Below are 115343 nucleotides of genomic sequence, written 5' to 3'. Positions count from 1 at the left end.
GAAGTTTGGCCAAGTATTAATTACGGCTGTACGTAGTCATGATTTAGTTATTCGTATGGGTGGCGATGAATTTATTGTCGTCTTAACGGGTTTAACTAGGGATGATGAGAAAAGAAGTACACAAATGATGCACATTATTAATCGCATCCGTAATGAACTAAAAAAGGGTTGGACCATTGAAAGTCATTACTTTGCTCCAACTGCCTCTATTGGTGTTGCTTATTATCCGGATCACGGTAATTCATTAAATGAATTGCTGGAATTAGCAGATCAAGCTTTATATAAAGCGAAGGAAATCGGAAAAAATAATCTCTATATTGCTGATTCACTTTAAAAAAAGTCTGTACAAACAAGTAGATACTTGTGGTACAGACTTTTTGTTTGATGTTATGCTATAACAGTGTTATGTAGGAAACCCCTCATAGTAATTTTGGAATAGAAGGTGATGAAATGCCTAAGATACTTTTGGTGGAAGATGAGAAGCATATTGCTCGCTTTGTGGAGCTAGAATTAAAGCATGAAGGCTATGACGTATTAGTCGCTTTTGATGGACGTGAAGGACTTGCACTAGCTTCATCCGAAAATTTTGATGTGCTGTTATTAGATGTTATGCTTCCAGGGATAAATGGAATTGAAATTTGTCGTCGGATACGTACGCAGTCAATGGTACCAATTATATTGTTAACGGCACGAGATGCTGTAATGGATCGTGTAGCTGGCTTAGATGCCGGTGCAGATGACTACATAGTAAAACCATTTGCAATTGAAGAACTGCTAGCAAGAATTCGTACTATTTTACGTCGAGTGACACCTGATGAGAAAAATAGGGGATCATTAAATTTTCGAGATATCGAAATTGATGTATTGGCCTACGAAGTTTTTGCACAAGGGAAAAAGCTTGATTTAACGAAAACGGAATATGATTTACTTAAATTATTATTAGAGCATAAAAATAAAGTTTGTACACGAGAGCTAATTTTAACCTCAGTTTGGGGGTATGATACGGATATAGAGACAAATGTCGTAGATGTATATATCCGGCATTTGCGAACAAAACTACCGGGTGATATGAATGCCTATATCGAAACCGTTCGTGGGGTTGGATACGTGATGCGTGAATGAAAAAGCTGAGAGATTATATAGTCAATCTATCCTTACAAAGAAAATGGATGCTAACATCTAGTGCTGTAATATTTTTTAGCTATACAATTATTTGTATTGTCGTTTATATTTCGCTACATACATGGCTATTAAATGACGAGCAAAGCAAAATCAAACGGACAAGCGATGATTTGGTGTATTTTTTAGAGTCACAGGGACCCAACCTTACAATTCAGGAAATTCAGCAAAATAAAGGGCTTATAGATTCTATTGCGGATCGTGATCAAACGATTAGAATGTTTAATGCAGATGGCGTTCAGATTCTTCGTATTAATAATACTTCACAGGCTGCACCACTTACCTCGATAGGTGAAGTTATTGAAATGGAGAATGATAATAAGGACGTCTTTGTCATAAATCAGCGGATTCAACTTGGTTTCTTTCAAGGATATATTCAAGTGATTCATCCATTATCAAAGTTCCAGTCTTTGATGCATTATTTATTGACTACAATGCTAATAGCTGGCTTAGGAGCATTATTGTTATCAGCTTCTATTGGGTATTATCTAGCCAATTATTTTATGAAACCGTTGCATGCGTTACGTTCATCCATGAAAACTGTTATGGATAAAGGATTTAATGAACCAATTCAATTAACCTACACCTCTCATGATGAGGTTGGTGATTTATTGAAAATGTACAATGCGATGATGAATGAATTGCAAATTTCTTTTGCACAGCAGCAACAATTTGTTGCCGATGCTTCTCACGAATTACGAACGCCTATCCAGGCCATTGAAGGACATCTCTCCCTTTTGAAAAGATGGGGGAAGGATGATCCAGAAATTTTAGAGGAATCTATTAATACTTCACTAACGGAAATTGCACGGATGCGTAAAATGATCGAAGAATTACTAGAACTTGCGCGCCGTGAAGAAAAGGACAACCAAAGTGAGGCTGATGCAGTAGCTGTTATAGAAGCGGTTATAGAGGAGACAAGACATCTTCATCCAGAAGCTCGAATAACGCTGTCGAAAAATGAAAAAATAGGACGTTTGTTCATAACAGAAAATGCACTTAGGCAAATTGTTCGTAATATAATAGAAAATGCAATTCGTTATTGTGAAAAAATTCCTGAGATTCAAATTTCACTTTCTGTTACTGGAAAAGAAGTTCAATTAGAAATAAAGGATAATGGCATTGGTATAGAGGAAGAATATATTCCATATATTTTTGATCGCTTTTATCGGGTTGATGAAGCTAGAAATCGTCAAATAGGTGGAACTGGCTTAGGGCTAAGTATTACAAAAATGTTACTTGAAAAATACAATAGCTCAGTGGAAGTCAAGAGTGATAAAAATGTTGGAACCGTTTTCTTGATGAAATTCCCGCTGAAAAATTGAGAAAAATACACGCTTTATTTAATTATTCTATCCTTTGAGAAAAAAATTGCTTAATTTGCTAAAAAGAGTTGTATTTTTTGTGAAGAGTAGTAAGATTGAGATGGAAAAAACGTTCTTTAAATTATGGGTATGTTGTGTTAAACATCCTTTTAAAGAACGGAGAAATATTATATAATTAATTGTATTTTAATTAATGGAACTGCCGAAAGGCAAAATTTGGAGGTCATTTTTCATGTCGAACAACGTTACAACTGTAAGTTCTCCATGGTCAGCTTTCTCTGGTCCTAACCTAGGATATGTGATGGAGCAATACGACTTATTCTTACAGTCTCCTGAAGAAGTAGAACCGGAGTTAGTATTATTATTCCAACAATTTGGTGCACCAGTAGTAGTAGAAGGTGAAGTAGCTGTAGCTAGTAATGCAGCAGCTCCTGCTGGCGATTACAAGAAAGTGTTAGCAGCTGTGAAACTAGCAGATGCAATTCGTACACAAGGCCATTTAGCGGCAGATATTTATCCTTTGAAAAACCGTGAACTACAAACAGCTCAAATTGAAGAAAGCGCGTTCAACCTAAGCGCTGCAGATTTAGCTGAAATTCCTGCAGCAATCTTCTTCAAAGATGTGCCAGCAAACGTGAAAAATGGTAAAGATGCAATAGATTACTTAAAATCTGTTTATACAGATAAAGTGGCATTTGAATATAATCACGTGGGAGCAACAGAAGAACGTGATTGGATTCAAGCACAAATTGAAACAGGTACATTTAAACAAGCATTAGCTTCTAATGAGAAAAAAGCTTTATTAGATCGTTTAACTCGTGTTGAAAACTTTGAGAAGTTTATTCATAAAACATTTGTAGGTCAAAAGCGTTTCTCTGGTGAAGGTTTAGATACTCAAATCGTCCTATTCGATGAAATTTTGAAAACAGCTGAAACAAATAACGTAGAAAATGTACGTATTGGTATGGCCCACCGTGGTCGTTTGAATGTGTTAACTCACATTTTAAATAAACCATACGATATGATGTTCTCTGACTTTGCACACGTATCTAATGAATTATTTATGCCGGAAAATGGTCGCCTTGAAATTACAAAAGGCTGGACTGGTGATGTAAAGTACCACATGGGTGCTTCTTACAACCGTGAATCTGGTATGAATGTTAAACTTGCTTACAACCCATCTCACTTAGAAGTAGGAAATCCGGTTGTTTTAGGTACTGCACGTGCATCACAAGATGACACTTCTAAACCAGGGCAAGCTGTTCATAACCGCACAAAAGGATTAGGTATTCTTGTGCACGGTGACGCTGCGTTCCCAGGTCAAGGTATCGTAACAGAAGTATTAAACTTTGCAAAAACTGAAGGGTTCACTACTGGTGGTACAGTCCACATCATTGCTAACAACATGATTGGATTTACAACTGAACTACAAGACTCTCGTTCATCTGTTTACTCTTCTGACCCTGCAAAAGGTTACGAAGTACCAGTTGTGCATGTAAATGCAGATAGCCCTGAATCAGTAGCATTAGTTGGTCGTTTTGCAGCTAGCTACCGTCAAAAATTCGGTAAAGATATCATCGTTGACCTTATTGGTTACCGTCGTCATGGTCACAATGAAACTGATGATCCAACAGTAACAAACCCTGAAACTTATAAATTAGTTTCTAAACATGAGCCAGTCCGTGCTTTATACGGTGCTCAATTAGCAGCTGAGGGTGTAGTTTCTGCTGAGGAAGTAGCTGCACTAGATACAGCTATTTATGCAGAAATGCAAGTAGCTTATGATCATGTAAAAGAAATGGCAGATAAAGATGAGCATAAACATTTAGAAATGCCAGAAGAATTAAAAGTAGAATTCCCACAAATTGATACAGCAGTTGGTGCGGAACGTCTAGAAAAAATTAACGAAGAGCTTCTAGTATTTAAAGAAAACTTCGAGCCACAGAAAAAACTTGGCAAAATTTTAGAAAAACGCCGTGATGCATTTGCTTCTGCAAAAATCGACTGGGGTCATGCAGAGACTTTAGCTTATGCAACAATTATTCAAGATGGCACACCAGTACGTTTTACAGGTCAAGATGCACAACGTGGTACGTTCTCTCAACGCCACTTAGTGTTACATGATAAAAACAATGGCGATTTATTTACACCACTTCACCATATTTCTGGTGCAAATGCTTCATTTACAGTGCACAACTCTCCACTGACAGAAGCAGGGGTAGTAGGCTTTGAATATGGTTATAATTTAGAAAATGGCCATGTATTATCAGTTTGGGAAGCTCAATTCGGTGACTTTGCAAACATGGCACAAGTGATGTTTGATAACTTTATTTCAGGTGCACGTGCTAAATGGGGTCAAAAATCTGGTTTAGTTATCCTTTTACCACATGGTTATGAAGGTCAAGGTCCAGAACACTCTTCTAGCCGTATGGAACGTTACTTACAAATGTCGGCTGAAAATAACTGGTTCGTAGCAAACTGCTCAAACGCAGGTAACTACTACCACTTATTACGTCGTCAAGCAGCATTATTAGGAACTGAAGGCGTTCGTCCACTTGTGGTTGTATCACCTAAGTACTTACTTCGTCACCCATTAGCTGCAGCGAATGCTGATCAATTAGCAAATGGTTCATTCCAAGAAGTAATTGAACAACCAGGCCTAGGTTCAAAACCAGAAGCTGTAGAGCGCATTGTTTTAGGTTCAGGTAAAGTGATGATCGACATTGCAGACCGTATTAAAGACGGTGAAGGTTTCGATCACCTACACATTACTCGTGTAGAACAACTTTACCCATTCCCAAAAGAGCAAGTTGCTGGTATTATTGCTAAGTATCCTAATGCAAAAGAAATCGTTTGGGTACAAGAAGAACCTAAAAACCAAGGTTCTTGGAATTATGCATTAGAAACATTACACGACCTTTCAGAAGGTAAAAAGCTACGATATGTAGGTCGACCTGCAATGAGTTCGACTTCTGAAGGTGATGCAGATTCTCATAAAGCAGCTCAAGCCGCACTTGTTGAAGAAGCAGTTGCTGAGCCTGTAAAGGTTAAATAATCACATATTAATTATTGAGAGCCGGGCTACTTGCTTAGGCAGTAGCCCTTTTATGTGCACCAATGCACGTTAATTAAAGGAGGAAATGAAAGTGGCTGAAATTAAAGTCCCTGAATTAGCAGAATCGATTACAGAAGGTAGTATCGCACAGTGGGTAAAAAAAGTGGGCGATCGCGTTGAAAAAGGTGAATTCATCGTTGAACTTGAAACAGACAAAGTAAACGCTGAAATCATTTCTGAAGAAGCGGGAGTTTTAACGCAAATTTTAGCTGAAGAAGGCGATACTGTACTTGTAGGTCAAGTTATCGCAGTTGTAGAAGCTGGCGAAGGTGCAGCACCTGCTCCAGCGGCACCAGTTGAAGCAGCAGCTCCAGCTCCAGCAGCGCCACAAGCAGCACCTGCTCCTGTAGCAGCAGCTCCAGTTGTAGAAGAAACTTCTGGTGAGCGTGTAATCGCATCTCCAGCAGCTCGTAGACTTGCTCGTGAAAAAGGTATTGACCTTGCTGCTGTATCTCCAGTAGATCCACAAGGCCGTGTACGTGTACAAGACGTTGCAGCTCATGGTACAGCTCCAGTAGCAGCACCACAAGCAGCTCCAGCAGCACCTAAAGCAGTTGCAGCTGTAGATGAATCACGTGTGACTGTTGAAAAAATGAGCCGTCGTCGCCAAACAATTGCAAAACGCTTACTTGAAGTAAAACAATCTACAGCAATGTTAACAACATTCAACGAAGTAGATATGACAAACGTTATGGCTTTACGTTCTCGTAAAAAAGACCAATTCTTCGAGTCAACTGGCTCAAAACTTGGTTTCATGTCATTCTTCACTAAAGCTGTAGTTGCAGCACTTAAAAAATATCCATATGTTAACGCACAAATCGCTGGTGATGAAATTCACTTAAACAACTTCTTTGATATCGGTGTAGCTGTATCAACTGAAGAAGGTTTAGTAGTACCAGTTGTACGTGACGCTGACCGCAAAAACTTTGCTGAAATTGAAGATTCAATCGCAGACCTAGCGAAAAAAGCACGCGACAAAAAATTAGGTTTAGCTGATCTTCAAGGTGGCTCATTCACAATTACAAATGGTGGGGTATTCGGTTCATTAATGTCTACACCTATCATGAATGGTACACAAGCTGGTATCCTTGGTATGCATACTATCAAAAAACGTCCAGTTGAAGTGAATGGTGAAGTAGAAATTCGCCCAATGATGTACTTAGCACTTTCTTATGACCACCGTATTATCGATGGTAAAGATTCTGTAGGTTTCCTTAAAACTGTTAAAGAACTACTTGAAAACCCAGAAGATTTATTATTAAATTCTTAATTCCTGAGTTTGGTAAAACCCTGCGAACATTGTTTCGCAGGGTTTTTTCTTTTTATATGGAGCATTTATTAAATGCGAGGGAATAAAGAGCTATAGGGACGGAAAGAAAAGCCAGAGTGACGGATGAAGCAATCGAAGCAACGAGAAAAAGAGCTAAAGCGACGGATGAAGTATTCAAACCGACGGATATGTTGTCCCAATGTATGCGAAAGCTTCACAGAAAGAAACGTATAGTGCAAAGGGTATTATCTTTACTGTTCCACAATTTCTTTTGAATTACTAAAGAGTAAGTTATATATTAATTATTTGCGTAATTTCTAGAAAACTAACTCATCATCTCATTTGTTATAAGCGTAACCATGTATATGAGTTGTTTGGAGTACGTATAATGAAGTATGGGCGACTTTACGGACTCTCTTGGCACTAATTATTTTCACCTTTGCAAAAGTGTATATAAGGCTTTAAAAAGGATAAAAAACTCTAATATTGTAATTAATCAGAAAAGTAATAATATTATCTTGACTATTAAGTTAGTTTTATAGTAGTATCTATATATCAATTAAATAAACAAACCTCACTTTTATCCTATTGTGAGGTAGAGGCGCGGTATTTATTAGTTCATTGTTGAGTATAAGCAAGCGAAGACGCAATGGAGAAGGAAATATCGCCGAAGTATAAAAGGAGCTCGTACTTTTATGCTGGGTCTGCAGTGAATAAGTGCAGGACTGTCCTAGTAAATTATTTTCCAGGTTTACTAGGTTGTGCTATCTCGGAATGATGGAATTATAGTGAGGATTTGGGCAACTGTTAAAAAAAGTAAGACCTAAGTTCAGTACTTAGGTCTTTTTTGGTACAGTTGTCTTATTTTTTTACAGAAAAGGGGAATGTTTCATGAAAAGAAAATTGTTGGTATTGATGTTGACCGTAATGACAGCAATTATGTTAGCAGCTTGTGGTGCTGGAGGCAAAAAGGATACGACATCGTCTAATGGAGGTGCAAGTTCTGATACGAAAGAAAAAGGTGTGTTCCGTATCGGCATGGAGGCAGGTTATGCTCCGTTTAACTGGACGCAGCAAGATGATGCAAATGGTGCAGTAAAAATTGCAGATAATGCAGAATATGCTGGTGGCTATGATGTGCAAATGGCGAAAAAAATCGCTGAAGGCTTAGGAAAAGAATTAGTTATCGTAAAATTGGAGTGGGATGGTTTAGTACCTGCACTACAATCCAATAAAATTGATGCAATCATTGCAGGTATGTCACCTACTGCAGAGCGTAAAAAAACAATTGATTTCACTGAAAACTACTATACGTCTGATTTTGTGATGGTCATTAAAGAAGGCAGTAAATATGAAAATGCAAAATCTATCCAAGATTTCTCTGGTGCTAAAATTACATCACAATTAAATACATCTAACTATGAAGTTATCGATCAGATTAAAGATGTAAAAAAACAAACTGCAATGGATAACTTCCCAGCAATGCGTGTAGCGTTAGAAGCTGGAAAAATTGACGGCTATGTTGCAGAACGTCCAGAAGGTATTTCCGCTGCTGCTGCAAACGATAAGTTTACTTATGTTAAGTTTGAACAAGGCTTTGATACTGATATTTCAAATACATCGATTGCAGTTGGTTTACGTAAAGGTGATGCAGATCTTGAAAAAATTAATGAAATTTTAAAAGGTATTTCTGAAGAGGATCGCCAAAAAGTTATGGAAGAAGCAATTCATCAACAACCAGCAGCACAATAACTTGAATGCACGGGCTAACAGCTAGCCCGTGTAATAAATAACAATCTCTCTAAATATTAATAATGTCTTAGCTAAAAGTTTCATAAGATAAAAGAAACAGAAAACGGTAGAGGGCTAAGACGACTGTAACAAACAAGCAACACGACGTTGTTAGGAGGAACATCATGAGTCTGGATTGGATTATTTCTATTGTTGAGAACAACTGGCAAATGTTTTTAAGAGGTGCGTATTTTACATTACTTATTTCAATTAGTAGTACAATTATTGGTGCACTTATCGGATTTTTTATCGGAATTATGCATACCATCAAGGTTCGTAAAAAGGGTGTAAAATTCTATAGCTTAAAGCTCATTAATTTTTTACTAACATGCTATGTTGAATTCTTCCGTGGTACACCAATGATTGTACAAGCAATGGTTGTATTTTACGGATTAGATATGGCATTTGGCATTGATATGCACTTTATTACGGCTGGTATTTTAGTTGTTTCACTAAATACAGGTGCTTATATGGCTGAAATCGTGCGTGGGGGTATTGTTTCCATTGATAATGGCCAGTACGAGGCTGCATCGGCAATTGGTATGAATCATTTTCAAATTATGCTTAACATTGTATTACCGCAAGTTGCACGAAATATATTGCCTGCAACAGGTAACCAATTAATTATGAATATTAAAGATACAGCAGTATTAAACGTTATCGGGGTTACGGAATTATACTTCCAAACAAAGTCAATTGCAGGTAATAACTTCCGCTATTTCGAATCCTTCTTTATAGCTTGTGTCCTTTATTTCATCATGACTTTCACAGCATCGAGAATTTTACTGTATATAGAGAAACGACTGGATGGACCAGATGCATATCAAAAAGAACAGAAAGAAGCAGTGTAGGGGGGCGAACAAATGACAGTTATTAAAATAGAGCATTTAAGTAAATCATTTGGGCGTAACCAAGTGTTAAAGGATGTAAATTTCCAAGTAGAAAAGGGCGAGGTTGTCTGCTTAATCGGTTCTTCCGGATCAGGTAAATCAACACTACTACGCTGCATTAATTTACTGGAAACACCAAGTGGCGGTCAAATTATTTACAAAGGCGAAAACATTTTAGACGAAAAGCATAATATCCAAGAATACCGTACACATTTAGGCATGGTATTCCAGCAATTTAACTTATTCAACAATCATAATGTGCTAAAAAATTGTACAGTTGGTCAAATGAAAGTACTAAAACGTTCGAAGGCAGAATCAGACGAAGTTGCTTTAAAATATTTGCAAATTGTAGGCATGGATCAATACGTCAATGCGAAGCCACGGCAGCTATCTGGCGGTCAAAAACAGCGTGTAGCGATTGCGCGAGCATTGTCAATGAGCCCAGATGTAATGCTTTTTGATGAACCGACGTCAGCCCTTGACCCAGAAATGGTTGGTGAAGTGTTGAAGGTAATGCGTCAACTAGCAGATGCAGGGAATACGATGTTAATTGTTACTCATGAAATGGAATTTGCTAAAGAAGTAGCAGATCGCGTTGTCTTTATGGACAAAGGTGTTATTGTAGAGGAAGGGCCACCATCACAGGTTTTAGTAAATCCTCAGCATGAACGGACAAAAGAGTTTTTAAAACGAACATTAAAATAAATAAGGTTATGAGTTTGGTTATAATACCTAAAAAAGTGAGTCCAAATTAATGGGCTCACTTATTTTCTAGAATTCCATTCTGCATATAAAACAAAGCAAATTGCAAATGCCACGGCAAGGATAAAAAACCATTGCGGTACACCACCAAAGCTCATAATAACACCTCGAAATGAAAAATTTTTAGTAATGATTTGGTTAAAAAACGTATAGTTACGGAGAAAATATGGTCTTCTATGGTTTTTTTCTCCACAAAAGTTCAAAAATATTATAAAATAAGCATTAGACATTAGCTTCGTGCTAGTAAAGAGAGGTAGAGAGATTATGTTACATTTAAAATGGAAAGATGCTCCAACTGTACGTACAGTAACTTGTAAGCATACAAATGCATCAAAATATTTAGTTTCAAACGTATTAACAGTAGGGAAACAATATGATGTGAAAAATGAAACAGAAGAATTCATTTTTATTATCGATAACACTGGTAATATTGGTGGTTACTATAAAGAATATTTCGAATAAGTGAGTAAATCAATTTCGCCTTGGCGTAATTGTTGCTGTCGCTACGTTAGCACTACTCTTTCGCACAGATAAACAATGCGTCCGGATTTTGAATTGTGCCTAGGTCTGCACGAGGGCCGACACGACGTCGGTCATTTCGGTAATGCCATAGGACGTGGCGTTTTTATCGATGCAGGTCAATTAGCCGTTTTCGCAAGATGCGAAGGATTTAGGCTAACATCCTTTATTCATTCCTTTTAAAATCCGTGACATTCGCCGGAGGCTTGATTTTCATTCAATGGCCTTCAATGAAAATCAAAGGGTGGTTCAGATGATTTCTGAGCCACCCTTGTTTGTTGGAAAAACGATATTACCCATTCTTAAAAGTCTTTAATTCAGCTACATCCTGTAGCTGCTGTTTTTCATGCTCTGTAGCTGTATGAAGGGCAAAGACGTCTTTGATAGCTGTCTTAAGCTCTTGCTGTGTATCTTTGAATTTTGATACTTGCTGTTCAAAGGAGGGGCTAGTAAAACGATCATTTGTACGAGATAATCTCTCCTCTAGCTGCGCATAGTGATGATCCATTTGCATGGATAACATCATGGCCAACTGATTTTTCCAAAGTGGAATAAGGGTAACGATTGAAAATTCGATTTTTTCTGCAAGCGTTTGATTGGATTGCTGAATCATGCGTATTTGTGGCGCAGTTTGTAAGGCAACTTGCTGCGATACTTGTAAGTCATATATACGTTGATCTAGACGTTCGATCTGGGCGACAAAATCATTAAGCTGTTGAATAGCTAGTGGCTGTTTAGATACCTGTACACTAGTCACCTTTTCAGGAAGTTCAACTTCAATGGCTTGCTGCTTCTTCATTTGTCCTGCTGCAATAGCAGTCGCTAACTCCTCAAAGAATCCTCTATTATGTGCATAAAGTCCTTCTAGCATTTCTACATCTCTAATCATTTGAAGCTGTGCACGTTCAAGCTGAACACCAATTCGTTCTACGTGGATACTAATACGTTCAAACTCCGTTAAGGTTTGCTTAACAGTAGGCTCAATTTTCCCAAACATTTTTTTAAAAAAAGACTGTTTTTTTGGTTCTAATGCGTTAGGGTCCACACGGTCTAACGTTTGCATTAATGAGTCTAACATTTGGCCAATTTTTGTGACGTCTTTCTGTTTTACTTGTGCAAGCATTCGGTCCGCAAATTGAGAAAGTTCACGCTGTGAATCTTGCCCTAAAGACAGGACGGACTCGAAGTTTGTCAGGTCAAGTTGACTAGCATAAAGAAGTGCACGACTTTGTGCAAGAGGCGATAGCGTTTCATACGTCGCCATCGCCTCATTATTTGTAGTTTCTAAATAAGATTGCACAAGAGGGGAAATACCTTGTAATGTATTTAGTTGAAATGCGTGATTATTTGCTGTCACTTATCATCGCCTCGCCATTCCAATTGTTCTTTTCTTCTTATATTGGAACGATTCGCAAATTCGATTTCCATTTGAAGATGGTCGATATCGTTGGAAAGCGCATCCTTTAAATCAATTTGAATCGTATCATTTAAATCAGAAAGTGTTTCTCTTGTTTTTGATAATGTAAGCTGGATTTCCTTGTCCTTCACAGGCTGCTTCGATAACATCGTATATTTATCCGTTAATTCGACAGCGGAAGGTAGATGTGCATAGAAAAACTCTTCAACATTATAAAATTTTCGTGGATCTGTTTTAACAACTTTCACGATATTTTTTGAAATACGTGTCATTTCGAGTAATTGCTTAAATGCAGAAACAGAGCGTACACGTAAGTAGTTTTGACTTAATGTTTGAATGTTTTTATTGGCTGCTTTAAGTTGGGTTTCAATATGTTTGTATTCTTCTTTTGTTATACCTGCTATTTGCATGAATTTCTTTTTTTGTCTATGTTTCATCAACACTGCACTCGACGCGTATGTTCCAGCAAATAATAAACCACCAAGGAAGAATCCTGGATTTGCCGCAATTGCTGTGATAGAAACAGTTGTTAGTGAAATTAAGAAGCTAGCGGTATGTCTAGAGAAAAACTGTCCGACACTGAGCATGTTTCTTCCTCCTAGCATTTAAATATGTCTATATTCTTATACGAAATAATCGACATAAAGTTTCAATGAAAAAATAAACCTTACATAAATTTTACTGCTATTTGTAAAGTTTCTCAATGATATTACACTAGAACAAGAAAAACCTTTGTTTTATTAGGAAGAAAATAGGATAGACGAAAAAGAAGTCCGACATTGCTGTTTCATCTACACTCGGGTGGGTGTTAAAATGTTAATCAATTTCATTATATCGTATTCAAGATTAATGTAATTCGCGAGTTTTTTGTATTGCTTCTCACGTTGTTAGTCAATTTTTTTGTTTTTTCTTAAAACATTAGTATTGTTTTTTCATCTGTTGTTAATTCCTCGCTATCTTTTATAAAAAAGCGTATTCGAGATTATTTTCTCAATACGCTTAAATTTCGATGAACGAATCACGCCCGTTTTAGGTTTAATCGTACGACTTAAAATGATTTAATTGTTCTGGCGAAAGGGTCTTCCCATCAATTGTATGATGCTCAAATTGCCCTAAATTGTCTTTATCATGTGCAAAATAAACGTAGACGACATTTGGTTCATCTGAAAAAATTACGTTTACCCAATAACTTGGAAGACCTGCAAAATGCCATTTACATTCAATAGATAGTATAGCTTCCTTCGGATAAGACATATCTTCGATCAAATAGTTTTCGATTCTTTTTACATATAATTGCTTTTTGATTTGTACTGTACAAAATGGTGCAAGCAACATAATAATTAACGCAACTATCAAAAACTTTTTCATTCGACATCTCCTTAAACAAGTTCTACCCAAATTTCATGTAAGAATGGCTTTTCTGTCAACTCATTAAAGATACTATTTCGACAATGATTCATCGAAAGCCTTGTTATGATATTTTTTTCTAAATGAAATATTGAGTTCATTTCATAGGGATAAGTGCTGAGTGACGAGCTTTTCTTAAATGAAAATTTGCCAATGTCTTCTGCATTAATTGTGGAAGACTTTTATTATTCAAAGAAGGAAGTAATGTAATGGGAAAATAAAAGCACATAATTAGAATTAACTATTGGTGGTATGATTTGGATGGTTTGGACATGGTCGAAACTGTAAGAGTCTAATTTCAAAAAAAATAATTTTCAGCCGAAAGTTTGATGTAAAAGGGTATTGTTTTTATTATAGTATTTCACAAATACATGTGAAATAGGAGAATATTGTAAATGAAAATTAAATCCCTTACTTTACAAACTGATAATTTACAAACGATGAAAGAATTCTATATTAATAAATTAGGGTTTCTTATGATTGTTGAAACTAGAGATAGCTTTCAAATTCAAACAGGTACTAGTATTTTGGAGTTCACGAATAGAGATACAGTAAGCAAACCATATTATCATTTTGCCTTTAATATTCCAGCAAACCAATTTGAAGAAGCGAAATTTTGGTTAAAAAACAAAGTCCAACTTTTAACAGAAGATGGAGAAGATGAGGTAAACTTTTCTCATTTACCAGCACACGCAATATATTTTGAGGACCCATCAGGGAATATTGTAGAATTTATAGCTCGTTATGGCATAAACGAAGAAAGCTCAGAGCCGTTTACTATTAAAAGTATTTTGCATATTAGTGAAATTGGTCTTATAGTTGATGATGTGTTTAAAGCAGGAAAAGAATTAAGTAAAGCTCATATATTTGAAAGGGATAACAAACCGTTAAGTGAAAAATTTCTAAATTTTATGGGCGTTAGAGATAAAGGGATATTTATTATCCTTGCACATCCCGGAAGAAGATGGATTTTTTCAGATAAATATTCAAGCATTTTTCCACTCAAAATTTCAGTTGATAAGGGAAAAATGATAATGGTTAATCATAAAGGTGAATGCATACTCAATGATTGATCTGAATGCTAAATATAAGGGTTATCTATGGGTAATCTTAGAAGGAAAAGGTTCGTAAGTTGTTTGGCTTTCGGTGAATAAGTGATGAATAAGAAATTATATAAAGCTCTCTTAATCAATACTTGTGAATCACCCACTGCTACTCGATTATAGGTTGAAAAATATTACCATATATTCTATTGTTTTTTATATACCCAAAAGGGGAATAGCGGAATAATAGGGGGATGAAATATGAGTCAAGTTTGTGTGATCAGCATTTATGTACCTAACATTGAAAAAGCCATTGAGTTTTACACTACTGTTTTAGGTTTTGAAGTAAACAAACAATACGGACCCAAAATCGTAACACTTGTTCACGGAGATTTACCTCTAGTTTTAGAAGAATCGAAAAACTCTAAATCGATTCCTAAAGATTCTTTAGGTGTGGTTTTAGCATTAAAAACAGATGACATACATCAAACAGTCAATAAGTTAAAAGAACATAAAGTTGAGTTCATTGCAGATGGGCCGATGGATTGTCCTCCAGGAAAAGTTATTAGCTTCAGAGATCCTTTCGGAAATGTCCTAGAGTATTTGCAATTTATTTAGACCATAATGTTTCAAAAAGATACATCTAACAAGGTGTATCTTTTTTATTTCAATTGTATAAAAATAATATTGTTAAATAAGTTAAACAACATTATAATAGTGTTAATTTAACCCATATTTTGAGATACTTTCATGTTCTAAAGTGTTTTTCAATATCTCATGTAACAAAGTTTGTGCTATAAAGGTGACTTTATAGATAGAAAGGGAGAGTCAGCATATGCAAAAAAACACTAATAATAAGATTGAGATATTGGATACTAAAATTATTTTAGAGGAATACAAGGAAAATATCGAATTCATTCAAAAATCATTGAAACAACTTGAGTTGGAAATTAGTAATTTGCAAAGCGGAGGATTGGTTGAATTAGAAAAATTGGCTAATGAATTAAGTATGTTGCAGATGCTTTCAACGAGTATAAAATTTAAAGCTAATAGTCTTATTTGTAATAACCGTAAAACCATTGAGACATTAATGACTGAATGACATATTGATATCAAGTCACAGCCCAATTGGTGTGGCTTTTTCTTATACTTAACTATTAAAAACGAAAAGAGCAGCAAGATACTACTCTTTTTATTAATAATATCAAATTTACTACTACGTGCATTATAGTTAATTTTTTATGCTACATAAATGGTAAACGTTGCAATGCTTGAGCAATAGAACCTTTTCAATTAGGAGATACAACCGAAACAAAACTCTTTTCCATAAAACCTGGCCCCATCGTTTTGCCCGTTTAAAAAAGTCCGCTATATGCAGCAGTCAGTCACTTTATTCAAGTTACTGTACCATTTCTTTAGAAATCAAGGACATAAGTAAATATTAGAAAATTTTACATCAGAAAAGCGCGAGAAATCAACTTTTTTAAAAATGATTTTCTTGCGCTTTTGAGGTTTTGACCAGTATTATGTCCAGAGTCATTTTACTTTCAAATAAGTATTGTTGAGTTTTTTGTTTTTCTTATAGTTAGTATCTTATGAAAAGTCTTTAATCTCGTTCCACATACTTTCCGTCATTTTGATGGTGATTATCATTATATGATACATATGCTTGAATGACTTTACCATTTTCAACTTTATATACATAAAGTACTGTTGGTTCGTCAGCAAATTTAACTTTTATTTGGTATCCAAATGCTGTAGTTAATAATTCTTCTTTATCAAAACTAGTTTCCCAAGATGCATTAGGGTATTTCTTTTCTAAATGTTCTTCAACCATTTGAGTATATTTATCATATTTAGCGTCCTGTATATGCGGACGAACAGTTAGGAATACTGCATAGCTTATAAGGATAATAACTATAAAGCTATACAAAATTTTTTTACCTTTTTTTCTTAAAAAAAATGAAATCACAAAAAGAAAAAAATAGATCCTATTACAAAAAATAACTCTATCGCTTTTATAGCCATATAAATACCTCCTAATTAAATCTATTTTAATAAGATTCTTCTATTTTTATTTTAGCTTATGTAGTAGACTATCACCCCAATAAGTTGAGGTCTGTAATAAGAAATAAGTGATTTTTACCAATGTGATTTTATGGTAAATAAAATAAACATACGCGTATGGCTTTTATTGTGTTTTATATTTCTACTGATGACATATGATTCCACCTGTTCTATGATTAGTATAGAAGGCGGTGACAAAGATGAGAGAAAATATAGAACAGATTACAATTAATTTTTGTGAACAAAACGGAGATGTAATTATGACGTATGACATCAACGACTCTCTATCAGCTTTGATTCCGAACGTTGGTGATGTAATTAATATAGATGGCAACTACAGGGGCGTAAGTGAAAGAGCTTTTACTTACAATCCAAGAAGTATCATAGTTACAATCTATTTAGAAGAGTTATAATCCGGATTTCAAAGTCACACTCATTATGAGTTGTGGCTTTTAGTATGACATGAAGTCCTATGGATATATCGAATGAACTTTGTGAAAAGAACTATTAATTGTGAAGGACAAAGCGCACAAAGCGTGTGCTATGCCTTTCTACAATAATTTGATTAAAGGATATAATTTATCTGAGGTAGTTCGCTTTTTTAAACGAACTAATTTTTGAAGGTCAGTGGAAATTTATGTTAAAATGTTTTATAGATTATTAACGTCAATTGGGGGGAGTGGTGTCTTGAAGAAAAAAATTATAATTATTGTTTCTTTTTTTGCTGTAATTATATTGCTGCATTCAACACCAAATATGGCATTAAGAACATATGTATTTTTCCTGGGTTATCCAAAAGCCGCAATTACTTCAGGAATTATTGAAGATAAAGAACATAATGAAGTAGATAAAGATAGATTTGCTGAATTAAATGCCAAAGCATACGCCCTAACAAATCCTCCAATAGAAAAAGCTACTCAGACCGAATTAAGAAACTATCTTGTGAGGAAATTTGGATTTTTACATTTTGCAGAATACTTAGGTAACACGTAATAACCTTCGTCAGTTAAACAGGGGCTTAGTTCAATTAAGTTAATAAATTATTACACAAAAAAACGCTCACATGACTGAGCGTTTTTTCTGTCGTTTATGTTAATCTGTTAACATTATTTGGCGTGTATTCGATTAAATCAGAGATGTCGCAATTTAAAGCTATACATAACGCTTTTATAGTATTTAGAGCAATTTGTGTTACCTCATTCTTTTGCAAAGCATATAAAACTGATGTAGAAGTGTCTTACATTCGTCTACGCTTGCATACAGTGTTTGGAAGCGAATATTTGAAAGGATGTGTGGGCAAATGAAAGTAACGGTTAAAGAATGGCGTGTAATGTCTGATCGCAACAAACAATTACTTTTAAATGCGGTAGCAACTAAATAAAACATAGATGAAAAGTGGAATGAGAACATGCAGCATTGAACACAACACTAGAGAGACATAATAAAGCATCTAAATAATTATTTGCACTAGCTACGACAGGCGTTTTTTATGGAAGGTAAAATAAAAAGGACTGGGGTAATATACCCAATCCTAATTAATAAAATATAAAATTGCCCTTAGCAAAGTCATTTTAGAAAAAACCGTATTCATTCAATGTTAAAAATAGCCGAAAATCTTGATAAACTTTGATATTAATGCACTATAAAAAAGAAAGAAGTCAGACTAAATAATGTCTGACTCCATGCGTGTATAACCTTTTAAATCATCAAAAAGCTCTAATGTAAATGAATTGGAATCTGCTTGAGGGCTAACACCCTTTTGAACAAATACTAGGAATTCATCAATCGCTTTTTTTGATCCTTCTACTTCAACTTCAATTTGTTCTTGACCATTTAGTTTACAGTAACCTTTTAATCCTAGCTCAATCGCTTTTTGTTTAATGAAAAAACGATAGCCAGTACCATAAACATCACCGAAAAATTTAATTAGCGCGCGCTTGTTCAAGCTAATACCTCCTACTAGTTAAGGGGGGGAAGAGCCCTCCTTTGTGCTTAGTGCATAACACGTTCATTATCTAAATATGCAATTAAATTATTGATAAAATAAAGAACCTGCTTAGAAGCCTGATCTACTTCTTTTAAATGAACTTCAGCCTGTTGGATATTCCCAAACTTATAAGCCTCTGCTGCTAATTTCGCTGATTCATGAACACGTGAATGATATGCGTCTAATTCACGATAATCTTGCAAGTGCCCGAAACGTTCTACAGTGCGAGCAGATGTATACCATTTACCGAGACGACAATCTGTATGTGAAGAAACATCACTTGGTTCGACGGTTTCAAGACCGAGGAACATATTATAAATTCGCCATTTCCATAAAATATGATCGGCCTTTGATAATTGTAAAAGTGCTATAGACGATAGCTGAACATTATTATTAGCAATAATGTCATTTCGGAAACGATTAATTTCTTTTCCTAATGAGTGGATATCACTAGATGTATTATGGCTATATTCGCGAATATCGTCCTGAAGGTTAGAAATTTCAATCATTCTTGCTGATACTTCATCAATAGCTGCAGCCTGTTCCTGTGATATCGCAGCTGTATTTGTGACATCCAGATTAATGCCTTCAATGGCACTAACTATCGCATTTAACAATGGTAACGATTCTTTAGCTTCCACTGTTGCTTCTTTAATAATCTCTGTCGTTTCTGTAATCGACTTTGAAACATCATTTGAATAGTTCTTTAAATGAAGTACATTTGTAGTTACTTCACTAAGCGCTGATACCGTTCCCTCAGCAAGTTTTCGAACTTCCTGCGCAACTACGGCGAAGCCTTTACCATGTTCACCTGCACGTGCAGCCTCAATTGATGCGTTCAAAGCAAGTAAATTCGTTTGATCGGCAATTTGGTTTATTAACGTTACAACATTTTCGATATCATTTACCCGCTTTTGTAATTCTGAAAAGGACTCAACAATCGATGTAAAAGTCTCTTCGGTTTTAAAGATTTCAGAAAGGGCATGCTCAATTGCATTTTTGCCTTGTACAGCATGATCAACAGATTCAGTTGTTTTTTCAGAAATACGGGAAGACATTCGAGCAACCTCATTAATAGAAGCGGCAATTTCTTCAGTTGCTGCGGTAGAGGATTGGATTTCTTCATTTTGTTTATCTAAGCTAAATACTAAATCTTTCATATACATGATTTTTGCGTTGACATCCATTAAAGAGGAAATTTCAGCGACTACATTTTCAATAGTACGTTCTGTTAATACTTCAATGAGTAATTCTTGATCAACATTGACTGCAGATTGGAAAGATTTCATGTATTCAAATGCTTTATTAGGTTTCAAGCCAAAATTATGTAAAATGTATGTAGTAATATAAAATGCAAATTGATTGAAAACAACGATTAATTTACCCGGTTCATATTGATTCTTTCTGAACAAATTGAAAAATTTAACAGTTTCATCTACATATTCATCATCACGAGTAGCTAAGAAAAATTGAGTTAAGTATCGATTAATATTTTCTTCACTAATTGTTAGCTGAGAGGAGAGAGAGATTTCCTTTAAATAGTTATTAAAAATAGCGTTCATTGAAGGCGTGATATCTTTAAGTTTTTTGTAGAGAACTTTTAAATTCTCTTCATCTTGAGAATTGAAATGATTAAATGCTAGTGTTTTATTAAAACGGCCAGTTGCATTTAAATTTGTACCACGTTTTAATAATTCATCGAGTTCGGCTTTAGGTCGAATACTTGAAAACATAAAAAAAATACCTCCCAAAAATAATGAATAATAAGGTAATAATAGCATATTACAGAGTGTTTTAATAGACATTTCAAATGTGTTTGCTAAAATGAAAATATCTTAATACAGCAGGGAATGTGACATATATGTATACAATCATTTACATGAAAGCTGATTATGAGCCTTGGTGGAAGTTTGAGGGCTGGGAGGCTTTTATTCAAACAAATGAAACATTTGAAACGGAAGAGCAATTTGAGTCAGCATTACAAACAAAACTGCAGCACTTCCGATTAACATATGAAAATGAGGCATCTAAAGAAGGTGGATTTTGGGCCTTCTGGTCAGAAGATGAAAGCGTTTTTTGTGAAGCCTGTGATGATGATGTACAAATATATCACGGTATTATCACTTTAAAATCTGATAAATAGAAAAAATATTTTGAAAATAATTAAAAAAACATTTTTTCTTTATTTGACAAAATTATGAATGCCAGTTATACTTAGTTTAACAATTTAATTGCTTCACCGGAAACATGAATTCACATATTACAAAAAGTGATCGCGTTAGTTCGGTACTCTTTGTAATATGTGAATTTTTTTTCATTCGCTGAAGAAATTACATATTGTTCACTTTTATTTTTTGGAGGTTTTCTTAAATGAAACAAGGTACAGTAAAATGGTTTAACTCAGAAAAAGGTTTTGGATTCATCGAAGTTGAAGGCGAAAACGACGTATTCGTACACTTCTCAGCTATCCAAGGCGAAGGTTTCAAAACTCTTGACGAAGGTCAAAAAGTGGAATTCGAAGTTGTAGATGGCAACCGCGGACCACAAGCTGCTAACGTAACTAAACTTTAATTCTCAGTAATTAAAATTACTTTCGTTAAATTAAGGCATCCTATTTATGTAGGATGCCTTTTTTTTGCATGCTTAGAACATTTGAGAGTTACAAAATATGAATACTAGTGACTTGGTATATGAATGGGTTTTGAAAAGTTAAGTTTCTCAATTTGATATAATCTTATTATGTAAACAAAATAAAGAGCTTGTCTCGTTAGTTTGAGGACAAGCACCTTTTCGGAGAATTATTTATTTAACTTCTTTCAGTGGGTGTAACGGAATCGGAAAGGAGTTCAAATAGGATGTTAGCCTAACATCATTGCATCCATGCGATAAAGGCTAACTGACCTGCATCCTGCTGGCCTAAGCACAAAGCTGATTCCGGATACAATTATGCCGAGTCATAATTGATTATATGCTGTAACACCTGAATGGGTATAAACAAACCGACTTGACCATATGGATCTTTTTTTGCCGTTGCAAAGATGATTCCGATAACCTCACCATCTGCATTTAAGACAGGACTTCCACTATTTCCTCGATAAACAGGGGCCTTCATCATTATAACGGGTTCCTGCCAATCCTCAAGGTAAGTTAAAGTTCCTTCATTTGCAATGCCCGTAAAAGCTAGTGGATTACCGATGAAATAAACATGCTCATTTTTACTATAGCTAGGATTTTTTGCAAGCGTGAGGGAAGGTAATTCATTACCAGTCACTTGCAATAGTGCTAAATCTACGTCTGGGAAACTTTGCAGTAACTTGGCACCCATCAAACCTTCCTCAGGGAAGATGACGAATAGTGATTGAGCATCTTCTACAACATGTGCATTGGTTACGATAAGTCCATCTGAAGAAATCGCAAAACCAGTACCTTTACTAGTACCAGTGGAGATTTCTACGACAGCCTTTTTATAGGTTCTTATATCTTCTTGCGCTGATAGACGAGCAGACACCTTCAAAAATTCTAGAGCTGGAATGGAGTATATTTGAAAGATAAGTGCAAATGTATTGAAAAATAACACCAATGCCATACTCCAGACAATCCATTTGACAATTGGTTTTTGTTTTTTAGGTTTTTTACCTTGCTGGTGCTCTTCTTGTTCTTGGGTTAACGCCTTTTGTTGTTCAGCGAGGACAAGGTCGATCAATTCTTCTTCCGTCAATTCTTCATCTGTTGTTGACCTATGTATATCGTTCATCAAAACTCCCTCCTTACTCAAAATGAAAGGCGCCCAAGCATTGACGCCTGTGAAGCGAATCTCATTCAATTTTCTGTTGCAAGTTCGGCTCTGTGATTGTTTAATGTTCAACAAGTCTGATTGACTACTGATGTTTGTCCTTTGGCTCAGTATTGTTTACAGTCAACGAGTAATTGTGCATGAGAAAGTACAAGTTCATGGTGACTCATAAGCAAGCTCTTTCAGCTATTTTCCCTCATTATACTTGAAGTTCCTAGGCTATACGAATGTTAGGAACCAGTTTTCTAGAAAGCTAATCTTCTTATTAGTCGCATCGACAGGTATACGTAAGTCAATTGGTATGGCAAAGATATACCAACTATTGATGATTGGAACCTGAACATTCATCATTTTATAAGGCTGTTTTCGAAAAGATTATTGCTGCTTTAGTATAAAAAGGAGAGCAATATTTTATAGTACCGTCAGATGTAAGTACTTCTTATTAAGAAATCGTTGCGAAATAAATTTCTATTTATTGTATAATTTAGATAGGAAATAACAAAAGTACGAATAATTTTTTAAAAGGGAGTTAAATAATGGATTTCTTCAAAATACTTATGTATTTTCTTATAATTATTGCTAACATAATAGGATTTTTTGTGTTTTTTAAGAAGAAAAGTATATATTCAGCCGCCTCAACAATATTATGTTTAACTTTAGTATTTGGTGGAGCAGGAAGTTTATTAGCAATAGCTATTATTGATGATCCATTTGCAATATTTTATGGTTTGCAAATAGGGTACATTCTGCTGATTAATGGCGTGATCGTCCTGTTAATTGCAATTCTAAAATCAGTAGTAAAGAAAATATATAGTACAATATAATAAATGTACTTAAATTTCAACTGTGGTGTAATTAGATTTGTGACTCAAACTTAAAAATAGCTCTTTTACGCGTTCTATGTGTTCTACTTTTTTGCTTTGTTCTAGGTATCGAAACCATATTAGGAGTTAATTTTGACGGTTTAACTTCTAAAATACGTTGTATCTATAATTATCATTTAGTTGATAAAGAATTTAAAAAAGTAAATGAGTTTAAAAAACCAGCTATTATTACAGATTTGACAGTTACATACTAGATTATGCTTGTTGATTATCTTAAGACATCTCCTAATTGAACTAAACCCTGAATAGTGGATACTTTAAAAAATGTCCCTCTGTTCAGGGTTTTGTGTTTTTTAATAATGATGTAGCTTTATAAAAAAGTTTGATCATTTATAATAAAGATTGATAATTTGTAATAAAGATTGATAATTTGTAATAAAGTTTGATTAAAAACATCTCACCTCTATAGATTTTAATAGATGAGGTTTTTTCATTGGAAATTTATGATAATTTATACTGGATGATATTGTAAACATTATGGATATGGTAAAATAAACCACCTGAAACAAATTAAAAGATACGGAAAAAGAAAAAATACATCCAATCATGGGGGGCATTTTTAAAAGAGATTCCTATGTTTTATAAAGAAAAAGTATTTTCGCTTAGAAATTAATGTAAGATAAATTTTGTAACATCAATTTTATTAAAGCTTAAGGAGAAAAACATATGACTTTATATTCCGTACTCGTGGCGAATAGCTCTTTACAAACAGTTGATTATACAGGAATTGCTGAAATTACAGTAAGAGAATTGAAAAAAATATATCCAATTACAGAGAGTACAACAGCACAGTCGTGGCATTTGATGGATGATGATGCACGTATTTTACATGTACCAGATGAATCGGCTTTTGGTCATTTGAAAATATTTCAGTGGAATAATCCACCATATGATTTAGAATTTTATAATGAAAAACCCTTTGTATACGGCATCGAGGGAGATTGGGGGCCTAAATTTTTAGCGGACTTTTTAATTTATTTGAAGCAACATATAAAACCGGAGCAAAGCGCCGAATTAATTAGGTTTTGGGCAGAAGATTATGACCGAAAACTAAAAAGCCGTCGTATCACTATTGATGAAGTCGAATTGCATCACCTTGAAAGCTTAAAGAACGAGGAATACATACGTGTCGTTTTTGTATAGCGATATTTAGAATGTACTTACTCATTAAGAACTTATCGTACAAATGATGGAACTACAACTTCTATTTTACAGTAACCAGTTTTATTACATAAGTAGTGATTGTATATTCTTTATCTGACTGACATGATGCAAATATTGGTGTTTTCATCTTACCAGGAGAAGGTATGACTATTGAGTGAGAGCAATCGCTTCTTGTACTCCCATGAAAGAACTTAATCCCATCTTTCATTTTCTGTGGTGAAGAGCTTATTTTCGCGCTTCATGGATGGCTAACGGGGCAGTTTAGTTGAATAGTGTTATCTAACTAATGTTCAACAATCGGGCCATATTATTGAATAACATTCTTTAATGAAAGGTTCCCAAAACGACGCTTTGGAAAGGTTTGTGCTTTGTCTAATAAACAGATTTGATAAAATAGATAAATGAAACACTTATAGAGGTGAAAATATGGATGATATTTTAAAACAACTAGTTGAAATTAAAACCGAATTAAAAAAGCCATTTCCTACTAGAGATATTAATAAAATATGTGAAGATGTTCGAACAGAATTTTTGAATTTATCCGATGAGGATGAGGTGGATTTCTATGAAGATTTTCGTTATTACTGTGTGAACATATCTGGAACGCTAAGTTATGTTTTAGCAGATATGACAAATCAAATTCCACAAGGACAAATTGACATGCTATATAAGTCTTTTTTTGAATACTATAATCAATATGAATTTCTTGAAGACCGGATAGCAAACTATAATTATTTCTTTCAGGAATATAAAACCTTTGAGCAAGCAAGGAAATTGTTATTACAGCTGTTGTCAAATAACCATTATCCATTAAAACGACAGAGTCTTTACACAAAAATAAATCTGACTTTTGAGAAATGAACTTGAAATTTATACAACAAAATTCAATAAAATGAGTTGCATAGTCAGCCCTTTTTTTCTTTATTGAACTAACGGAGGTTAGTTTAAGAAGCAGGTTAATTAGAGAGGTGGAATTGCTAATGACAAATTATGGTGATGAATTGTTCAAGGGAACAGCTTGGTATTATTCACGCTATAGACCTTTATATCCAGCATCTTTAATAAGGTATTTAATAGATAAGTTTTCTCTCAATGGTACAGGTCAAATGCTTGATTTAGGGTGTGGTACTGGACAATTGGCATTCAGGTTCGCTGATTGGTTTGAAGGCATAGTTGGGATTGATACAGAACCTGAAATGATACAAGAAGCAATTCGTTTGGGAAAAGAGTTTAGAGTAGATAATCTGGAATGGTTTAATGGAGAACTTGATACATATAAGATAAAATTTGAGGGGAATTTTAGATTTGTAACAATTGCTAAGGCATTTCACTGGATGGATAGAGAAATGATCCTTGATACTTTATATGGAATGATTTCCTATGGTGGTGGTATTGCAATAATCGATAATTATTCTCCAAATAAGGAACTTTTACCATGGAAAAAGAAAGTGAACGAAGTAGTTAAACAATGGTATGGAAATGAAAGAAGGGCTGGAAATACAACATATTCACACCCAACAGTTAGCTATCAAGAAATTATATCGAATTCAAAATTTGATTTGGAAATGTTCGAACTACCAACTTATGAGCAAGAATGGACCTTAGACTCAATAATTGGTAATCTGTATTCAACTTCCTATGGTTCTAAACGATTTTTAGGAGAAAATGTTGAAATGTTTGAAAAACATTTAAAAGAAGAATTATTGAAAATTAATAATAGGGGTATTTTTAAAGAACAAACAAATATATCAATAAAACTCGCTATAAAGAGATGATAAATTTGTTTGTTATACTAGTGGGGCTTTAGTGAAAGAAGAATCAATAATTTAAAGATTAAAATCATGATTAGTTATTCCATTAAAGGGCGCGATTCTTTAATGATAAATGAATCTTTCTTTATGAAATGGCCTCTTGATTTAAGAACCGAAAGGGTTTTTCTTGTTTATTTTAAAGAGGTTTTTTTTATCGTTGCAATATTGAAATACTAAATGAAGGATTGGAAGTGTTATTTTGACAGAACAACTAATAAAAAGGCAATTAAAAAATAAATATAGTAATTTTTCTCCCACTCGTTTAACTGGAGGTTATACAAATACAACTTATTTATTAGATGGGACACATCCTTTATTAGTTGTTAAAGTGGCTAATACTTTTAGCCAGGATATTTATAATGAAATAAATTGTTTGAAATTAATTCAAGAAACAGGAATAGCACCAAAATTTTATGAACTTTTGGAAACCAATGATAATCAAATAACAGTAATGGAATACCGAGAAGGGAAAAATGGTCAAGCAATTTTTGATGATAACGATGTTGAAAAAATAAAAGAGTTATATAAAAGTTTAGGTAAATCTCTTGCTAAAAACATACATTCCAAAAAATATAATTTTAGCTCAAATGGAATAAAAGAATGTGACTTACACGCTATAAAAATGAGTTTAGATTTTGTTCCTGAAGAACTAAAAAGAAAATCTAAAGTGATATTACAAAAAATCAATGATTCTAAAATGGATTGGGTTTTAACGCATGGTGATTATGGAATGCACAATGTATTATACACCGAAGATAACGTCCTTACTGTTTTAGATTGGGAGTGGTCTGAATGGGCGAACCCTTTAAATGATGTAGGTTGGGTATGCTGGTTTACCAAACTTCACTATCCCAAACAAGCGGATTCATTAAACAGCGTTTTTATTGAACAATATAAAACCAATAACCCTATTTTTTTATCTTCTGAAACATTAAAGGGTTATTGTGTTTATAAAGTATGGAAAATCCTACATAAGATTAAAAATGCGCCATTAGAAGTGCAACAGGAGTGGATAAGACGTTTGGAATGGACAATAGAAACTGATATTTTTGATTTTATCAACTAATTCAACAATCGGGCGCGATTGTTGAAGAAGCATCTCTGTCCTTATTAAACTCCCATGAAAGGACTTAATCATCTTTCATTTTCTGTGGTGAAGTACTAATTTCCGCGCTTCATGGATGGCTAACGGGGTGCTTTACTTGAAAATCATTGAGTTGCGCAGGCAACTCTTTTTTCTTATTGTGCTAACGAAGCAGTATAGTGCAACAAGGAACGATAGAAATACAATAAATATGGAGTTTTGGGGAATAATGATACTAAACAAAATTAAGGAGAATCAGAAATGAAAAAATTGCTTTTTAGCCTTATCTTTGTTTTAGTAATTCTTCCTTCACAAACACACTCTGAGAATAAAATTGAAGAGTTGCCACCTTGTTCAGCAATACTTGAACCAACAAAAAACGTACCTAAAAATGCCAGAGGAGTAGCACTGATTTATAATATTGAAAGAAAGTTTAATGATGAACGAACAAGTCTCAGTGTTCACGCACTTCATTTACCAAAACCATCTAGTTTTGGGGATTATGATGGTTATGAAGTATTAGCATATATTCCGAAGGAAATAAGTTGGATTTTCTCATTATCCCCTTTAACTAAATATGGAGAAACTATTTGGGCTGGGAATTTAGATGAAGTTTCTCCTATAATGCGACCTACTCGTATCAAAGTCCGAACAGTCAATACAACGACAAAGAAAACTGGTCCTATTGTACTTGAAAAAATACTAAAACCTTGTTGAACGGGTGCTTTAATTGAAGATTCGCATCCAGAAATAATCAATCTTTATTATAAAAATCAAACTAGATAAATAAAGAACCAACTGTTTTGATCAAACTTTGTTTCAAAACAGTTGGTTTTTTTCTGTATAAAATCAGCGTTTGCAACTTACTCTTAATCGAACTTTATTCAAAAGCTACAAATGAATATCTCGTTTTGCTAAACTTTACTTAGTAATAACTGGGTAACATAGAGGCAGAATTAGAGCTTCTGAACTCCAAGACGGCGAGGAAAAAGTTTTAGCACCGCATGAAAACATCAGGTAATCAATGAAGTGATTCGTAAATTTTAACTATAAATCTGTCATCCGAATGTTAGGAAAACCAGTTTTCTAGAAAGGTAATCTCTTTACTAGTCGCATTGACATGTACACGTAAGCCGATGGGCATCGCATGAAGGGGATGAGTGTGACAGCAGTCAACATCAGCGATAATAGGAATTGCACAGTCATCGAGCTGCTCTAGCAATACATCATATGGCTTTCTTCCGGTGCCTAAATCATCATATTGTTCATGTTTACCTAAAATAATCGCAGAAGCTTTGTCGAAAATGCCGTGTAATTTTAGCATGGCAAAGTTTTTCTCAACAACAGCAATTGTTTTAGATGTATCTTCAAGAAGTAAAATATCTCCCTGATTTATGTGAGGGAAGTAAGGTGTTCCAATAAAGCCGTACATCGTATTTATATTTCCACCTATTAAACGACCTTCAGCTATACCAGGTTGTACAGTAATCCATGAATTGTGATGCTGCGTTTTTTCAGTCGTTTTTTCTAACCAGTTTAGTCGGTCATCTGTCCAAATAGGAGGGATTGGCATGTTATAGGGAAACGATAATGAATGTAAAAACATATCTTTAAAATATTGCTCTGTATAATGGACAAAAGGTGGAAATTCACCAAATGTAGAAGCGACAGAAGGTCCATAAAAGACAGGAATACCGGTTTTTGCATACATTGCGAGAAGTATAGCGGTAACATCAGACAACCCTATAAGTATTTTGGGATTCTGCTTAAATGCTTCGTAGTCTAAATAGGGCAGCATACTATTGGCGTTAGTACCACCCATAGTTGGTAAGATCATTTTGATGTGGGGATCACGAAGTAGGGCATTCAGCTCTTCTGCTCGTTCTTTTGGTGTACCGGAGCGGTAAAAATCTTCTTTTCCAGTTAAAGTGCCTTCTTTTATCGAAAAGCCGAGTGCTTGCAGACGTTCCTTGCCTCGTTCATAGCGAGCCTTTGCAATAGTTGTAGCTGGTTTGGAAGGCGAGTAAATGCCAATGGTATCGCCTTTTTCTAATGGGAAAAACATAAAATACCTCTTTCCATTTAATATCAAAGGCTATTATACATGATTTAACAATTTTATGATCAGTATACGTGTTTTTACGAAAGTCATGTAAAAAGTAACTGAATTGAATAGTTATAGCAGAATATTAAATAATAATATTATGTAAACTTAGTGTTAGAAACTTGTAAGAAAGTCTCTTATTTAATAAGATAGAAATGTACTTACGAAAATGGGGGGCGTTTATATGTATCGTCATGTAGATGATTTTTTAAATGAATGGTCAGCATCAGCACAAGGGACATTTCAAGTATTAAAAGCCGTTACAGATGAAAAGTTAGAGCAAAGCATCGTAGAAGGTCACAGCACGCTAGGCTGGTTAGGCTGGCATTTAGTTGGTGCTGCTGGTTATTTCAGTTATTTAGCAGGTTTAAATGTGCCAATGATTCGTCAAGAAGATCCAATTCCATCTACAGCTGCTGAAATTGTAGCTGCTTACGAAAATGTAGCAAATAGTGTGAAAGAGGAAGCAGCAAAGCTATCAAATGAAGATTTGCTGGAGGAAGTCAAAGGCTTCACTGGACCGATAGCTAGAGGTGCATTATTACGTGTAATGGTCGATCATCAAACACATCACCGTGGACAAATGACGGTGCTCCTACGTCAAGCGGGCTTACCAGTACCAGGTGTTTTAGGACCAACGAAGGAAATGAGATAGTAAACTAGAGAAGTTAAATGATTAATAGAGGATATTAGTTCAATCTTTGAACTAATATCCTTATTTTAATACATATGGTATAGTTAATGGCTTTACGTTTACTAGAGAATAAGTGAACCAGTAACACCCATTAATGTTTATACTAAAAAAGAAACATTTGAAATACCTACCACTGTTGCTTTTTATCAAGTAAAGTAAATTGAATCAGTGAAGCACGCAATATTTGGTTATAAAAAAACAGGGTTCTCCTTTTTGAATAGGAGAACCCTGTTTTGTTCATTAGTTTAAGCCTTGGCTATCTTTCCACTCAAGGAATTCATCATAAGTTAATAGTTTATCTAAAATTGTGCCGTCTTCACGGATTTCGATGACACGGTTCGCAATTGTTTGGATGAACTGATGGTCATGAGATGTGAAGAGCATCGCACCTTTGAAGCGCATAAGTCCTTCGTTAAGTGCTTGAATAGATTCAAGGTCAAGGTGGTTCGTTGGTTCATCTAGTAAAATAACGTTTGCTGTGGCAAGCATCATTTTAGATAACATACAACGTACTTTTTCTCCCCCTGATAGTACAGAAGGGGATTTCTTTACTTCCTCACCAGAGAATAGCATACGACCTAAGAAGCCGCGTAAGAAGCTTTCTGTTTCATCATCAGGAGAGTATTGGCGTAACCATTCAACTAATGATTTCTCTGAACCTTCGAAGTATTTATCGTGATCATTTTCAAAGTAACTTTGAGAAGTTGTTACGCCCCATTTGAACGTACCAGCATCTGCTTTTCTTTCATCCATTAAAATATCAAGAAGAGCCGTTTTGGCCATTGGATTACCAAGTAAAATGATTTTATCTTCTTTGTTCATTGAAAAGCGAATATCTTTAAATAGTGTTTCGCCTTCATTGCTTGCTGTAAGACCTTCCACTGTTAACACATCGTTACCAATTTCACGTCCAGTTTGGAAGTTGATGAATGGATATTTACGGCTAGAAGGTTTAATGTCGTCAAGCTCGATTTTATCCAACATTTTCTTACGAGAAGTCGCTTGGCTTGATTTCGAAGCGTTCGCAGAGAAACGAGCAACGAATGCTTGTAGCTCTTTAATTTTTTCTTCTTTCTTCTTGTTTTGGTCTGCCATCATTTTTTGTGCTAATTGGCTAGACTCATACCAGAAGTCATAGTTACCAACATATAATTGGATTTTAGAGAAATCTAAATCCGCGATATGCGTACATACTTTATTTAAGAAGTGACGGTCATGGGATACGACAATAACCGTATTTTCAAAGTTAATTAAGAATTCTTCTAACCATTGGATTGCTTTTAAGTCAAGGTGGTTGGTAGGCTCATCTAGTAATAGAACGTCTGGTTTACCAAATAGAGCTTGTGCTAATAATACTTTGACTTTGTCAGAACCTTCAAGGTCAGCCATTAGCATATAGTGAAGCTCGTCGCCAATCCCTAACCCGTTTAATAATGTTGCTGCTTCTGAGTCAGCTTCCCAACCATTTAGGTCAGCGAATTCACCCTCTAATTCAGCAGCACGCATGCCATCCTCATCAGAAAAGTCTTCTTTTGCATAGATAGCGTCTTTTTCAGCTTTTACTTCCCAAAGACGTTTGTTCCCCATAACAACTGTATCTAATACATTGTATTCATCGTATTCAAAGTGGTTTTGTTTAAGGACTGATAAACGTTCGTCCTTACCCATTGATACGTGACCTTCTTGAGCTTCAATTTCACCAGAAAGAATTTTTAAAAATGTTGATTTACCAGCACCATTTGCTCCGATTAAACCGTAGCAATTCCCCGGTGTGAATTTTATATTTACGTCTTCAAATAGTTTACGATCGCCATAGCGAAGACCTACATTACTTACTTGAATCATGCAAGTTCCTCCTTTTTTCACAATGGCACTAGTATATCATGAAATATGTACCATAGTCTATAAACATTATTAAATCAACGTTTAGCGTTCTGGGTTGTCAGGTGTTTGAGTGGAATAGGGAGTGGGGATTTGCAGATTCGAAAAAAAGTAAGGTTATAAACGTTACTTAGGTAAAGAACAGGTAAGTAAATGAAATTGATTGATCCCCTTTGGTGGCTTTGGTATCTGAATGGTGCTGCAGACCATCAAGGGAGGAGTGGAAGGTCTAAATCGCTACGGTCATGCAGAATACATAATACATTGTAATTGTTGTTGGGTTTCTCATAACGGCAGAATTAGCATTTACGATACACTCAGAAGGCATGTAGACTGATTACAAGACGTTTCGGGGGCAGAAGTAGAAAACTATATGTATTGAGAGAAATCTCACATTAACAATGGCATACAATACGGATACTTTAAATGACGGATTCATGAAAATGCAATGGCTGTCTATGTTTTAGATTCTATTAAGTTAGTTTTTAAAACGTAGCCAGCCATTTTTGCACCAAGCCGTTGTCCTCAACTTTGGCTTCATGATAGGAATCGAAAAAGTAGTAAGTCAATACATTTTTTCTATAATTTTATTGTATATTCTTTATAAACATTAAAAGAAGTAAATATCTCTTTGAGATTGTAGTGGTCGATTAGTAATTTTAAAATATCACTAAAAGCCTCAAATGCAATGTATATAACTTCTGAATTATCATACGGTTCTTTGTCATCTTTAAGTCTAAAAGTATCTATAAATTTTGTAATTGAATCATTGCTGTGAGTCTCACCACTATATTTCATATAGTAATATCCATACTTATTTTCTTTAAAATATTTAAATAACCTTGAAATTGAATTAGCACCATTAATGCAATACCACTTATATTTATCTTTGGAAGAAATGAATGGTTTTTTATATTCATTTAATTCATTCTCATCAATAGGCGGTACTTTTTCTGGATACAACTTTTTAGTTTTTTCGTATATTTCTACCTTCAATTTAAAATTTGATAATTGAAAGTCTTCAGCTCTGTTTATAGAATCTTTTTCTAAAATATATTTCATATAAATAAATTTTTCTAATATGCTTCTACATAAACTATAAGTTCCATGATAAGCTTTATTTTCAATTAACAATAACAACGATTTTAATTCTAAATATGCATTACTAGATAAGAAAATTAAAGATTGGTCTAGAACAGATATGTCTTTTTTATTCTCTACAGAAAGTTCATATATCTTATAGTGAGCTTCTCTTAAGTCATTTAAAACATCATTAATTGATTGTAAATCCATTTATATACCTCAATTCAATATTATTTATTTTTACAATGTGTAGTCATGCTGTAGCACTCAATTCCATAATATGAACTGAAAAAGTGGTATGTCAAAACAAATAAACACAATATTACTATTAATAGAAAATATTTCTCATAGTATAATGGGAACACCTGTTATTTGATAACAACCATCAATTTTGTGCAATAGGTACGATGGAAGTGGGATAAGGATTGAAGAGTGCATAGTAGTAGATAGTTAAAATATCGATGATAATCTTTAATTAATGTTCAAAAATTAATTTGGAGGGAAATTTTTGTCTCATTTAACATTATCATTCTTACAAGAGGTTGAGGAAGAATTAAAAAGTAATAATTTTTTAGTAGAGGATTTCAATATTAATACTGAAGATCATTTAGAATGCGTAGTTTTACATATTCAATATATTTATTTACCTAAGTTTAAATTTAAAGGAGTTATCCATAAAGATAAGGATAGGTATGTAGCTGAGTTTAGTCCTGGAACTATTACCTTTACAGTAAGTAGAGATTGCCCACAAAAACAAACTTTCTTAAATATGATTAGTGAATGGATAGATAATACGCATATTGAAATGTCTAAGACACCTATTACGAGACAATTCAAAAAAACATGAAGAAATATTAAAATCATTCCAAGAAAAAATACATTCTATGGGAGATGAAGGTGATAAATACTTTTCAAAAGAAGAGGGTGAAGAATTACAAAATAAATTAAGTGAGTTAGAAGAATTGCTAAAAGATTCGATTATTGAAAGAAATGATAGTAATAATAAATCGGAAAAAGAAATATTTGAGTTACATTCTGAAATCAATGCTTTAAAGGAACATTTGGAAGTGTTGAATAGAAAAAACTGGTTTCTTTCGTTCTCAACGAGGCTTTTTAATTGGTTTAAAAGAAATCCTGAACTAACTAAACGATTAGCTGGTTTTTCAAGAGAAATGCTACCACAAGAAGCAAAAGATATTGTTTCTCAGGAAGCACTCGATCAATTATTACCTCCAGATAACTCAAAACTAGCTTCAGGCACTGAACGTAAATAAGTGTCCAGAGTAAGATTTAGTTAAGAGAACATTCGTTAAAGGTTATGAAGAGTGTGCTCAAAAGTAGATGGATGAACTTTTTTGATTAATATATAATGCTGATTTTAAGTAGGAAATGTAAAAAAGGCTGAGTGGAAGGATTTTTCCGACTACTTTCAGCCTATTTTTGACTAAAAAAGAGGAATGTGAGTGACACTCGTATCAGTTGAGCTTTTTCTTAGCTAATCGTTTGGCTAACAGAAGTGAATTTTCTAAAGATGCAATCAATAATCCTTTATCTTCTTCATCTAATTTGTATATTAACCCCTGCAGTTTTTTGTCAGCATCACTTTCGGTATTAACTTTTAAATCATAATATCTTTTCTGATTATTTCTCCCTAACAGATAGTCAACAGACACGTCAAAGTAATCAGCTACTCTTTCTAAGTTTTCTACTTTAGGAGAAGAAGTGTCCCAACGACGTATTTGACCGTTAGAGATTCCCTTTCATCAATTTGCAAAATAAAAAGAAGAAGATAAGTGAAAAATCACTAATCAACTTCTTCTTTTTATTTTTATTCATTCTGATGAAATATCATTTTCAATTATACCTAAAGATAAACATTGTAAAAGATTATTCTCTAAAACTTCCATTCGTTCTGGATGAACTTCACCATGCTTTTTTAACAATAAACTTTTATGTATACTTGCAATCTGACTCAAATCAACATATCTATCGTTACTACCTTTAGGGATATAGGTAAAGATAGGATGCTCATCTTTTATTAATAAATCATACCAAGCTTTTGCCTTCTCATGTGGCTTTACTGTATTAACAGGAGCTACAAGAATGTATTCGAAGTCGGTATTTTTATTTATATCATTAGACGATAATATTACAACTTTTCTTGGCTTTATGGTCATTACAACCATTTGTTCTTTTGCATAAGTTTTCCCATCTTCTCTTATAGGTTGAAAATCACCAATAGATTTTAGTATTTTTCCATTAGTTGAACCTTCCGCATCTGGTATAAAAAATGAAAGAGGTCTTTTGGAATCTGAGGGATAAAAAATAGCTGCCTCATACTCGTAACCTCTTTCAATGTCTTCCCAAGATGTCTTATTTAAAAAATCAGACACTAATTTCATCTCCCGTAGATATCTTGATAAGTTAAACCAGATGCCCCTCTATTTGTTTTAGTAGCATCATTAGATTCTTTCCAGTCTTCTTTACTTAAATTTGCAAACTTATTCTTTCTAATAACGGGCTTTTTTTGGGGTTTTTGTTTGGTAGAAAGCATTTCTTCCTCCTCCTTATCTTTCATTTCTATCACTCCTTACATGAATTAGTTACTAAATAATATATGGGAGTTTGATAGATTTTATTAAATAGAATTATAGCATATATTGCCATATTATCAAGAAAGTAAACTTTTCTATCGACAACATTAAAAAGAACCGCACCTAAAATATTGATGCAGCTCCCTCTATCAATAATGTATTTTTATAGTTTTACATTTATGAGTGAATCTAGGCCAAAACTAAATATGTATTAACAAAGGATCTTGTTGTTAGAAATATCGCTAGTCCTTATGAAGAAAATATTGGAAAACTTAAGAAAAACGATGACTTTTTAGTACATCATACAACTGCTGGCTGGTCATAAGTAACAGCTCCACTTTACGAAGGTTATGTAATAGATTCGCAATTAACTTCTCTAAACCGTTTGCAAAAGAATCTTATATTACTATAGAAATACATAATTATGTGAACTAATGCTACATTATTATTTATTGTCATTTCTAAAAGGAAATTTTTTCTGTTTGTCGAATGATAGTAAATGGAATGAGGGGTTATATGCATTGGGAAAACCTAAAACAAAGAATATTAAGTGAACCATCTGAATTCAATTCTTATGTTGAAAAACTAATTAGTGCAAATAGATTTGACGATGGTGAAGCATTAGGGATATCGATAATTGTTATTAAAAATGGACCTGAAAGATTATCAGATGAACAATGGCATGTCTTTATAGAAAATGGTTTATTACCTTATAATTTTGTAGATAAATGCGAAAGATGTACCGATGATATCCCATGGTCAGATATGTACAGTGCTATTTTTATTAATAAAGATCATCTTTGTCCTTTCTGCAGATATTTAGAAAAAAAAGAATAAGTCTTTTGCCTTCCTTCGTGTGTATAGAGGAGGGCTTTTATTATGCTTGAAATAAAGAAATTACATTAGGGAGTATATTCTGAAATATGTTCCTTAGTCTAAGACATTATTAAATCAATGATGATCGTAATAGCAACGATTTGTCCTAATTTCTTGTAAAATGTTACTTAATAAACCAATTTTGGTAACTAATTATGTATAATGAATTTGAAGGAGGGAAGTTTTAACAAAAGTCTGACTGTAATAGTAAATGGATTGTCTAGATTAGATGAGTTACATCATTTCGAAATACGTATTATAAGTATTCTTACATTATTTACAAACAGACTCAAAAAGAAAGATTACAAGATTAACTTATAGTAGGAGGATAAAATGAGACTGAAAACAATCGCAGCATTATTCATTATGTTACTTTTAGCTTTCAAATTTGAAGTAGCTGAAGCGAGCACATTTAAAGAAGTTAAAATTATTACAAGTTCATCTATTGAAGTATATGAAAAACCCGATGCATCCTCAAAAGTATTAGGAACTGTGACAGAAGGAACGCTTGTAACACAAATCAGCGAGGGACATAATGGTACATTTTCACGTATATCCTATCTAAATAGAGATGGGAAAATAGTAGATGGCTATATATCTGATTCTGCACTTGATGATGCTCTATACGGTATTCAGATAGCTAGTTCTAAAAGTGGTTTGGTAGTGAAACAAACACCAGCATTGAATGGAAAAACAGTTGCGACTCTGCAACATAAAATGGTTGTGAAAGACTTCGGTTCTGTTGGAAACGGATGGTCATTGGTACAATACGGTAATGTCATTGGTTATGCTTCTACAAGTTTTATGAGTGAATCTAAACCAACAACTAAATATGTATTAACAAATGGTCTTGTTGTTAGGAATATAGCTAGTCCATCTGGAGATAATATCGGAGAACTTATGAAAAACGATGAAGTTTTAGTTCATTCTACAATTGCTGGTTGGTCATTTGTAACAACTTCACTGTACGGAGGTTATGTAATAGATTCACATTTAACTTCTCAAAATCCGTTTGCTAAAACTAGTAATGGGTCAAGTAGCTCATCAAAACCTTCAAACGGAAGCAAGTCAAAATACAAAAATTGTACTGAACTTCGTAAGGATTATCCAAATGGCGTAGGTAGCGATCACCCAGCTTATGAAAAAAAGCATGATCGTGATGGAGATGGATGGGCTTGTGAAAGTTAGAAAGTGGCTGGGACAAAACTGGTCAAAACCTTAAAAAGCGCGAGAAATCAATTTAAAAACGTTGATTTCTCGCGTTTTTTTGATGTAAAATATTTTAATTTTGCGTAAAAAAATTTGCTTATGTCATAAGCGACCTAAAATATCAGTGCTGTCAGAGAGTGTTGCATGAAGGTAGATGTCGATATTTTTCAAAAGTTGGTTGATAAATTAAAATAGTTGGTTGATAAATTAAAAAAGTTGGGTGATAAATTAAAATAGTTGGTTGATAAATCGATAATGTTGGTGGATAAACAATCTCAAAAGTTCTCGACAAATCTCAAAACTGCAGCTCATTAAAGAATTTTGTCCCAGCCGTTGCCGAAAATGAGGTTTTGTCCCAGCCTCTTTGAATGGGAATCGAGGTTTTATCATCTCGTACAGGTGTGAAAAATATCCAACTGTATGAAGTGCAATAACTAGTAAAGAATTTTAAAAATGGGCACATAATTTTCAATAATTGCTATTAAATATATGATTTCCTACGATAAATACTAAGCGTCAAGCCGACCGCAACGCTTCCTAGTAGCATTGGGAAAAGACCATAGCTAATAAATGGGAGTGGCATTGATATAAGGGGTACAAGTCCAAATAGCATAAATATTTGGTATCCAATTTGCGTTGTTAAAAAGGCAAGCCCACCTATAATTAATAAACGACCATATTCGTTATGAATGAGACGTAGTGTGTGTGCTGTACGGAAAATGATGAAGCCAAGTATACATACAACGATTACTCCAGCAATAATCCCATACGTTTGTAAAATTGTGAGTAATATAAAATCAGTATGTGCTCCACCAGCTAACGGTTGATTGCTAGTGCCAAACCAAGCGAGGTTCTCCATCACCGTTGAAATAAGTACTACGCTAGGATCTAAACTTGGTGTAAACATAGCATGGATTCGTACAAGCTGATACGGTTTCAATGGTCCAAACATAAAGTAGCCGATAAATGCTACAAATAGGAGACAAAATGCAATTGTAATTGCTAGTTTTTTCTTACGAGAAAAACTACTTGCATAAAATAAGGTGGCAACTATTGCTGAATATGTACAGAATAGTGAAATATCCGGTAATAGCAAGTAGCAAAATGCGCCGATAAAATAAAGAATGAGTAACAACCATAATGATTTTTTTTGTTTAGCGAAAAGCCCTGCAAACGCAATTAAAAAGAGGGGTAATGTCATCCAGCCTTTAAGTTCAAGAGGGCCAGCTTTAAAAAAGATCATACCATGGATTGTTTCATTACCATTTAAGATAATAAGAAATAAGAGACATGCCAGTACATACATATGCGTGGAATAGCGCTCTAGCTTGCGAAAATCGAGTCGCATTAAAAAGAATGTCAAAACAATTCCACCAATAAAAATAACGATATTACGCATAATATAATCTCGTAACGAGAGCTCAGCTGGTAGGAGCGGTAAAAAGCTACACATTGCTGCCAACACAAATGGAATAACTAGTAGCCAATCGATTTTCGGCTGATGAATTTGATTGAGCGAGATACCTAACTTCGTTGCATTGCCCATTTCAAGCACAGCCTGTTGTTCCGCATCAGTTTCACTGTGTCCCTTTTCCTGCCAAGCCTGCTTCGATTGGGTTAAATGATACGTCAGCTCCTTTTCAACCGAATCGTGTGCCTCCTTGTTGCGAATATGTCCCTTTACGTGTTGAATATAGTCCTTAATCGTTCGCATAGCGCGCCTCCTTCAGTAATTGCTGAATAGAAGGGAAGTACATTTCTTTGTTAAGTTTTGCCAGCAACTTGACGCCCTTATTTGAAAGTACATATCGTTTTTCGTTCTCATGCCATTCACTAACGACGAGTTGTTGTTGCTCGAGTCGATGAAGCGAGGCATAAATCATCCCTTCATTGAAATGAACTACGTCTTTGTTTTTTGTATAAAGAAGTTGCGTCAGCTCATAACCCGAGCGCATCGTTTGTAGCATCGGTAACAGCACCTGATCTGAAAGCTCCTCGTGAATACCGTTACGCACAGCTTCACGATGTTTTTCTGTAAATTGCACTTTTTGAAACTGATTTTTCATGGCTTGTTTAAAACGTGTTTCCGTCAAATGGATTCCCTCCTAACGCTTTTTGTAACAAAGCTCGTGCCTTTCGAAGTCTTGTCTTCACCGTATTTTTATTCAATGATAAAATGCTGGCAATCTCCTGTACCGAGTAGTCCTCAAAATAATAAAAGTAAATAACTTCACGATACTTTACGGGGAGTGCCATTACAAGGTCAAACAAAGCCTCGTCCTCACTATTCTTCACAACTTGCTCAAGCAAATCATTCGTTTTCAATGCTTCCGCTAACACATTTGTTTCGGTAACATCTACGTTTTTCTTGTACCAGCTTTTTATATAGTCCTTTGAATGATTGATAGCAATACGCCACAACCATGTCTTTAAGCTAGCATGCCCCTGGTAGGTTGATAGAGCCTTATAGCACTTAATAAAAATCTCCTGCGTCAAATCCTCAGCAAGGGCAGCATCATTTACATATGTATAAACAAGCTGAAGAACCGCTTGACCATAATCTGTCATTAGCTCCTCAATCACTTGATCTCGTGATAATCCACTTGCTGTAATTGTTTCCTCCATATCGTCCCTCCTTACGTGTTCATTCATTAGACGACTGCCAAATAGTACTGGTTTTACTTTATTATATAAAAAACATGTTGTGAGCACTTATTAACAAAACAGAAGAGTTCTAGATGGCAAGAGTGAGGGGTACTATTAATTAGTAGGGTGAAAAGACAAAACTTTATCAGTATAGATCCTTATAATTTTATTTAGTAGAAAGGGAGCGGATTTTGAAAAGATTTTTATTTATTTTGATAATCTTTGTAATAATTTGTATTGTCTTTAGTAAAAAAATATTTTCAATTGATGATAATAATGCTTCTGCATCTAAGATTTACATCAATGTGTTTGATCCAAAAAGTTTGAAATTTAACTTCTATCAATTTGACCAGTTTCAGAATAAAAGTAAATTATTATTAAGTAAGGAAACGGCGGATTATTCTGCTTTCGCTTATTCTGAACGTACTAATAAATTGTATTATACTGATGGCATATCGGATCATACAATACAATTATTTGAAAATGACCTAAATACGAATCAAATAAAACAGTTAACCGCTGTATTTAATAAGGTTGATTTTATCCAAATAAACAAAGAGCAAAATATCATCTTTATGAGAGTGCTATTGAGAGATGAATTAAGAAATTTTCATATAGCTACGTATAATCTTCAAACAAAGAAAATACAAATATGGGAAGAAGAAAACAACGATAGAAGTGTTTTAAATTTTAATTATAACCCGAATAATAATCAATTAATTGTAGTCTCTTTCTCCGAAAACGAAGATCAGAAGAAACTAACCGAGGCTAATAAAAATCAAACAAAATTACAGTCAATCAAACACAGTATAGATATTTATAACATTGAAGGTCAAAAAATGAAACATATAGTCGATGTAGAGAGTTTTATTAGTGGAGCATCATTGGCACCAGATGCGAACTCAGTAATAATCAGCTATGATGAAGCTGTAGACAGTCCTATTTCGCATGTTGTAGAAATAGATATCACATCAAAAAAAGTAAAGTCTTTACTAGATAGTAGTGGTATTTTTTCAAAAATTCGCTCCGTTAAATTCGATGAAAAAAAAGAAGGGTTTTACTTCTTATCTAGTTTTATTGATGATAAAAAGGGTCATAGTATTTTGGAAATACCTAAAGAGAGCGTACTCTCGTACTATGACATCAAGAAAAATAAGGTACGAAATGTATGGAGGCCAGAAAAAAGTGTTATCGTTAGTTATTCAGCAGAACATTTCTAATGCACAATTTAGTTCTTAATAATTCTGAATAGACAGTTGACTTTAATTTGATGTTCGTGTAGAATTTTTCGAAATTACAGTTAAATTCGATGAAAAAGAGAGTAGTTTATGGAGCTACTGGAAAGCGAATTAGGGATGGTGTAAGCCTAATACAGCAGCCATAAATGAACCGCACTTTGGAGATGGTTCTCGAATTAGTAGTAGAGAATATCGGGGAGTCACCTCGTTAACAATGGAAAGTGGTCATATTTATATGGCAACTAGAGTGGTACCACGGGATAACTATGCTCTCGTCTCTATTTTAGAGACGGGAGCTTTTTTTATGTTTAGGGAGGAGAATGAACATGCATACACAAATCGCGAAAAGCATTGCTGAGGCATTAAACAGCGAACTGTCAGTCAATGAAATTCAAAATTTACTGGAGAAACCGAAAAATTTGGACTTAGGGGATGTGGCATTCCCTTGCTTTACACTAGCCAAAAAACTAAGAAAAGCCCCTCACAATATCGCATCCGACATAAAAAACAAATTAAACTGTGATTTAATACAGGAAGTTCAAGTAGTAGGTGGGTATGTCAATATATTTTACCAACAGCCAACGATTACACAACAAGTGCTTAGTCAAATAGTAAAAGAAAAAAATTTATACGGGACTCAACAGGAACCAAAAGGAAATGTTGTTTTGGATTTTTCTTCACCTAATATAGCGAAGCCCTTTTCCATGGGCCATTTACGTTCTACAGTAATCGGTAATGCTTTAGCCAACATTGCCGAGAAAAACGGCTATAAAGCAATTCGTATTAATCATTTAGGTGACTGGGGAACACAGTTTGGTAAATTAATCGTGGCCTATCGAAAATGGGGAGATCAACAAACTATTGAAGCCGCTCCAATAGAGGAACTGTTAAAAATTTATGTGAAGTTCCATGAAGAAGCGGAGCAGGATGATACACTTAATGAACAGGCACGTACCGCATTTAAAGCATTAGAAGATGGGGATAAAGAGACGTTAGCTTTATGGCAATGGTTTAGAGATGAATCACTCGAAGAATTCAAGACCATATATCAACTGCTTGGGATTGACTTTGATTCGTTCGCTGGGGAAGCGTTCTACAATGACAAAATGGCTGCTGTTGTTAAAGAGTTGGAAGAAAAAGACCTACTTGTGAAATCAGATGGAGCTTATGTCGTTGAAATAAACAATATGCCTCCATGCTTAATTACTAAAACAGACGGTGCTACGCTCTATGCTACACGTGATTTAGCAGCTGCTTTTTATCGACAACAACAATATGATCCTAAAAAAATATTTTATGTTGTAGGGAATGAACAATCCCTTCATTTTAACCAACTATTTAAGGTCATTGAGAAGATGGGGAACGATTGGTCAAAAGATTTACAGCATGTGCCTTTCGGGATGATCCTTAAAGATGGTAAAAAAATGTCGACGCGTAAAGGAAAGATCGTTTTATTAGCAGATGTACTAACAGAAGCGATTGCTACGGCGAAGCAAAATATCGAAGTAAAAAATCCAAATCTAATGGATAAAGAAAGCGTCGCACATCAGGTTGGTGTGGGAGCGGTCATTTTTAATGATTTAAAAAATGATCGTCTTCATGATATAGAGTTTTCTATTGAACAAATGATGAATTTCGAAGGTGAAACAGGGCCGTATATTCAATATACTTATGCACGTATTTCATCTCTTTTGGAAAAAGCAGATGAACAAAATTACGAAGTGTCGTCTGAAACATTAGGTGAGCAAGGGTGGCCAGTCATTTTATTACTGGAACAATTTCCGAAAGTAATCGCCAACGCTTTTGAACAAGCGGATCCATCACAAATTGCTAAATATGCCCTGCAATTAGCGCGTCTATTTAATAAATATTATGCGCAAAATAAAGTATTGGTTGATGACAGCCAAAGAACATCAAGATTAGCATTTTGTCAATGTGTATCTATTGTTTTAAAAGAATCGTTAACATTATTGGGAATTGCTGCACCTAATAAGATGTAAGTACTATAAGCCGCATCTTTTCATCATTAATTGCCATTAAATTGACCATAACTAGAAAAAATGGTAAAAGGAAATAGTAAGAAATTTGAGGTCTGACAATAATGCTAGATTTTAGTGAAATTCAGACCATGTTATTAGAGAGAAGGTTTTTAGTAAGTATGGAGAAAAAGCAATTGCGTGTTTCCATGGTACTTGTGGTTGTTAGTATTTTCTTCGTTGCGCTCAATATGCGCCCAGCAGTTACAGGAATAGGACCACTATTTAATGTACTTTTGGAATCACTCCAAATATCAAATACAAAAATGAGCTTTTTAACATCTATTCCCGTGTTTTGTATGGGACTCTTTGCACCATTCGCAGTACCATTACAAAGAAAAGTAGGAACAAAAACGGCTATTACGCTTTTAATCATTATCCTAGCATTAGCAAATGGGCTACGCTTTTTAAAAGAAAGTTACGAACTACTTGTAGTCACAAGCTTTGCTGCAGGATTTGCCATTGCCCTTATCGGACCCATATTAAATGCCTACATAAAGAAAAAATTCCCGAATCGCTTTACTACAGTGGTAGGTATTTATTCATTTGGAATAGGAACAGGGGCAACATTGAGTGCAGCACTAACAATACCATTTTATAATCATTTTCATGAGAGCTGGACGATGGCGCTTGGCAGCTGGGCAATACTTGCTATCATTGCTCTTTGCATATGGTTCCTGGCAATACAAAATCAAGAACTGCCGGAGACAGATGTATTAATGGAAAATGCAGCACGAAATCCGTGGAAAAATGCCCGTGCTTGGACAATTTTAATTTACTTTGGCTTACAAACATCTTTGTTCTTCTCAATGATGTCCTGGCTATCACCGATGTTACAGGCTAAGGGCTTTTCCCTTGTTGCTGCAAGCTCAATGCTAACATTTATGTCTATTGTACAAATGATTGGAAATATTATGGTCCCCATACTAATGGAAAAATGGTCAAGTCGAATTGGTTGGCTCTTTTCTTTAGGGTTTTTAGGCGTAATTGGCTTTGTTTTGCTCTGGGTAGGCTCAGGATCTTTGTTATGGATTGCTGTATTAATAATAGGTATTGTATTAAGCGGCTTATTTCCAATCGGCTTATTGTTACCATTGGATGAGGCAAGAAATGATGAGGAGGCAAATAGCTGGTCATCTATGGTGCTTTCAGGCGGCTTTATGATAAGCGCCATTATTCCAATACTTATCGGCTATTGCTATGATGTGACTGGTAACCATACATTTACTTATATGATTTTTATAACATTAATGCTTGGCATTATAGCTACTACAATCTTTCTTAAGAAAAAATAATTTTGAGACATGTGCGAATTGTTCGAGCATGTCTTTTTTTTTTTATAACATTTTAACCGTAAATTATAAGTCATTTTTCATAGCAAAGCTAAATAAGAGCCGTTTTTTATAGGTATAACGAATTGAATAAAAGATGAGAGCAGTATTTTAATAATACGTAACCTTAGATAATATTATTATGTAAACTTGAAACGTATAAAAACCTTGTTTATGATATAAAGGAAAGATTTAAAGAAAGTTTTGGTGAAAGTATGCGGAAAAAGATGCTCATTCTTGGAGCAACAGCTTTACTATTAACGGGCTGTGGAAATGATACATTAGCAGAGGTAGTTCATACTAAAAAGACCGATGTGAAATCGGAAAAGGCTGTGACGAAGCAGCATGAAAAAATTGTACCTGAAGTAAAAGTAGTTGGGGAGAACGGGATCGGTGCAGGAATCATTGTTAAAAAAGAGGACGCTAAGCTTTATATTGTGACAAATGGTGCGCTCGTAGCCTCAAAGCCAACTGCTCTCGTACAATTTAATAATCAAAAGCTTAAGGAAGCCAATGTACACTATATATCTACAGCTTATAATATAGCCATATTAGAAGTACCATATAACGCATCGGTAAAGGTGCCGACCGTCTATAAAGGTGAATTAAATCAGTTAGCTGTTTATGTCGATAGCTTACCGTACGACATTAAAAAATATAGTGACAGAGTAGCAGCTTATTACATAGATGCAGATCAAAATACACTTTTAGGGAGCCCTGTTTTAGAAGCAGAGAATGGTGAACTTGTGGGCATCTATCTTAAACGTAAGCTAAACGGTGTATCACAGCCGTTTATTTTGCCATTTAAAGATATTGCACAGTTATTGGATGAATGGATCGATGGTAATATGAAGACTAGTGATCGACTAGCTCAATCAAAAAACTTGTATCCATATATAGAACAAGGCGATAAAGAAGCAGTTCAGCAAGCTATTGAACAATACGGAAAAAACATTTTTGCTTATAACGTTGATGAAATAAAGTTATTTTTAGATACATTTCATAAGCATTTAAAAGCAGCTGTTGAGATTCATGATGCTAGTGTCATGAAATCTTTTGTAGGTACAGATGATTTACAAAGCACATTGAATAATATGGTTGCATACTATGCCTCCAAACAAGCGAAAATTAATTTTTCCAATACTTCGATTAAAAACATCAGCATAGAAGGGCAAAATATTGTTGTTCGTGCTAAAACGGAATATGTACTAACAAATTCTGCTGGTCAAGAGGCACTTGCGAACTCTATGATGGTATATGAAATAAATAAAAATGAACAGGGCGAGTATAAGCTTATTCGTCTAACAACTGAGGAGTGAAAAGTTGGATGGAGCAAGCAAGACAAATGCTACAACATCATTTTGGCTATGATTCATTTCGCAATGGACAGGCACCAATTATTGAACAAACATTACGAGGTCAATCAAGTCTTTGTGTGATGCCAACTGGCGGCGGTAAATCAATTTGTTATCAAATTCCGGCACTCATGCTAGATGGCCTCACAGTCGTCATATCCCCTTTAATTTCTCTTATGCAAGATCAGGTAGAAGCATTACGTGCCGCAAATATTCCGGCCGCGTATATTAATAGTACTTTAACTGTGCAAGAAGTGAATGAAACGATACAGCTTGCGAGTGCGGGTTATTTAAAGCTTCTTTATATAGCGCCTGAGCGATTAGAGAGTGCAACATTTTTACAGGTATTATCGAATTTATCTGTACCATTGCTTGCTGTGGATGAAGCACACTGTATATCCCAGTGGGGGCATGATTTTAGACCGAGTTACCGAGCAATCCAAAAATTATTTACGTTGTGGCCGCAAAAACCAACTGTCTTAGCACTTACTGCAACCGCTACACCCGCTGTTTGTGATGATATTAGACAATTATTAGAAATTGATGAGAAATCCACGGTGATTACCGGCTTTTCCCGTGATAATTTAGCATTCTCTGTGTTAATCGGTGAAAACAAAGAACGCTACATTAAAAATTATTTAACGAAAAATAAAAATGAAGCGGGCATTATTTATGCTGCTACACGAAAGGCTGTAGACGCGATCTATGAGCTTTTAAGTCGTTCGGGAGAATCTGTGGCTAAATATCATGCGGGACTGCCAGAGGACATGCGTACGTCAGAGCAAGATCGCTTTTTAAAAGATGAGGCGCGTATTATGGTAGCAACTAATGCATTTGGAATGGGTATTGATAAGAGTAATGTACGCTTTGTCATTCATTATCAAATGCCGCGTAATATGGAGAGCTATTATCAGGAAGCGGGGCGTGCAGGGCGTGACGGCTTGCCAAGTGCCTGTATTTTGCTGTATGCATCAGGCGATGTTCAAACACAGCGCTTTTTAATTGAACAGACGCAGGATGAAACACGAATTGCACAGGAATTAGCGAAGCTCCAAACGATGGTTGATTATTGTCATACAGAAGGCTGTTTACAAAATGCTATCTTAACGTATTTTGGCGAAGAAGCAGGGGTGCCTTGTAGTCGTTGTAGTAATTGTAATGACGGACGGGAAATCAAAGATGTGACTGTAGATGCACAAAAGGTATTAGCCTGTGTCGTAAGGATGGGACAAAAATTTGGTAAGACGATGGTAGCGCAAGTGTTAATTGGCTCCAAAAATCAAAAGGTCACTGAATTTGGCTTTGCAAGGCTGTCAACTTATGGCATTTTAAAAGGCCAATATTCCTCAAAGGATGTCTCAAACTTTATTGAGTTTTTAATTGCTGAAGGCTTACTTGCCGTTAAACATGGTACGTTTCCGACAATATATGTATCAGATGAAGGCAAAGAGGTTCTACTTGGGAATCGAACGGTCATGCGAAAAGAAGCTGTCGCTGTACGGAAGCTTGTTGACAATGATCCGTTATTTGAGCATTTACGATTATTGCGAAAAGAGATTGCAGATGAAGAAAAAGTACCACCATTTGTTGTGTTTTCTGATAAAACATTACGTGATTTATGTGATAAAAAACCGACAGTGCTTGAAGAATTACGACATGTAAGTGGGATTGGTGAAGTAAAATTCGAAAAATACGGCAAGCGTTTCTTCGATGCACTTCAGTCTTTTTTGAAAACAACAACGAATAGTTAGTTTATAATGATAAAGGAAAAAAGGAAGAACTTAATTCAAAAGAATTAGGCACTTCCTTTTTATTCGCAAAGTATTACAACCCGCTATTTTTCCCAAAGCTCGATCAGTCGACCTTCAGGATCTTTAATCCAAATAAACTTTCCATATTCACTAATCTCTTCTTTCTTTTCAAGAGGTACATCAATATGTTCAAGATGCTTAATCATCTCGTTTAGGTCATGTACTTGGAAATTTAACATCACTTGTTGTTCTGTTGGAAAATAACTGTCATTTTCGCTGAAGAATGAAAAGATAGTCTCATTTCCTAATTGGGGTTTAATGATAGTCCCATTCCAATTTTCTATTTCTAGCTGCAACACTTCACTGTACCATTTTTTTATAACATCAAGATTTTTAGTTCTCCAAAATATCCCTCCGAAACCTTTTATCATCGTATCTAACTCCTGTCTGTCTATAAATTTTCATTTTTTCGATTTAATTAATGTTTAGTTCCTTCTTATAAATACTGCTCCGTTAATTTTAGCATAAATATCCATTGAAAAATTACCTCAAAGAAAAACTAAAGAGGTGATAAAACAAAAAATAACCCGGAAATAATATTTCCGGGCTTGATTCTCACTTACTTATAGTGCTCCATGACACACTGCCTCGCTTCCGCATTAATCTTAAAATTTTTAAGACAACTGTGCTTTAGCTGCATTCAGCTTTGATGGTCCTTCTGAGTTACCGGTCAGCCCCACTCATCGGGTTAACCCTCCTTGTCATTGGATTTGAAGTGAAATCTTTAATAGTATAGACCGTTTATTATTTTTTATACACGTTATTAAAAGAAATGAAAAAATCCATTTTGAAAACGACAATACCCTGAGTTAAAAAGATGATTTGTATATTCAAAATGGTTTTTATATTTAAGTTATTTCTCCCAATGCCCAGCGATGAACTGATCTCGGCCAGAAAGCGCTCGGTCCTTCTGATAATGCTCCGACTCTTTTTTATAATAGTCCTGATGATAATCTTCTGCAGGATAAAAATGCTTGGCATCACGAATTGTGGTTACAATAGGTTTATCAAAGCGACCACTTTTTGCTAGTTTTTCCTTGGAAGCTTCAGCAATGCGTTTTTGCTCTTCTGAATAGGTAAAGATTGCTGTTGTGTACGATTCACCACGGTCATGGAATTGACCAAAAGCATCCGTTGGGTCGATTTGCATCCAGTAAATATCAAGGAGCTGCTCATAACTAAAAACGCTAGGGTCGAATTCAATTTCGACTACTTCTAAATGGCCAGAAGTGCCTGTTTTGACATCCACATAAGTAGGATTTTCTAAATGGCCACCCATGTAGCCCGAAGTGACCTTATGTATACCATCCCATTCAACAAATGGCTTTACCATACACCAAAAACAGCCGCCAGCAAACGTAGCTTTGTCAATCATGTTCATCATCCTTTCTTTCGTGAAAATATTATAGCATTATTTTGTTCATTACTGGCAAATAGGGTGTAAAATAACCTATGAATAGTTATTGATAGGATTCGTAACATAGTATAAAATGAACCTTTCTTTATATTGAATCGTTAAATTAACTATAAAAAATAGAGGAGTTAACAGTTATGGAAGAGCAAGATTATTCAAGACGCTCGCACCGTCCAAAAAAACGTCGCTTGCGTAAAGGGAGAGCATTGTTCACATTGCTACTACTTTGTGTCATCGTTATTGTAGGTTATTCCATTATGCAATATCGAAGTGGTCTAAAATTGGCAAGTGAGTCAAAGGTAGCCCAAGAGGATTTCACCGGTGATCCAGTAAAAGGTGATGTTGAAAATTATTTATTATTAGGAATCGATACTCGTGGTGAGGAAAAATCACGTACAGATACAATGATGGTATTATCGTGGAATAAGAAAACAAATGATGTCAAACTCGTATCATTAATGCGAGATATTTATGCGGATATTCCAGGTTATAAATCCTATAAGCTTAATACGGCCTACTATTTAGACGGTGTCCAATTATTAAAAGATACGATTGGTAATATGTTTGGCCTGCCGATTAATCATTATGCAATTATCGATTTCAAAAATTTTGAATCACTTGTAGATATTATTGCACCAAATGGCGTTGAAATCGACGTAGATAAGGATATGTCCGAAAAAATTGGCGTTTCATTAAAACAAGGCGTGCATAACTTAAACGGTAAAGAATTACTTGGCTTTGCCCGTTTCCGTCACGATGAAAAAGGGGATTTTGGTCGAGTAGAACGTCAGCAAAAAGTTATCGAAGCATTAAAGAATGAAATTTTGTCACCTCAAAATATGTTGAACTTACCAAAGTTCGTTGGTGCCGCACAAGGATATATAACAACGGACTATTCATCAGCAGGTGAGATTCAACAAGTGCTGAAAATGGTGTCGAAAGGTAAGGTCAAAATAGAAAAAGCAACTATTCCAATTGAAGGTAGTTATAGTTTCAAAAATATTAGAGGTGTCGGTGATTCAATTGTTGTTGATGTAGAGAAAAACAAAGAATTTTTAAGTAAATTTTTAGGCATTTCCCTAGAGTGATTTTTCGCAAAGTCCAACATTATCCTGTAATATATGGGTATAGGATTGGATTGGGGTGAGTAGATGGAAAAAGAAAGACCAAAAGAGCGTTCCAATTTCTTTTCAACGAAGTTCATTCGCTTTTTAGGTGGTAAAAACTTATTTTTTACACTGATCATTTTATTATTACTAGCATGCGTTATTTTTATGTTCCAAAAAGTTTCCTTTATATTTACCCCGCTAAAAGTTTTATTTGAGGTGGTTATTCTACCAGGGGTACTTGCCGGTATTGGATATTATTTATTCCGTCCAATAGTGGGGCTTTTCGAAAGATGGCGTATCCCTAGAGTTTGGGGTATCTTCCTTCTATATATCGTTCTGATTGGCATAATAACGTTATTAGTAGTACTTGTCTATCCGTTTTTACGGGACCAGTTTACTAATTTAGCACAGGAGTTCCCAGGGTATTTTATGGCGTTAACGCAAAATGTTGATGATTTTCTCAATAATTCACGCTTCAATGAATACCTAGATAAAATTAATTTGAACTATGACTCAATGGTGAAGAACTTTACAACGGATATGGTGGAAACAGTAAAAAATACAGCTACGAATTTAGCACAAGGCGTAGCATCTGGTATTACTGGCTTCGTTTCGACTTTAACGGGAATAGTTTTATCATTAGTAACGGTGCCATTTATTTTATTTTACTTACTTAAAGATGGTGAAAAACTACCGAGCTATATTTTAAAAATTTGCCCGCCACGTATGCGTAAAGAAGTACACGAAATTTTCCATGACATGGACAAGCAAATTAGTTCCTATATTCAAGGACAAATTTTAGTGTCAATGTGCATAGGTTCAATGGTAACAATCGGCTTTTTAATTATCGGTATGAAATATGCATTATTGCTTGGATTCCTTGCTATGATTACGAGTGTGGTTCCATACTTAGGGCCAGTCATCGCCATTACACCAGCGGTCATTATCGCTCTTGTAACTTCGCCATTCATGCTTATTAAACTAGCCATAGTATGGACGGTCGTACAGCTGATTGAAGGGAAATTCATTTCTCCACAAATTATGGGTAAATCACTTAGTATCCATCCAATTACGATTATTTTCGTGTTATTAACGGCAGGTTCTTTATTTGGCGTACCAGGTGTCATTTTAGGGATTCCGGGTTATGCCATTATGAAAGTGCTTGTGACACATTTATTTAAGTTATTTAAACAGCGTTATAATCGTTACGAAGATGAGGTCCATCAAAAATATGATGCGTAAGAAGAGACAGCTACTGCAAACGTGCAGTAGCTGTTTTTTTATAAGCATATGTTAAAATTTAGTATGGATATCTATGTTCACATGCTTGCTCAAGTTTAAAGGAATAGAAGGAAAGGAGAAACAACTTGTTAAATTGTCGAACGTTATGTTACGGACTTAACTCGGATTACTCGTTGTACAAAAGATTTATTTGAATTAATAGATAACATACGGAGTAAAAAGGCAAATTTAAAATCCTTAAAAGATACATGGCTAGATTTATCAGAAGATAATCCCTACAGCCAATTCTTAATTACGGTTATGGCGGGTGTAAACCAATTAGAACGTGATCTTATCCGTATGCGACAGCGTGAAGGGATTGAACTGGCAAAGAAAGAAGGAAAGTTTAAAGGTCGGTTAAAGAAGTACCATAAAATCATGCTGGAATGAATTATGCAGTAAAGCTTTATAAAGAGGGAGATATGACTGTAAATCAAATTTGTGAAATTACAAATGTGTCTAGGGCCTCATTATATTGAAAGCTATCGGAAAGGAACAGTTGATGAATTATACTAAAAATCGGAAATATATAATAGAAAATAAATTTCATATAGAGGTGGAATTATATGCCTAAAATTGACAATATGTTAGCAATTCTATGGATGCTTCGTTCAGGTGAAAAAATTACTGCAAAACAAATTTCAGAAAAGTTAGAGATAAATATAAGGACTGTGTATCGTTATATTGATACAATTTCAACAAGTGGCGTACCTATAATTTCAGAACCAGGACATAACGGTGGATACACTTTATTGAACAATTTTATTGAGGCTCCTCTTTTTTTTGATTTTGAGGAGCAAACTTCACTATTTCACGCTGCTGTTTTTGCAGAAGAAGCAGGATATTATGGAGGTGAAGCACTAAATAGGGCCATTTCAAAACTAAGTAAATACTCAAATCAAGAGCAGGAAACAAAGATAAACCAACATTTAACTAGTCTTGAAGTAATAAGTCGATTAAGTTCACTCTCTATGGAACCTTTTTTGAAGGAGTTGGAGCAGGCCGTAGCTGACGGGTACTCAGTAAAAATTCTTTACCATAAAAGTGGCGAAAAGCAATTAAATTATAGATTGGTCGATCCGTACAGAATTATCTATTGGAATAATAAGTGGTATGTGATTGGATTTTGTCATCTTAGGAATGATATCCGTAGTTTTAGAGTAGATCGAATTGAAAGTCTAATGCTAACTGAAAATAAGTTTAACCGGCCAGAAAATTTTTCAGCACGTGACTTTTTTATAAAAAATCTTCTTCCAACTATAGAAGATAAGGAAGGGATTATTTCTTTGGTTATTAATGGGGATAAAAGTGTATTGGCTGATATTTGCCAACATTGGTTTTTAGGACATTATTTACAAGAACGGACTTCAAATCAAGCAGTTTTTCTTCTTGAAAAAGATATGATACATACATATGTACCTTATTTACTTTTACCGTACAATAAATCTATTAAAGTTATTGAGCCAATAAGTCTTAAGAAAAGACTTATTGAAGTTCTGTCGGAATTAATAAAATTTCATCAAATATGATAACTTCCCTGACGTTAACTGTCAGGGAAGTTATTTTATAATAGCTATATCAATTGTGATTGGAGTGTTATTGGATGCAAACAAAAAAAGTTTTTCTATATGTATTTAATACAATGTCGGACTGGGAATATGGATATTTAATTGCTGAACTAAACTCAGGAAGATATTTCAAAAAAGATTTAGCACCTTTAAAAGTAATTACAGTAGGAGCTAATAAAGAAATGATTACTACTATGGGAGGACTGAGCATAAAACCAGATATTTCCCTTGATGAATGTACTCTTGAGAGTAAAGATCTTTTAATTTTACCAGGAGGGACTACTTGGAGTGAAGAGATTCATCAACCTATCTTGGAAAGAATTGGCCAAGCTTTAAAGCTTGGCACTATTGTTGCTGCAATTTGTGGTGCAACTGAGGGCCTCGCGAATATGGGATACTTAGATACTAGAAAGCATACAAGTAATAACTTAGAATATACTAAAATGGTATGTCCTAACTATAAAGGAGAAAAGTTCTATGAGTTGGGATCTGCGGTATCTGATGCGAATTTAGTTACTGCATCAGGAATAGCACCTCTGGAATTTGCAATGGAGGTACTGAAAAAAATAGATGTATTTACACCAGATACATTACATTCATGGTATAACCTAAATAAGACTCATAAACCTGAATACTTCTTCCAGTTAATGAATTCAATAAATAAATGAAGTAACTGAAAAGCTCAATTTCTCTATTTTGATTTGTAGAGAAGTTGGGCTTTTTAATTTGGAAATTCCTTATCGTTGTAAATCAGCATTATCCTGACACTACCCCCTTATGGGATATATATAGGATTTGTGTAAAGTAGTTGGAACTCGACCATTAAACAATCGCTGACAAAAGTTTATAACGTCTTACAGCATTTGAATGTAAAGAATATTATTCATGATGGGGAGGAGGCTTACTCCAAAATATTAGTCCCCCTGATAAACAGATACTTGAAGATTACATAGTAAGCTATAGCAAAAACCCTTCCAACCATTAAAGTTAGAAGGGTTTTCATGTTGTTTATCTGATTATTTTTGTGAGGTAATATGTACTTTTGCTAAACGATCAACAGCTTCCTGTAACAATTCTTTTGGTTGTACTAAGGCTAAACGTAAATAACCTTGTCCAGCTGATCCAAATACTGTACCAGGGACTGTTACGATACCAGCTTGTTCAATTAGTTTAAAAGCTAGCTCTGTGCAGTCAATATCGAATGGATACTTTGCCCAGACGAACATGCCACCGTCAGAAGGGGCTGCATCCCATCCTAAGTCACGTAAGCCGTTCATCAATGTTTTATGACGTTCTGAGAATGTTGCACGTAGGCTTGTCGTAATTTCCTCAGCGTTATCAAGCGCTACGACCGCAGCATCTTGTATTGGCTCGAAAATTCCGAAATCTAAATTTGATTTTAATTGTTTTAAGATCGAAATCATCTCAGCATTACCTGCGATATATGCGATACGTGTACCAGCAAGGCTAAAGCTTTTCGATAAAGAGTTAATCTCCATCCCAACTTCTTTTGCTCCTGGAGCGGCTAGGAAGCTGATTGGACCATCTCCTGTAAAGTAGAATTCAGAGTATGCCGCATCATGTAAAACGATGATATTATATTTTTTCGCAAACGCAATGACTTTTTCAAAATAGGCTAACGAAGGCATTGCAGGCACTGGATTACCTGGTAAGTTTAAAATTAGTAGTTTTGCTTTTTGCGCTATTTCTTCAGGAACAGCATCTAAGTCTGGTAAATAATCGTTGTCAGCCGTTTGAGGCATATAGTAAGGTGTCGCGCCTGCTAGATGAATCCCTGCATCATAGGCAACGTAAGCTGGGTTTGTGGATAATACGATATCTCCTGGATCACAGAAGGCGATTGGTAAATGCACTAATCCCTCTTGAGAGCCAATTGTTTGAATGATTTCAGAAGCGGGATCTAACTCTACATTGCTACGACGTTTATAATAGCGACTAACAGCTTCATAAAAACGTTGTGTGCCTGTTAATGTATACCCGTAAGATTCTGCTAAACCCGCTCTATACGATAAATGTTCGCGAATTTTAGCGTGTGGGGGTAGGTCTGGACTACCTAAGCTTAAGTCAATCATTTTCATACCTTTAGCTTCCTGTTGCTTGGCATGATTTTTTAAATCTCCGAAAATTGCTGGTGTAAATAACGACATTTTTTTAGATGGTAGGATTTTCAAACTAGTACACTCCTTATAGTTGTATAACAGAATAGTAGTTCACATTTTATCATACTAAAGCACATAAAGGGAAAGTTATTCTGAAAAAAGAATATATTTCTAAAATGGAGAAGATGTGTGCGTAGACTAGCGGAAATATTTTAGTCAATGCTGAAAATAATAATTTTGACAGAAAAAATGTTACGATTCTGCTATCATAAAATGGAAGGGAGCTGTAAGTAATGAATGTTTATTCTTTAAGCGGTCCAAGTGGAACAGGAAAAAGCACAAGCGCACTTGTATTCGCCCATAAAATCGGTGTAGAGGCTCTAATTGATGATGGTCTTTTCATTGTAAATGGTATGAAAGTAGCAGGAATCTCTGCAAAATTTGAGAAAAATACGATAACAGCTGTTCGTCGAGCCATTTTTTCAGATAACACCCACCGTGAGGAAGTAAAAAAAGCACTTGATACATATAAAGTACAGTCGATTTTACTGATCGGCACGTCCGATAAAATGACAAAGACAATAGCTAGACAGCTTGAGCTTGGTCCTATCGATAAATATTACTATGTTGAGGATGTGCGTTCTCAAAAAGAAATTGATAAAGCTCGCTTTATTCGACAGACCCAGGGAAAGCATGTGATGCCAATACCATACCGTCAAGTCGAGCAAAACTTTTTTAAACGACTCGTTCAAAAAGGGATGGAGATTTTCTCTACAAAGCGTGAAAAAATAGGGGAGACGACGATTGTTCGCCCTGATTTTCAACAGGAGTATATAGATATTGGAAAGCATGTTTATGTGCAGCTACTAACGTATTGCTGTGTAAAGCAAGATATCGTACACAAAGTCGAGCACGTACAATTCGTATTAGGTGAGCTAGCGCAAGCAACGATTACTTTACAGTTAAAGCTACCCATTGATTATTCCTTACCAGATCGATTGTATGCATTACAAAAAACGATACAGTCAGAATTTCGACAGCATTTCGGCTATGAATTAGATGCGATTCATCTTAATATAAAGTCGGTAGTGCTTAAACGAAAATCCTAAAAAACAGGTACTCCAGTCGCGCGAGAGGCGAGCAGAGTACCTGTTTGTTATTTCGGTTGACGCGTAAATTGTGGCTGACGTTTTTCCACAAAGGCACGGCAGCCCTCGGTAAAATCCTTTCCTACAAACGGTGTTGAACCTTGCCATAATGTTGGTACGCTGTCCACGCATTCTTGAACAGATTGCTTCACAGCTAGTAAAGATTCAGGTGACATTCCTGCAACAAGCTTACCCATGCGAATCATGTATTTATTTAAGTCTTTTTCAGTGACTAAGTAGTTAAGCATGCCAAGCTTGAAGGCTTCTTCAGCTTTAAACATGCGACCTGTAAATACTAAATCTTTCGTCGTAGAAGGGCCAACTAGCTGAACTAAACGCTGAGCAAATTTGTTATTTAAGGTGATCCCTAATTTACCGACAGGGATACCGAGTTTTGCTTTTTCTGAGCCGATGCGGATATCACAAGCTAATGCAAGCTCTAAACCAGCGCCCATTGCGGGACCGTTAATTACGCCAATCGTAGGAATGGGTAAATGCTCAATTGTGGAAATCGTTTTTTCCATATGTACAAACGCTTCTTCGGCTTTTTCAAGGGAAATAGCGTTGAATTCTTTAATATCAGAGCCAGCCGTAAAGTTTTCGCCAGAGCCGCGTAAAATCAATACTTTATTTTTGGGATTATCTAATACTTGTAGGGCAATTTTAGCTAATTGATCCCACATATTTGCTGTTAGTGCGTTTTTAGCCTGTGGGCGATGGATCGTAATAATTGCTAGCCCAGCTGTTTCCTGATAAATAATTTTTGCGTCTTCTGCTTCAAGTCGAGTTGTTTTTACTTGCATACTTGAAAAGCCCCCTACATTTTATAGTTGATAAACTTATTATATAACACAAACGGTAGTAAACACTAAATTATACGAATTTTCATGTAAATCATCCTTGTTATACAAGAATAGTGCCATTTTAAAGAAATTGTACTACAACAGAGAGCGCGAATATACTATTGTAAGAAAACAAAAGATGTGAGACACTGCTGGAGGACCATTTGTTTCTTCGTTGTAAAAGGAGCATTTGAACACTGGAAGCGGGATAGCGTATGAATAGTACAGATTATCCGACATTACGATTTGTATAAATTAATAGTAAACCTACGCTCCCAAAATATAGTAAACTAAAATTAAAACACGCACAGTTATTAAGGAGGTAACCACATGATCACGCTAGGGGAGGCATGGAACAGCTATTTATTACTTTTAAATTCTTTAAAGAAAAGTGCTGCTACTAAAAAGCAATACAATTTAGATGGACAGCAATTTTTAGCGTTTGCTCTTGAGAACAACTACTTGTATGTGGATTATCATTTAAAAGAATTATTATTGAAATATAGTAATTATTTAAAAGAGACCTACGTAAATATCAACACATTTAATCATAAAATTGCTACATTGCGAGGCTTTGTAGACTTTGTCTTTCTAAGAGAGTGGGTTGAGCCCTTTGACTATGAGAGCATTTTACAGCCAAAAAAGAGGCATAAAGAAGCTTTAACATTACTGACAAAGAAGCAACTGATGGCTATAGCAAACGTCTGGCCAACCTATTTTCAATACGCTAAAACAATGGAGCATGCATGGCTGGCAAGACGTAATGGTTGCATTGTCCAAATACTGATGGAAACTGGATGTAAACCCGCAGAGCTTGTACGTATGAAATGGTCTCATATTCACTTCGACTCATCGGTGCTTTACATTTCTAACCATAATGGGCGTAGAGCAATAAAGCTTTCTCCGATATTAATGGACATGTTAGTACAGTATAAAGTGGCAACAGAGGAATTACATGAACAAAAGTCGGGAGAATGGGTGTGGGTTAGTGAGGTAAGTCAAACAAAATCCATCTCTACAAAAACAATTGAGCGAATTTTCCAAACGATGTCAAAGGATATTGGAACAAACGTTAGAGCTACCGATTTGCGCTATACTGTCATGCAAAAGGAATTTCAGAATGAAAAAACAGTCGAAAATATTCAGGAAAAAATGGGTTATGTACGAAAATGGGTGCTTACTGAAAGACAGGGGCGTTTTGAATAACGATGAATTATTTATAAAAATGTTTAACTTCTTTCAATGGGTGTCCAATCACCCGTTGAAAAGTAATTTAAAGCCGCATTCGTCCTACCACCTATAGTGATGGGAGACTCTTTTACTTGTCGCTTCGCTTTCGCTACAAAAAACATTTTCTAAAAGAAGTTAATATATGCACCTTGCATCATTCCTTAAATAGCAAATTAATAAATGTACTTAAAGTAAGGAGGACGATTGTTCAATTAGAGCAATCGCTTCTTGTGCTAACGGTGCAGGTTACTTGAAGAAAAATGTCTGTTTTATCATTTAACAATTGAGATAGGCGTACGATCGAAAATAGGTAATACAATTTCACATTAGTTTCGGGGAACCGTATCATAAGTTAGTGAGTTTTTCTACTTTACTGAAGATTAATTGTTAATAAAGTTGAAAATAGCTCTGAGATGACAGTCTAACTAAGAGATTAGTTGGGCTGTTTTTATTTTCTTTTGCTATGTATAATAATGCTATGACACATAGAGATTATAAAAATACATCCTCAATTATTATTAAATTTTATCCGACTGAAATTGTTATAGAAAACCCTGCCTCTTTCCTGACAGCGAAAATTCAAGTAAAGAAAATTTAAATTATTTTCTAAGTATAGCTCAATACCTTTGCTGCTAACTTTGATGAACATACGAGGGATAAAGGGAGAACTAAAATAAACTTTACTCCAAATATTTTATAATTGTATAACTTATGTATAACTGGTTGATTTGAAACAGTGTATTACTATGAATATTAAGCCCTCCACCACAATAAAAAGGATTACAATATTTGCGTGAAGCGGGGATCTAATCGCAACTATGTGTATTATTATAGATAAAAGCTAAAATAGAAGGTGTAATGAAAATGGATTTTCCCTTGATTGGAAGAAAAAAATTATTAAATACCAGGAGGACAACTAAGCACTCTAAAAAAGTAAAATCTAGAAGTTTAGTATTTACGAGCTCGTTATTTCTCTCCGCCCTCATAATTATCGTAATCGGATTAATGGTTTCCCTGTCCATACGCGATCAACGTGGGGCGTACTTTCGTCAATTTGATGAATATGGAAAAGTATTCAAATCCATAACTCAACAAAATGAACCTCTTGTTGCCGAAGCAACGAAGACAATTCTTGAGCATCAACCATTGGAGGGAAAACCATTCGAGGAACTCCCCAATATTTTGAATTCTATGAAATCCAATCAGATGGTAGTGGATGTCTATTTATTAACACCGGACATTATCAAGAAGGATGGCAAAGAATACTTATATAACTCAGAATATGGTCGGGATCCAGTTGAATATGCTGAAGAGTTAGGTACGTTATATGAAATAGATTCGGAATTTCTTAAAAGTTACGAAGATGCAATGAGAAACGGTAGCACATTAACTGATATTTACACTGATGAAGGTGGAACTTTCATCTCGTATTTAGCGCCGATTAATGACGGAAGCGGGAAACCAGTTGCGTTGCTCGGTGTCGATTTCGATTACGGGATTGTTAAAAAGGATCTTCAACGGATTCTATGGACGAATATCACGGTTGGTATTTTTTTTGTACTTATGTTAATCGGGTTGGTTGTATTCATTCTTCGTAAAATGTTGCGCCCGCTTGAACGTTTAGCTGAAGTGTCTGGACATGCTTCGAAAGGCGATTTAACCGTTGAAATTCCTGTACTGAACCATAATGAGATTGGTAAGGCTGCAAGTTCATTTAATCAGATGATTAGCGGACTTCGGGTATTGACCCATAACATACAAAATTCTTCGAATGAAGTTGCTATATCTTCTTCTCAATTACAAGAAAGCGCTGCCCAGACCGAAGCAGCTACACAAGAAATCACAGGTGCCATTCAAAACATTGCTGTTGGGCTCGATGAACAACTTCGTCATACTAATGAGTGTCAACAATCAATGAAGGAAATGGGAATGGGTATTCATAGAATCGTAGATGCATCCTCCGTCGTCTCAGAATTGGCTTCGGCTACAGCAGATAGCGCAAATGCAGGAATGAAGGATATAGAAACAACAGTCGCCCAAATGAGCACAATTGAACAAAACTTGAAAACATCGGTCGAAGCAATCCATGGACTGAAGAAATTAAGCGATCAAGTTAGTGAAATGGTTACATTAATAGGTAGCATTGCTAATCAGACCAATTTGCTTGCACTTAACGCATCGATTGAGGCATCGCGAGCAGGTGAGCATGGTAAAGGTTTTGCCGTTGTGGCTCAAGAAATTCGTATACTCGCTGAACGGTCCAAAATCTCTTCGGAGAAAATAACTGACATACTCCAAGGCATCAGCGATCACACGAGTAAAACAGTGGTTTCTTTGGATAAATCAATGACAGAAGCCCAGGCAGGTACACACATTGCGAATAAGGCAGGGCAAACATTTAGTTCGATCGTGGAGTCGATTCAGAAAGTGTCCGATCAGATTGACGAAGTATCTGCTGCTTCGGAACAACTGTCATCAGGAAGTGAGTTAGTTGCGGCTTCACTAACAGTGCTGGAGGGTATCGCAGATTCATCTTCAGCCGACTCCGCTCACATTGCCGCTTCATCAGAAGAACAACTTGCAGCCATGCAAGAGGTAGCCAGTTTTGCAGCTAAGCTTTATGGGCTGGCGGATGAATTGAAACAGAGTGTTGACCGTTTCCGTGTAAAGTAGGTTACTAGTTAAAACCGCACTTAGACTAGTTACGGAGAACCGTACCATAAGTAAGTGAGATTCTATTCATTAATGGAGCGTTGATTAAATAGAAAAAATAGACCTATATAGTATGAACTAAAAGAAGAGAGTCAGTTCTTTATGGACTAAACTCTCTTCTTTTAGTTCATATGCAGTTTGCAAGGAAAAAAATCTCTACTTAATTGAAATGGGTGAATTCAATTGTAAAGTAGAGAAATAGACGTGAGAGATAGAGCCATTTCGTTAAACAAGAAATGAATAATTAGAACGAATATTATTTTTTCATAGGAATGATTAGGACAAAGTAGCCATATTTATAGATTGTATGAATTTATGATATAGGGGAGGAATTGCAAGTGGTTGGAAATAGAGCTGTGGCCTATATGGGCTCCGGAAAAGTAGAAGTGCAAGATATTGGCTTTCCAGATTTAGTTTTACGAGATGGGCCAGGGGTAAATCCACTTAATGTAGGACGCAAATGTGATCATGGTGTTATTTTAAAGGTAGTAACAACTAATATTTGTGGAAGCGATCAGCATATGGTGAGGGGGAGAACTACAGCTCCGACAGGATTAGTTCTAGGCCACGAGATTACAGGAGAAGTGATTGAAGTAGGCCGAGATGTTGAATTTATTAAAAAAGGTGATTTAGTTTCTGTTCCATTTAATATAGCTTGCGGTCGGTGCCGTAGCTGTAAGGAGCGGGATACTCATATTTGTGAGAATGTAAATCCAGATCGTCCTGGTTCAGCATATGGTTATGTCGATATGGGAGGATGGGTTGGAGGACAATCTGAGTATGTAATGGTGCCTTATGCCGACTTCCAATTATTAAAATTTCCTGATAAAGACCAAGCAATGGAGAAAATTAGAGATTTAACAATGCTTTCAGATATATTTCCAACTGGATATCATGGTGCCGTAAGTGCGGGTGTGAAACCGGGATCAACTGTGTATATCGCAGGTGCAGGTCCAGTTGGTCTCGCTGCTGCTCATTCAGCTCAGTTACTAGGAGCCGCTGTAGTAATTGTAGGAGATTTAAATGAAGAAAGGTTAGCTCAAGCTAGAAGCTTTGGTTGCGAAACAGTTAATTTACGAAATCATTCAAACCTAGGAGAGCAAATCGACCAAATACTTGGAGCACCTGAAGTAGATTGTGCTGTAGATTGTGTAGGATTTGAAGCATCTACACATGGAGCTAATGCAGTTGAAGCACCTGCTACTGTTTTAAATTCTATTATGCAAATAACACGTGCTGGAGGACGTTTAGGTATACCGGGTCTTTACGTAACCGGAGACCCTGGTGGAATTGATGAGGATGCAAAAATTGGTACGTTAAAAATTCGTCTTGGCTTAGGATGGGCTAAAGCACATACTTTTGTAACTGGTCAAACACCTGTTATGAAATATCATCGCGATTTAATGGCGGCAATTTTGAGTGGAAGAGCTCAAATTGCGAAAGCTGTTAATGCTACAGTAATATCATTAGACGAAGCTCCAATGGCATATCAAGATTTTGATAGAGGGGCTGCCAGAAAATTCGTCATCGACCCACACGGTCTAGTAAAGTAAGAGATTTCTACAGGGGTTAAATTGAAATAAGCATAGAGGACAAACCTTTGGCTACTTTTCAATAAGAACTAGATAGCATGCTGATATTCTAAGGAGACTTTGAACTTCATTTCTCAAAGTCTCCTTTTTTTCGTTGCTTATTTACCACAAGTATATTTGTATTCATTTTGTCGATTAATCGATATATAGGAACTGTTCTTATTTTCAAATTCTTACCTAAAAGTCGAATATTTTCTAACGTTTATTAGTGCGTTATGACACCATCCTTGCTATGATAATGGGAGAGGATGGTGGAATTTTGAAAATCAAAGTGCTGATTGCTGATGATAATTCCTTTATTCGTGAAGGAATGAAAATTATTTTAAATACATATGAAGAATTCGAAGTGGTAGCTGCGGTAAATGACGGGCTAGAGGCGGTGAATTACTGTAAACATCATGAAATCGATGTGGTTTTATTAGATGTGCGGATGCCGAATATGAATGGTGTGGAAGCAACCAAATTAATTAGTGAACAAACAAAGACAAAGCCGTTAATTATTACTACTTTTGATGATGACGAGTATATTTTGGATGCCATTAAGAATGGCGCCAAAGGCTATTTATTGAAAAATAATGACCCGGAACGAATTCGTGAAGCGATTACTAGTGTGTATAATGGCAATACCATTATGCAGGACGTTGTGTTGGAGAAAATAAAATCCAATTTAATAGAAGATAAGCAGGAAAGTAAAGTAGATACGAGCCTGTTTAGTGAGCGGGAATTGGATATCATGGCTTTAATTGCAAAGGGGTTTTCAAATAAGGAAATTTCTAAACAACTTTATATTTCAGAAGGAACGATTGCTAACTATATTACTTCTATTTTTAATAAAACGGGGTTGAGTCATCGCACGCAAATTGCGATTTACTTTTTAACGGGAAGAATTCACTAACATGGAATTCTTCATCATTCTTAGTAAACTCATATTATTTGGATATTTGTCGCTCTGGTTTATTCATGACACATTCCCGGTCGAGAATATCCCCTGGATTATTTTTTCCCTTCTGACCTATTTGATCATCAATATTGTGCTCTATATCGTGAAGCGGCAAAGGATAAAGAAGGTTGTTCTAGTTCTCTCACTGGTCCAAATTATTTTTTCCTTTTATAAGGTACATCCATTTTTTATCTTTTTGCTGCCGTTAAATGTATGCGAATTTTTCCCTATTAATCTAGAAAAACGGTTTATTATGTTAATCTTGGTATTTCTGCCGCTGATTTGGCTTCAAGATGATTTAAGTTTTCAATATGGACTGGTGGCAGCTCTAAGTTGTCTCATTTATATGATGCTTCTGCAATTTGTTACACGGCTGCAAAGGCAAGAGGATCAATTGGATATGATGAGGAAAAATCTTCAGAAGATAACGAAAAGCTTGAATGAAAATAATGAATTCATCAGGCAATCTGAATATACGTTTAAATTGGAGGAGAGGAATCGCCTTGCCCAAGTATTTCATGATAAAATTGGCCACGCGATGACCGGCGCTCTTATACAAATGGAGGCGGCCAAGCGGTTGGTGGGATCTGATCAGGTGAAAGCTCTAGAATTGTTGCAAAATGCTATTAATATTTCAAAATTGGGTATCGAAAATATCCGAATGACCCTGAAAAATTTAAAGCCGCCTACAGAACAAATGGGCATTAATAGGGTGAAATTATTCATAGAAGAGTTTTCTGCCAAACATACGATGGATATGCCCTTTGTTTATAAGGGAAATATGGAACGGATTGCCCCGATTCAGTGGAAAATTATTCAGGAAAATTTGACAGAGGCCTTAACTAACGCCCTTAAATATTCGGAAGCGACGATGGTTTCCATTGAAATTCACGTCCTCAACACGATGATCAAAGTGGAAGTGAAAGATAATGGAGTTGGAATCCAAAAGGTAAAAAAAGGGCTTGGATTGATTGGAATGGAGGAGCGGACTGCATCGATCAATGGAAAGATTATTGTGGACGGATCCCATGGCTTTTCAGTCACGATGTTAATTCCAATCCAATAAACAATATAATTGTGAAAAATACACATGGTTCCTGAACCAATGTTCCAATGAAAAAGATAACTATAAAAATATGAAATTTCTCATGTGAAAAGGATGAATTGTTGCACTTATGCGGCTTCATCTTTTTTTTTATAATGAATACAGAAAGTTAACGAGGGGTGAAATCATTTGAAGGTACTTGAAGTGAAAAATTTAACAAAAAAGTTTGATGATTTTCTTGCTGTTGATAATATATCTTTTTCCATAAGCGAAGGTGAAATTTTTGGGCTTTTAGGACCCAATGGTGCTGGAAAAAGTACCACTATTAATCTGATTGCCGGGCTCTTGCGTTACGGCGAAGGTGAAATTAACATTCTTGGGAAAAACAGCGGGAAACACAGCCGCTTTGCAAAGATGAATATCGGGATTGTGCCACAGGATTTGGCGATCTATGAAGAACTCACTACTTTTGAAAATGTGAAATTTTTTGCCGGATTATATGGGCTAAGAGGGGAGGAATTAACAGCTCTGGCTCAAAAGGCATTAGAATTTGTTGGCCTGCTTGATAAGCAGAAGGAGTATCCGAAGAATTTTTCCGGCGGGATGAAAAGACGGTTGAATATTGCTTGTGCCATTGCCCATCGTCCGAAGTTGATTATTATGGATGAGCCAACGGTCGGAATTGACCCGCATTCGCGGAACTATATCCTACAATCGATTCGCAAGTTAAATGAGATGGGATGCACGATTATTTATACAAGCCACTATATGGAAGAGGTGGAGGAAATCTGTACACGGATTTCCATTATGGATCACGGCAAGGTGATTGCGGAAGGCACGAAGGAGCAATTAATCGCGATTATTACCAATACAAAGGATATTTGGATTGAGACAAAATCGATTGAACAAATCGATTTAGAGAAGATCAAGGAAATCAATGGGGTAAAGTCTGTCCTTTCGGAAGAGAACCTGATCAAAATCAATTCGGAAATAGACGTAAACAATTTAAATAATATTCTTTTGTATTTAATGAATCAAGGGATTGAAATCAGTTCACTGGAGGAAAAGGAACCGAATCTGGAAACCGTATTTCTAACACTTACTGGAAGGAACTTAAGAGATTAGAAAGGAGGTTATTTCTATGAATGTACTTAATATTATTTGGAAGGAACTTAAAGTAAGTTTCAGGGATTACCATACATTTATCTTCATGTTGGCTTTTCCCATTGTCCTGATGTTGATTCTTGGTTCCGCCTTATCAAATGATTTTGATCAAAAAATAAAAGTCGACAATGTTCATGTTTTATATAAAACTACTGCTAGTTCAGAGATTTCCTCCTATTTTCAAACGTTTATCAAGGAAGCTAAAGATACCGGCATTAATTTTAAGAAGGCAGCTGATGGGATGAACGGACAAAAGGAGGTAGAAGAAAATCACTACACTGCCTTTGTTGAGGTGACCAATAAAGGATTCAAATTATATGGCAGTAGCCAAAATAGCATCGAGGAGAGTATTCTCCAAGGGATGCTGACCGCATTTGCCGATAAATATAATCTTACGGCTGCGGTAGCAAGTGTTGATCCAGCAAAAGTCAGTACCGTTTTAGCAAGCCCGACCAAGCATGATTTTATAACAGAATCTTCACTGCAGTCATTGAAGAAGCCTGGTTCAATGGACTACTATGCGATTGTAATGACGACGATGATTGCCCTTTATTCTGCGTTGTATGGGATAGGACTTCTTCGCGATGAAAGAGTCAATCATACTTCGATTCGATTGTTAGCTGCCCCGATTCGAAAAGGTGAGATTTTTCTCGGAAAAATTATTGGCTGTGTTCTTGTTAACATGATTTGTATTATTGTACTTGTTATCTTTAGCCACTATGTGTACAAAGCGGACTGGGGAAGTCATATTGGGTGGATTCTTCTTATCCTAATATCGGAAGTATTCCTGGCGGTCAGTTTCGGCCTTGGTGTTAGCTATTTGATCAAAACACATGAGGCCTCAAAATTAATCACCACCCTAGTGATTCAGCTTGCGTCATACTTTGGTGGCGCCTATTTCAAAATTGAAGATCCAACGGGGGCATTTAAATTTATAATGGAATTATCCCCACTTACATGGTCCAACCAGGGGATTACGAAAATCATCTATGCCAATGACCTATCGGCTGCGATGCTGCCAATCACCTTAAATCTTGGGATTGCGCTTCTATTTTTAACGGTTGCCATAGTTTCATTCCAAAGACAGGAGGGATTATGATGAAAGATGTAATCTGGCTGATGAAGAAAATTCTTAGTGTGACTTTTAGAAAAAAAAGAAATATCCTTCTATACTTTGGCATGCCACTTATCGGAATTGTCATTGCCTTTCTGGCTTATGGAGGAAGCAGCCAACAAGCACTGAAAGTTGGGGTGATCAATCATGACTCGGGGCAGATTGCGGGAGATACAGTAAATTTTCTAAACCACTTGGAAAATATGAGCCTGATTAAGGTCAATGAATCTTCTATGAAAGAGCAAATTGCTGCGGGGAAATTAGATTGTGCGATTATTTTGGACGAAGGATTCTCGGAAAGTATTCAAACCGGAAACCCGAAGCATATACAGCTTGTCTCGATTAAAGGAGCAGAAGTTACCGGCTTTGTAAAAGCATATCTTTACCAGTATCTTGATAATGTTATGGCCTTAAATAAGGCTGCAGATGGTGATCAAAATGCGTATCAAAAAATGTCTGCCCGCTATCAACAAGCTGATTTCAAGTTTCATGTAGAGACACTGCAAGATACCTCAAAGGGTAAAAATATGACGAATTGGACCATCGGCTTTTTGTTAATGATTATGCTATTATCAGCAGGAAACTTTGCGGGAATCATTATGAAAGAAAAAGAAAATCGTACCTATTTCCGTCTGTTATCAACGCCGATTAATGCCAGAAAGTATGTGCTTGCGAATATAGCGGTCAGTATGCTGGTAATGATTGTCCAAATCATCTTTACGCTACTGGTTGTAACGAATGTCTTCCACATTGAGATGCATGTGCCCATTTGGCAAATGTCAATCATTTTAATCTTGTTTGCTTTAGTGGCAGCAGGTTTATCGTTAATGATTGTTTCCTTTTCTAACAGTTCCAGGGCAGCGAGTGCGATGCAAAATTTAATCTTTACACCATCGTGTCTCTTGGCAGGTTGTTTTTTTCCCTTTGATATTATGCCGAAGACTGTCCAAAAAATTGCCAACTTTATACCACAGCGATGGGTCCTTGATACTATAAGCCAACTACAGCAAGGATATCATTTTGGCAGTCTTTACCTTAATTTTATGATTCTATTAGCGTTTGCTGCCGTATTTTTTCTAGTCTCGGTTTATAAATTTGGCCGAAATAACGATGTTCGAAATTTTGCATAAAATAGTTTATATTTTTATAAAAAATGCAGCTAGAACTTAAATAGGTGCGGTGAACCGCATCATAAATAGAGTTGCAGCGGATGTGGTAGAATTATCTCCACAATTCGACCCATCCGGAGCATCAACAACAGTAGCATGTAAAACAATTCTTGAAATGCTGCTGACTTTAGCGAAATAAGTAACCAAGCATTCAAAGTGAAAAAAAGTTAGAATGTCGGGCGTTGCTAAATAAGCCATCTAAAAAAGTCGGATTCCTTTTGGTAAGGAACCGACTTTTTGGTTACAAATGATTCAAAGCTTTAACGCTCACTTTAACAGATAAATCATGTTTTCCACCTGAATAAACACCTTCAACAGGGCTTATATCAGAATAATCACGACCAATGCATAATATAATGTGATTTTCTAATACTTCAACATTATTAGTTGGATCTAAACCAATCCAGCCGATCCCTGGTATCATGACTTCTACCCAAGCATGGGTTGCAATATCACCGACGAGGGCAGAGTTTTCATCGACATATAAATAACCGCTAACATAACGTGCTGGAATTCCTTTAGCCCTTAGCACCGCAAGCATGACATGTGTGAAATCTTGACAAACACCTCGCTTAAGGGCGAAGGCTTCACTTGCAGTTGTTGTAACATTGGTTGCTCCAGGAACGTATTCAAAAGTAGAGTATAAATATTGCATTAAATTTAATGAAAAAAGCACAGGATTTTCAGCATGACCAATTGCATGATAAACTTCCTCTAACTGATTTTCTGTCATATACGTAAAATGTGTAGACTTTAAATAGGGTAAATAATGCTCATAAAACAGCTGAGAGTGAAAAATCGTCTGCATTTCGTGTGAATATTGAATGCGATGGATAAAGGGTGCACGTTGAATACTAACAATAGATGTCGTTTGAATTTCTAGCTCTTGGTGCTGCTCAGGTATATAAAAAGTGCCAACCGTATTGCCCCAAATATCTGTATGCTCACGCGTTAATGATGAAGGTGTAATGGCAATTCGATAGGATAATAAGCGCTGACGCTCATCGCCTCTTGGCTTTAAGCGGATTGTATTTAAGCTTTGATCGACTTCAGACTCATATTGAAAAATATTAGTATGTTGAATTTCAAATTTCATTGTGTCCGCTTCCTTTGGATTACTGACTTGCTTGTTGAAAGGGAGCTGTCGTTGATTCCTTTCAAGTTTGTACGCTGGGTTCATCTAAATGATAAATTGTTGAAAATGTATTGCCAAAATCAATACATTGACACAATCTTTCCTCCATTAACAAAATAGTTTCCTCTATGGTAATATTCCATAAATCTACATTCATCATGGCAAATAATAAACTCTTTAATGGGGTACGAAGCTCTAAAAATCTTGCTGAAAGAGGATCGTTTTCTAAACAAATAAACGCTTCCTCTAATTTTTGTAAGCAAAACATCACTGAACGTGGGAAATGCTTATCCTGTAACAAATATTGAATGACACAAAGTAAATTGGTTTGGCGATTTTTTCTCAAATAAGACTCTGTTGCCTTCGATAAATCGAGTAAAAACGATCCGTCCGCTTCTATTAAGGAGACGGCTATTCCCTTATGTTGCTCCAGTATAATCAAAGTCATACGAATCGTCTTTTCTAAACGTTCTAACCATTTCCCAACTTGCATGAAATAAAAGGGTAAATCTCGATCCATCGAGCCTTCGATAAGCCCTGTAACCGTCAATGAAGTATTTCGAACGTTTTGTAAAAAAGAGTTAAGAACGATTAATGGAATTGGTCTTTCACGTTCCAATATTTCTTGCTGCAAGGATAGATAGAAGGCATTTTGCAATTCCCAAAGCTCAATCGGGATACTATCTCGAGTTATACGCGCATTTTCTCTAACTGCACGTAAAGTAGCATGGAGGGAATTACAGTTATTATTTGAATAGAGTAGATATTCGATAAGTGGATTAACTCGAATCGACTCATAATAGGTCAAATACTCTTCCTTCGAGGCACAAATATCCAACACGGCTTCCCAATGATCGATGTATTCATTTTCTTTCCCAGATTGCTCCAACATATTCAACAGCTGTACTTGTAATATATGTGCATTCGTTTGTGATCGTTCACTATATCGTGCCATCCAGTATAGTGCATCGGCTACTCGACTTAGCATACTGCAATTCCTCCTTTAATATCCATGTATCTTTTGCTCCGCCGCCCTGTGAAGAATTCACGACTAAAGATCCTTCTTTTAATGCCACACGCGACAATCCACCAGGAAGCACATAAATATCCTCACCCTTCATCGCATAAACACGCAAATCGACATGGCAAGGGTAGAATCTCCCATCCTGGAAAGCAGGTGCTCTAGACAGGTTGATCGTAGGTTGTGCAATGTATTGAAACGGGTTATCCATAATTTTTTCTTGAAAAATAGCAATTTCTTCTTCACTCGCATGCGGACCAATAAGCATATCATAGCCACCAGAGGCACTTACATTTTTTATGACAAGCTCTCTCATATGCTCAAGGACCCAATCTCGCTGCCTATCATCAGCTAGATGATAGGTCTTCACATTACGTAAAATAGGTTCTTCTTTCAAATAGAAACGAATCATATCCGGTACATAAGCATACATCGCTTTATCATCTGCAACACCGTTACCAACAGCATTTAAAATAGCAATATTGCCAGCTTTATAAGCATCCATAATATAAGGAACTCCAAGTAAAGAATCCTCACGAAAAACAACAGGGTCTAAGAAATCATCATCAATTCGACGATAAATAATATCAATTTGCTCTAGACCGTAGATTGTCTTCATGTACACCTTATTGTCTTGTACAACTAAATCATGCCCTTCGACAAGCTGAATATTGAGCTGCTGTGCTAAAAAGACATGATCGTAATATGCCGAATTATACATGCCTGCTGTTAATAGGACAGCTTTAGGTTCTACATCTGGCTTCATACTAGGTGGTCGGTGGGCAAGGAGTGCCTTCTTCATAAAGGACATTTGTTTGTCAAGTGACTGAATAGTATGTTTAGAGAAAAATTCAGGATACACTTCCTTCATAACAGATCGATTTTGAAAAACATAAGATATACCTGAAGGATTGCGCAAATTATCTTCTAACACGTAGTAAAAGCCACTTTCATCACGAATCAAATCGATACCAGCTAAAAAAATATGATTATCGATAGGTACTTTTACACCAAGCATTTCTTTATAATAATACGGATTATTTTCAACAAGCTGTTTCGGTATAAGTCCAGACTCCAAAATAGACTGTTCATGGTAGACATCATGTAAAAAGCAATTTAAGGCTTTGACACGTTGCTTCACACCAGATTCAATTACTTTCCACTGTTCATGTGGAATAATAATAGGTATAAAATCAAAGGGCATTGTCCGCTCTGTTCCACCTTGTGCTCCGTATACTGTAAATGTAATGCCTTGTTTAAGGAATCTTGATTGTGCTTGTTGATATTTTTCTTCTAATTGTTCCTTTGAGAAAGCACTGAGCTTATGGTGGAAAGACCGATAATGAGGCTTCGGTTGATTGCCATCTAACATTTCATCAAAAAACAAACCAGATTCATAGTACTTCATCATATGGATCGCCCTCCGAATTTAAGTAGTAGAGAAAACGTGTTAAACTAAGAAGAATACATAAAAGGAGCTAAAAAAATGACAATCATTAATTTAATGCAAGCTTACGAGCTAGACAAGCTTTCAAAACTAGATTTTACTGATGAGGAGATTGTGCGCACATTGCAAACAGGGGATGTATCAGTTTGGCAGGAAAAAGCACCAAACTATGAATTTTCCGAAACAATGGCACTTTATCAAGAAGGGGAACAATCGTTCTTAGACGCTCTGCATGGTAACTACCGTATTAAGTATGTAACTTTGCCAGGCATTGAACGTTTACTATATCTTCGTTTTCAATTAGAAGAAGGTAAGGATTATCAATTGTTAGAAACAGGAATCCAGCAGTTAACTTGTAATGAAGAAACTATAGAGAAGCTTCAACATATGCTTTCAACAAACTGGTCTCTAGCAAAACAAGTGGATGGGGCGTATAGTATTTTTGTTAAGTAAACGCATTTCGCCTTGACGTAATTTTAGCTGTCGCTAAATAAACATTGCGTCAGGAATTGACAAAAACCATATAATTCCATGCGCATTGTGAGAAGAATCGACACGTATAGTTACCCGTCTTTTCGTTTTTCAAATCGTCTCACAGCATTTAGTTCACTAGATTTAAATATTCATTTTTTTTGAGTTTTATACCTAAAAAGTGAAATTTTTAAAAATTTTTTTAAAAAAGGTGATTTTCTTTCTAAAAGAGAATCATCTTTTTTACTGCCCTAAAACAGAACGTTCGTTCCAATGTGTAAAAAAGGGCATTTTTTCACCATAAAGTTCCCAAATTTATATTTGGGAACGTTTTTTCGTGGTAAAATAGAGCAAATAGAGGTGATTTTATGGAAAAGACGAAGCTTCCTAAAATAATGAGGGATTTCCTTGTCTACTTAACGACAATTAAAGGGAAGTCTCATCGCACAAGAAAAGAATACGAATATGATTTGACATTATTCTTCCGTTTCTACATAGCAATTCAAAATGATCATGATATATCAAATTTAACGAAAATAGATATTTCTACTATTTCAATAGAAGAAATTCGAGAAATGACACTAGAGGATCTCTATTTATTTATGGAATATTGCGAGGTGCAACGTGGGAATTCTGCATCAGCGAGGGCACGTAAAGTAGCAACGTTGAAGTCATTTTTTAAATATTTAAAAGGGAAAAGACGTCTTCTAGAGGAGAATCCCGCAGATGAATTAGAAACACCAAAAATAGGACGAAAAAGACCTATTTATATGAATATCGAGGAGGCTACACAATTTATCGATGGCATCCAGCCAAATCGTGCTTCACCACGAAATTATTGTATGATGATGTTTTTCTTGAATTTAGGGATTCGTGTTACAGAGCTTTGTCAGCTAAATAGATCATCCATACAAGGGCGCTACTTAACTGTTGTTGGTAAAGGAAACAAGGAACGGACAGTGTACTTGAATGATAGCTGTACGCAGGCACTTGCTGATTATGAAAATAGCGGAAAGAAACAATATCAAGGTGAGGGAGAGGAGCCTCTTTTCGTCTCACAAAAGGGCACACGCTTTACCCGTCAAACTGTTGCTAAAATCGTTAAACAAATTAATCAGCAATCTGGACTTCAAAAAGAAAGACTGACACCACATAAGTTACGTCATACATCTGCTACAATGATGTATAAATCAGGAGCGGATATTAGAAGTCTTCAGCATATACTAGGCCATTCAAGTGTTGCAACGACACAAATTTATACGCATATCGAAGATGAAGAGCTGCAACATGTACTCGAAAATAATCCATTTAATATTGTTCGAGCAAAATAATTTTTAAGACAATTTTGCAAAATATTAAAGGAAATTTAATTAATCTAATAGAATCTTTACATTGTATAGACCTTATACAGAATAGGTATCAAAAATCCTTTTGATGAGGAGGAGTAGCTTGAATCAATTAATAAACGATCATCTACGTGAAACAAGAAATGACTTAGTAGAAGAGATTAAAGTATTAAGTGATACTCAGTTGAATGCTAAGCCTGATGCTAACAGTTGGAGTATTGCCCAGGTCTGCCATCACTTAGTTTTAGTGGAGGAGTCTTCAGTAAAGGCGATTGTATGGGGATTAAAGCAAGTTGATAATAAACAAACTGATCGTAAAAATGTTCAACTTATTGTAGATAGAACAAAGAAAATTATAGCACCCAAAATTGTTGAACCTGCTGAAGACGTTTTTACAGTTCAGGAAATCATTAAGTTGCTTGACGATTCGAGAAAAAAATTAACAACTCTCCTTGATACAATTGAAGATCCAACAATATTAGCAGAAAAATCCGTGAAGCATCCTGCTATTGGGGAATTAGCCCTTGATCAATGGGTAGAACAAATTTATTTTCATGAACAACGACATATTGGACAAATAAAAGAAATCAAGGCATTAATCAAAGTTGAGCACTCATGAACTAGCTGGAGACTGAATATAAAGAATGAAAAAAAGAAATACAAGACAGTATGGTAAAGAATTGATGATAGAGATTAAAAATTCGATTGTCTCTGAAATAATATGGAACATTTTAATATTTATTCCTAGAATGATTATCAGGCTATTGAAAAATATATGGTGAATGGTCCAATTTCTCGATAATACTATTGAGAAATTGGGCTTTTTTGTTCAGGTAAATAAAGAAACGGGTGCGGATGGTACAGGGAGTTAATTATGTCTTCAAGTTATTAACGGGAAAATGAATGATAAAATTTATATTTGGAACTACAAAACCACTGAAATAGAGGAATATACCTCAAATTTAGAAGGTTTTATTAAATTGGAGTCTGAAAACGGTAAGTTCGATTAGGATGAAAAATGTCCAATAATAAGTATCAATAGCAACAATCTATACGAAAACGGCCAATGGAAAAGACAAGCTATTAACAGGTAAGATAAATAACATCCCACAAGATCAAATTGAGATATTACATAATCCTTTCTTTGATTAGTTTAAACAATATAGGCTTTTTGAAAACAAAATTGAAGCCTATGACGATTTCTTTCAGGAATATAAAACCTTCGAACACACAAGAACACTGTTATTACATTTGTAAGCTCAATAAGTATTTCTTATTGAACTAACAGATGGCCATTGTTCAATATAGCAGTTGTTTTTACACAAGAGGCAGCATTTTTTATTAAGATAAAATGGGAAATATATTTAAAATTGGAACTTTTATTTATTTCTAGCGTATTAAAATAAGTAGAAATTTTTTTGAATAGGGGTGAAAGAATGGTTAGAAGAAGAGGAACGTATCAAATAAAAATTCGTGACAAACAACTTATTTGTTTATTTTGTCAAAACGATCAATTTCAACATCGTGAAGTTTATATGGATTTAAGTCCTTTAGGTGAAACGGTGACGGACCAGCTTACATTGCAATCATTTTACTGCACGTCATGTGGTGATATACAAATGTTTCAAGAAAAGAATCGATTTGACCATACATTACAAAAACATGTACCTATAATAGAGTATTCGGAAGTAGTGGAAGCATGAGTATAAGTAATTTAAAACAGAAAAAAAGTAGAATAACAATTTTTAATGAGCCTGTTATTTGTAGGTTTTGTTCACATGATGTGTTTATTCCATATGAAGTTAATGTGAATGTTGAACAACCGGGTATCGGTGTCCGTCATGCTCGTGATATAGCAATTTGTCAACATTGTGGTGAAGTAAAACTTTTTGGAGATCCAAGTTATTATGATGCTGAAAAAGATAATTTTATTTGGGCATTGAATCAGCATTTACTTTCCGTTAGAAAATATAAGATTAAGATTTTATTATATGTAGGGAAAAGAAATAACGATAAAATAACTTCTTTTATAAATAAGCTTATTCAAGTCTTAAGTATAGAAGTGGAGAATATGAGTGATTTACAAGGTGGAGTACTACTTCAAATAAAGCTTTCTAGTTTAAATGAAATGCAAACGATTAGATTTATTATAATCGATACTGCAAAGCGAATGAATATAACGATTAAGGACCTAACCATTAAATAAGATATTCTTAGTGACATTTATTTAAATGTCCTTAAATTTTTGAAACTAAATGAAAGTAAATAGTCTAATTTTTTTATAAAATTCAGCTCTAGTAATCGAAGAGAGCCATTGTTTTGATCATTCTTTTTTCAAAACAATGGCTTTTGTTGTGCGTGGAATTAAATTAAGGCTTTCAAATTATTTTTAATCAAATTTTTTGTAAAGCTTGACGAAATAAACCTTCTGTTATATATTAAATAAAAATAAAAACAACTGTTATAAAACAGTTTAATTAGAGGAGGAATTCAAATGTCAAAGTATCGAGATGGTTATGAGTTTTATTGTGAGATGTGTGAACGCTATGGTTTAGAGCCAATTTCTTTCCGCTATTATGTGTTACAGTTATCACAGCAGCAACTTTCAGCTTATAATATGCAAGCAAAACAATTAGGAATTTAAAAGGTTTGTGATTAAAGGATGTGGTTATTACGGAAGCCGACGTGAATATTTTATGAAAAGCCCAGCCATACTAATTTAAATGGACTGGGCTTTCGTCTATTCGAAAGAAATATCAGAAAATTCATTGACATAAAAAACCTTCTGTTATATATTATTTAAAAAAAATATAATTCTGTTATAGTACAAGAAAGAAAGAAGGATGGATTCATATGTCTCATTATAAAGCTGGCTACGAATTTTACTTAAAGAAATGTGAACAATTTGATTTAGAGCCCATTAATTTCTATTATTATGTCAATCAATTATCACAAGAACAATTAGAATATTATAACGAAGCTGCACAAATGAAAGGAAGTTATTAGGATGACAGATTATCGAGAAGGCTATGATTTTTATCGACAAGTGTGTGAGAAACACGATTTAGAGCCAATAAATTTTTACTATTATATTTTAAACTTATCTCAGGAGCAACTAGATGCCTACAATGAACGTGCCAAAACGTTGGGAGGTCAAATAGAATATGAAATCTCTTAGCTTATAAAAATGCCTTACTGCCTGTATGTGACAGTAAGGCATTTTTTGGATATATCATAAATGAAGAAATTTTTCAAGCATCGTAAATTTACAGTAATTTCATATATTCTATAGAAAAATAGGCTATACATAACATACAAATAGCACTAAGGTAATTAAAACAAGCGTTTTAAATAAGGTAAAAGACCTTGTTTTTTGGTCTATTTTATTGAAAACCATCAAATATAGATTTGATGGTTTTGATATTTGGGTTGAATTAACTGCTTTTCTAGGACTATAATATAATTACATAATAAAGGGCGATATCCCATAACTTTATACCTTACTTTAAAATAAATCTAAAGTACCAAACCCTTCTAATGAACGGAGAATGAAAATGATGAATATCACGCCTAGTAGTATTAATCAAATTAACTATAGTCTGAAAGAATTACAAGATATTTTTTCAGCAATGAACAGTTCAATCATTGTAGCAATTACAGATCGAACAGGGAAAATTACATTTGTTAATGATCATTTTTGCAAAATTTCTAAATATACTCGTGAAGAATTATTAGGGCAAGATCACCGTTTACTCAATTCAGGTTTCCATCCAAGAACTTTCTTTAGAGAGATGTGGAAAACTATAGGTAATGGTGAAATGTGGAATGGCGAGGTGTGTAATCGCGCAAAGGATGGCAGTCTTTATTGGGTGAAGACAACGATTTTCCCTTTTCTTGATGACAATGGTAAACCGTATCAATATATTGCTATACGAGTCGATATTACCGCACAAAAGGATATAAAAAAGATTACACATATTGCTTATCACGATGAATTAACGGGGCTACCAAATCGTCGTAAATTAGAACAACGTTTAGAAAATGAATTCCATCAATCTCGACGTACTGGAGAAAAGTTTGCGTTATTTTTCATTGATGTAAATCGTTTTAAAAACATTAACGATGGACTTGGCCATATCATCGGGGATATGTTTTTAGTGGAAATGGCGAATCGTCTACGCAACGTTGATTATACATCTAATTCTATTTACCGTCACAACAGTGATGAGTTTGTTATAATACTAAACGATGTTGACCGAATTGAGGAGAAGGCCGAGGAAATAATTAGCGTCTTTAATGAGAGCTTTATTGTTGATGCATATGAATTTTACGCAAGTATTAGTATTGGAATTAGTATTTTTCCAGATCATGCAAACTCTATTGAGGAATTATTGAAAAATGCAGATATCGCCATGTATGCTGCGAAATCTACACGTGGTAATCAATACCGCTTATATCGTCCAAATATGGATGAGGTCAACGATAAATGGATATTACTTGAAACGAAATTACATCAAGCGTTAAAAAAAGATGTTTTAGAATTACACTATCAACCAAAAATTAATTTAAAAACAAATAAAGTGATTGGCATGGAGGCATTGCTGCGCTGGTACGATCCTGAACTAGGTAATGTACCACCGGATCGCTTTATTCCATTTGCAGAGGAATGTGGACTCATAAATGATATTGGAGTATGGGTATTAAGAAAAGCATCTGCCCAAGCACGCACTTGGAATGAGGTACATAATTTAAACTTACGAGTTGCCGTGAACATTTCGCCGATTCATATTAGTACAACAGGATTTGTCAAAATGGTACATGAAGTTATCGCAGAAACAAAATTAGATCCGCACTTCTTAGAAATTGAAATTACAGAGATGAGTATGCTAGATTATACGGAAGACTTAATTAATACAATCAAGCAATTAAGAGCACTTGGTATTACGATTTCATTAGATGATTTCGGAACTGGTTATTCGTCGCTGAATTACTTAAAAACATTCCCTGTAGATGTTTTAAAAATAGATCGTGCATTCGTCCGTGATATTGTGCCTGAAAAATCAGGAGTTGCTATGATTTCAGCGATGATCTCTTTAGCACATGCCTTGAATCTTCAAGTAGTTGCTGAAGGCGTCGAGGAAGAAGCAGAATTAAACGTACTACGTGAGCATGGCTGCGAATTCGTACAGGGCTATTATTTCAGTAAGCCATTATCAGTAGAGGACTTTACGCGGTTGATATTAGATAAGAAATAATTATAAGTAGTCAATATGGAGGAACTTGTCTTTAGTTAGGACAAGTTCCTTTAAGTATTTACGGATAAAGTGATTCGTTAAATAATTGATATTATTTAACTGTTTTGCTAAAGTTATATAAAATATAAATTGTTGATGTGGCCAAGTAAGGAAGAATTGTGAAACAGAGAATATAGCAATTGCTGAGAGCTATATCACCGCTTCTTATCTGAAACCTACCACGGAGATGTTATGCAAACATAACCGAGTCGTTTACGTTACAAAACGTTAGAGGGTTTTAAGGTTTTCTTAAAACTAAATTCAAGGTGGTACCACGTTTATCGGCACAAAGACGTCCTTATTTTAGGGACAGCTTTGTGCTTTTTATTTTTTCAGTAGGTAAAAATACAGAAATGGAGGAAAGAACATGACAACACAACAAAACGATTTTTCAAAATGGTACATTGAGACAATCCAAAAGGCAGACTTAATGGATTATACACCAGTCCGCGGCTGTATCGCATTTAAACCAGACGGCTATGAGATTTGGGAACATATCCAGGCAGAAATGGACCGTCGTTTTAAAGAGACAGGTCATCGCAACGCTTATTTCCCTATGTTAATCCCTGAATCCTTCTTCCAAAAAGAAAAAGATCATATCGAAGGTTTCTCACCTGAGCTTCCTTGGGTAACGGAGGCAGCAGGCGAGAAATTAGAAGAACGTTTAGCGCTTCGTCCAACCTCTGAAACGATGATTGGCCATCTCTATTCGAATTGGATTAAAAGTTACCGTGATTTACCGGTCTTAATCAATCAATGGGCAAATGTTTTTCGTTGGGAAAAGAAAACACTTCCATTCATTCGAACATCTGAATTTTTGTGGCAAGAGGGCCATACAGCACATATTGATGAAGAGGATGCACGAAATGAAACAATGCAAATGTTAGCTATCTATAAGGAAGTAGTAGAGGGTTTACTTGCAATTCCTGTCTATGATGGACAAAAAACACCTTCTGAACGTTTTGCAGGTGCAGTAGATACATTTTCTATCGAAGCAATGATGAAAAATGGAAAGGCAGTACAAGCTGGTACCTCTCACTATTTAGGGACAAAATTTGCTGAAGCCTTTGATATTAAATATTTAAATAAAGCCAATCAGCATGAATATGTACACACAACATCTTGGGGGACTTCCACACGTTTAATAGGTTCAGTGATTATGGTTCACGGTGATGAGCAGGGGCTTATATTACCACCACGAATTGCACCAACCCAAGTTGTCTTAATCCCTGTAGGTCCATGGAAAAAGAACCCTGAGATTATGGAGAAACTAGATGATATATATACTGCTCTTAAGGAGAAGCGAATTCGAGTACGTCTTGATGACTCCGATCAATCTCCAGGTTTCAAATTCAATGAATGGGAATTAAAAGGTGTACCGGTTCGAATTGAATTAGGACCTCGTGATTTAGAGAAAAACCAGGCATTGTTAAAAGCACGAGATGAAGATGACAAACAATCGATTGACCTGAATGACATTGTATCGGCAATTGAAGTGGAATTGACAACAATGCAAAGTCGTTTATTTGAAAAAGCAAGCAAATTCCGTGATGAAAACGCACATACAACTATCGATACACTGAAAGATTTGCAGCAGCATATTACCACTTCCAAGGAAAATGGATCGATTCCTGGTTGGATTCTTGCTGGATGGTGTGGAGATGACGCATGCGAGGAAAAAGTGAAAGAAGAGACAAAATATACTTCTCGTAACATTCCATTTAACCCGCCAACTACGAAAACTACTTGTATTTGCTGTGGAAATGGAGCAAAGCATACAGTTTGGTTTGCTCAAGCATATTAAAAAGAGTAGTGTATAAAGTTGTCAAATTTTGCTTTCATACGCAAGTATTCAGCTTTTGCAATATCTCCATATTTACAATCCATATAAAGATTATCTGTGACGGCTGTTACTTTTCTAACTCTTGTTGTTTAGTCTTGTATAATTGTTCTAATTATTTCGATTTCGTCTGAACAGTAGGCTGTTTATTAATTTCCTTGATGATAGTGGTCATATCATCGACAAGTGCTATTTGCGCTTGAATGGCTTGTAATATAACTTCTATGATGTCCTCTATACTCATATTGGAGATGCAGGGTCTTTATCTTTACTCAGTAATGTTTTTTCTGTGTTTTCAAAAAAATGCTTGTATGCTAGAATGAAAAACAGAACATATATTCTTTTTTTGTGGAGGATGAAAACAATGAGTTATGATTTAATGGTCTTTGATAAAGAGCAAGCTCCAAACAATAAAGAAACATTTTTGCAATGGTATGACGAACAAACAAAATGGGCTGAACCACATGATTACGCAACAATAACAGTTACAACACCAGCATTACAAAAATGGTATCAGGATATGGTGGAACAATTCCCCAATATGAATCTGGTTGATGAGGAAATGTTAGATGAGGATGAAGATGACGAGTTAGAGAGTCGTTTGACTGAATATAGTATTGGTTATGCCATGATTTACACAGCTTTTGCCTGGTCTGTAACGGATGAAGCATATAGTACGATGAAAGAGCTTGCAAAAAAGCATGGAGTCGGTTTTTTTGATGTGAGTGGTGAGGGGGAGATTTTCTAAATCATTAAATCGTATGTCGAGAGGTGGATAAGAAATGACAAAAAATCTTATTGCACAATGGCAAGAGCAAAGAAAGACGTTTGACGCAAAGAATGCCAAAGCAATTAACGCCATGCATAAGCTAAGAGAGCAAGTTCAAAAAGCAGAGCCAACAGAGGTAAATTTGCGCATGCTCGTCGAAATTTTCTGCATGTTGCAAATGTATGACGAGGCATACAAAATTTTTACATCCGTCATGGATTTACGCAATAAAAAAGATCAGAAAAAATGCGGCGCGATTAAATATTGGATTGACAATCCACAAAATGTAAAGCCATTATTGCCACGTGTTATTCAGGAGGAAGCAGAGTTGAAAATACCATTACCAACATTTAAATATATGCCGAATCCAATACAAGCGAATATTTTTAAAACGGGTGAATTAGTTGTTTGCGACTGCTGTGAACAAGAAGTAGACATTTATTGTACAAAAGGCATTTACGCGATTGAAGAGGTGGAATATCTTTGTCCAAGCTGTATTCATAGTGGGCTGGCTGCGCAAAAATATGATGGTCAATTTCAGCAAGATTTATTAAATTCCGAGCTTGTGAAGAATGATGACTATACAGATGAAGTGTTGCACCGAACACCTGGCTATATTAGTTGGCAAGGAAATGATTGGGTAGCTCACTGCACGGATTATTGCGCATTTATTGGTTATGTTGGCTGGCAGGAACTGGTGGATATGGGCATTGCGGAGGAGTTTGAACATTTTAATGGTCATACCAAAGAAGAGCTAGCCGCTACTTTGCGTAATAATGGCTCGCATCAAGGTTATCTATTTCAATGCTTAGAATGTCAGCAATACATTCTGTATTCCGACTTTGATTAAATCTAGGTTACATTGGTGAAATATGGGGGAAGTTAGCCATACAATTATAGGGGGACAAGCGAATGAAAGCAGAACAATTTATAGAAAACGAAGCACTATGGCAACAGCTAGCGCAAGAGCTGCTTGAAAAGCAATATACAATTGACAAAGAGAGTTATTATCCCGCTAGCGTACGCACGACCTCTTTTGCTCTTGATGCCTTCGTCTTAACAGAGGTACTTTGCCATTACCAACAGCTTGCATTATTAAACGTATTCCGTCAAGAGCTTGACTTTGAAACACAACGTTATTGTCTTTCTCGCTTCACGCAAAAACAGAAATCTTTCGCTTATTTGCCATTGCTGCGCTATTATGCCATCAATTTAAGAAAATACGGTGCAAACTTTGAATCGTTAACGGTTGAGGAATTATTGCGAACGATTAAGGAATTAGATGTGGAAACGTATAACAATCTACTTACAATCGGTTCTGGCGATTTGCCAATCAATAAGCAACGAGCTGAATCTGATCTTATTTATTGCTATGCAAATGATGTGTTGGCTACCATCTTGATTCATATAAAAGAAGAAACAGAGGAAGCTTATCGTGAAGCCATGCTTTATTTAAATGCTTTATTAGAGGAGGATTTCCCGAAAAGCTACAGCATTTTATATGAAGGGGAAAGTGATTTAGTGCTGCCGATTGAGCGTTTACCTGTCACACCTTCCCATCATTTTTTTGCAAAGGTATTGAGCTATCCAAACCTACATGCCGCGCTAGTGGAATATAGCTACAAAGCGATGGCTGAGTATCATTTTTACGGGGATGTTGCGGATGAGGAGGCGGCAATGCCAAGCACGTTTGCCGTTTTTGGCCTTGGTTTATACGATAAAAGTTATAGCAAACTCATTATCGACTATATGGAAATATGCGATGCTGATCATTCACCACCGACTGAATATTTTGCGAAAGCCTATGTGGAAAGGTGGGGGTTAACACCTGAAACATTGCCAATCTTTGCTTACATTGTCGCAACTGTGCCAACTGTTCCATACGAACCTTTCTTTGAACAGGCGATGAATACGGATGAAAATTTACAATGGCTTGAAAAATATATGACAACGCCCTTTATCGAGCTTTGTCCAATGATTTCAGCTGAACAAAATGAACGTATGGAAGAATACAAAGATATGGATGTAGCGTCATTACTGTATACATGCTTTGAGATTGTCCATTTGAATGACTTCACCAGCCCAAAATTTATGCGGATATTATCGCCATATCGTGAACGTTATGAGGCAATATTGAAGGCACTCATATCATGACAATAGAAGAAAAAATCATACACCGAACGAAAGATACACTCGTTGATTTAGTTCACCAACGTCAAGAGTAATTGAATGAAAAGATTATACTTGATGATGAAACGTCTGCATTTATATAGGAAGGCATTATTGTTAACCAAACATCACAAGAGATACAAGATACTTGTTTAGCTGAATTACAAGATGATTGAGAGGGAGTGGGATAATGCCAAAAAAATTATTGAATATCTTAGAAAAATGGTATGAGGAAAATCAACATGACAAAATTGTAGAAGCGATTGAACAATTGTCTAATTCAGAGCGAGATTACGAAATAGTAGGTCATTATGGTCGTGCGCTTAATAATTTAGGGCGTTATCATGAAGCATTGTCCCAATTATGCACAGTTAAAAAACAGGGTCAACAAGATCCAGATTGGCATTGGCGTGTTGGCTATGCTTATTTCCATATCCAGGAATGGCAAGAAGCACTGGCTGCATTTGAAAAAGCGAAGGATTTACAGTTTGATACTAGAACTGAAGAGTATATAGTAGCCTGTCGAAATATTATGAAAAAATCAGCGGAAGCGCTAGATGATATCAAGCTTGTCCCTTTTCATGAGCGTGATTTCAGTCAATTTTGGAAAAAAAGCGATTATGCGGACAAAAATTATGTAGAAGTATCCCCCACTATTGAAATGATTACTTCTATAGAAGAAGAACTTGGCTATAAATTGCCAGCAGATTATATTTGGTTTATGCAACAACAGAATGGCGGTATACCAGTAAACACTTGTTTTCCAACGGCTATGCCGACTTCATGGGCTGAAAATCATGTGGCGATTACAGGGATTATGGGCATTGGTCGCGAAAAGGCTTATAGCTTGTGTGGCAGTTTGGGAAGCAGTTTTATGTTGGAAGAATGGGGCTACCCAAATATTGGCGTTGTCATAGCCGATTGCCCGTCAGCAGGTCATGATGTCATTATGCTTGATTATCGTGCATGTGGTGCAGATGGTGAGCCTGCTGTTGTACATGTAGACCAAGAGGCTGATTACTATATTACTTTCCTTGCGCCGAACTTTGCGACTTTTATTGTCGGATTGGTGAATGAGGAAGTATTCGATACATCAGAACAAGATAAACTTGACGATTTGGATATGGTGAAACATGTACCATTCTCTCCTTTGTTACAGTCGTTATGTGAGAAAGCTGGAGATGGAAATCGGATGGAAGCAGTTATTCGAGGTATTTGTACGCAAATTGTAGAGGACAAAGGCTATTTTGCTTTCCATGCAGATGAGATATCCATGCTGATGTATGATATCCAGTTTTGGTTGTACACTGGTGCTAATTCGGAGGTGACACAAGCGCAATATTTAGCGGATTACGAGAATATAATTGCACTTGCACAAGGTTTCAGTACAGGAGGATATGCCCCCGACTTTGTTTCAAGTTGGTTAAATGAACGCATAGAGCAGGGAGAAATAGTAAGTGAAGAGGGGATATTAAGTTTTACATCGGATAAGCTAGCTAGTCTACATGCTCAAATAATGAATGAAGAACTAAAACCATTTAGATGGTTAGAACATGATAGTGGAAATATTTCATTCCTATTAGAAGCAGGCATTTATAAACAGGAGTTGTTTGAAACACGGGCAGACGAAGGATTTCAAGGTAACGGCTACGATTGGTGCTCGCTTGCGGATGTGTATTTGCAAGAGAAGTTGCCAGAGCTAGAAGGCATTGTGCGTTTCGATCCAGAAGCAGATATGTTCTGTGCGTATGCCAGCGAAAAGGACGCATTGTTGCGATTCGCTGTTGGATTTAAACAAGCATGTGAAAATGATGAACTGATACATGATTTATTTTCTAAAGCGATATTGGATTAATACAGGGGAAAATAAACTAGTTTTATTTGGATAATATCGAAGAATAATAGATTTATTGGGGGAATATAAGATGAAAGAAATCAATTTTTTAAAGGGGATGTATCAAGATAGTTATTATCCTAAATTTTTAGTTGATAAAATTAAAGATCTATTGGAGCAAATTGTCCAATATTTAGAGCAAGGTCCTCATTCATTAGAAGATATACAAGTAAAATTTGATGAAATTACATGTGCGATTAATGATTTAGAAGATGAGTTCTTAGAACATGACAGTGAAATTGAAACGATTGCACGAGATTGTATTGCATTAACTGTTATTGATATATTGGATGTATACAACGTAAAGCTTGATATTGAAGACGCATTAAGAGAACGTGAATGGTAATGAGTTATGTTTAAAATAACTATTACAATGCTAGCCAATACTCTAAATTATAAAGGCTTTCAAAGAGGGTTTTTTATTCATTAGAAACTAAAGATAAAGGGGAATGGCCGATGCAAGATATTCGACCTACGACACGCTGGCGTAATGCTAAAAGAAAAGAAGAGGAAGAATTTACTGCTGGATTGATTGAGAAAGATGACTGTATTTACGCGGAATTGTTTCCAGATAGTTTTATTCATCAGACGGAAATGGTGCTAGAGCAGTATGCAACATCCATTGCGAAACTGCCAAATCACTCAGATAGCTATCCTGCCATTATGAAATCTATTGAAACGGCGGTGCTTGCCCTAAATGAGATTAATGAGGTAGGTGGAGGCGGATTGATTGAAACTGGCGAACGAGAGGAGCTTTGTGACTATTTTGATCAAGTGCTGATTCAATGTGGAATTGATATTGATGACCTTACTAAAAGTCAGAATCTTGGACGTTATGAGTTAACAGATGATTGGCGTGAGTGGTAATTAGAGGGAGGTGTTCGTTTTACTTGAATTGACGAGTGCAGTATGGGGAAATCTTACAGGACCATATGGCTCTGGAGAGAATGTGCCAGCGTTGTTACAGCGATTGAAGCAAGCATACGACCAAGAAACAGTTGACGCGCTTTTTGAAAACTATTTGTTTCATCAAAATACCATTTATACAGTTACATATGCTGCTGTTCCTTATTTGATGCAGATAGCTTGTTCAACGAACTATCCCGAAGTGCGACATCATTTGTTTATTATCTGCGGTATTATTGAGGCGAATCGTGGTGATAGCGGTTTTCCGACAGCTTTAAAGATACTTGATGAACATATCGGAGCAGATATTTACAATAGCTATATTGAGGCAATACGTGAGATGGCGTTATTAGGAAAAGATGTGCGTTCCTATGCAACTACTTTGGATGATAATGTGGAAAAGCGTTATGTTCTCGCCTCCGATGCAACTTATCGAGGAGCGTACAAACTGGCGAATATGCTAATGACGTTTGTGACAGGGGATGAGTATATTGCTATATGTCCACATTGCAAGGAAGAAGTATATTTGTGGGAAGGAGCTACACAGGCATTTGTGCAAGACCCTGTTTTCTACAAGAAACAAGAGGCTCACAAAGTTGTACCTGCCTCGAGATTTTCAGATATAGAGCAAATAGTGTTAGCGGAACAAGCGGCAGTGATTGGTGAACACGATCTTGTACATGATTTACCGTATTTAGCTGGTGAGGTGAACTGTCCTTCTTGTAGTGTAAATATACAAATTTGGTCCGCACTACTTGAGCAGTAATGGACATTTTGAAAATTGAAATGTCAAGAAGAAATGAACTCTATTTATATCTCAATACAGTCTCAACAGTGGCGTTGCTCCATTTCGTAACATTCCATTTAACCCGCCAACTACGAAAACTACTTGTATTTGCTTTGGAAATGAAGCGAAACATACAGTTTGGTTTGCTCAAGCATACTAATAAAGTAGTAGAATGAAGTTGTAACAGTAATTTCAAAAGAAATACAAGGCTATAAAAAAAGAAAAGAAGTATCTACTTTCATGTCTTTAAAAGTGAAAGTAGATACTTCTTTTTCAAGTTTAAAATGATAAAATATTCTCCCACTCTTTATAAATCCAGAAATAACCAAAAAAATGATTGAATTTTTTGAACGGTCATGCTAATTTTAAAATATGAATATAAATAATAATACGAACAATCAAAAAAAACTTACTTTTATTGAAGCAGCTAGGCAAACGCAAATTGTAGAATGCTCAATCGAGACAATTGCTAGTTTGGGATTTGCACAAGCATCCTTAGCGCAAATTGCTAAACGTGCTGGTATTAGTACAGGAGTGATATCCTACCACTTCAAAAACAAAGAAACGTTGATTCGGCATGTCATTGAAAAGGTCTATACTTCCGGTGATTCTTATATGCGCCCGCTTATACAATCTGCCACTAGCGCAAGGAATATGCTAAGTGTATACCTCGAAAGCAATATTGCTTTTATGTCTACACATAAGACTTATATGCTAGCTCTATTAGAAATTTGGTCTGGAATTCGGCCTGAGGAAGGAAAGGAGTCGTTTGTTTATAATCTTCAAGAGGCAGCTATTTACGACTTAGAGCAGATTTTGCAATTTGGACAAAAGAACGGAGAATTTCGAACATTTTCTACCAGAGTTATGGCTATAACAATTAGACAGGCGATCGATGCATTGCCTCCGCAAATTATGATGAATCCCGAACTGAATCTGGATTCTTATGCAAAAGAATTAATCACTTTGTTTCAATTGGCCACCGATAAGAGCGTTACTTTGTGAGCATAATCAGAAGGCAATTTAAGGAGGGAAATATTATGAAAGACTCGGAATCGGCCCTTCAACTGCTCGGGTTGAGCAAACAATTTGGAGACCACACCGTAGTTAACAGTGTCAACCTGACTGTGCCTTGTGGTTCATTTTTCGGTTTGGTAGGCCCGAACGGTGCAGGCAAAACGACTCTATTATCAATGGCAATAGGTTTGCTACGCCCAGACAGTGGGGCGTCGAGAATATTTGGAGTTGATGTTTGGTCAAATCCATTACAAGCAAAGACGTTAGTCGGGATTCTGCCGGATGGTATGTCATTGCCAGAAAGGTTAACCGGTCGAGAACTTTTGACTTACATGGGATTACTGCGTGGACTTGATACGAAGACTGTTGCACAGCGTACAGAAGATCTGCTTGATATCTTGGAATTCCGTGATGATGAGCGAACGCTTGTTATAAACTATTCCACAGGAATGAGAAAGAAGATTGGTCTTGCCACGGCCCTTCTACATTCCCCAAAGCTTCTTGTGCTTGACGAGCCGTTCGAAGCCGTTGATCCGATCTCTGCGTCAACAATCAGAACCATCTTGCAGCGTTTTGTTACCAATGGCGGATCTGTAATCTTATCCAGCCATGTCATGCCGTTGGTCGAGCAGCTATGTGATCATGTTGCTGTTATTGCGAAGGGAAGTGTGGCGGCTACTGGTCCATTGGATCTAGTGCGTAATGGTAAAAGTCTGGAAGAGTCTTTTATTAGCTTAGTTGGACACCGCCCTGAAGAAGGAAAGAAACTATCATGGTTAATGTAATGGTTCGAATGAAGCTGTCCTTGCTTCGCCACTCGATGAGCGGAGGTCGAGCGGCTCTCATGATTATAGGTGGAGTCATCGGTCTATTGCTGGCAGTTAGTACGATTCTCCTTGGTGTACTATATAGTAATGATATAGCAGCTGATCTTATCTGTATCGTTTTTGGCTTTTGGATGATTGGTTGGATCATAGGACCTATGTTAGTTGGCGGAGAAGGGGCGTTGAAAACAGAATACTTCACCTTGTTACCTATCGTTCAACGAAGATTGGCTGTAGGGTTGCTTGGCGCTTCGTTCATTAGTATCGGACCAATCGTTAGTTTAGTCGCGTGTTTCTCTCTCATCATTTATGCAACAAGATTGGGATTCTGGGCTGTTATCGTTGCTGTACCTGCGATGTTGTTGCAATTGGTCATCTTCATGCTGATGTCCAAGGTAGTGCTGGGAGCGATTGGGGAGACATCGAAATCCCGGTTAGGTTTGGAATTTGGGGCGTTGATTATTGGAGCCGTTATTGCTTTTCTTAACGTTGGTTGGTATTTACTTCCTGCAGTTAACCTGTTCGTAGAGAAACCTTCACCAGCAATTTCCTTAGCGGTTCGAATATTACCATCAGGGTGGGCGATAGTTGCGATCGAAGCCGTAAATCGATCCCATTATTTTTTAGCTGTTGGTGTTCTCTGTGGATTGGCTTTATTGTGTGGATTACTATTCATTGCATGGGTAAGATTGCTGTCAGTGAGCACAACGAATGAGGCTCGTTTTAATCGATATAGCAGGAATAAATCATTGTTCCTTACTTGTGCTAGCATGCTAACGCCGAAAACTTCAAAAGTTGGGGTAGTAGTTCTTAAGGAACTTAACACTTGGGTGCGTGACCCACAGCGAGGACGTTTGTTGCGTATGGGGCTGTGGACGGGGTTATTCTATGGCTTATTCGTATCGTTTGGAGGTGTTACATTATTAATGCCCTGGACCGGCGTAGTCCTCGTAATGTTCTGTTGCATATTTTCAAACAATCTTTATGGGTTTGACGGTGGTGCATTGTGGATGTCTATTACTACACCGGGTTCAGAACGAGTCGATGTGCGGGGACGGCAAATTGCATGGTTATTGCTTGTAGCACCCGCATCGATCGTAATTTCTCTCATATTCCTTTATTTTAGCAAGTTGGACTGGGCGTGGGCATGGGTTTTGGCTTTACTTCCATCTCTATTGGGTGGAGGGGCAGGACTATTCATGTTCCTCTCAGTTTACAAAGTTGTACCTGTGACAGACCCACACAGACGCGGACGCGGAACCATTGTCTCTGGTGATGACATGAATGCAGGAAAATTATTTTTAACCAATTTACTTTTGTTGGCATTGCTGTTTATTGCTTCGATTCCTACCTTAGTCATATTGATCTTAGGGATGTTGTTACATCAAAATTGGCTAAAATGGACCGGTTTACCTGTGGGGTTGTGTACCGGGCTTCTCATCGCTTGGGGTTTCGGACGATTAGCATACCGTCGTTTGGAAACTCGTGGTCCAGATATTTTTTCTTTTATGCAGTGCGGTGGAATAGTTCAATCCGTGGATAACAAAGTAGCTGAAACAGAGGAGACCTTATCTAATCTATCTGCAGGAAAGTCCGTTTTGGTAGGACTACTTGTTACGATAGGAATTATCTTCACGTTGCCACAGGGGATTGTGCCCATTATTCTAAAGCTTTTAGACATAAAAGTACGAAGTTGGTTTATTGCACTTTATCTCCAAGAGAACGTCCAATTACCTGTATGCATCTTCTTCATTCTAGCGGGTGTGAGTGCCTTGATGATAACTAGAATCATAATTCGGAAACGATGAAAAAGAGAAAGAAGAGACAAAATATACTTCTTGTAGAATACCATTGTTCGCCCAGCTTGCGCATGAACTATAGGGTGCAAGTCCCAACCCCGAAGACAGAAATAGAGGCTAGCCAAGAGTAAGGGTGTCCGTGGCGACGCAGAATCGAAGGGGGAATTAATAGGGATATCAGTTCGAATTGAATTAGTACCTCGTGTCTTAGAAAACAACCAGAAATTGTTAAAAGCACGAGATGACGATGAGAAACAATCAATTGACCTGAATGGGATTGTATCAGCAATTGAAGTAGAAATCATTTATACAGGAAAACTTGTAGGTTATCATGTTGGTCGATTGTTGCTAAAAGGACATCTCTAATCTCTCCATTATATATTGAGGTGATTTGATTTTTTAGCCAATCCTCAGTAAATTTTGTTTTACTTAATTGACGGTAATCAATTTTCCCTTCTTTAATGAGGACAGAAGGGAGAGAAAAAGGTTCAGGTACTATCTTTAGATCTGCCCGTGTTGGTGTTTGGTGTTGCGGGTATAAAAAACTTGAAATAGTTCCGTCTGGTTCCCATAATACTAGAGCAATTTTTTGAACATCTTCTATCTTTTCTTTTCTTAACTCTGATAAAAGATAATCAACAGTGATCCTTGCTTTTCGCAAATTTGCGGAAATAATCTGCCCGTTTTTAATAAGTGGAATCGGAGGAGGGTCTAAAAAATTTTGGAACAAAGACCATTTTAGTGTGAACAATACACCGACAGTATATAAAATAACTAAAACCGACATAGTAATCATGGAACCCTTCATTCCTAATCGTTCATCAGACAAGGGATGGGCAATGATATTACCTAGAGATATTGCCATTGCAAAATCGAGTAATCGTAATTGAGAAATAGAGCGCTGTCCAAGAATTTTTGTCGCAAAGAGTAAAAAGAAAAAAGCAACAATCGCTCTTAGAATCCATTGAATTCCTGTAAGTGATTCTTGTCCATGAAAGAAGTCCACGATGACACGTCCTTTCTCTCTTTATTTTTTCTTATTCTCTCCTTTAACACTATTTTTATGTATTTGTTCCCAATGAATTGCCTCGGTCACTCTTCGTTTTATCCCTTAAGAGAATAAAACGAATGCCAATATCTCAAAGTAAAATTTGACTGGACACTAATTGGTGTCATATAATTAAGACACCAATCAGTGTCCAATTAATAAGGGGGAGGTCGATTTTGAGCGACAAGACTCAAGAGCGTGATGTTTATGCTGCTATAGCAGACCCTACAAGACGTCAATTAATACGCTTATTGGCAGATGCGAAAGAATTACCTCTTCACGAATTAACGTCTCAATTTCAAATGGGTCGTACAGCAGTTTCTAAGCATTTGGCTATCCTTAAAGATGCTGATCTCGTAATTGCTCGAAGGGTTGGTAGAGAAACGAGGTATCGGTTTAATGCTGGTCCTTTGAAGGAAATTCAAGATTGGGTATCGTATTACGAAGGATTTTGGAAAGAAAGAATGGCTATATTAAATCTTTTATTGGAGGAAGAAAAATGACAGCAGATGTATCTTTAGATTATCAATTTACAAGTTCAATCGAGAAAGTTTGGAACGCATTAACGGATTCAGACACTCTTGAAAAATGGATATGGAAAAATGACTTTAAACCAGTTGTTGGACATAAATTCCAATTCCGAGCTGAGCCAAATGAATGGTGGGATGGGATTGTCAATTGCGAGGTGCTCAAAGTGGAAGAGCCTCATACATTATCTTACACTTGGGCAAGTGCTGGAGAAACTACTACTGTGACATGGACGTTGACAGAAGGTTTAGATGGAACTACACATTTACATTTTGATCAAAGTGGATTCAGTGAAGCAACAAAAGCACGCCAAGGAGCAATCGAAGGAGCTAAATACGCTTGGATTAACAATGGTAATCAGCTTGAAAAAGTGTTAGCAGAACTGTAAAAATATGATTTCTTCATCATGATACCTGCTTATCAAGATCAGAAGTAGGATCAAAAAGGAAATGAATAAAATAAACTGTTCTTCAACAATTGGACGCTTTCGGAACACGGAAGCGTCATTTTTTTAACTTCTTTCAGCAAAGGCTGAAAGAAGTTAAAGCCTCCGGCGGATGTCATAAACACAGCAAATACAGTTGAAGTTATGCTAACATGACATTACTAGATGAAATGGAGAGAATATCCGATGAAAATAAATCAATTAATTGCTAACAATATAAATCGTTTAGATGTCGACTTACCGGAAGATCAATCTTTAGGAATTGCTGGTTTGTCCGGATCTGGTAAAACTACATTTTGTCAAACAATTGGTGAAGAATCCAAGAAGCGTCTCGTTTCTTTATTACCAAAAGCTGAATATCAGTATTTATTTCCTAATATTATGGAGACGAATTTCAGTGCCATCAAAATGGAAGAAATGCCTTTAGTCCTTTTTCTCGGAAAATCATCAATTTCTACCAATCCACGTTCAACAGTTGGTACTCATACTGGCGTTTTTAAAGAGATTCGTGAAAAGCTTGCAGAAAAGTTTGATCTTTCGCCAGAGGTTTTTTCCTTTAATAATGCATTAGGTTGGTGTCCTGCTTGTAAAGGACGTGGAACGACCAAAAATGTCGAATGTAAAAAGTGTGAGGGCAAGCGTTATAATTCGGAAGTCGAGCAATATAATCTTGAATTAAACAATCAACCTCACAGTATTTCCGATATCAACAATTTAAGCATTGAAGCGATTTATTCCCTGTCAGAGGAATTAAATATTAGTGAAGAGAGACAACATATTCTTGAAAATATTATCAATATGAATATTGGTTACTTAACAATAAATCGAATCATGGGTACTTTATCTGGCGGGGAATTAACACGACTTTACTTAGCAGAATTTATGGCAGCTAGTGAAGATACAGTGATAATTATTGATGAAATCTCTGTTGGCCTTGATCACCAAACCTTGTTGAAAATTTTAGAACAGATTAAACAATTGGGCTTGAAAAATCAAATCTGGCTTATCGATCATTCTGATACGGTGCTAGATACAGCGGATGAGCAATTGTTCTTTGGGCCAGGTAGTGGGAAATACGGCGGAAAAATTGTCGAAGAATCACCGCGTCCAAAACCTGTTTATGGGGAACTAAATCAGTCAATACCAACAGAATACTACAAATTTCATGATCTTTACTGTCGTAATATTGAAATGGCTGAAATTCAGATTCCTAAAAATAGACTTGTAACCGTTACGGGTGAATCCGGCTGTGGAAAATCGACCCTAGTCAATGAGTGTATCTCCAAGGATTTCCTAAAACGATATCCAAAAGATAAACTGGTTATGGTAGGACAAGACCGAAACCAATCGATTACTAGCCGTTCAACGGTTGCAACGTTTCTTGATATCAAAAAGAAAATGACGAAATACAGTTACGACATTGATGATATTTTCCAACGCTCAATTGAGGACATTATTGAGGAGCTTCCAAATGAAGACATCGCTCATAAACGCTTAAGTTTACTAATTAAGCTGGGGCTCGGTTATTTAACGTTGGAAAGAAAAACACAATCCTTGTCGACAGGTGAGTTTCAATGTGTCCATTTAGTTTCTGAGCTGTTTTCAAACTCAAGAAACCCCTATACACTGTTTATTTTTGACGAGCCTTCAAAAGGTTTATCACAAAATATTTTGAACCAATTCATTGATAGTGTCAGGGCCATTCTGCAAGATGAATCTGTTTCTATTGTGATGATTGAACATAATGCCTATATGATGGAAAGCTCTGATTTTATCGTTGATTTTGGTAAAAGACAGCAGGAACCTGTTCGACATCTTGATGTTGTCAGTCATGATGTTTATTTTAGTCAACATAATAGTACAAATAGTGTTGCTCCATTGCATATATCTTCAACACTAGCTTCAAAAAACGGCATCCATTACTTAGAAGACAATCATATTAGCTATTTTAAAAATGCCGAAAACATTTATAAAGGCGGTATCTTAAAAAGCTTATCATCCATGGCCCGTTTGATTTATGGGGAGTATGAATCCGCAACAATTGCACCGGTCGTCGCCATTGATCTTGAAAGACATTTGTATAGTCAATATAGCTTTTTATATGAAATTGGTGGCCTGATCAACCATATTGTGGCTGCCCATCCGACCAATAAAGATACAAGAAGCTTCGACTTCTTTAGTCAAGATAATCATTGCCCAAGCTGTTCTGGCCGCTTAGAAATTGAAAAATTTGATTTTGATATAGTCATTCAAGACAAAACAGTGCCATTCTGGGATGGTTTATTACATCCAGACGTGATGGAAGTATTAAAATATTATCAATATCAGAAATTGCAATTCCTGTTTGATGAAATCAAGAATGAACTTGGACAAGATATTAGTAAAAGCTATAACGAGATGACAGAAGCAGAAAAGTATACATTTTTATATGGTTATTGGGAAAAGTCATTTTATGATAAAGCAAGTAAATCCTCAAAAAAATGGGAAGGTTTTAATTTTATCCTTGGACGATATATAGTTATCTCGAAATCAATTATTAAAGAGCAAATGAAAGAATCAAAAGAGATGATTGCCTGTCCAATCTGTCAAGGAGCCGTACTAAACCATAAGAAAAAACTAACATTTGGGGACACTGATATTCGCGATATTATTCACCAGCCTATCGACCAGGTCATAAAAACAATAGGGAACTTACCAGAGCTTGAAAAACTAAAAGCAATAGTTGGTGGCGATATGACTCTTACAGAAGATGTCTCCTTACTTCCTAGGGAAACACAAGTATCGTTGAAAATGCTTGAAATAGAACTAGCAAGCTTTGCCGATTATGAAATAGTACTACAAAATGTTTTACCATTCTGGAATAGCATTAAAAATAATATCGAATCCATAAGCAGCAAAAATCAAATAACAATCTGTGATTTTGCCAATATTTGCGAAATGAGAGAAACCATTATTGATAAGTATTTCACTAATGGAAAATATAAAAAACTAACATACGTCTATGAAGCATTTGGCTACAAAAAAATCGTTACACAAATTAATAAAATTAAAGCAAGTCATAAATGTCCATTCTGTGGTGGGAAGAAAGTCATTTCAGAAGACAACCTCCATGATGGCGTCTTTAAATTGTCGGTACCATGTGTTAGTTGCTATACAAGTGGCATCAATGATGAAGGATTTAAGGAAATCGTCGATGGCATAGACGTGCAAACATGGCTTACCGGCAAAGTAAGTGATGTTGTGGCTGAAAGCTTATTAACGGAGGCTGTTGCAGATATTCCGATTTTCAACCGCATTCGTGAGTTAAATAAACGAGATATGATGGCTATTTACCAATGCCTTGAGCACAATAATTGAATCAAGCCATATGGTTCATACGCGTAGAGTGGCGACTCCTACAAGAGGAGCTTAGGAGAAGATTGAAGCCAAGCCAGAGGAAAGCGTCCACTCGAAGTGAATATCAACTATTTTTTATTAAAATACATTCATTTATATATTCTTTTGTCGACAAGCTAAACTCGTGTGCAATAATAAAATTGTACATGAGTTTTTATGTTATTCTGAGGAGGAACTTAAAAAAGTCATTAGAATAAAGGGGAAAGATATGAATGACCGAATTAATAGATTGGAAAACCAGTGCTCGAGGGCATAAATTTATAGCTTCTTTTAGCGGAGGAAAGGATAGTGTTTTAGCTCTATATAAAGCAATGCAGATTGGAAGGGCGATTGGACTAATCGTAATGTTAGAGGAAGAAGGGAAACGTTCCAGATCCCACGGAATGCCTCCAGAACTCATATGTGCTCAAGCTAAATCTATAGGTTTACCTGTTTATACTGCTGCTTCCAGCTGGACAGAGTACGAAAAAACATTTATGCACCTTTTAGAAGATGCTAAAAATCAAGGTGCAGAAGTGTTAGTAACAGGAGATTTATATATGCCTGAACATGGCTGCTGGCATGACAAAGTTACGAAGAATGCTGGATTAAAGCTAGGCATGCCTTTATGGGAAATGAATCATCTAGAAGCTGTCGAAGAGTTCATAAACTTAGGATTTGTAACGATCCTCGTAACTGTTAATTTAACATTAGGAATGCGAGAGGACGATTTAGGGCGAACGTTAACCCATGAATACGTAAAGGAGCTTGAAGCTCGCGGAATTGACCCTTGCGGAGAAGGTGGAGAGTTTCATACAACCGTATTAGATGGGCCAATTTTTAAACATCCTATTCCAGTTCGTAAATGTGAAGTTATTAAGAATGGCGAGTATGCTTTTCTGCCTTTGGAGCTAGATTAGATTAGAAAGGGATACCTTTTAAAGTAGGGGAGGCGGAGAGTTAAAGTTATTTCATTTTAAAATACAATTATAAGATCTTACTACATTTTATTGTGGTAAAGCTCTTTAAAGTTGTTTAATCTATAATACGGAAGAATCTAGCACTTTCTTATCCATATAACATTCGCCTTTAAGCGATAAAAATACTATTTCCCCATCAGCTGGATACTTCATTAATTACATAAAACACGAATATTATAGTTGCCTACTATCCCGTCAATTGAATGTATAATAAATAAATGGAGAATATTGAAAGGGTCACCGGAGGATTGTGACCCTTAATTAGATTTGGAGGGTGAAGGATAAGATTATTTTATCCTAATAATTATGAGCATTGGAGGAGGTATTGGGTATTAATAAGCTCGCATGAAGCTAGTGCCGACAATAATCAGTAGAATGAATAGAACAACGATTAGCGCAAATGCTGAACCTGTGCCGCTACCATAATATTCAGACATAGTAAATTCCCTCCTCTCTATAGTTTATAATATGTATAGTTATCAATAAGATTTGCGATATTTATCTTAGGATACCTTAGAAAATGTTTTAATAATAAAAGTAACTATACGCTATCAAGAACATCATATTAGGTGCTAACTAAAGTCATATCCAAAAGGGGCATGGCTTTTTATTTTGTTCGAAAGGTAGAGTATGACATTGAATGAGGAAAATATAAAAGGGTCACCGGAGGATTGTGACCCTAAATTTAGATTTGGAGGGTGAAGAATAAGTTTGTATTATCCTAAAATTATGAGCATTAGTGGCGGGATTGGGTATTAATAAGCTGTCATGAAACTAGCACCAACAATAATCAGTAGAATGAATAGAACAACAATTAACGCAAATGCTGAACCTGTGCCGTTACCATAATATCCTGACATAGTAAATTCCCTCCTCTCTATAATTTATAATATGTATAGTTGTCAAAAAGAATTGCGATATTTATCTTAGGATATCTTTTTTTAAAAATAAAAATATCTATACGCTAACAAGAACAATATGTTAGGTGTTAACGAAATACATATCTAAAAGGGGCGTGGCTTTTTATTCTGTTCGAAAGGTTGTGTATGACATTGAATAAGGAAAATATAAATAGGGCCACCGGAGGACAGTGACCCTTAGTATAGATTTGAAGGGAAAGGATAAGTATATTTTATCCTAATAATTATGGGATAGAAGGCGGGATTGGGTATTAATAAAATCCTATGAAGCTAGTGCCAACAATAATCAATAGAATGAATAGAACAACGATTAGCGCAAATGCTGAACCTGTGCCAGAGCCACCGCGATTACCGCAATATTCAGACATTTTAATTCCCCTCCTTTCTATATTCTATAGTATGAATAGTTGTTAAAAGGGATTGCGATATTTAACTACTCATTAAATAAAAATTAAAAAAGTTCAAGAGATTAAAAAGCGACCCAAAATATTGTAATGAAAGGCAAAATAAGCTTTATATATATTTATCACTATTTTAATTTGTCTAGACAATCATATATATTTCATTGAGTAGTCACTATGTGAGGGTAATGTATATTACACACAAATAAACACAGTATTTTGATTCAAGATTACTCTAAACTCATGATATCGCTGCATATAAAATGCCAACGTTTTGAAAAAATTTGATCAAAACGTTGGCATTCCTTTAAATACAATAACTATTTTTTATAAAAAAGACCTACTAATTTGGTTTAATGTATTCTCCTGTTGAAGCATTAAAGCCCGCAGCTTCCATTTTTGTCTGGTCACTATTCCAACCTATCACTAATAGTAGGTTAACATTTTTCTCTGTATCTTTTCGAAGCATAAAATTAAAACCTTTAGCCCAATCTTTACCAGGATAAATACTGCCCATTTTCAGTGCTTTTTTAAGCAATTCTGGTGAATCATACTGAATATCTTTCATTTGTATAAACTCTTTTTTAGGATAAGGAGAAGAGTCATCCCCCGTTAAATCACTTGTATGATCTACTTTTCCTTCGTGAATGGTAACTAAGAAATACTTATTAGTGTCTGGTACTCCAAATGAAATATTCCAGTTTTTTCTTTTACCGTTACTTCCAATTGACTTCCCAGGCTTATCTAAATCTATATTGATCGCCTGTAATAATTGAACATCTTTATTCCATTTCAAAGCAAGTGGATATGCTAATTCAATCGCTTGCTTTATTGATAATTCTCGATGTTTATTGATTTCAAATGTATCTTCTAATTGTAGGGAATAGGCAGATACTATCTCAACAAAACCAACCGGAGCTAACAAAAGTAAGACAATAAAAACGATTTGTTTCATTTTTTCAAGCCCTTTTTAGATATATTGTTTCCGAACCATGTTCAATTATTCTGCGTCGTTCAATAAGCATAATTCGTCGAGCAATTATTTCAATGACATAAAGTGGTATATTGGATTTTATCGAATACTATTAACGAACCTATTATATTAATCAGGAGTGAGGAAATTGGAAGTTACTCAAGTACAAAAGTCGTTATTCAGTAGGATTGGGTATCTCTATTTACCAGCTAATAATATTGATGAGACAATTGAATGGTACCAAAATAAGCTCGGCTTTAAGCTTAAACACCAAAGTTTCAGGATGATATTGGTTATGTTGCAGTACTAACACCGCCAGAGGGATAAGCGGTCTTACTCCTTGTAGAAACAGGGGATAATACAACAGCAGATTTTTTACGCGATGGTCGCCTATATTAAACTTTTACTTTGAATTGTCCAGACCTTGAATATACACATAAATCATTAAAAAATAATGGTGTAGAGGTTACCGAAATTGTTATGCGTGGGGAAAATGCAAAGTACTTTGTTTTGACCGACCCATCAGGGAATCATATTGAGGCTGCTTGGTCTATATGGGAAAAGAAAATTTTGCGAAAAAATGAAGCCTAGCTGATTCAGTAGGCTTCATTTTTTTCATAGATACCATGGCAATTTATAATCCATTTTCTTACCTTGTTTACTAATTTTATCTGTCACTATCCAATTACCATCTTTCTTTTGTACCTGATAACTTACATTTGTCCCATCAGACTGTTTAAAGAGTATATAACCTGTATTGCCTTTTATAAAGGTTACAGGGTCTATAACATTTTTGTAGGGTATCTTTCGCTCAGGATACAAAACGTTGATTACTATTTCATCGACAAATTTAAAAAGGGGTTTAAATTCATTATTTATTTCTGCTTCGTATTGCAATTGATTATATGTGTAAGAATTGTAAGACGCTAAGTTCAGCTTAAACGTCTGTTTTATATCAGAAAGTGTTGCACGATAGAATGCATTTAAATTCTTTTCTTCTTGATCTCCCACATGTTTAAAACTCATTGTTTTAACCCCATTTGGTCTTACCTCAAAAGTCATTGTTTCTGCACCAAAAGGAGGATCATGTGCATGTTCAAATGTTGTGACTTGAACTTCGATAATAAAACTAAACTGACTATTATGTTCTCTGATGATACTCAGGATCTTAGCATCATATAAACCATATTGCTTATGATAGCCATAATAATTAATAATTTCCTTATCTATAGATGGGGAAAGAATTGTAATCAATGTATCATACATAAGTTTATAATCAACTTTTTCACTTTGGGCATTCATCTTAGTAGGGATAATCAAAATAGTTACTGTAGCCATTAAAATAAAAGTTAATTTTTTCATGGAGTATTAAGCCTCACTAAAATATGTTTATAAATAACATGTGTTAATAAGAGAAAATTATCTATAGTTTTTTAAGAAATTGAAGTAAAACGATCATGAGAAAAATACTAATGCCCATTAAATTAATGCTTTTAATCTTCCCAACAGTATCCTTGGGTGTAAAACCTGATGGCTCAATAATGACCAAATACAGAAATATTGTTGAAAACTACTGAGAAAGACAAAAATGAACTTGTTAAAGCCTTGAATAAAGATGGGACAAGATTTATACATAGAATATAGTTTGATACCATTTTCCTCAAATCTTGCTACTTTAACAGATTTAAATTATTATCTGATAATAATCGCTTAACATAGATTTAACTTACGCCTATATAAACTATTGAAAATGAGGTGATTACGATATGAGAATTCTTGTAGTTGAAGATGAGTTGGATTTACAGGAAGCTATTGCTGAGGGACTTAGAATAGTAGGGTATGCAGTTGATGTCTGTAGTAATGGAGAAGATGCTTATGAAATGGCGTACGTTGAAAATTATGACTTAATAATACTTGACTTAAACCTTCCGAAAATGGATGGATTAAAGGTTTTAGAAAAATTAAGAGAAGAAAAAGAGGAATTAAAAGTTTTAATCCTTAGTGCAAGAAGCAGTGTAAGTGACAAAGTTAAAGGTTTAGATATTGGTGCCAATGATTATTTAACCAAATCATTTGACTTTGCAGAATTGGAAGCAAGAATAAGAAATTTACTAAGGCGAAAATTTGTACAGGAAAATAATCTTTTAGCTTGTGGTGATGTAAAAATAGATTTGTCAAAGCGTATTGCATTTGTAGATGAAAATGAATTAATCCTAACAAAAAAGGAATTTGTTTTACTGGAATACTTACTGTTGAATCAAGAGCGAGTTGTCAGTCAAGAAGAATTGATTGATCACATTTGGGATGTTAATGCCGATAGCTTTAGTGGAGCTATACGAGTTCACATAGCAACATTACGAAAAAAGCTAAAGGCTCTTTTAGACTATGATCCCATACGTACAAAGATTGGTGAGGGCTATCATATTACTAAAAGTGATGGTGACGCATGATGTTTAAAAATGTCAATTCGACAACGCCTTACTGCAATGATGATAATTTTATTAACAATTTGTTGTATAGGGCTTACATTAATTTTAAATTTTTCTGCTGGTATAATGGCCACAAAAATTGATGCAGCCACTACTTCACCTGCACAAGAGATTGGTCAAGATAGCCATGTTATAGACAATTTCCAAACGCCATCAAATGTCATGATGCTTACACCATCTGAAGATGCACAAAAAGCAAGAACGGATTTTCGGTTTGAAAGTGTTATTTATATGGTTTTAATCATTGTCTGTGGTGGCGTATTGACATACTATGTATCGGGCAAAGCGTTAAAACCACTTGATTCTCTAAATAGTCAAATTAAGAATAGAACTGTGCATAATCTATCGGAAACGATGGACATTCCACCAACTGATGATGAAATAGCTGAGCTAACGAGGTCATTTAATGAAATGACGGATAAGCTAAACAATGCTTTTATGATGCAAAGCCGCTTTTCCGCAAATGCAGCCCATGAACTCAGAACGCCACTTGCGGTTTTAAAAACAAAGGTTGATGTATTTAAAATGAAAAACGCACATTCAATAGAAGAATATGAAGCACTCATTAACATTTTTGAAAAGCAAACACAGCGATTATCCGAGCTTGTATATACACTTTTAGATATGACAAATATGAATGAAGAATTTGAGAATCAACCCGTTGGCCTGAAGGATGTTTTAAAAGATATTGTCTCCGATCTTTCTCATATTGCTGATGAAAAAGAAGTTAAACTATATTTGGATTGCGATGATAGTGTTGTTTACGGAAATACAGATTTACTTTATCGAGCGCTTTATAACATGATTGAAAATGGTATTAAATACAATATTGACGGTGGCAAGGTAATGATTAAAGTTAAATCGGATAAAAAGCAGATAATAATAGAAATTATAGACACGGGAATTGGTATCCTGGATGAGGAAAAAAAGTATATATTTGAACCGTTTTACCGAGTGGATAAATCACGCTCTCGTGAATTGGGTGGCTCGGGCTTGGGCCTTTCCATTGTGCAAAGTATCTTAACAAAGCACAACGGAAACATCATAGTTAAGGATAATGAAGACAGCGGTACTTGTTTCCAAATTACACTTGGTAAAATAAAATAAGAAAATTAGAAAGGCTTTAAATGGCAGTTGTAACTGTTTATTTAAAGCCTTTTTTATGATAAATATTCCTCTTAACACGGATTTAACATGGATTGTTATATATTGGGGACATCAAATAGAAAGGATGCAGGTAGTAACCAGATATTATTGTAGTATTATGGCAGGCACCTATCCATCGTGTGGTAGAGGCTAAAAACATTATAGGAGGAAATTAATATGAAGAAAAAATTAACAATTACGACATTAGTGCTAGCGATTTCTGTTGTTGCAGGATCTGCATATGCTGCGAGCAACAACGACAAGTTGGAACCTACAAAAGCTAATGAAACAGTCAACTTAGAGGAAATGGCTAAAGAAAAAGGCATCACGGTAGACAAACTGATTGCTCAGCTTGAAAAGGAAGGAAAACTGACAAAAGCTAGTGAAACAACTTTGGCTACAAAATCTAGTGAATCAGTCAACTTAGAAGAAATGGCTAAAGAAAAAGGCATCACGGTAGACGAACTGATTGCTCAGCTTGAAAAAGAAGGAAAACTGACAAAAGCTAGTGAAACAACTTTGGCTACAAATTCTAGTGAACCAGTCAACTTAGAAGAAATGGCTAAAGAAAAAGGCATCACGGTAGACGAACTGATTGCTCAGCTTGAAAAAGAAGGAAAGCTTACGAAAGCTGGAATCGTTACAGATTCCATGTCAGCAGAAAAAAGCAATAAGTAACATATAGAATGCTTTGTTATTCGTGAGAAAAGAAATGATTAGATACATGTTATCGTAGTGGATTTGAGAAGAAAACGTCCGCTGTGCGGATAACGAAAGCTATGGTATTTGTTGCAAAACCACCTTGGGAAAAATCAAATAAGAAAATATAAAAGGCTTTGAATGGCGGTTATTACCGTTTATTCAAAGCCTTTTCACTGCGGATTATTGAATCATTCTTTCATTAATTAGATGGTATCACAGCACGATTTCGACTTTAGTAAAATAATAATGATAAATACATGTCATATTCGCAATTCGTTTACTATTCACCAAGTCAAACACAATACAAAACTACTATTTTTTTACAAAATACTTTTATGGTATAATGTCCCTAAAAAAGGAGTGGTTTATTTGGGAAATCGAAATTATTTTAAAGTAATAAAATTTCTAGTTTGTTTATCTGTTTGTTTATGCATCATAAATTATCCGATTATTTCCTTTGCTGAGACATTTGAAACCAATTTAACTAGCGAAAAAAGCAATTCTAATGATATTGATACTGGTATAGCAAACTTGAACTACAATAACAACGAAGTATTAGCAGTGAAAGGGGATAAGATTGATAGTTTTGTTCCAAGAGAAGGTATAAACTCCAATGATAAATTTATAGTGGTTGAACGGAACAAAAAATCACTTACTACTTCACCAGTGGATATTTCAATTATCGATTCAATGGCGAATCGTGCCTATCCAGGAGCATTACAACTTGCAAATCAAGCTTTTGTGGACAATCAACCTAGTTTATTGACGGCTAAAAGAAAACCGCTAAATATAAGCATAGATTTACCTGGCATGAAAAGAGAAAATACAACGACCGTGAATAATCCTACATATGGTAATGTATCTGGTGCAGTAGATGAGCTAGTATCTACTTGGAGTGAAAAATATTCAACAACCCATACTTTACCCGCAAGACTACAATATTCAGAAGCAATGGTTTATAGCAAATCTCAAATAGCAAGCGCTCTGAATGTTAACGCCCAAGTTCTTGACAATTCACTGGGAATTGACTTTAATGCGATTGCTAATGGAGAGAAAAAAGTGATGGTTGCGGCATATAAACAAATATTTTATACCGTAAGTGCGGAACTACCTAACAATCCATCAGACCTGTTTGATGATAGTGTTCATTTTGAAGAGTTAACCCGTAAAGGGGTAAGTAATGATGCGCCTCCTGTTATGGTGTCAAATGTAGCTTATGGCAGAACAATTTATGTGAAATTGGAAACAAGTTCTAAGAGCAAGGATGTACAAGCTGCATTTAAGGCCTTACTGAAGGATGCCAATACTAATGTAGAAACTAGTGGACAGTACAAAGATATATTTGAAGAAAGTTCCTTTACTGCTGTAGTATTAGGCGGGGATTCACAAAAGCATAATCAGGTTGTCTCAAAAGACTTTAATGATATTAGAAAAATAATTCAAGATAATGCAGAATTTAGTCTTAAAAATCCAGCATACCCACTTTCATATACAAGTGTTTTCTTAAAGGATAATTCAATTGCTGCTGTTCATAACAATACAGATTATATCGAGACGACAGCTACAGAATATTCTAAAGGCAAAATCATCCTTGATCATTATGGTGCATATGTTGCTCAATTTGAAGTAGCCTGGGATGAATTTTCATATGATGAAAATGGAAAAGAAGTACTATCCCATAAAACTTGGGATGGAAGCTGGAAAGACAAAACGGCTCATTTCACTACAGTAATACCACTTCCGCCTAATTCAAAAAATATAAGAATTTATGCAAGAGAATGTACAGGTCTTGCATGGGATTGGTGGAGAACAATTATTGATGAATACAATGTTCCACTATCTAATGAAATAAAAGTTTCAATTGGAGGAACTACATTATATCCAACAGGTAATATTAATTAATTAGGTATAAACTTCCATCCTGAAAAAACAAACGGCTGAGACTCTTGTTACACAAGAACTTCAGCCGTTTTTATTTTAGATGAAAATTGTTTTGTAACTTAGAATAAACAATTCCGTCAAATATTAGGGGGGATGTGCATGAGGAAATATTTTTTATATTTAGTAGCTCTTTTTGGACTTACCATAATGGGGTGTTCAAATACTAATGGATTGTCAGGAGGAGAGCCGCCTAAGGTCTATATAGACATTGATAATAAAAAATTTGAAACTACACTCGGTACTTATTGTTGGCAAAATACATGCGTAGATACTGCTGGACCAGTTGAACGATTAGCAGGTAAAAAGCCTATAAAAGTTAAATCTGGTGAAAATATAACTTTAATTATGGATTACGAACCAAAACCAAGTGAATTTCATCTTGTACAAATAAGTAATAACAAGGAAACCGAAGTCATGGTTAATGACAATAGTTTTACCGCACCTACACAACGTGGCGTTTATTATTATTCTTATGGCATATGGTGGAAGGATGAAAAGGAAGCGAATTTATCTCATGGTGACGCTTTCTATGCCTTCGTTTTAGAAGTAGATTAGTTATTCCATAACAAATTGGCTGAGTATAGTGTGCTATAGGTTTGCCAGTGGAGTAAATCAGAAAACGTAAAAATTAGCGAAGATACTATTGAGATAACAAAAGCTAAAGGTGAAGTTCTAAAAGTCAATAGAGGTTTGTTCCCTTATAGTTCATTTAGAGTGCGAAAATCGCCATTATCGCACTCTACCTTTGATTTAATAATTTTCATATTAATAAATGTTGAAGGTATATTTTTAAAATATCGGTAAATTTTCTAATTCTGCGAAAATTTTAGAGCTAATATCATCAGGTGAAGTAATTGATAATAACGGAATATCAATCGATACAGCACTTTGCATTCCCCAGTAACGGTTCTTCGCTTTTTCTAAGGTTGTGCTTGTCCATACGCCATTAATATTAGTAATTTCAAAAAATTTATCTACTCTAAATGGATCCCAAAAAACCCAGTGATCAGAAATCGTCGGAATTTTGTTCCATTCCGAAAAATCGAATTGATACCTAGTTAATGAAATAGTAGGATAGTTGTTTTCTCCTTCGAGGTCAACCTCAATACCATAAATAAATCCATCTTTCAAATTTTGAATATGTATTAGAGGGACATCTTTTTCTACTTGATATAATTTAATAAAATTGTTTGTTAACCATCCGTCATAATCCGAATCTGATTTCCAACGTAAGAATTTTGGAGTAAGTGGAATAAACCCTTCTTTCTCTGCAATCCTGTCTAATTCAGAAAATAATAAATTTAAATTTTTATAGGTTTCTTTTAATACATAAATAGAATTCGAAATATTTTGTCCCACATTAGTCAGTTGTGTTGTATTCATAAACTTGTTCCTCCTTAATTGTTTTAGTTGGCCATATCCAAATGTTATTGCTTATTGAATCTTCATGCTTAAAAGAATAGGCTGATCTCATAATCGGCTGATTAAATATGTTTGAATTAAAGCCTTTAAAGCAAGTAAATCCTTTTTTTGATAATAAAGCTTGTAAATCGTTGAGTATCAGCTGCTGTCCTGTTTCAATTTGATCAACATCCAGATTTATTAACGATTCGTGAATATCCTGCCAACACATAAATCCAAGTTCAATTGAAGGTGAAATAATAGATCTATTCAAAATGTTTTTCCTTACTGTATTCATCATCTCGTATGGAGCAAGAAACAGTAAATACGAGTCTCGGTCTTTTGATTGTTTTTCAATCATTCTTGAATAACGGGCCAATTGATTTATACTTTCTGTGTAATCTAGCTCAATTCCATCATCTTGATCCTCGGATGAAAGGCCGCTCAAATATTTAACTTCTATACCAATAACCGCTTCGTCATTAATAAGCAAAACATCAATTTCTCCCTCTTCCTCACGATGCCAGAACTCTATTTGAGTTGCATGTCCTTTTTCTTTCTCTATAAATTTCAGCCAATTTTCACTAACTTGTTTTTGATTAAATTGCGCTGTTGAAAAAACATGCTTCAAACCGAGTTCAAAAGGCAGATATCGAATGGTCCCAAAGAAATCACCTGTAAGCTTATCTTCAAGACGATCTGATAAATTGCTACCAGTCTGTGAAATTTTATTATAGATTTCGGCTAACAAATTCATCACTCCATTCTACTATTTTTAGTTTACAATAAGTAAATAGGAAAATATATCCTTAGTGAGGTGTAAAGTATTTTATTTAATAATTAGATGTGGAGTTGTATTCAATTATAATAAGATAGTTTTCTGTGAAATAAATGATAGTTAGGGAGGGGAAGATGTCTGGAGTTTATTGATTTCCTAAAAAATAGGCATTTACTAATTAATGGTGCAAAAAAGTTGAAAGACAACTCAGTTTCTCAATATAATAACAGACTTATCCAGCTGAAAAAATTTACTTTATGGTTATAATTCGTGTATGAAAATCACCAGCAACTAAACTAGATTAAGTTTAAGGAGGAAGAGTATGTATAATGAACTTCTCAAAATAGGACCGATAACGATATATGGATATGGATTAATGATTGCACTGGGCATATTACTTGCATACCAACTCATTGATTATCGTGCTAAGAATCGTCAGTTAGAATTATCACATGTTTTTTCTTTGACAGTGTGGGGATTGATAGGTGGTTTTACTGGCGCAAAGCTTCTGTATTGGATCACTCAATTCCCAAATATCATCAATAATCCTAGCATTTTTTGGAACATTGGTGAAGGATTTGTTGTTTACGGTGGAATTATTGGCGGCATTTTGGCCGGTTTCATTTATTGTAAACTACATAATATTAATTTTTTGCAACAACTTGATCTTTTTGTCCCCTCAATTGCACTAGCTCAAGGATTTGGAAGAATTGGTTGTCTACTTGCTGGCTGCTGCTATGGAGAAGAAACACATAGTCCATTTGGAATTACTTTTCATAACTCAGAAATTGCACCGAATGATATTAAATTAATACCTACACAAATTATGGAGAGTGTGTTTAGTTTTATACTATGTATACTTTTGCTTTTATTAGCGAGAAAGACGAAAAAACCTGGACTAGTTTCTTGTGTATATTTGCTTCTTTATAGTGCAGGAAGATTTGTAATTGAGTTTTACAGAGGTGATGTAATTCGAGGACAAGTAGGAATATTTTCAACGTCGCAATTTATTGCATTACTTATCGTCATTATGACTAGCCTAGTATTAGTTTTTTCACAATACCATAAGAGTAAATATACTGGTAAAAATGCATAGTAGAATAAGTACTATTTGACTTGGCTAAAATATTACGCTTCTGTCCATTATGGACTAGAAGCTTTTTTATTGCTTTGAAAATAATCATCATGGGATAAGGCAAATAGCTGTTTTAAATCTGTTAATGACATACAGACAGGGAATTAATCATCGGTCTTTGGTGATTCAATCACGTGCGTAAAATCATTAGCAAGTTAGTGATCTTTAAGACAATATTTGGCGAACGATTATAAGACAAGAAAGTCCAGACAAACATGTTAAATTTTTTATATAAACCCAAAAGAAATAGTAGTTAATGGATAAGATCAATCTCAGTTGGATAAAATATTTGTGAACTAAAAAAGTTCAAATTTCAAGGATTGGGAGGACTAAATATGTCATCTGAAATGGGAGAAACACATCGTACTGGTCGAGACATTAATGACGAAATAGTACATTTTGGTGGGCAAGCTGAGAGTGTTTTTAGTTCATTGGCTGAACCAGCTCGACTTTCAATACAAAAGAAAGCAGACGAATTAGCTGCTCAGTATCTTGAAAGTAATCCTAATCCAGACTATTATGATTGTGTTGAAATTGTAGCAGAGGGTGTTTTGACAGCAGGGAAAGATATAAAGACTAGCAGTGGTTCTTGGGGAGAATCAGTAGATGCAGCACTTGAGGCTGGTGTTGGAATTCCAGCAGCAAAAATAGCTTGTAAAAGAATAACGATGTTGTCTTAACATTAATTGTTGAAAAAGCGTAGGCGTAAAAAGCTTATGCTTTTTGATATTTATTGAATTCTTTTATCCTCTCCTCAATTGTAATTTTTTTCAATACACTAGAGTAACTACCATTAATCGATTTGCAGGACACCGCAGCGTTGGATACGCTCATGCTCAGATCAGAGAAGCTTCTGACTATCTTTAAGGTGCCGAAAAAAAATGATTTATATTATGATAACAGTAGCGCCCCCTGAACAGAGGTGGGCGCTATTTGACGCTTACAGTATTCTTTCTTTCCTATAATATTGTGCGGCTTTCCTCGGATGAATCCTCATCATTTGGTATAATAAAGTATAGACTTTTTTAGAACGGAGCAATTGATATGAATAGAGCGCAAAAAGCGTTTTTTGAGGAAAAGGAGCGTTCACTTGGCGTTCGTCTAAATGATGTGCAGACGCAGGCAGTGTTGCAAACGAATGGCCCGCTGCTACTATTGGCATCTCCCGGTTCAGGAAAAACGACGACAATTATTATGCGTATCGGCTATATGATTGAGGCGCTTGGTGTGAATCCTTCTCGCATAAAGGCTGTCACGTTTAGTAAGGCATCGGCCGGTGATATGAAGGAACGTTTTGCAAAGTTTTTCCCCCATTTGCCACCGGTTGATTTTTCGACGATTCATAGTTTAGCATTTCAAGTTGTGCGGCAGACACTTGAACGACAGGGCATTTCGTACGGCATCATTGAAGAATCGGACAAGCCTGGTGTTGTTTCAAAAAAACGAGTGCTTCGCGAGATTTTTGAACAATTAAATGGCTTAAAAATTACCGAAGATCAGTTAGACGAGCTACTGACGTACATAACGTTTATCAAAAATAAAATGCTACCAGAACAGGAATGGGCAATTGCAGAAGTAAAGGTGCCAAGAAAAGTCGAGATTTTACAGCGTTATGAGGAATATAAACGCACAGGTAGTGACCGTTTGTTAATTGATTTTGACGATATGCTATTAATGGCGAATGATATTTTCACGAAAAATCGAGAGGTGCTGGCGCAATTCCAACGCCGCTACGATTATTATTTAACGGATGAAAGTCAGGATACATCACCCGTTCAACATGCGATCATCGCGAAGCTTGTCGCAGTCCATCAAAATTTATGCGTCGTTGCGGATGAGGATCAGGCCATTTATAGCTGGCGCGGTGCAGAGCCTGATTATTTGTTGAATTTCCGAAAGATATATCCGGAGGCGCATGTTTTACTTATGACGCAAAATTATCGTTCATCAGCAACGATTGTAGAGCCAGCCAATATATTCATACAGCGAAATAAAAAGCGTTATAACAAACAAATGTTTACGGAAAATCCTGCAGCAGAGCCAATCTCGTTTAAAATCCTAGAGAATTACAATTTACAGGCCAAATATTTAGTGAACCAGTTGAAAAATCTGTCTAAGCGCGGCTCAACGGCTATTTTATATCGAAATAATACGTCAGCCATTCCGCTTATGGACGCGATTGACAGAGCAGGTTTGCCTTTCTATATGAAAGATTCCACGATTCGCTTTTTCACGCATTGGGTCGTGGAGGACATTATGAACTTCATGCGTCTAGCGTACAATACAAAAAATATAACGGTGTTTGAAAAAGTTTACAGAAAAATGAATGCTTATATTACACCAACGCAATTGAAGGCGCTACAGAAAGTGCCGGAAGATGGCTGTGTATTCACACAGTTGTTAGAGCATGTTGAGTTAAAGGATTATCAGCCTGAATATATTAAGCGAATTCGCAAAACGTATGATAGCATTCAATTTGATAAAACCACGCCAACAGCCATGCTAGAGCATATCCGTAATGACTTTGGTTATGAGCGTACCTTAAAAAACATGAGTGAGAAACTCGGTTTTAATTATGAAAATTTACTAGATATTGTGGATGTACTTGGTTTAATTGCTCGTCATACACCGACAATGACCGAATTTGCGGGTCGTTTGAAGCAGCTTGAAAATTTAGCACGCTCTTCTCATATAAAAAATGATTTGAATGCAATTACACTGACAACATTGCACAGTTCAAAAGGCTTGGAATTTGACCGTGTGTATTTGATTGACTTGATTGAGGGGATTATGCCTAGTGAGGCGGAAGAAGAATTCGAGGAAGAAACGCGACTCTTTTATGTCGGTATCACACGTGCGATTCGCCATCTGGAATTAATTTCGTATAATAGGCGCTTTAATACAAGTGTGATGCCATCGATTTTCATGAAGGAGTTAAAACAAATCGTCTCACCGCAGGAATTGCCAAAGAAAGCTCCGAAAAGTCCGAGGAAAGCACAAAAGCAATACCGTAATGAGCGGACGATTACAACCGAGTCAGCGTTAATCGTTGGCTCAAAAGTAAAGCATGTGATTTTGGGAGAAGGGGAAATATTAGCCGTTACGAGTAGCACGATGGAATTGTCATTTGCTACGGGGATTAAGCAGTTTCTGACAGAAACATGTTTACAGCAAGGCTATTTAGAAACGATGGAAGATTAAATGAAGCGTATTCGAGATTTTTTCGAATACGCTTTTATAGTAGTGCTATTTTGTAGGAGTTCCTTGATGGAAAAATAACCTGCTTTACTTCGTAATGTGTGTATTTAAAATTGAGAAAAAGAGAGTCAGTGTCTTAAGGCTGTTTATGTTTGACTGTTTTCTTATAGATTGTTGCTATCAAACAAACGAAGTAGGTTTGTGAATAAAAAGTAACAAGATACGAAGAATAAGCAGTAAACATAAATCAGAGGTGAGTGTTGATCATTAAACAATACTTAGTCATATTAGGAGTTTTATTTATTGTTATTACTTCTACGCAAGTTGTTAAATCAGAAACAATTCCAAAAGCAGAAGAAATGTATGTCACAACAGAGGACATTATTTTAGATATTGTATTCCCACATATTGATAAAAGAGTAATAAGTGAGTATGGGCAGAATACACTTTTTGATTGGCAATGGAAAGGAATTTTTGATATAACTTACAATGACAATCATTCCTATGATGTTACTGTAAAAATTGAAATCCCATCGAAAAATCTTGATGATGCTAAAGAAGATTTAGTTAAAGTAAGAATATCCCCATCCTGTGATAGTGACAAGATTAATAAGCTGAAATGTAAACACGGTTTCAAAATTGATATATTAGATTACAAACATTTATCTCAATTGCCTTCACACTGACCTGAGCCTATTCCACACCAACAAGTATCCATCTATCCCGTTCTCTAATAGTCTGAGCGCTGTAAATACTGAATAAGGTACTAAGATATAATTGAGGTAAATTTGATTAAATTAAAAAAGTTGATAAGGAGTATATCTCCTTATCAACTTTTTTATGTGCGCCCGGCATGTGCATGAAGTAGGGGGTGCAAGTTATGAAATTGTATAAAGGTGAAATTAAAATAACTAGTAAGAAGGGAACAGGGACGACTGTTGAAATGCATTTACCATTTAATAAAAGTGAATATTAAAAACTTAAATGGATCAATAAATTAGTGATTTTTTTGGATATTCGTAAACGTAGTGGATTATTATTTACTAATTTCCTCATATTGTTTATTAGTTTGCTATAGCTTGTGACGACACTGCGGCTTTTATATTTTAAATCTATTTTTCAGGCTATGAACTATACGAACAAAGCCACCACGACATATTAATAGTAATGTAAAGCTAATTTAGCCTTACACCTCCAAATTTTGTTACTAAGGGTCACTCCTATCCCTAGTGACCCTTTTATAGTTACTTTAACCCTATAGGATAGACTTCAGTCTAGAAACAGAATGGTTAATTATAAGTATTAAAAAATAATATTTACTATATCTTCACTCCACCTTCCTTATTGTCCAAACAATTGTATTCGATATGAATAACTTATTTATAGGAGAGGAGGTGAATATAAAATGGCATCATTTGAAATTGGAGCGAGAAGTCTTTTCAATTTTCGAAACGAACGCTTTTTCCTATTAGTTGAAGATGAAATTACAATTCCATCTCAAGGTGTGGAGATTGACCCAGTTAATATCTATGAGATTGACCAACAAACTTTCAACTTTATCAGAGATGAAGGAGATACACCTGTGATTCGACCAGTTATTACTCTTCCACCTGTACCACCTGGATTTAAATTAGAACGAAAATGTATTTTTACAGTTGATAATGCATACTACGTAATTTATGATTTAGAAAATGGAACAGATAACAATGTTTTATTAAGAATCGGTGCAGCATTATTTAACTCCTTGAGAAATTCTGGTGTTCGTGAATGTGTTCCACAAAATTTCATTTAATTAGATGGGTATATTATATATCCCCTCAATAATGGCTTTATATTTAACAAACGTCTTTACAAAAAACAAGCGATCAATTTTATTGGTTGCTTGTTTTTTATTTAGAAGGTACTTACGCATGTTTAACACTTCAAAATTAAACGGCTGAATTATTACTTAACAGTTTACAAATTCAACACACTGGTTGTTGTCCTTATTTTGATAAAGCGCTTCATCTATACAATTGTTATAAACTCTAAACATATTTTCTTTCCTTCTTTCTGACACGCTCCTCATATTGTTCATTATTTTTCATTTCCCTTTTTACTTTGATAACTTATACTTCATAGTAACGAAAGGGAAGATCTTCAGTGAACAACAGTTTAATATCAAAATTAAAAGCCTATGCAAAAAAATTAAAACAAAATTTATTTGTACTTTACTTGTCCTATAAAGACCCCAGAACACCATGGTATGCTAAGCTTGTAGCAATGTTCGTAGTTGCATATGCTTTTAGCCCCATAGATTTAATTCCAGATTTTATTCCTGTTATAGGATATCTTGATGATTTAATAATTG

The 115343-nt window shown here is 35.4% G+C and carries 114 protein-coding genes, 3 pseudogenes, 1 riboswitch and 2 other annotated features (2 of these 120 cut by a window edge); of the genes and pseudogenes, 84 read left to right on the top strand and 33 right to left on the bottom strand.

All coding sequences use genetic code 11. The annotated features are described in order from the left end of the window. The 9 genes from ACQKMV_RS06695 to ACQKMV_RS06655 form a co-directional block, all read left to right on the top strand. A protein-coding gene (locus tag ACQKMV_RS06695) for a diguanylate cyclase domain-containing protein (RefSeq protein WP_427503017.1) crosses the window boundary here: on the top strand, positions 1–334 show its final stretch. 1697 nt of this gene lie to the left of the window's left edge; only the last 334 of its 2031 coding nucleotides appear in the window; its start codon lies off the left edge, out of view; its stop codon occupies positions 332–334. A gap of 116 nt (positions 335–450) precedes the next feature. Continuing rightward, entirely contained in the window at positions 451–1122 is a 672-nt protein-coding gene (locus ACQKMV_RS06690; protein ID WP_427503015.1) for a response regulator transcription factor, read from the top strand. Beyond that, entirely contained in the window at positions 1119–2504 is a 1386-nt protein-coding gene (locus ACQKMV_RS06685) for an ATP-binding protein (RefSeq protein WP_427503014.1), read from the top strand. Before ACQKMV_RS06690 ends, ACQKMV_RS06685 begins: the two co-directional genes overlap by 4 nt. A gap of 232 nt (positions 2505–2736) precedes the next feature. Further along, on the top strand, positions 2737–5559 hold the full coding sequence (locus ACQKMV_RS06680; protein ID WP_427503013.1) for a 2-oxoglutarate dehydrogenase E1 component: 2823 nt from the start codon (positions 2737–2739) through the stop codon (positions 5557–5559). Between the two features lie 91 nt (positions 5560–5650). Then, positions 5651–6889 carry a 2-oxoglutarate dehydrogenase complex dihydrolipoyllysine-residue succinyltransferase gene (gene odhB, locus ACQKMV_RS06675; RefSeq protein ID WP_427503012.1) on the top strand — a complete coding sequence of 413 codons (1239 nt, stop codon included), beginning with the start codon at positions 5651–5653 and terminating at the stop codon, positions 6887–6889. Between the two features lie 588 nt (positions 6890–7477). Then, positions 7478–7664, top strand: a riboswitch (Lysine riboswitch). A 116-nt stretch (positions 7665–7780) separates the two neighbouring features. Beyond that, positions 7781–8641 carry a transporter substrate-binding domain-containing protein gene (locus ACQKMV_RS06670; RefSeq protein ID WP_427503011.1) on the top strand — a complete coding sequence of 287 codons (861 nt, stop codon included), beginning with the start codon at positions 7781–7783 and terminating at the stop codon, positions 8639–8641. 164 nt (positions 8642–8805) lie between these two features. Further along, entirely contained in the window at positions 8806–9531 is a 726-nt protein-coding gene (locus ACQKMV_RS06665) for an amino acid ABC transporter permease (RefSeq protein WP_427424315.1), read from the top strand. 12 nt (positions 9532–9543) lie between these two features. After that, positions 9544–10275: an amino acid ABC transporter ATP-binding protein gene (locus ACQKMV_RS06660; protein WP_427503010.1), complete on the top strand. Its 732-nt coding sequence runs from the start codon at positions 9544–9546 to the stop codon at positions 10273–10275. A gap of 321 nt (positions 10276–10596) precedes the next feature. Beyond that, complete coding sequence (locus ACQKMV_RS06655) at positions 10597–10794, top strand: DUF6501 family protein (protein ID WP_427424317.1); 198 nt, start codon at positions 10597–10599, stop codon at positions 10792–10794. 349 nt (positions 10795–11143) lie between these two features. Here the strand turns inward: ACQKMV_RS06655 and ACQKMV_RS06650 are convergent, their stop codons facing one another. The 3 genes from ACQKMV_RS06650 to ACQKMV_RS06640 all read right to left on the bottom strand — a co-directional run bounded on the left by ACQKMV_RS06650 (position 11144) and on the right by ACQKMV_RS06640 (position 13636). Beyond that, the gene (locus ACQKMV_RS06650) at positions 11144–12208 is read right to left on the bottom strand and encodes a toxic anion resistance protein (protein ID WP_427503008.1); all 1065 of its coding nucleotides are present in this window, start codon (positions 12206–12208) and stop codon (positions 11144–11146) included. After that, positions 12205–12855 carry a 5-bromo-4-chloroindolyl phosphate hydrolysis family protein gene (locus tag ACQKMV_RS06645; RefSeq protein WP_427503007.1) on the bottom strand — a complete coding sequence of 217 codons (651 nt, stop codon included), beginning with the start codon at positions 12853–12855 and terminating at the stop codon, positions 12205–12207. Before ACQKMV_RS06645 ends, ACQKMV_RS06650 begins: the two co-directional genes overlap by 4 nt. Before the next feature lie 448 nt (positions 12856–13303). After that, the gene (locus ACQKMV_RS06640) at positions 13304–13636 is read right to left on the bottom strand and encodes a DUF3139 domain-containing protein (protein ID WP_427503006.1); all 333 of its coding nucleotides are present in this window, start codon (positions 13634–13636) and stop codon (positions 13304–13306) included. A gap of 434 nt (positions 13637–14070) precedes the next feature. Here ACQKMV_RS06640 and ACQKMV_RS06635 point away from each other — a divergent pair, with 434 nt between their 5' ends. The 3 genes from ACQKMV_RS06635 (at position 14071) to ACQKMV_RS06625 (ending at position 15820) form a co-directional block, all read left to right on the top strand. Next, positions 14071–14748 carry a VOC family protein gene (locus tag ACQKMV_RS06635; RefSeq protein ID WP_427503005.1) on the top strand — a complete coding sequence of 226 codons (678 nt, stop codon included), beginning with the start codon at positions 14071–14073 and terminating at the stop codon, positions 14746–14748. Positions 14749–14979: 231 nt separating this feature from the next. Beyond that, entirely contained in the window at positions 14980–15336 is a 357-nt protein-coding gene (locus tag ACQKMV_RS06630) for a VOC family protein (RefSeq protein WP_427503004.1), read from the top strand. 217 nt (positions 15337–15553) lie between these two features. Beyond that, a complete protein-coding gene (locus tag ACQKMV_RS06625; protein ID WP_427503003.1) occupies positions 15554–15820 on the top strand; it encodes a hypothetical protein in 267 nt (88 codons plus the stop codon). A gap of 504 nt (positions 15821–16324) precedes the next feature. On the opposite strand, the gene ACQKMV_RS06620 is transcribed toward ACQKMV_RS06625, so the two are convergent. Further along, positions 16325–16690, bottom strand: a complete 366-nt coding sequence (locus ACQKMV_RS06620; protein WP_427503002.1) for a hypothetical protein — start codon at positions 16688–16690, stop codon at positions 16325–16327. Positions 16691–16985: 295 nt separating this feature from the next. On the opposite strand from ACQKMV_RS06620, the gene ACQKMV_RS06615 reads away from it, so the two are divergent. Next, entirely contained in the window at positions 16986–17198 is a 213-nt protein-coding gene (locus tag ACQKMV_RS06615) for a hypothetical protein (RefSeq protein WP_427503001.1), read from the top strand. A 274-nt stretch (positions 17199–17472) separates the two neighbouring features. Continuing rightward, positions 17473–17778 (top strand): hypothetical protein, encoded by a 306-nt coding sequence (locus ACQKMV_RS06610; protein WP_427502999.1) that lies wholly within the window; start codon positions 17473–17475, stop codon positions 17776–17778. A 94-nt stretch (positions 17779–17872) separates the two neighbouring features. Here the strand turns inward: ACQKMV_RS06610 and ACQKMV_RS06605 are convergent. The 3 genes and pseudogenes from ACQKMV_RS06605 to ACQKMV_RS06595 form a co-directional block, all read right to left on the bottom strand. After that, a pseudogene (locus ACQKMV_RS06605) lies at positions 17873–18004 on the bottom strand (helix-turn-helix domain-containing protein); the annotation flags it as partial. Between the two features lie 444 nt (positions 18005–18448). After that, positions 18449–18730, bottom strand: a complete 282-nt coding sequence (locus ACQKMV_RS06600) for an acylphosphatase (protein ID WP_427502997.1) — start codon at positions 18728–18730, stop codon at positions 18449–18451. Positions 18731–18777: 47 nt separating this feature from the next. Beyond that, positions 18778–20505, bottom strand: a complete 1728-nt coding sequence (locus ACQKMV_RS06595) for a methyl-accepting chemotaxis protein (protein WP_427502995.1) — start codon at positions 20503–20505, stop codon at positions 18778–18780. 128 nt (positions 20506–20633) lie between these two features. Here ACQKMV_RS06595 and ACQKMV_RS06590 point away from each other — a divergent pair, with 128 nt between their 5' ends. Both ACQKMV_RS06590 and ACQKMV_RS06585 read left to right on the top strand, forming a co-directional pair. Then, on the top strand, positions 20634–20915 hold the full coding sequence (locus ACQKMV_RS06590; protein WP_427502994.1) for a DUF1033 family protein: 282 nt from the start codon (positions 20634–20636) through the stop codon (positions 20913–20915). A 227-nt stretch (positions 20916–21142) separates the two neighbouring features. Further along, on the top strand, positions 21143–21343 hold the full coding sequence (locus ACQKMV_RS06585; RefSeq protein WP_004230088.1) for a cold-shock protein: 201 nt from the start codon (positions 21143–21145) through the stop codon (positions 21341–21343). Between the two features lie 373 nt (positions 21344–21716). On the opposite strand, the gene ACQKMV_RS06580 is transcribed toward ACQKMV_RS06585, so the two are convergent. Beyond that, on the bottom strand, positions 21717–22526 hold the full coding sequence (locus ACQKMV_RS06580) for a S1C family serine protease (protein ID WP_427502993.1): 810 nt from the start codon (positions 22524–22526) through the stop codon (positions 21717–21719). A 575-nt stretch (positions 22527–23101) separates the two neighbouring features. Between ACQKMV_RS06580 and ACQKMV_RS06575 the strand changes: the two genes are divergently transcribed. Next, positions 23102–23389: a 3-isopropylmalate dehydrogenase gene (locus ACQKMV_RS06575; protein WP_427502992.1), complete on the top strand. Its 288-nt coding sequence runs from the start codon at positions 23102–23104 to the stop codon at positions 23387–23389. A gap of 9 nt (positions 23390–23398) precedes the next feature. Here ACQKMV_RS06575 and ACQKMV_RS06570 read toward each other — a convergent pair. Next, positions 23399–23512: pseudogene (locus ACQKMV_RS06570) on the bottom strand (IS1595 family transposase); the annotation flags it as partial. 603 nt (positions 23513–24115) lie between these two features. On the opposite strand from ACQKMV_RS06570, the gene ACQKMV_RS06565 reads away from it, so the two are divergent. From ACQKMV_RS06565 to ACQKMV_RS06545, 5 genes are all read left to right on the top strand, one after another. Beyond that, on the top strand, positions 24116–24592 hold the full coding sequence (locus ACQKMV_RS06565; protein ID WP_427502991.1) for a hypothetical protein: 477 nt from the start codon (positions 24116–24118) through the stop codon (positions 24590–24592). A 447-nt stretch (positions 24593–25039) separates the two neighbouring features. After that, positions 25040–25474, top strand: a complete 435-nt coding sequence (locus tag ACQKMV_RS06560) for a YxiJ family protein (protein WP_427502990.1) — start codon at positions 25040–25042, stop codon at positions 25472–25474. Positions 25475–25593: 119 nt separating this feature from the next. Beyond that, the gene (locus tag ACQKMV_RS06555) at positions 25594–26388 is read left to right on the top strand and encodes a class I SAM-dependent methyltransferase (RefSeq protein WP_427502989.1); all 795 of its coding nucleotides are present in this window, start codon (positions 25594–25596) and stop codon (positions 26386–26388) included. A gap of 235 nt (positions 26389–26623) precedes the next feature. Then, entirely contained in the window at positions 26624–27490 is an 867-nt protein-coding gene (locus tag ACQKMV_RS06550; RefSeq protein WP_427502988.1) for a phosphotransferase family protein, read from the top strand. A 279-nt stretch (positions 27491–27769) separates the two neighbouring features. Further along, on the top strand, positions 27770–28225 hold the full coding sequence (locus ACQKMV_RS06545) for a hypothetical protein (RefSeq protein ID WP_427502986.1): 456 nt from the start codon (positions 27770–27772) through the stop codon (positions 28223–28225). A 352-nt stretch (positions 28226–28577) separates the two neighbouring features. Here the strand turns inward: ACQKMV_RS06545 and ACQKMV_RS06540 are convergent, their stop codons facing one another. Then, entirely contained in the window at positions 28578–29573 is a 996-nt protein-coding gene (locus ACQKMV_RS06540; RefSeq protein ID WP_427502985.1) for a S66 family peptidase, read from the bottom strand. Positions 29574–29796: 223 nt separating this feature from the next. Here ACQKMV_RS06540 and ACQKMV_RS06535 point away from each other — a divergent pair, with 223 nt between their 5' ends. Next, positions 29797–30267, top strand: coding sequence for a DinB family protein (locus ACQKMV_RS06535; RefSeq protein ID WP_427502984.1), 471 nt, complete (start codon positions 29797–29799; stop codon positions 30265–30267). Between the two features lie 279 nt (positions 30268–30546). On the opposite strand, the gene ACQKMV_RS06530 is transcribed toward ACQKMV_RS06535, so the two are convergent. Together ACQKMV_RS06530 and ACQKMV_RS06525 are read right to left on the bottom strand one after the other, a co-directional pair. Beyond that, positions 30547–32151, bottom strand: coding sequence for an ABC-F family ATP-binding cassette domain-containing protein (locus tag ACQKMV_RS06530; RefSeq protein WP_427502983.1), 1605 nt, complete (start codon positions 32149–32151; stop codon positions 30547–30549). A gap of 615 nt (positions 32152–32766) precedes the next feature. Then, positions 32767–33480: a DUF5677 domain-containing protein gene (locus tag ACQKMV_RS06525; RefSeq protein ID WP_427502982.1), complete on the bottom strand. Its 714-nt coding sequence runs from the start codon at positions 33478–33480 to the stop codon at positions 32767–32769. A gap of 298 nt (positions 33481–33778) precedes the next feature. On the opposite strand from ACQKMV_RS06525, the gene ACQKMV_RS06520 reads away from it, so the two are divergent. Both ACQKMV_RS06520 and ACQKMV_RS06515 read left to right on the top strand, forming a co-directional pair. Further along, complete coding sequence (locus ACQKMV_RS06520; protein WP_427502980.1) at positions 33779–34117, top strand: hypothetical protein; 339 nt, start codon at positions 33779–33781, stop codon at positions 34115–34117. Between the two features lie 37 nt (positions 34118–34154). Beyond that, positions 34155–34544 carry a hypothetical protein gene (locus tag ACQKMV_RS06515; protein WP_427502979.1) on the top strand — a complete coding sequence of 130 codons (390 nt, stop codon included), beginning with the start codon at positions 34155–34157 and terminating at the stop codon, positions 34542–34544. 201 nt (positions 34545–34745) lie between these two features. Here the strand turns inward: ACQKMV_RS06515 and ACQKMV_RS06510 are convergent, their stop codons facing one another. The 3 genes from ACQKMV_RS06510 to ACQKMV_RS06500 form a co-directional block, all read right to left on the bottom strand. Then, positions 34746–34943: a hypothetical protein gene (locus tag ACQKMV_RS06510; RefSeq protein ID WP_427502978.1), complete on the bottom strand. Its 198-nt coding sequence runs from the start codon at positions 34941–34943 to the stop codon at positions 34746–34748. A gap of 159 nt (positions 34944–35102) precedes the next feature. Beyond that, positions 35103–35663, bottom strand: coding sequence for a type II toxin-antitoxin system PemK/MazF family toxin (locus tag ACQKMV_RS06505; protein ID WP_427502977.1), 561 nt, complete (start codon positions 35661–35663; stop codon positions 35103–35105). Positions 35664–35668: 5 nt separating this feature from the next. Then, entirely contained in the window at positions 35669–35848 is a 180-nt protein-coding gene (locus tag ACQKMV_RS06500) for a hypothetical protein (protein ID WP_427502975.1), read from the bottom strand. 532 nt (positions 35849–36380) lie between these two features. On the opposite strand from ACQKMV_RS06500, the gene ACQKMV_RS06495 reads away from it, so the two are divergent. Together ACQKMV_RS06495 and ACQKMV_RS06490 are read left to right on the top strand one after the other, a co-directional pair. Further along, positions 36381–36701: a hypothetical protein gene (locus ACQKMV_RS06495; RefSeq protein WP_427502974.1), complete on the top strand. Its 321-nt coding sequence runs from the start codon at positions 36381–36383 to the stop codon at positions 36699–36701. Between the two features lie 372 nt (positions 36702–37073). Beyond that, positions 37074–37928, top strand: coding sequence for an excalibur calcium-binding domain-containing protein (locus ACQKMV_RS06490; RefSeq protein ID WP_427502973.1), 855 nt, complete (start codon positions 37074–37076; stop codon positions 37926–37928). A gap of 502 nt (positions 37929–38430) precedes the next feature. Here the strand turns inward: ACQKMV_RS06490 and ACQKMV_RS06485 are convergent. From ACQKMV_RS06485 to ACQKMV_RS06475, 3 genes are read right to left on the bottom strand one after another with little or no spacing between them, the layout of a single operon-like run. Next, positions 38431–39663 carry an FtsW/RodA/SpoVE family cell cycle protein gene (locus ACQKMV_RS06485; RefSeq protein WP_427502972.1) on the bottom strand — a complete coding sequence of 411 codons (1233 nt, stop codon included), beginning with the start codon at positions 39661–39663 and terminating at the stop codon, positions 38431–38433. Then, on the bottom strand, positions 39650–40042 hold the full coding sequence (locus ACQKMV_RS06480; protein ID WP_427502971.1) for a helix-turn-helix transcriptional regulator: 393 nt from the start codon (positions 40040–40042) through the stop codon (positions 39650–39652). Before ACQKMV_RS06480 ends, ACQKMV_RS06485 begins: the two co-directional genes overlap by 14 nt. Further along, the gene (locus tag ACQKMV_RS06475) at positions 40023–40574 is read right to left on the bottom strand and encodes a sigma-70 family RNA polymerase sigma factor (protein WP_427502970.1); all 552 of its coding nucleotides are present in this window, start codon (positions 40572–40574) and stop codon (positions 40023–40025) included. Before ACQKMV_RS06475 ends, ACQKMV_RS06480 begins: the two co-directional genes overlap by 20 nt. A gap of 212 nt (positions 40575–40786) precedes the next feature. Between ACQKMV_RS06475 and ACQKMV_RS06470 the strand changes: the two genes are divergently transcribed. From ACQKMV_RS06470 to recQ, 5 genes are all read left to right on the top strand, one after another. Further along, positions 40787–41815 carry a hypothetical protein gene (locus ACQKMV_RS06470; protein WP_427502968.1) on the top strand — a complete coding sequence of 343 codons (1029 nt, stop codon included), beginning with the start codon at positions 40787–40789 and terminating at the stop codon, positions 41813–41815. 80 nt (positions 41816–41895) lie between these two features. Further along, positions 41896–42116 (top strand) — a binding site (T-box leader). A 37-nt stretch (positions 42117–42153) separates the two neighbouring features. After that, on the top strand, positions 42154–43833 hold the full coding sequence (argS, locus tag ACQKMV_RS06465) for an arginine--tRNA ligase (RefSeq protein WP_427502967.1): 1680 nt from the start codon (positions 42154–42156) through the stop codon (positions 43831–43833). 101 nt (positions 43834–43934) lie between these two features. Beyond that, positions 43935–45164 (top strand): CynX/NimT family MFS transporter, encoded by a 1230-nt coding sequence (locus tag ACQKMV_RS06460; RefSeq protein ID WP_427502966.1) that lies wholly within the window; start codon positions 43935–43937, stop codon positions 45162–45164. A gap of 251 nt (positions 45165–45415) precedes the next feature. Next, positions 45416–46519 (top strand): TcaA NTF2-like domain-containing protein, encoded by a 1104-nt coding sequence (locus tag ACQKMV_RS06455; protein WP_427502965.1) that lies wholly within the window; start codon positions 45416–45418, stop codon positions 46517–46519. Positions 46520–46527: 8 nt separating this feature from the next. Beyond that, the gene (gene recQ / locus ACQKMV_RS06450) at positions 46528–48306 is read left to right on the top strand and encodes a DNA helicase RecQ (RefSeq protein ID WP_427502964.1); all 1779 of its coding nucleotides are present in this window, start codon (positions 46528–46530) and stop codon (positions 48304–48306) included. An 83-nt stretch (positions 48307–48389) separates the two neighbouring features. On the opposite strand, the gene ACQKMV_RS06445 is transcribed toward recQ, so the two are convergent. Both ACQKMV_RS06445 and msrA read right to left on the bottom strand, forming a co-directional pair. Next, on the bottom strand, positions 48390–48737 hold the full coding sequence (locus ACQKMV_RS06445) for a VOC family protein (RefSeq protein ID WP_427502963.1): 348 nt from the start codon (positions 48735–48737) through the stop codon (positions 48390–48392). Positions 48738–49219: 482 nt separating this feature from the next. Further along, complete coding sequence (gene msrA / locus ACQKMV_RS06440) at positions 49220–49741, bottom strand: peptide-methionine (S)-S-oxide reductase MsrA (protein ID WP_427502962.1); 522 nt, start codon at positions 49739–49741, stop codon at positions 49220–49222. Between the two features lie 176 nt (positions 49742–49917). On the opposite strand from msrA, the gene ACQKMV_RS06435 reads away from it, so the two are divergent. The 5 genes and pseudogenes from ACQKMV_RS06435 to ACQKMV_RS06415 all read left to right on the top strand — a co-directional run bounded on the left by ACQKMV_RS06435 (position 49918) and on the right by ACQKMV_RS06415 (position 54406). Further along, the gene (locus ACQKMV_RS06435) at positions 49918–50868 is read left to right on the top strand and encodes an LCP family protein (protein ID WP_427502960.1); all 951 of its coding nucleotides are present in this window, start codon (positions 49918–49920) and stop codon (positions 50866–50868) included. A 63-nt stretch (positions 50869–50931) separates the two neighbouring features. After that, entirely contained in the window at positions 50932–52131 is a 1200-nt protein-coding gene (locus ACQKMV_RS06430) for an AI-2E family transporter (RefSeq protein ID WP_427502959.1), read from the top strand. A 144-nt stretch (positions 52132–52275) separates the two neighbouring features. Continuing rightward, a pseudogene (locus tag ACQKMV_RS06425) lies at positions 52276–52649 on the top strand (recombinase family protein); the annotation flags it as partial. A gap of 87 nt (positions 52650–52736) precedes the next feature. Further along, the gene (locus ACQKMV_RS06420; protein ID WP_427502958.1) at positions 52737–53699 is read left to right on the top strand and encodes a helix-turn-helix transcriptional regulator; all 963 of its coding nucleotides are present in this window, start codon (positions 52737–52739) and stop codon (positions 53697–53699) included. 74 nt (positions 53700–53773) lie between these two features. After that, positions 53774–54406, top strand: a complete 633-nt coding sequence (locus tag ACQKMV_RS06415) for a type 1 glutamine amidotransferase family protein (protein ID WP_427502957.1) — start codon at positions 53774–53776, stop codon at positions 54404–54406. A gap of 348 nt (positions 54407–54754) precedes the next feature. On the opposite strand, the gene ACQKMV_RS06410 is transcribed toward ACQKMV_RS06415, so the two are convergent. Further along, positions 54755–55930: an aminotransferase class I/II-fold pyridoxal phosphate-dependent enzyme gene (locus ACQKMV_RS06410; protein ID WP_427502956.1), complete on the bottom strand. Its 1176-nt coding sequence runs from the start codon at positions 55928–55930 to the stop codon at positions 54755–54757. A gap of 221 nt (positions 55931–56151) precedes the next feature. Here ACQKMV_RS06410 and ACQKMV_RS06405 point away from each other — a divergent pair, with 221 nt between their 5' ends. After that, complete coding sequence (locus ACQKMV_RS06405; RefSeq protein WP_427502955.1) at positions 56152–56967, top strand: hypothetical protein; 816 nt, start codon at positions 56152–56154, stop codon at positions 56965–56967. A 47-nt stretch (positions 56968–57014) separates the two neighbouring features. On the opposite strand, the gene ACQKMV_RS06400 is transcribed toward ACQKMV_RS06405, so the two are convergent. Next, positions 57015–57809 (bottom strand): enoyl-CoA hydratase/isomerase family protein, encoded by a 795-nt coding sequence (locus ACQKMV_RS06400; RefSeq protein WP_427424695.1) that lies wholly within the window; start codon positions 57807–57809, stop codon positions 57015–57017. 369 nt (positions 57810–58178) lie between these two features. On the opposite strand from ACQKMV_RS06400, the gene ACQKMV_RS06395 reads away from it, so the two are divergent. The 9 genes from ACQKMV_RS06395 to ACQKMV_RS06355 all read left to right on the top strand — a co-directional run bounded on the left by ACQKMV_RS06395 (position 58179) and on the right by ACQKMV_RS06355 (position 68953). Next, a complete protein-coding gene (locus ACQKMV_RS06395; protein ID WP_427502954.1) occupies positions 58179–59054 on the top strand; it encodes a tyrosine-type recombinase/integrase in 876 nt (291 codons plus the stop codon). Between the two features lie 882 nt (positions 59055–59936). Continuing rightward, on the top strand, positions 59937–61751 hold the full coding sequence (locus ACQKMV_RS06390; protein ID WP_427502953.1) for a methyl-accepting chemotaxis protein: 1815 nt from the start codon (positions 59937–59939) through the stop codon (positions 61749–61751). 377 nt (positions 61752–62128) lie between these two features. Next, complete coding sequence (fdhA, locus tag ACQKMV_RS06385) at positions 62129–63343, top strand: formaldehyde dehydrogenase, glutathione-independent (protein WP_427502952.1); 1215 nt, start codon at positions 62129–62131, stop codon at positions 63341–63343. Between the two features lie 298 nt (positions 63344–63641). Beyond that, a complete protein-coding gene (locus ACQKMV_RS06380) occupies positions 63642–64277 on the top strand; it encodes a response regulator (RefSeq protein WP_427502951.1) in 636 nt (211 codons plus the stop codon). A gap of 1 nt (position 64278) precedes the next feature. Then, positions 64279–65388 carry a sensor histidine kinase gene (locus ACQKMV_RS06375; RefSeq protein WP_427502950.1) on the top strand — a complete coding sequence of 370 codons (1110 nt, stop codon included), beginning with the start codon at positions 64279–64281 and terminating at the stop codon, positions 65386–65388. A 168-nt stretch (positions 65389–65556) separates the two neighbouring features. Continuing rightward, positions 65557–66492, top strand: coding sequence for an ABC transporter ATP-binding protein (locus ACQKMV_RS06370; protein ID WP_427502949.1), 936 nt, complete (start codon positions 65557–65559; stop codon positions 66490–66492). A gap of 16 nt (positions 66493–66508) precedes the next feature. After that, on the top strand, positions 66509–67630 hold the full coding sequence (locus tag ACQKMV_RS06365) for an ABC transporter permease (protein ID WP_427502948.1): 1122 nt from the start codon (positions 66509–66511) through the stop codon (positions 67628–67630). Next, positions 67630–68775 carry an ABC transporter permease gene (locus tag ACQKMV_RS06360; RefSeq protein ID WP_427502947.1) on the top strand — a complete coding sequence of 382 codons (1146 nt, stop codon included), beginning with the start codon at positions 67630–67632 and terminating at the stop codon, positions 68773–68775. Before ACQKMV_RS06365 ends, ACQKMV_RS06360 begins: the two co-directional genes overlap by 1 nt. Before the next feature lie 49 nt (positions 68776–68824). Further along, positions 68825–68953: an arginase family protein gene (locus ACQKMV_RS06355; RefSeq protein WP_427502945.1), complete on the top strand. Its 129-nt coding sequence runs from the start codon at positions 68825–68827 to the stop codon at positions 68951–68953. A 102-nt stretch (positions 68954–69055) separates the two neighbouring features. Here ACQKMV_RS06355 and ACQKMV_RS06350 read toward each other — a convergent pair whose 3' ends face one another. The 3 genes from ACQKMV_RS06350 to ACQKMV_RS06340 form a co-directional block, all read right to left on the bottom strand. Continuing rightward, on the bottom strand, positions 69056–69910 hold the full coding sequence (locus tag ACQKMV_RS06350) for a transglutaminase family protein (protein ID WP_427502944.1): 855 nt from the start codon (positions 69908–69910) through the stop codon (positions 69056–69058). Between the two features lie 61 nt (positions 69911–69971). After that, positions 69972–70937 (bottom strand): alpha-E domain-containing protein, encoded by a 966-nt coding sequence (locus ACQKMV_RS06345; RefSeq protein WP_427502943.1) that lies wholly within the window; start codon positions 70935–70937, stop codon positions 69972–69974. Further along, positions 70891–72381, bottom strand: a complete 1491-nt coding sequence (locus ACQKMV_RS06340) for a circularly permuted type 2 ATP-grasp protein (protein ID WP_427502942.1) — start codon at positions 72379–72381, stop codon at positions 70891–70893. Before ACQKMV_RS06340 ends, ACQKMV_RS06345 begins: the two co-directional genes overlap by 47 nt. A 75-nt stretch (positions 72382–72456) precedes the next feature. Here ACQKMV_RS06340 and ACQKMV_RS06335 point away from each other — a divergent pair, with 75 nt between their 5' ends. From ACQKMV_RS06335 to ACQKMV_RS06240, 20 genes are all read left to right on the top strand, one after another. Then, positions 72457–72870 (top strand): hypothetical protein, encoded by a 414-nt coding sequence (locus ACQKMV_RS06335; protein WP_427502941.1) that lies wholly within the window; start codon positions 72457–72459, stop codon positions 72868–72870. A gap of 386 nt (positions 72871–73256) precedes the next feature. Beyond that, positions 73257–74219, top strand: a complete 963-nt coding sequence (locus ACQKMV_RS06330; RefSeq protein WP_427502940.1) for a tyrosine recombinase XerC — start codon at positions 73257–73259, stop codon at positions 74217–74219. 118 nt (positions 74220–74337) lie between these two features. Next, positions 74338–74853 (top strand): DinB family protein, encoded by a 516-nt coding sequence (locus tag ACQKMV_RS06325; RefSeq protein ID WP_427502939.1) that lies wholly within the window; start codon positions 74338–74340, stop codon positions 74851–74853. An 817-nt stretch (positions 74854–75670) separates the two neighbouring features. Further along, complete coding sequence (locus ACQKMV_RS06320) at positions 75671–75937, top strand: hypothetical protein (protein ID WP_427502937.1); 267 nt, start codon at positions 75671–75673, stop codon at positions 75935–75937. Next, a complete protein-coding gene (locus ACQKMV_RS06315; protein ID WP_427502936.1) occupies positions 75934–76440 on the top strand; it encodes a hypothetical protein in 507 nt (168 codons plus the stop codon). The genes ACQKMV_RS06320 and ACQKMV_RS06315 overlap by 4 nt, the downstream gene beginning before the upstream one ends. 288 nt (positions 76441–76728) lie before the next feature. Further along, a complete protein-coding gene (locus ACQKMV_RS06310; RefSeq protein WP_004230023.1) occupies positions 76729–76878 on the top strand; it encodes a hypothetical protein in 150 nt (49 codons plus the stop codon). Between the two features lie 209 nt (positions 76879–77087). Beyond that, complete coding sequence (locus tag ACQKMV_RS06305; RefSeq protein ID WP_427424711.1) at positions 77088–77240, top strand: transcriptional regulator; 153 nt, start codon at positions 77088–77090, stop codon at positions 77238–77240. 1 nt (position 77241) lies between these two features. After that, positions 77242–77412 carry a transcriptional regulator gene (locus tag ACQKMV_RS06300; protein ID WP_427502935.1) on the top strand — a complete coding sequence of 57 codons (171 nt, stop codon included), beginning with the start codon at positions 77242–77244 and terminating at the stop codon, positions 77410–77412. Between the two features lie 376 nt (positions 77413–77788). Continuing rightward, entirely contained in the window at positions 77789–79489 is a 1701-nt protein-coding gene (locus ACQKMV_RS06295) for a putative bifunctional diguanylate cyclase/phosphodiesterase (RefSeq protein ID WP_427502934.1), read from the top strand. 123 nt (positions 79490–79612) lie between these two features. Beyond that, positions 79613–79831, top strand: a binding site (T-box leader). A gap of 64 nt (positions 79832–79895) precedes the next feature. After that, positions 79896–81332: a proline--tRNA ligase gene (gene proS, locus ACQKMV_RS06290; RefSeq protein ID WP_427502933.1), complete on the top strand. Its 1437-nt coding sequence runs from the start codon at positions 79896–79898 to the stop codon at positions 81330–81332. Between the two features lie 400 nt (positions 81333–81732). Then, the gene (locus tag ACQKMV_RS06285) at positions 81733–82116 is read left to right on the top strand and encodes a hypothetical protein (protein ID WP_427502932.1); all 384 of its coding nucleotides are present in this window, start codon (positions 81733–81735) and stop codon (positions 82114–82116) included. Positions 82117–82150: 34 nt separating this feature from the next. Continuing rightward, positions 82151–82987: a CbrC family protein gene (locus ACQKMV_RS06280; protein ID WP_427502931.1), complete on the top strand. Its 837-nt coding sequence runs from the start codon at positions 82151–82153 to the stop codon at positions 82985–82987. Between the two features lie 62 nt (positions 82988–83049). Continuing rightward, positions 83050–84291, top strand: a complete 1242-nt coding sequence (locus ACQKMV_RS06275; RefSeq protein ID WP_427502930.1) for a DUF6138 family protein — start codon at positions 83050–83052, stop codon at positions 84289–84291. Positions 84292–84496: 205 nt separating this feature from the next. Then, on the top strand, positions 84497–86161 hold the full coding sequence (locus ACQKMV_RS06270; RefSeq protein ID WP_427502928.1) for an Imm51 family immunity protein: 1665 nt from the start codon (positions 84497–84499) through the stop codon (positions 86159–86161). A gap of 70 nt (positions 86162–86231) precedes the next feature. After that, positions 86232–86546 (top strand): DUF5713 family protein, encoded by a 315-nt coding sequence (locus ACQKMV_RS06265; protein WP_427502927.1) that lies wholly within the window; start codon positions 86232–86234, stop codon positions 86544–86546. 110 nt (positions 86547–86656) lie between these two features. Then, positions 86657–87067, top strand: coding sequence for a hypothetical protein (locus tag ACQKMV_RS06260; protein ID WP_427502926.1), 411 nt, complete (start codon positions 86657–86659; stop codon positions 87065–87067). Positions 87068–87095: 28 nt separating this feature from the next. Then, positions 87096–87872: a hypothetical protein gene (locus tag ACQKMV_RS06255; RefSeq protein ID WP_427502925.1), complete on the top strand. Its 777-nt coding sequence runs from the start codon at positions 87096–87098 to the stop codon at positions 87870–87872. A gap of 393 nt (positions 87873–88265) precedes the next feature. After that, positions 88266–88898 (top strand): TetR/AcrR family transcriptional regulator, encoded by a 633-nt coding sequence (locus ACQKMV_RS06250; RefSeq protein ID WP_427502924.1) that lies wholly within the window; start codon positions 88266–88268, stop codon positions 88896–88898. 35 nt (positions 88899–88933) lie between these two features. Continuing rightward, the gene (locus ACQKMV_RS06245) at positions 88934–89695 is read left to right on the top strand and encodes an ABC transporter ATP-binding protein (RefSeq protein ID WP_427502923.1); all 762 of its coding nucleotides are present in this window, start codon (positions 88934–88936) and stop codon (positions 89693–89695) included. Between the two features lie 59 nt (positions 89696–89754). After that, on the top strand, positions 89755–91542 hold the full coding sequence (locus ACQKMV_RS06240) for a hypothetical protein (RefSeq protein WP_427502922.1): 1788 nt from the start codon (positions 89755–89757) through the stop codon (positions 91540–91542). Between the two features lie 292 nt (positions 91543–91834). Here ACQKMV_RS06240 and ACQKMV_RS06235 read toward each other — a convergent pair whose 3' ends face one another. After that, on the bottom strand, positions 91835–92539 hold the full coding sequence (locus ACQKMV_RS06235) for a DUF421 domain-containing protein (RefSeq protein ID WP_427502921.1): 705 nt from the start codon (positions 92537–92539) through the stop codon (positions 91835–91837). A 218-nt stretch (positions 92540–92757) separates the two neighbouring features. On the opposite strand from ACQKMV_RS06235, the gene ACQKMV_RS06230 reads away from it, so the two are divergent. The 4 genes from ACQKMV_RS06230 (at position 92758) to ACQKMV_RS06215 (ending at position 97849) form a co-directional block, all read left to right on the top strand. Then, entirely contained in the window at positions 92758–93084 is a 327-nt protein-coding gene (locus ACQKMV_RS06230; RefSeq protein ID WP_427502919.1) for an ArsR/SmtB family transcription factor, read from the top strand. After that, positions 93081–93497 carry an SRPBCC family protein gene (locus tag ACQKMV_RS06225; RefSeq protein ID WP_427502918.1) on the top strand — a complete coding sequence of 139 codons (417 nt, stop codon included), beginning with the start codon at positions 93081–93083 and terminating at the stop codon, positions 93495–93497. Before ACQKMV_RS06230 ends, ACQKMV_RS06225 begins: the two co-directional genes overlap by 4 nt. Before the next feature lie 243 nt (positions 93498–93740). After that, positions 93741–96911: an ATP-binding cassette domain-containing protein gene (locus ACQKMV_RS06220; RefSeq protein WP_427502917.1), complete on the top strand. Its 3171-nt coding sequence runs from the start codon at positions 93741–93743 to the stop codon at positions 96909–96911. A 251-nt stretch (positions 96912–97162) separates the two neighbouring features. Continuing rightward, positions 97163–97849 (top strand): diphthine--ammonia ligase, encoded by a 687-nt coding sequence (locus ACQKMV_RS06215; RefSeq protein WP_427502916.1) that lies wholly within the window; start codon positions 97163–97165, stop codon positions 97847–97849. A 392-nt stretch (positions 97850–98241) separates the two neighbouring features. Here ACQKMV_RS06215 and ACQKMV_RS06210 read toward each other — a convergent pair whose 3' ends face one another. From ACQKMV_RS06210 to ACQKMV_RS06195, 4 genes are all read right to left on the bottom strand, one after another. After that, complete coding sequence (locus tag ACQKMV_RS06210; RefSeq protein WP_427502915.1) at positions 98242–98346, bottom strand: YjcZ family sporulation protein; 105 nt, start codon at positions 98344–98346, stop codon at positions 98242–98244. A gap of 318 nt (positions 98347–98664) precedes the next feature. Then, positions 98665–98769, bottom strand: a complete 105-nt coding sequence (locus tag ACQKMV_RS06205) for a YjcZ family sporulation protein (protein WP_427502914.1) — start codon at positions 98767–98769, stop codon at positions 98665–98667. Positions 98770–99080: 311 nt separating this feature from the next. Further along, positions 99081–99197, bottom strand: coding sequence for a YjcZ family sporulation protein (locus ACQKMV_RS06200; RefSeq protein WP_427502913.1), 117 nt, complete (start codon positions 99195–99197; stop codon positions 99081–99083). A gap of 376 nt (positions 99198–99573) precedes the next feature. Beyond that, positions 99574–100185 carry a hypothetical protein gene (locus ACQKMV_RS06195; RefSeq protein ID WP_427502912.1) on the bottom strand — a complete coding sequence of 204 codons (612 nt, stop codon included), beginning with the start codon at positions 100183–100185 and terminating at the stop codon, positions 99574–99576. 157 nt (positions 100186–100342) lie between these two features. On the opposite strand from ACQKMV_RS06195, the gene ACQKMV_RS06190 reads away from it, so the two are divergent. After that, positions 100343–100513 (top strand): VOC family protein, encoded by a 171-nt coding sequence (locus ACQKMV_RS06190; protein WP_427502911.1) that lies wholly within the window; start codon positions 100343–100345, stop codon positions 100511–100513. A gap of 98 nt (positions 100514–100611) precedes the next feature. Continuing rightward, positions 100612–100794 carry a VOC family protein gene (locus ACQKMV_RS06185; RefSeq protein WP_427502910.1) on the top strand — a complete coding sequence of 61 codons (183 nt, stop codon included), beginning with the start codon at positions 100612–100614 and terminating at the stop codon, positions 100792–100794. Positions 100795–100818: 24 nt separating this feature from the next. On the opposite strand, the gene ACQKMV_RS06180 is transcribed toward ACQKMV_RS06185, so the two are convergent. Beyond that, a complete protein-coding gene (locus tag ACQKMV_RS06180; protein WP_427502908.1) occupies positions 100819–101565 on the bottom strand; it encodes a DUF3888 domain-containing protein in 747 nt (248 codons plus the stop codon). A 404-nt stretch (positions 101566–101969) separates the two neighbouring features. On the opposite strand from ACQKMV_RS06180, the gene ACQKMV_RS06175 reads away from it, so the two are divergent. The 5 genes from ACQKMV_RS06175 (at position 101970) to ACQKMV_RS06155 (ending at position 107036) form a co-directional block, all read left to right on the top strand. Beyond that, on the top strand, positions 101970–102653 hold the full coding sequence (locus tag ACQKMV_RS06175) for a response regulator transcription factor (protein WP_427502906.1): 684 nt from the start codon (positions 101970–101972) through the stop codon (positions 102651–102653). 9 nt (positions 102654–102662) lie between these two features. Next, positions 102663–103799 carry a sensor histidine kinase gene (locus ACQKMV_RS06170; protein WP_427502904.1) on the top strand — a complete coding sequence of 379 codons (1137 nt, stop codon included), beginning with the start codon at positions 102663–102665 and terminating at the stop codon, positions 103797–103799. A 216-nt stretch (positions 103800–104015) separates the two neighbouring features. Further along, complete coding sequence (locus ACQKMV_RS06165; protein ID WP_427502903.1) at positions 104016–104516, top strand: hypothetical protein; 501 nt, start codon at positions 104016–104018, stop codon at positions 104514–104516. A gap of 393 nt (positions 104517–104909) precedes the next feature. Then, on the top strand, positions 104910–106442 hold the full coding sequence (locus ACQKMV_RS06160) for a thiol-activated cytolysin family protein (protein WP_427502902.1): 1533 nt from the start codon (positions 104910–104912) through the stop codon (positions 106440–106442). 138 nt (positions 106443–106580) lie between these two features. Continuing rightward, positions 106581–107036, top strand: coding sequence for a hypothetical protein (locus tag ACQKMV_RS06155; protein WP_427502901.1), 456 nt, complete (start codon positions 106581–106583; stop codon positions 107034–107036). A gap of 234 nt (positions 107037–107270) precedes the next feature. Here the strand turns inward: ACQKMV_RS06155 and ACQKMV_RS06150 are convergent, their stop codons facing one another. Next, positions 107271–107864 carry a hypothetical protein gene (locus tag ACQKMV_RS06150; protein WP_427502900.1) on the bottom strand — a complete coding sequence of 198 codons (594 nt, stop codon included), beginning with the start codon at positions 107862–107864 and terminating at the stop codon, positions 107271–107273. Then, a complete protein-coding gene (locus ACQKMV_RS06145) occupies positions 107842–108633 on the bottom strand; it encodes a hypothetical protein (RefSeq protein ID WP_427502899.1) in 792 nt (263 codons plus the stop codon). The genes ACQKMV_RS06150 and ACQKMV_RS06145 overlap by 23 nt, the downstream gene beginning before the upstream one ends. Positions 108634–108982: 349 nt before the next feature. On the opposite strand from ACQKMV_RS06145, the gene ACQKMV_RS06140 reads away from it, so the two are divergent. The 6 genes from ACQKMV_RS06140 to ACQKMV_RS06115 form a co-directional block, all read left to right on the top strand. Beyond that, positions 108983–109756 carry a prolipoprotein diacylglyceryl transferase gene (locus ACQKMV_RS06140; protein WP_427502898.1) on the top strand — a complete coding sequence of 258 codons (774 nt, stop codon included), beginning with the start codon at positions 108983–108985 and terminating at the stop codon, positions 109754–109756. A 374-nt stretch (positions 109757–110130) separates the two neighbouring features. Further along, a complete protein-coding gene (locus tag ACQKMV_RS06135) occupies positions 110131–110475 on the top strand; it encodes a hypothetical protein (protein ID WP_427502897.1) in 345 nt (114 codons plus the stop codon). 364 nt (positions 110476–110839) lie between these two features. Beyond that, positions 110840–112996, top strand: a complete 2157-nt coding sequence (locus ACQKMV_RS06130) for an ATP-dependent helicase (protein ID WP_427502896.1) — start codon at positions 110840–110842, stop codon at positions 112994–112996. Between the two features lie 254 nt (positions 112997–113250). Next, positions 113251–113679 (top strand): hypothetical protein, encoded by a 429-nt coding sequence (locus ACQKMV_RS06125; protein ID WP_427502895.1) that lies wholly within the window; start codon positions 113251–113253, stop codon positions 113677–113679. A 719-nt stretch (positions 113680–114398) separates the two neighbouring features. Beyond that, the gene (locus ACQKMV_RS06120; RefSeq protein ID WP_427502894.1) at positions 114399–114785 is read left to right on the top strand and encodes a spore coat protein; all 387 of its coding nucleotides are present in this window, start codon (positions 114399–114401) and stop codon (positions 114783–114785) included. A gap of 350 nt (positions 114786–115135) precedes the next feature. Continuing rightward, a protein-coding gene (locus ACQKMV_RS06115; RefSeq protein WP_427502893.1) for a YkvA family protein crosses the window boundary here: on the top strand, positions 115136–115343 show its 5' portion. The gene runs 185 nt beyond the window's last position; only the first 208 of its 393 coding nucleotides appear in the window; it begins with the start codon at positions 115136–115138; its stop codon lies off the right edge, out of view.

This window comes from Lysinibacillus sp. NPDC094403 (assembly GCF_050278745.1).
Lineage (GTDB): Bacteria > Bacillota > Bacilli > Bacillales_A > Planococcaceae > Lysinibacillus.
Note: the sequence above shows the minus strand (reverse complement) of the source record. Positions and strands in the feature narration are given on the sequence as shown.

Bases quoted from the DNA above. Each gene is read 5' to 3' on its own strand.
- ACQKMV_RS06690 (WP_427503015.1), top strand. From the start codon at position 451: ATGCCTAAGATACTTTTGGTGGAAGATGAGAAGCATATTGCTCGCTTT.
- ACQKMV_RS06685 (WP_427503014.1), top strand. From the start codon at position 1,119: ATGAAAAAGCTGAGAGATTATATAGTCAATCTATCCTTACAAAGAAAA.
- ACQKMV_RS06680 (WP_427503013.1), top strand. From the start codon at position 2,737: ATGTCGAACAACGTTACAACTGTAAGTTCTCCATGGTCAGCTTTCTCT.
- ACQKMV_RS06670 (WP_427503011.1), top strand. From the start codon at position 7,781: ATGAAAAGAAAATTGTTGGTATTGATGTTGACCGTAATGACAGCAATT.
- ACQKMV_RS06665 (WP_427424315.1), top strand. From the start codon at position 8,806: ATGAGTCTGGATTGGATTATTTCTATTGTTGAGAACAACTGGCAAATG.
- ACQKMV_RS06660 (WP_427503010.1), top strand. From the start codon at position 9,544: ATGACAGTTATTAAAATAGAGCATTTAAGTAAATCATTTGGGCGTAAC.
- ACQKMV_RS06655 (WP_427424317.1), top strand. From the start codon at position 10,597: ATGTTACATTTAAAATGGAAAGATGCTCCAACTGTACGTACAGTAACT.
- ACQKMV_RS06645 (WP_427503007.1), bottom strand. From the start codon at position 12,855: ATGCTCAGTGTCGGACAGTTTTTCTCTAGACATACCGCTAGCTTCTTA.
- ACQKMV_RS06640 (WP_427503006.1), bottom strand. From the start codon at position 13,636: ATGAAAAAGTTTTTGATAGTTGCGTTAATTATTATGTTGCTTGCACCA.
- ACQKMV_RS06635 (WP_427503005.1), top strand. From the start codon at position 14,071: ATGAAAATTAAATCCCTTACTTTACAAACTGATAATTTACAAACGATG.
- ACQKMV_RS06630 (WP_427503004.1), top strand. From the start codon at position 14,980: ATGAGTCAAGTTTGTGTGATCAGCATTTATGTACCTAACATTGAAAAA.
- ACQKMV_RS06625 (WP_427503003.1), top strand. From the start codon at position 15,554: ATGCAAAAAAACACTAATAATAAGATTGAGATATTGGATACTAAAATT.
- ACQKMV_RS06615 (WP_427503001.1), top strand. From the start codon at position 16,986: ATGAGAGAAAATATAGAACAGATTACAATTAATTTTTGTGAACAAAAC.
- ACQKMV_RS06595 (WP_427502995.1), bottom strand. From the start codon at position 20,505: ATGTTTTCAAGTATTCGACCTAAAGCCGAACTCGATGAATTATTAAAA.
- ACQKMV_RS06590 (WP_427502994.1), top strand. From the start codon at position 20,634: ATGTATACAATCATTTACATGAAAGCTGATTATGAGCCTTGGTGGAAG.
- ACQKMV_RS06585 (WP_004230088.1), top strand. From the start codon at position 21,143: ATGAAACAAGGTACAGTAAAATGGTTTAACTCAGAAAAAGGTTTTGGA.
- ACQKMV_RS06580 (WP_427502993.1), bottom strand. From the start codon at position 22,526: ATGAACGATATACATAGGTCAACAACAGATGAAGAATTGACGGAAGAA.
- ACQKMV_RS06575 (WP_427502992.1), top strand. From the start codon at position 23,102: ATGGATTTCTTCAAAATACTTATGTATTTTCTTATAATTATTGCTAAC.
- ACQKMV_RS06565 (WP_427502991.1), top strand. From the start codon at position 24,116: ATGACTTTATATTCCGTACTCGTGGCGAATAGCTCTTTACAAACAGTT.
- ACQKMV_RS06560 (WP_427502990.1), top strand. From the start codon at position 25,040: ATGGATGATATTTTAAAACAACTAGTTGAAATTAAAACCGAATTAAAA.
- ACQKMV_RS06555 (WP_427502989.1), top strand. From the start codon at position 25,594: ATGACAAATTATGGTGATGAATTGTTCAAGGGAACAGCTTGGTATTAT.
- ACQKMV_RS06545 (WP_427502986.1), top strand. From the start codon at position 27,770: ATGAAAAAATTGCTTTTTAGCCTTATCTTTGTTTTAGTAATTCTTCCT.
- ACQKMV_RS06540 (WP_427502985.1), bottom strand. From the start codon at position 29,573: ATGTTTTTCCCATTAGAAAAAGGCGATACCATTGGCATTTACTCGCCT.
- ACQKMV_RS06535 (WP_427502984.1), top strand. From the start codon at position 29,797: ATGTATCGTCATGTAGATGATTTTTTAAATGAATGGTCAGCATCAGCA.
- ACQKMV_RS06530 (WP_427502983.1), bottom strand. From the start codon at position 32,151: ATGATTCAAGTAAGTAATGTAGGTCTTCGCTATGGCGATCGTAAACTA.
- ACQKMV_RS06525 (WP_427502982.1), bottom strand. From the start codon at position 33,480: ATGGATTTACAATCAATTAATGATGTTTTAAATGACTTAAGAGAAGCT.
- ACQKMV_RS06515 (WP_427502979.1), top strand. From the start codon at position 34,155: ATGGGAGATGAAGGTGATAAATACTTTTCAAAAGAAGAGGGTGAAGAA.
- ACQKMV_RS06500 (WP_427502975.1), bottom strand. From the start codon at position 35,848: ATGAAAGATAAGGAGGAGGAAGAAATGCTTTCTACCAAACAAAAACCC.
- ACQKMV_RS06495 (WP_427502974.1), top strand. From the start codon at position 36,381: ATGCATTGGGAAAACCTAAAACAAAGAATATTAAGTGAACCATCTGAA.
- ACQKMV_RS06490 (WP_427502973.1), top strand. From the start codon at position 37,074: ATGAGACTGAAAACAATCGCAGCATTATTCATTATGTTACTTTTAGCT.
- ACQKMV_RS06485 (WP_427502972.1), bottom strand. From the start codon at position 39,663: ATGCGAACGATTAAGGACTATATTCAACACGTAAAGGGACATATTCGC.
- ACQKMV_RS06475 (WP_427502970.1), bottom strand. From the start codon at position 40,574: ATGGAGGAAACAATTACAGCAAGTGGATTATCACGAGATCAAGTGATT.
- argS (WP_427502967.1), top strand. From the start codon at position 42,154: ATGAACATGCATACACAAATCGCGAAAAGCATTGCTGAGGCATTAAAC.
- ACQKMV_RS06460 (WP_427502966.1), top strand. From the start codon at position 43,935: ATGCTAGATTTTAGTGAAATTCAGACCATGTTATTAGAGAGAAGGTTT.
- ACQKMV_RS06455 (WP_427502965.1), top strand. From the start codon at position 45,416: ATGCGGAAAAAGATGCTCATTCTTGGAGCAACAGCTTTACTATTAACG.
- recQ (WP_427502964.1), top strand. From the start codon at position 46,528: ATGGAGCAAGCAAGACAAATGCTACAACATCATTTTGGCTATGATTCA.
- ACQKMV_RS06445 (WP_427502963.1), bottom strand. From the start codon at position 48,737: ATGATAAAAGGTTTCGGAGGGATATTTTGGAGAACTAAAAATCTTGAT.
- msrA (WP_427502962.1), bottom strand. From the start codon at position 49,741: ATGATTGACAAAGCTACGTTTGCTGGCGGCTGTTTTTGGTGTATGGTA.
- ACQKMV_RS06435 (WP_427502960.1), top strand. From the start codon at position 49,918: ATGGAAGAGCAAGATTATTCAAGACGCTCGCACCGTCCAAAAAAACGT.
- ACQKMV_RS06430 (WP_427502959.1), top strand. From the start codon at position 50,932: ATGGAAAAAGAAAGACCAAAAGAGCGTTCCAATTTCTTTTCAACGAAG.
- ACQKMV_RS06420 (WP_427502958.1), top strand. From the start codon at position 52,737: ATGCCTAAAATTGACAATATGTTAGCAATTCTATGGATGCTTCGTTCA.
- ACQKMV_RS06415 (WP_427502957.1), top strand. From the start codon at position 53,774: ATGCAAACAAAAAAAGTTTTTCTATATGTATTTAATACAATGTCGGAC.
- ACQKMV_RS06405 (WP_427502955.1), top strand. From the start codon at position 56,152: ATGAATGTTTATTCTTTAAGCGGTCCAAGTGGAACAGGAAAAAGCACA.
- ACQKMV_RS06400 (WP_427424695.1), bottom strand. From the start codon at position 57,809: ATGCAAGTAAAAACAACTCGACTTGAAGCAGAAGACGCAAAAATTATT.
- ACQKMV_RS06395 (WP_427502954.1), top strand. From the start codon at position 58,179: ATGATCACGCTAGGGGAGGCATGGAACAGCTATTTATTACTTTTAAAT.
- ACQKMV_RS06390 (WP_427502953.1), top strand. From the start codon at position 59,937: ATGAAAATGGATTTTCCCTTGATTGGAAGAAAAAAATTATTAAATACC.
- ACQKMV_RS06375 (WP_427502950.1), top strand. From the start codon at position 64,279: ATGGAATTCTTCATCATTCTTAGTAAACTCATATTATTTGGATATTTG.
- ACQKMV_RS06365 (WP_427502948.1), top strand. From the start codon at position 66,509: ATGAATGTACTTAATATTATTTGGAAGGAACTTAAAGTAAGTTTCAGG.
- ACQKMV_RS06360 (WP_427502947.1), top strand. From the start codon at position 67,630: ATGAAAGATGTAATCTGGCTGATGAAGAAAATTCTTAGTGTGACTTTT.
- ACQKMV_RS06350 (WP_427502944.1), bottom strand. From the start codon at position 69,910: ATGAAATTTGAAATTCAACATACTAATATTTTTCAATATGAGTCTGAA.
- ACQKMV_RS06345 (WP_427502943.1), bottom strand. From the start codon at position 70,937: ATGCTAAGTCGAGTAGCCGATGCACTATACTGGATGGCACGATATAGT.
- ACQKMV_RS06340 (WP_427502942.1), bottom strand. From the start codon at position 72,381: ATGATGAAGTACTATGAATCTGGTTTGTTTTTTGATGAAATGTTAGAT.
- ACQKMV_RS06335 (WP_427502941.1), top strand. From the start codon at position 72,457: ATGACAATCATTAATTTAATGCAAGCTTACGAGCTAGACAAGCTTTCA.
- ACQKMV_RS06330 (WP_427502940.1), top strand. From the start codon at position 73,257: ATGGAAAAGACGAAGCTTCCTAAAATAATGAGGGATTTCCTTGTCTAC.
- ACQKMV_RS06320 (WP_427502937.1), top strand. From the start codon at position 75,671: ATGGTTAGAAGAAGAGGAACGTATCAAATAAAAATTCGTGACAAACAA.
- ACQKMV_RS06315 (WP_427502936.1), top strand. From the start codon at position 75,934: ATGAGTATAAGTAATTTAAAACAGAAAAAAAGTAGAATAACAATTTTT.
- ACQKMV_RS06310 (WP_004230023.1), top strand. From the start codon at position 76,729: ATGTCAAAGTATCGAGATGGTTATGAGTTTTATTGTGAGATGTGTGAA.
- ACQKMV_RS06305 (WP_427424711.1), top strand. From the start codon at position 77,088: ATGTCTCATTATAAAGCTGGCTACGAATTTTACTTAAAGAAATGTGAA.
- ACQKMV_RS06300 (WP_427502935.1), top strand. From the start codon at position 77,242: ATGACAGATTATCGAGAAGGCTATGATTTTTATCGACAAGTGTGTGAG.
- ACQKMV_RS06295 (WP_427502934.1), top strand. From the start codon at position 77,789: ATGATGAATATCACGCCTAGTAGTATTAATCAAATTAACTATAGTCTG.
- proS (WP_427502933.1), top strand. From the start codon at position 79,896: ATGACAACACAACAAAACGATTTTTCAAAATGGTACATTGAGACAATC.
- ACQKMV_RS06285 (WP_427502932.1), top strand. From the start codon at position 81,733: ATGAGTTATGATTTAATGGTCTTTGATAAAGAGCAAGCTCCAAACAAT.
- ACQKMV_RS06280 (WP_427502931.1), top strand. From the start codon at position 82,151: ATGACAAAAAATCTTATTGCACAATGGCAAGAGCAAAGAAAGACGTTT.
- ACQKMV_RS06275 (WP_427502930.1), top strand. From the start codon at position 83,050: ATGAAAGCAGAACAATTTATAGAAAACGAAGCACTATGGCAACAGCTA.
- ACQKMV_RS06270 (WP_427502928.1), top strand. From the start codon at position 84,497: ATGCCAAAAAAATTATTGAATATCTTAGAAAAATGGTATGAGGAAAAT.
- ACQKMV_RS06265 (WP_427502927.1), top strand. From the start codon at position 86,232: ATGAAAGAAATCAATTTTTTAAAGGGGATGTATCAAGATAGTTATTAT.
- ACQKMV_RS06260 (WP_427502926.1), top strand. From the start codon at position 86,657: ATGCAAGATATTCGACCTACGACACGCTGGCGTAATGCTAAAAGAAAA.
- ACQKMV_RS06250 (WP_427502924.1), top strand. From the start codon at position 88,266: ATGAATATAAATAATAATACGAACAATCAAAAAAAACTTACTTTTATT.
- ACQKMV_RS06245 (WP_427502923.1), top strand. From the start codon at position 88,934: ATGAAAGACTCGGAATCGGCCCTTCAACTGCTCGGGTTGAGCAAACAA.
- ACQKMV_RS06240 (WP_427502922.1), top strand. From the start codon at position 89,755: ATGATTATAGGTGGAGTCATCGGTCTATTGCTGGCAGTTAGTACGATT.
- ACQKMV_RS06225 (WP_427502918.1), top strand. From the start codon at position 93,081: ATGACAGCAGATGTATCTTTAGATTATCAATTTACAAGTTCAATCGAG.
- ACQKMV_RS06220 (WP_427502917.1), top strand. From the start codon at position 93,741: ATGAAAATAAATCAATTAATTGCTAACAATATAAATCGTTTAGATGTC.
- ACQKMV_RS06215 (WP_427502916.1), top strand. From the start codon at position 97,163: ATGACCGAATTAATAGATTGGAAAACCAGTGCTCGAGGGCATAAATTT.
- ACQKMV_RS06210 (WP_427502915.1), bottom strand. From the start codon at position 98,346: ATGTCTGAATATTATGGTAGCGGCACAGGTTCAGCATTTGCGCTAATC.
- ACQKMV_RS06205 (WP_427502914.1), bottom strand. From the start codon at position 98,769: ATGTCAGGATATTATGGTAACGGCACAGGTTCAGCATTTGCGTTAATT.
- ACQKMV_RS06200 (WP_427502913.1), bottom strand. From the start codon at position 99,197: ATGTCTGAATATTGCGGTAATCGCGGTGGCTCTGGCACAGGTTCAGCA.
- ACQKMV_RS06195 (WP_427502912.1), bottom strand. From the start codon at position 100,185: ATGAAACAAATCGTTTTTATTGTCTTACTTTTGTTAGCTCCGGTTGGT.
- ACQKMV_RS06180 (WP_427502908.1), bottom strand. From the start codon at position 101,565: ATGAAAAAATTAACTTTTATTTTAATGGCTACAGTAACTATTTTGATT.
- ACQKMV_RS06175 (WP_427502906.1), top strand. From the start codon at position 101,970: ATGAGAATTCTTGTAGTTGAAGATGAGTTGGATTTACAGGAAGCTATT.
- ACQKMV_RS06170 (WP_427502904.1), top strand. From the start codon at position 102,663: ATGTCAATTCGACAACGCCTTACTGCAATGATGATAATTTTATTAACA.
- ACQKMV_RS06165 (WP_427502903.1), top strand. From the start codon at position 104,016: ATGAAGAAAAAATTAACAATTACGACATTAGTGCTAGCGATTTCTGTT.
- ACQKMV_RS06155 (WP_427502901.1), top strand. From the start codon at position 106,581: ATGAGGAAATATTTTTTATATTTAGTAGCTCTTTTTGGACTTACCATA.
- ACQKMV_RS06150 (WP_427502900.1), bottom strand. From the start codon at position 107,864: ATGAATACAACACAACTGACTAATGTGGGACAAAATATTTCGAATTCT.
- ACQKMV_RS06140 (WP_427502898.1), top strand. From the start codon at position 108,983: ATGTATAATGAACTTCTCAAAATAGGACCGATAACGATATATGGATAT.
- ACQKMV_RS06135 (WP_427502897.1), top strand. From the start codon at position 110,131: ATGTCATCTGAAATGGGAGAAACACATCGTACTGGTCGAGACATTAAT.
- ACQKMV_RS06130 (WP_427502896.1), top strand. From the start codon at position 110,840: ATGAATAGAGCGCAAAAAGCGTTTTTTGAGGAAAAGGAGCGTTCACTT.
- ACQKMV_RS06120 (WP_427502894.1), top strand. From the start codon at position 114,399: ATGGCATCATTTGAAATTGGAGCGAGAAGTCTTTTCAATTTTCGAAAC.